Source organism: Flavobacterium sufflavum (genome assembly GCF_004016525.1).
Classification (GTDB): Bacteria; Bacteroidota; Bacteroidia; order Flavobacteriales; family Flavobacteriaceae; genus Flavobacterium; species Flavobacterium sufflavum.
In genome coordinates, this window is sequence record NZ_SACJ01000014.1 from 1 (window position 1) to 111,658 (window position 111,658).

A 111,658-nucleotide genomic window follows, 5' to 3' on the forward strand; every position below is an offset into this window, starting at 1 on the left:
GTTTGGCGGTAAACCGTTCCAAATGGAAAATTGCATATGCAGATAGTGAAGAGGTTTCGGTAGGAAATTATTCGGCTGAAAAAATATTCGACCAGCAGGAATCTACTTTTTGGTCAACTGCCTGGACAGTTTCAAAAACGCCACATCCGCATCAGCTAGTGGTAAATATGGATGATAATGTGAAAATTAAAGGTTTTAGATATTTACCCCGCACCGATAAAAGCACTAATGGTAATGTAAAATCCTATCGTTTTTATATTAAACCGAATTTGTTTTCAATTAATTAACAAATAATATTGATTCAAATTAAAAAAATAGTCAACTAACATGATTTTGTATTAAACAAACTCCTGGTAAAAACTTTAAATAGAAATAAATACAATTTAAACAAACTGTACAAAAACTTTTTTCTTTGTAATAAAAAAACCACTAAATTTAAAACGCATTGCGTTAAGTATGACAACAAACATCACAACTAATATGAAGTACTTTTTCCTAATAAAATTATTTTTAATAACTCCCGTATTACTTGCTCAAGAATTAATTACTTACGAGGCTCCGACTGGCGTAAAATATACAGCACACAACGATGATTTTACCGTAAAGGTTCGAAAACCCGGCGGTGAATGGATGGATTTATTTGAATATAACGTTCAGGTAGATTTAGACAATGTGCAAAATGCGTCGATGGTTTCCTTCGACTTTTCAGGGAAAGTGGAAGTTGCAGTGCGAAAAAATAATGGAAATATAAACAAAGCTCAAATCAGACCATTATCCTATAAAATTTCTCCTGAAGTAAATGGAAATGTAATCACTTTTACATTGGATCAACCACGCAAACTATCATTAGAAATAGATGGTGACAAATTGCATAATTTACATCTTTTTGCCAATCCAATCCTAAAAGGAAAACCAGATCCAAAAGATCCCAACGTAATTTATTTTGGCCCTGGGGTTCATCAACCTAAAGATTTACCGGGAGATGTTTTTCATATTCCTTCGGGTAAAACAGTTTATATTGACGGCGGTGCCGTTATCAAAGCTAAATTAATGATAGACCATGCACAGGATATAAAAATCATTGGACATGGTATTATTTTCCAACCGGAAAGAGGTGTTGAAATCCGTCATTCTAAAAATATAAGCATTGATGGTCCAATTTTCATCAATTCGAGTCATTATACCATCTATGGAGGACAAACTAACAATCTGACTATTCGCAATATTAAATCATTCAGCTGTAAAGGTTGGAGTGACGGTATTGATTTGATGTCCTGTTCCGATGTGCTTATAGATGATGTTTTCATGCGTAATTCAGATGACTGCATTGCTATCTATGGACATCGATGGGAGTTTTACGGCAATGCCCAGAATTACCAGATTAAAAATTCTACTCTTTGGGCTGATATTGCACATCCTACTAATATTGGCTTACATGGTAACGCCGAAGCTGGAGGTGATCTTATAGAAAACATCACTTTCAGCAATATTGACATTCTGGAACAGGATGAAGACGACCTTAATTACCAAGGATGCTTAGCTATCAGCGCCAGCGACAACAATTTAGTTCGCAACGTTACTTATGAGAATATCAGAATCGAAGATATTCAAGAAGGGCAACTCTTCAATTTCAGAGTGTATTTCAACGAAAAATATAGTGGCGCACCGGGCAAAGGAATAGAAAACCTGTTATTAAAAAACATCCAATACAACGGTAATTCAGCCAACCCATCTGTAATTAGTGGTTACAATAAAGAACGTCCTATAAAAGGGATTCAAATTGAGAATCTAAAAATCAATGGAAAATTGATTCAAAATAGCAATGAAGCTAATATCCAAATTAGAGATTTTTCAGAGGATATAAAATTTACAAAAAAATAATCCAATAAAAATGAAGAAAATATCATTCTTAATCCTTTTCTGTTTCTTCTATAATAGTATTGCTGCGCAACAGCATAACTATTTATTACATACTGATGCCAATATTTTGCGCTTGAAAGAACAAATAAAAAAGAATCAGGACGTAGAAAAAGCTTGGGAAAACCAATTACAAAAAGCAGAAGACTTATTAAAAAAAGAGCAATCCGGAACTCCCGATTTACAAGAATTAGGATTAGCTTATCGAATGACAAATGACAGACGTTTTGCCGAAAGAATTAAAAGCACTTTGTTAAATGCCATAGGACAAAAAACCTGGGAAGGAAAAGAATTACTACAACGTACTCCTGCCTGGAAAGGCGGTTTAGGAACAGCCCACACGAGTTTCTATATGGCTATTGGTTTTGACTGTGCTTATAATTACTTGACCCCAGCTGAAAGAAAACAAATTGCTCAGGGTATCGTCAAATTAGGAATCAAACCGGCTATGGATGACTGGCTTAATCCGGAAAGCAACATCCATACCTTTGATACCATGGGGCACAATTGGTGGAGTGCTTGTGTAGATATGGCTGGATTTGCTGCACTGGCAGTAATCCATGAAATACCAGAGGCTAAAAAATGGGCAAACGAAATTTCAGCAACGGCAACCGAATGGATTAATTTTTCCGGAAATGTGATGGAGAACAAACCTCTGACTTTTGGTCGCGATGGTGGTTTTTACGAAAGTATCAACTATGCCAACTTTGGATTTTCCCAATATTTACTTTTCCGTTATGCTTTTCAAAATGTTTTACCCGAAATGAAACAACCCGAAATATCAGTTATGGAAAAAATGGCTGATTTTTTCATTCATACCACTTACTACACTGCCACAGGTCCTTTATCTGTTAACTTTGGGGATGGTAGTACAAAACGAAACGGAAATGCCTGTGTTCTCTTACTTTGGAATTTAGGGTATCATAAAGATAATTATGCCTGGTATTTACAAAAAACGATGAGCGGTTCTGATAAAGAAGGATTGGAACTTGGAAGCCCGCAAGGTTTAATTTTAAATCCGGATTTAACCGATTATAAAAACATCAAATCTCCGGACTTAAAGGAATCAAAACTTTTTTCTGATCTTGGTTGGGCTACTTTGCGTGATTCATGGAGCGACAATGCCACTATGTTAGCTGTAAAAAGTGGTTTTACCTGGAATCATGCCCATGCTGATGCGGGTTCGTTTATCTTATTCCACAAAGGAAAATACCTAATCATTGACTCTGGGAATTCTTCTTACGGACGACCTGAATACAGCGAATATTACTGTCAAAGTGAAGCGCACAATGTAGCTCTTTTTAACGGAAAAGCCCAAAGTAAAAAAGACGCTTATTTTGGAGTAAAAAATGAAGGACACCTTTATAATTTGCTTGAAACTGACAAAATGAAATACATTTTTTCTGATGCTACGGGACCTACTTCCCAATGGTTTTCCCGTAACTTCCGTCACTTTTTATGGGTGGGTGATGTCATTCTTGTATTAGACGATTTAGAATCTTATAACTCTGGAAAATTCGAATGGTTATTGCATTACAATGGTGTTTCAAAACGCAGCGGATTGGATTTATCTATCAAAGAAGATAATGCAGAAGTTCTCGTTCGTTCGTTATACCCAGAAACATTTCCTGATGGTGGACTGCCTCATGATTTCCCTGAAAAAATGCGTCTCGAAGAGAAATCGGGATTAAAAGATCATGAACCGGATGTCAAACAACCGTATTGGTCTATCAGTCATTTTGAGGAAACAAACCGCACCAAATTTATTTCGGCAATTACCTTAAAAAATGACGACAATAAAGACAAATTAACTGTAATTGAACGATTTGAAGGAAAAGATTTTCTAGGTGTTCGCATTACACAAAATGGCGAAACAACAGAGATTTATTTAAACCTTTTAGCTGACGGCCGAATCAAACATCGCAACAGTCTTAATGTTATGAATGGTTGGGATACCGATTCCTATTTAATGGCACTAACTTTTCCAGAAGGCACAGATAGAAGTAATCCAAAAAACATAAAACGTCTTTTTATTTCGGATGGAAGTTATTTGCGTAAAGAAGGGAAGCCGTTAATTCATGCTCTTTCTAAATTCTTTACCATAGTTGATTTTGATGATAAAACACCTAGTCTACAATTTCAAGGACAGGATGGAGTAACTATTTCATTAGCTTCTAAAAATACTAATACAGTAATCGTTAATGGTAAAAAGCTAGAAATGAATTACGATTCGGAAACCAAACTTTCAAAATTTGTAGTGAAACAATAAAAAATGATTTTTAATAAAGATTTCAAAACTCATAAATCAAAAAGTAGTAAACTATAACCTAAACTTTACTTATCATATTAAAAGAGGCTATCCGAAAAGACTGGATATGCAAATAAAAATTACAGTCTAGGTTTGATAGCACAGTACTCATGCTGTGAAGATCATATGCAGTATAAGTGGTTCCTAATGGACCTGCTAAAAATCTGCTAAAACATATTGAGAGACAGCACCAATACCTGACCCAATATAGTTTGTTGTACCTCTTACAGGGGTAGATGCTACATAATTATTAACTATATCTACAGGTTCTCCTCTAACTACATAAGCGGTTACATTTTTTGAATTATCTAAATTCAATCTTGTATCGTTATTGATTGTACTGTCATGTAATCCTGCAGGATTGTATATGGTAGCGGGTAATCCCGTAGCCAGCGCATTGGCATTGGCTTCCTTTGCATTTTTAACAGATGTTTTATATTGTTACAAAGCATAGCCTAAACCTTGTTGGAAATCATTTTTCCAGTCTGTAAGTGATACTGTTCCTCAGTTCATAAATACATTTATTAAAAATGTACTAACAAATAGGTAACTATCTATATCTTTAAAAAAACAAAAAACCACATCTTTTTTCGATGTAGTTTTCTGTTTTTAAACTCTTACCTGTAGTTCCGACTTAAGTTTCTCGTAAATCGTGCTTTTTATTATGGTTGTTTTCTTTTCTTGCCTATAACAACGATGCCATTTGGCGTTTGTTTAACGGTTTCAAAAAAACGATCTCCGTTTTCAATATAACTACGGATATAATTTGGTGAGCGTTTTAACATATCTACGAAGTGATCCAATCGATTTTCTCCAATCATGATATTACTATTACCATTTTTTATAATATTTTCATGAATTTCTACATTGTCACCTACTTTGTAAACACCATCCTTGTCTAAAACATAATAATTAAAAAAAGTGGGGGCATCATATACTTGTACAAAAACATCAGATTTTATTTTATTATTTTTATATCTGTTATTTTTTGGAATTTCAAATTTAAGTATATCAATTTTATTAAATTCCATATTAGGACTTTCCTTTTCAAATTCATAGGCTAATACCGCAAGATACTGTTTTTTTGTTTTTTTATCTGTAAAATAAATTTCTCCATAACAATATACGTATGGTAAAGGGAAATCTTCTAATTTTAATTTTTTAAATTTAATTTCATACTCTTTTAATTTCGTTTCCGATAAAGATTTAGAAGGAAGTAAAAATGAATTAGCTTCTGCCACATAATTTTTAAAGGATAAAGGATAGTTGTTTGCGCAATACCCCCAATACCAAGAAGGTAAATAATTAGCTTCAATAGGTTGATGTGCAATCATTGTATAAGGGCTTTCATAATACACCACTTTGTTTATTTTGATATTATCTAATTTATCATAAGATTTTATTATTATAGAATTTGAAGATGATTGTCCAATAGCAAATATTGGCAGAAAAATAAGGGCATTGAATAATGTTATGATTAATTTTTTCATATTGTGAATATTTAAATTAAGATTTGAAAGGTTTTAGCTTTTTTGGTAAAGTAATACTGGCGTTAACGGAAAATCTTCTCCTTCCCAAATTTTATATGTCCCTGATATAAATGTACATGTTTCATTAGCAGTACCTATATTAATCTTAGCGGACACACTATAAGGTGCTGAAATTTTTCCCAATTTTAGGGTAGGAGTCAAAAGAACACCAGAGAAGTCGGTATTGGTCATTAGTGTACCACTATATTTAAAAGCTTCTGCTACGATTGATCCTTTAGCTTCACCACATAAATGTTCAGGATCACCTATAATAGCCATTACTGATCCTGATACTGCATTGAATCCTATTTCAATTCCTCCTTGAATCTCTGCTTTAGCAGCTGTTGAATCATCTAAAGCCCCTTTTATATCAATGGATCCAGTTGCTGAACCTAAATTTAATTCAGCAAACATATTTATGGCACCAATTGAATATATTGGAATTCTTATGGTAGGCATTGTTTGTGTTAAAGTTCCTTTTAAATCAAATGACGTTGCATTACCATATTTAGTGCCATCGGCATACATATCCACATTTTTGCTTTCTATGGTTCCTGATAAAGTTAAGAATTTTGAACTTTCACTAATCTTACTTCCACTTGTTTTTGATTCTACGAAAGCTTTAATGTTTTCAGCCATATCATTTATTTTTGTTTTTACACCATCAATTTTAGAAGCATAACTAATCTTATTTTCATTCACAATTTGAATGTTTCCTGTTGCTCCAATACCGCTTGATGCACATGATGCAATAACAGAAGTTGAATTTGTACCCGAATAAGTAGCTGACGAATTATTACCAGTAACGCCGTTACCTGACCATGTTACGTCTCCACCAAAAGAAGTTGTCATATCCATACTTGCTTGTCTTGCCGAACCACTATTTACCATTACCAGTGTTTGTCCGTTACTAACGGTTCTATTTGGATTGTTAGAATCAGTGATTGAAAAAGAACCTTCTAATAGGGGCACATTTTGAAAATAACAATATGCAGGGTAGTTACTGCAAATATCATTCAAAACAAAAGGATTAGTATAATCAAGGTTATAATAAATGTATTTTATAGGATCATGATAATAATTAAAAACAACTACTTCATGTAGTTGAGTAGTCAAAGCTAATGTTGCATTTAGGTCCGCATCACTCATGGCTATTAGTAAAGTCATATCAGCTGTGTTTGTAGTACCATCACCATTATAATCTATAAAGTCATTATTTGGATTACTATCATTGTTTACATCATTAATGTAAGTTTGAGTGTCAGTATAAGCCTTGATTTCAACGCCAGCATCTTCAAATTGCTGTAAAATGGCCGTTGTTTGAGCGTCAAGTCCCAAGTCTTGCCAATCTTGCGCAACACTGCTTTGCCCCATCAATAAACATAATAACGTAAAGGCTAATATATAATATTTCTTCATAGTTCTTATTTTTTAATTAAAATTGAAGTTTTTACTTCGGTACCGTAGGTCAGGTGTAAGAGATAGTACCCAGACGGAGCATTAAGGCTTATGGTTTTGTTTTGAGCACCTGGATTTAGATTGTTCCATTGGGTTGTAAACAACATTTGCCCTGATAGACTGTGTACACTTGCAGTAACATTAGTACTTTCAGTTAAATCAAAACTCAATTCAAAACTGCTGCTAAACGGGTTAGGGTACACCACTACTTTAGAGAGTATTTCGCTTGCAACGGTAACGGTAGTTTGGGCTTGTTTTTTTTCTAAAATCAGGTACATGGGCTTTTCGTTCTCCCGTTCCCTGATGTTAAAGAGTTGGAGGTTGCCCACTAGATACAAGGATTCCTCGGTTTGCAATAGTTGCAGTTTAGCCTCCTTAAATTCATAGGTATTAAGGCTTCCTTTATAAAAATGCTCTGTACGCTTTATTTTAGAATCATGAAACACAATGGCATCGTCCTGAATTTTGGCGGTAAAGACAGCTGTGTCGCCTTCGATTTCTCTCCACTCGCCGGCGAGTTGCTTGCCATCTTGCTGGAGGTCTATTTGCAGTGGGGTTTTGCTGATGATGTTCTGACCGCTCCAGTCGTAACGCAACAAATATCCTGTATAATTGCCCGAAATATTGGCAGTAATCGGGGCTTGTTTTACTTTCTTGAAAGTTTCAGGTGCCACAGTTTCGGTAATGCTAATTACCTCAGGGATAGTTATAGAAACGGTTTTTTCCTGATTAGGGTTGGCGTTTTCGGGTTCAGGATCTGCTAATTCTTTTTCAGAATCTTTGAATCCCAATGCCGCCGATTTGTTGAGCCAGTATTTTGCTTTTTCTGTGTCTATTGCTACACCATAACCGTTTCGGTAGCACAAACCGAGCATATACATCGCCACGGGATTTCTTTTTTCGGCAGCCAACTCAAATAATTCAATTGCTTTGGCATAATCTTGTGGGAAGCCAAAGCCTTTGTAATGCAGGTAGCCTAAGGAATAGAGGCAAGCAGCGTTGCCTTTGTCTGCTCCTTGTTGGAATATGCTTATTGCTAATGGATAATTTTGTGCAGTTCCCTTGCCTTTCATCACCATTCCGCCCCAGGTATTCCATGCAGTATCATAACCTCCTTTTGCCGCTTTTTCGAAACAAACTATAGCTTTTTCCTGGTTTTGGGTTGCGCCAACACCCTCTTTATACAATAATCCTAAATTGTACCAGGCTTTGGCATAGCCATTTTCGGCTGCTTTCTCGAGCCAGTTGATCCCTTGCTGCTCATCTACTGCCACGCCTATTCCTTTGCTGTAAAGTAAGCCAAGTCCATTCATGGCTTCGGCATTACCTGCGGCTGCCTGTTGTTGGTAAGTAGCCAGTGCAGCTGTGGGATTATAATAGCTGCTGCCTTCTATGAGTTGCAATCTGGCGGTCAATAATGCCTTTTTAGCCTCTGGGGATTCTTGCGAATAGCCCAACATGCTGCCTAGGAGTAGCAATAGGCATACCCCTTTTTGTGTAGTTTTTTTCATTGATTTGTATTTAAAGATTAATTATTTAAGTGATTTTTAACCACAAAGCTCACAAAGTATTTGTAAATTTTACTAAGGTTTTTCTTACTTTATAAAAGGTTTATGGCGCGCAGATTAATCAGATTCCAGCAGATTTTGTTTATTCCAATTCTCCAGTTTCGTCTCCCTCCCCTTTACTTCGTCTGTTCGAGTTGGCTTACAATTTGCGATAGAAAATTGTAAGCCAGTATTGAGAACTCTTGTACAGACAAGGCTTCTCGATACAATTTCAAATAATAAAGCTTCGCATTATCATTTAAAACCACTCGAAGTGACAACTAAAAAGCTTAACTTAATGACATTGGTCGCCCGTAAAGAGAGGTTTGGGATTCTACCAAGTCAGGACGCTTTTAGCGGTTGTGTTTTTAGATTTACTTTGAGCTATTAGGGCATCGAGTTGTTTTAACAATTCGGGTTTTTCCTTTTCAACATCCCGCACAAAAAAAATGACATCCTGAGTGTGATCAATCATTCCCCTCTCCCGGGCTACCAGGTATTTCAATTGATAAACGGATAATTCTGTTAGTGTTTTATCTTTATCTAAACCTGTAGTTAAACCTTCTACCTGCAGTTGCTCCCAATTTCTAGAAGCAATCCTTTTAGCTTCTTTTAAGTTTTTATTCAATAACCATTTCTTTACTTGATCTGTAGTAAGAATTTTGGTTACATCATCATATTCTGATGGAACTGCTTTGGGAACTATAGCAGTAGATTCTTTCTCTTTATTTTCAAACTTAATCCGTTCAAGCTGACTGTATTTAAACAAAAGAGTATCTATCTGTTTTTTAGTTAGTTCCAATTCTTTCTCGCATTTAATTACCGAGGAATATTTATTGTCTGCATAATTACCATCAGATAATATATTAACATGAATCAAAAGAAAAGGTTCTTCAAGCGCTATTTTGTTAGTCCATAAATCTCTTTGAGCTTTATCATATCGTTCTGCTTTTTTGTCTAAAAAACCATTTTTGACAAAATGGTACATCAAAATTTTAACAAATTCGGTTTTGTCATTTTCATTGGCTACCAATTTGAGTTTTATAATTTTATCCCAGTCATTTTTAGCATCTTCCATCGATTGCTCTTTGTAAATTATCCTGTGCAGTAATATAAATTGATCTTTAGAAAGGATTTGGAATAACTTATCATCGTAAACCCAAATCGTTTCTTTAGCAGACATTTTTGAATCCTCCCCTAAAGAGAAGTTTTGTTTACGTATTTCACTGATTTGTGCGGCATCTAATTTTAACTCTTTCGCAAATTTTAAAGCTGCCAAAAAACGATTGTCTTTATTCATTTCATATTCATAACTCTCTAATTGATCCTTAGATAAAATGGGCTTCAAAAAATTAATGTCAATGGTATAACAGGATTTTAACATAGAAGCTGGCTTGCCATTGGTCAGGCTAATATTGGCCAAACGATCTTTCTCAAGAAGTTTGTTCCCTATTTGAATTTGTTTGTCTTCAGTCAGATTTATTTTTGAAACCACATCCTCTATTTTATAAATAATGTATGCAGGAAATCGTTTACTCAGGTTTTGACTTAGTTGTGCCTGACTTATAACAGGCAGACACAGAATTATCAGGAATAATATTTTTGTTTTCATCATTAATTTAGTTATTGAAATTGATTTTTCTCCACCTTATCCACCTGGTATAAAGGGATTCTACCAGGTCAGGGCATTTTTTACAGCTGTATTTTTAGATTTAGTCTGGTTTATGAAATCAAGCTGTTTTAATAATTCGGGTCTTTTCTTTTCGACATTCCACTTCATCAAAGCAGCTTCGTGGGTATTATAGATTATTTCCCTTTCTCGGGCAATAAGATATTCCAATTGATAAGCAGCCAGAACTTTAACAGTAGCATTCATTTCTAAATTATTGGCAAGGCCTTCTTTTTTTAATTTTTCCCATAAAGCCTTTGCATCATTATTTGAAAATTCCCGATTTTTAAATGCCAGCCATTTCTCTACTTGTTCTTTGGTTAGTATATGAACAATATTTTCATATTCTGTAGGAGAAGTCGCGGTAGATTTTCTTACTTTATTTTCAAAACGTGCACGTTCAATTTGGATGTATTTAGACAAAAGGCTGTCTATTTGAATTTTCGTTAATCCTAATTCCTTTTCAAATTTGAGAACAGTAGTATATCGATTGTTTTTATAAATTCCATTGGTAAATATATTGGCTCGTATTAAAACAGGGGGCTCTTTTAGTACTAAGTTTTTTGTTATTTCTTCTATCTTATTATTATCATATTTTTCGGCCTTTTCATCCAGAATACTATTTTTAATCACGTGATAATTAAAAATTTTAGTGAATTCGGTTTTCTCATTTTTCTCATCTAACAGTTTGAGTTGTTTTATTTTTATCCAGTCCTTTTGGGCATCTTCTATTGATTGCTTTTTATATATTGTCTGGAGGAGAAAAACGTATTGTTCTTTTGATAAAATCTTACTGAGCTTAGTGTTATAAAACCCAAAAGTTTTTTTTGCCGTCATGGGAGCAACATTGCCTAAGGAGTCATTTTGATTACGTATTTCACTTATCTGAGTTTTACTTAATTTTAATTGAGTAGCAAATTTTAAGGCTACTAAAAAACGATTGTCTTTATCTATAAGATACTTATAGTCGTCAATTTCTTCTGCTGACAAAATGGGTTTCAAAAAATTAGCATCAATGGTATAATAGGATTTTAATTTAGAAACAGCTTCGCCATTGATAAGGCTGGTATTGGCCAAACGATCTTTCTCCAGAAGTTTTTCAGCAATTTGAATTTGTTTGGCTTCGGTCAAATTTATTTTTGAAACTACATTCTCTACTTCATAGACAATATGTGCAGGAAATCGCTTGCTTAAGTTTTGGCTTAGTTGCGCCTGACTCATATAAGTTAAGCAGAGACAAACGCATAATAATAGTGTTTTAATCATCTTTTTTATATTTAATATTGTTATTGACATTGACATTGAAAGTTTTTATTTTATTTTATTCATTTCAACTCTCCATTTTAGGCTCCCTCTTCGCCATGTCGATAGTTTCCGGGTGGGGATTAAAACCAGGTTCTTTCATTAGTATCATCTATTATAAAAGGACGTTCTAATCCTTTGCTATCACTAGCCAGGAATAACAGTAAAGCATTTTTAGGCACCTTGGTAAATAACATCGATTCTACAGCACTGGTTACTCCTCTGGTTTCAATAAGTTTCCAACCGTTATTCCAGTAGAATAGTTTATAAATTACACCCAATTTAAATCGCAGGTATCCATCCTTTTCGGCAATTACCACATCTCTGGTTTGTGTAAGATCAGGAAGTAATACCTTAGGTTCTTCATTTTTATTTCCAACAATAACAGGAGCTCCTGCAGGGATAAATTTTCCATTACTGTAATATTGCGGCAACAAAACAGTTCCCTTACAAATGGAGCTAAAAAGAGTCTGTCCATTTTCTACCTTTCCCCACCAAAAAGGTCTCCAGCTTAGTCCGTTAAAAGTGGTTGCAAATACAATTTTGGAAGCAGTCGTTGAAGTATATAATGGGCATTTTACATCAGTAGTTCCCCAATAGTCTTTGGTTACATCGATATAATTTTGTTGTTGTAAAAAACCAACAGGAATATTGTTTTTATCTTCAAAGCTGGCTAAAGTTTGTGGCTGTTTAGAATAAGTCATCCTAAGGACTTTAGCAGGCTCTCTCTCTAAATTTTCGTTAAAATATTTCGAACCAAAATCACAATTAAATACTTTCATTGAATTATCAAAAAAGCTATTCATAAAGTGACCTCCTGTGGATGTAGCCCAAAAAGGAATTACATTTACTGCTGCAGGTATTCCCTGAGAACGCAGCGTAAACACTCCCAAATCAGCAAGGTCAGGGCAAGGTCCCTCCTTTCTAAATAGTAATTGTAAAGCCCCAAGTCTTGGTAAGGGTTCTTTACGAGGGGCATTCCAAGTATTAGTAAACCAAAAGATATAATCATCTTTGAGAGAATACATTACCGTTTTAAATCCTTTTGAAGGAATTTGTTCGTTTATCCACTTGAATTTATCAGCATAAACTGCACGCCAATTTTGCAAAGGCTCCTCACTCACCCTATAAGGCAAAATGTATTCGCAAAAGTCATCAAAAGAGATATTCTTTATCGCAGAAGAATGCCAGGCCACGAAAGCTTTTTCCATATTTTGTATTAAATAATCAGCTGTTATCACTTCGATATCTTTATAAATAATGGGTTTGGGTTTCAATCCCGGATTTTTTTCCTTGATAGCCTCAAAAGCTGTTTTGGCTTGTTCAAAATCAGGATAATCTAATTCGTTATAGGTTATTTTTTTACCAGTAACATTTTCCCAGTAATAATCGGATGAGGAGTGAATATCCATATTAGCAATCAAAAACTGCATGGCTTTTATTTTCAAGGAATCACCGGTTTTGTTGCTGTACTGCAATGCTTTTTCCAGTTCAGATCTATTGGTACCTGCTTTTTTCAGAGCTGCTTCTACTGCTACAGGATGTTGAGCTTGCAGGAATAATGGAAAGAATAGAAAAAGGTATTTAATGGAGTGTAACATGTTTTATTAATATTTAAAAAATTGAAGATTGAATTTGTTATGATCATTGAAATTGTTGGTTGTTTGTTTTTTGTGAGCTAAGTTCCTTCAGCAAACCCCGACAGATGTTTTTATATCGTTCCACTTTTTCAGATGGAATTTTTGGTTTCATTTGGATAATTTCCTGAGCCAGAAAAATAGCTTTAGAGAAGTTTTTATTCTTAAAATAAGTTTCCAGTAACAGCATCCGATATAAAAATTTGGAAGGATATAAGGCAATCAATGTTTCGTATTGTTGAATTACTTTTGGATATTGATGTAGTTTTTCATAACAAATTCCTGCTCCCATATAAAATTCTGGTAAGGTGCTCAATGCCTTTGCCTTTTTGAAACAAATTATTGCTTCTTGAAATTTTTGTGCTTTAAAGTAGATATGACCATAGTTATCCCAATAATGGCTGTCTTCTTTTAGATAGGGTTCTAAATCAGGCATAATTTGAAGGGATTGCTCATAATGTCCAGCTTCTTTTAGGAGTTTTGCTTCTTTGTTTTTTCTGTCTGCCGTAGCCATTCCTAAAAGCAGGTATAACAAATACACACTAATAGCAATAATTACAGTTTTAGAAGCAATAGAAAAGGCTTTGCTTCTTCTGACAAATGAAAGGAATCGGGGAATTTCTATCGGGTTTAATGTGCTGCAAACAATAGCGGCATAAATGATTAACAAACACATTATAGGCACAATCTGAATGGTAGAATTAACCATCGACATCCCTATAAAAGATACAACTCCTGCATAAGCTAAATGGAATACACTGTTTTTTGCTTGAGAAACAGCTTCAGTATTCAGTTTTTTTTGTTCTGTTCTGTTTTTTTGCTTTACAGCAAAAAGAAGCGAACCAAAAAAAAGTGAAATCAATATTAAACCAATAATTCCCCCTTCGACTACATTTTGAATTAACTCATTATGAGGCATAATTACAGGACCTGCATTGGCTACTTCTTCGGCAGTTGCTTTATCATTTTGAATATAATTGGCCTGGTATAAATTGTATTCTTTTTCAAAAGAGCCATAGCCATAACCTGTTACCGGTCTTTCAAATGCCATAATTGCAGATACCTTCCAAATAAATTTTCTCCCATCAGCCGAATCTTTTTTGGCGTTATACAATTGGGAACTTAATGGAATAATAATCAACAAACCCAGAATCAGTAATGCTTTAGCGGAAGTGTTGTTTTTCTTGTTTTTGACCCAATTAATAAATTGATATTCTAAACCATAGAAAACAATGATTGATAAAACAGTGCCAATAAAAGCGGCTCTGCATTTGAGTAATAATAAGGAGATTAGCACAGAAAGAAAACCAGTCAGTACTATTTTTTTGTATTTATCCTGAAATAAATTCAAGAACACAGGAACTGTCAAGGCTAAAAAGATGGCAGTAACATTAGGATTATTCCAACTACCTGTAACAGCAAAGAGTTTGCTTTGACTTTTGAATCCTCCAAAAAACTGTCCAATGCAATACATTGATTCCCCCATTGCAATTCCAGCAATGCTGACAAAAAATAGTTTGAATTTGAAGTTTGGAGAACTAAAAAGTGTGGTTGCTTTAAGAAGCAAAAAATAAAGAGCAACACTATAAATCGTAAAAACGAGTGTTCCAGTATTGGTGAAATAATGTATTAGGACATAGAAACAGCATAATCCAAATAAAAGAAGAGGTATTTTAAATGTAACAGTCCGATTATTAGTTATTTGAAAATGATATGGAGTAATTGCAAAAAACAAAACAGTTATACAGAACCCATAATAAGCGGCAGAAGTGGAACTATAAAAATATTCGGTATTGACTAGTCCTGCTATAATGATAATGACAAGTAAAATCCTTGATAAATTGGACAATAGAATAGTTGTTTTGAACATTATTTTCAATTTGCTTGTTATGATTAAAATTTAACAGGATTTTTAAACTGTTAGCAAATTATAATTTTATTTCAGCACAACTGTTCTGAACTGTTTGTTAAAAACACACTTTAAACAGATAAAAACACACAAAACACTATTTAACAACTAGTTATACAATTAAATAAATAAGAAAAATATGTAATTTAATCTGATTCTTAGTTTTAGGTTTAGTGAGCTCTTTCTGGAATTGAGAATTGTTATTCAAAATCTGGAATGTAAAAAACGAACTACACAGGTTTTCAGTAAAAGAATCAAAAAACGGAAAAATAATCCGTCAGGAACATACCAACTAAAACTATTAAATAAAATTTATAAACAACCTAATAAGGAGTAACTAATCGTTAGTTAAAAAACAGGAAATCGAGATGATTTCCTGTTTTTTTGTACTGATTCTAATTTTCATAAAATAAGACTTCAAATCAGGTAACTTTTTTTGAAGATTGTCTTTTCCTTTAGCTAAATCAGTATTAAAACAATAGCTCTCAATTTCATATTCACTTAAAAAATTAACAATAAATTACACTTAAAATTACATTAAGCGTTTTTTTATTATTAAAAAACAACAAAAAACACAATTACATCAGTATGGTTCAGAACAGTTAGGTCATTTTAATACAATATTTTTGTTTGAATTCAATATAGTATTGATATATAGTTTCTTAAAATAAAAAAAAGAACCAATTTTAAAGAAAGACATACTATAACGACAAATTGTATTTAACCTCAAAACCATATTTAAATGAAAAAAACCTACTCCATTTTTATTTTTGGAACTTTGTTGCTGATTCTCGGATTTACCCAGCGGATTTTAGCACAACAAACATTCGTACATCCGGGTATCCCTTTTACCCTGGCTGATTTGAATCAGTTGAAAGCGAACATTACCCAAGAGCCCTGGCTTTCGGCTTACAATGCATTTAAGAATGACAGCCATTCCAAACTAAGTTACACTCCTGGTACACCACAGGCAACCGTAAGCCGTGCTCCAAACCTGAACAATGAACAATGGAAAAGCGATATGCTTGCTATACATAACCTAGCATTTATGTGGTGGTTTACCGGTGATACTGCTTATGCCCAAAAAGCAACCAGCATACTTGATGGATGGGCTGTAACCAATACTGTATGGGAAGGTAACGAATCCATGCTGGACATTGGAGACTATGCCCAATACTGGGCCACAGGTGCCGAAATACTAAGATATACTTATCCCGGCTGGACTCAGGCAAATACAGACCATGTAGAAAACTATTTTTCTCAGGTGTTATTCCCTACTTCCTGGGTACCTTATCCATTACGCGACCAGAACAAAGGAGCTCTTCAACTTAAAATCGCGCTTGGCGCAGCCATATTTTGCAACGATGTTACCAAATTTAATCAAGCCATTGAAGTTTACAGAATGGACGCTGGTGGAGGTATGCGTAACTCACTGCCTAACGGTGAAGTTGGAGACACAGGCCGTGATGACCACTGGCGTGTGCAGGCTGCAGCTCTGGCCTGGGGTGCAGAAGTTGCCTACAAACAAAATGTAGACATGTTTGCCGAATTGGACAATCGAGTATTGGCTATCGGAGAACTGTATCATAAATATGCCTTTGACGGAGCTACAATGACCTATGTTCCCTTTGGAGGTTATGCCAGTTATTGGACTAATTGGGGAATTCAGCCCGGAGCTAGAGCTGGAGACATGACCAATCTTATCTACAGTGCCTATAATGTGCGTAAAGGAATAGCAACCCCTCAAACCGACAGGATGAGGGCTGCTTTGGGCGGTGCCGGTGGTGATTTCTTGTATCTAAAATCCTCGGATACTTCTACCGCAGTTAGTTTGTCTCCCGTGTATTATCCTGCCGATCATGTGCAACCAGTGAGCAACTTGACCAATATAGATATCGGCAATACCGGACTGGCAGGCAGCGCTTCATGCAGTAATGGGATTTGGACTCTTAAAGGTGCTGGAACTTCTACCAGTACTGCTTTTAGTTTTAATTTCAAAAAAGTTAGTGGTGATACCGGTCTGGTAGTAAAAGTGGATAATATGTCGCTAACTACCGGAGGTTCTGGAGTCATGTTACGCGAATCTCTAGCGCCCGGTTCTGCATTCTGGGATATTTATCTTGGCGCTAACGGCGGAGTCGGTAAGCATTGGCAGCCCAAAGCCCCCTGGTGGTTAAAAATTGAACGTGTAGGCACCCGCATATTCACCTATCATTCGCAGGATGGTATAAATTGGACTAATCTTAGTTGCTGGTATTCTGCCACTGGTTTCCCAACTAATTTGTATGCAGGGTTTTATACCATCTCTAATAATACATCGGCGCAGAATACTGCAACATTTAGTAATGTAGCCTATAGTCAAACTGCCCCAACGGGATCACCAGAGATTAGCAGTGCTACCACGACTACAGCTACCCTAGGTGCGTCTTTCAGTTATAGCATCATTGCCAGTGCCAGTCCATCTTCTTACAGTGCCAGCGGATTGCCTGCAGGATTAAGCATCAATACGTCTACCGGGGTTATTTCCGGCACTCCAACGGCAATAGGGCAATCAGTGGTTACTTTGGGTACTACTAATGCCAGCGGAACAGGCACAGCCACTTTGATTTTAAATATAAACAACAACACAGCTCCTGCAGCTCCGTCAGGAGTAACTGCGGCTGTAAATAACGTTACCCGTATCAGTATTTCATGGCCTGCGGTAACTAACGCCAGCAGCTACACGGTTAAAAGATCCCTTTCTTCCAGCGGTCCATTTACTGCTATACAAACAGGCATCATCGGAACATCGTTTATTGATGCAAGTCCACAGCCAGAGGTTAGCAATTACTATGTGGTAACTGCCCTGGCAGGAACTTTAGAAAGTGGTAACTCCAATGTAGTTTCCGCCTCGGTACCACCTGCCGTGCCATCTATGCCTATTGTAGTTAATAATAGTAACTCAATTGGTTTGAGCTGGAATACAGCTTCTGGGGCAGTTACCTATAAAGTAAAACGAGGAACCGTAAGCGGAGGCCCATACACAACCTTGGCAACTGTTTCAACTACCAGTTATACAGATACCAACGTTAGCAGTGGAAGTCCTTATTATTATGTAGTATCTTCTATGGGTAATACCCTTGAAAGCGCTAATTCAACCGAAGCATTTGGCGTACCCGGAGCCAGTACCAGAACCTGGAATCCTACTCCAGTTAGCACGAATCTGAATTTGGCTGCCAACTGGCTTGAAAATGCCCTCCCGGTAAACCCGGCAATTTTGACACTGGGCGCAACCAGCGATTCAATTGTAGTGAACGATATCAACGGTTTGGTAGCTTCAAGAATTCAATTTGCATCAGATGCAAATGCCTATACTATTTCAGGTAATTCTTTAACGCTTAAGAACGATCTGATTAACAACTCATCATCAAGCCAAACTTTAACTACTCCCCTAATACTAACAGACCCGTTAAATATTAATACAGCAACCAATAATGTAGTTTTAAATGGAGGAATTAGTGGCACTGGGGTAGTAACAAAATCAGGAGCATCTAATTTGTACATCATAGGAAATAATAACTCTTATTCGGGAAATACAATAATTAAGAGCGGTATTCTTGCCGCAGCCGGCTTGGGTACTGGAACACCAAGCACCCCTACCGCCGGACCTTTAGGAATTGGTAAAATCATTTTGAACGGAGGTTCGCTACAGGCTACTGCCGGAGGCGATTTAAACCTGTATAACGACATAGAAGTGCTGCTTGGAAACAGAAGCTATATGTATGAAGATGTTAATTCCATAACGCTTCGTGGAAAATTATTAGGTAGTGGAACCGTAGAACATGACGGAAATGATTATGCCGGCCTTAATCTCTTGGGCGACAACAGCGAATTTACAGGAACTTTCATCTCTAAATTGAGAAGTGGTAAACAAAGGATACGCTTTGGAATTCCCAATTCCGGAAGTGCAAAGGCAACCTGGTTATTAGATGCCAATGGGATTGATTGCCAAGGTATAGGCTTTGCAAGCGGGACATTAAATTTTGGTGCCCTTAACGGACGTGGTTATATTCGTGCTGACGGGGGCGGTGCACCAGTTATCAGCATTGGTGCCCTGAATACGTATTCCAGCTATGGCGGAACCATTAACGGTAATGGCACCAATCTGACCGTTGAAAAGGTAGGTACAGGTACTTTAGAAATGTGGGGAAATCAAGCCTACAGCGGAACTACTACCGTGAAAAAAGGAAAATTGTTAATAAACAATAATGGAACCAGTGGCGTTTTTATTAGTCCAATAATTGTAGAAGAAGGTGCTTTGGGAGGCTTCGGTTTAACTCAGGCTTCGGCAACTCTTGGAACTGGTAGCGGTGCAGGTGCCATATTAGAACCCGGTTTTTTAACCATTGGTACCTTAAGTGTTGGTGCTCTTACATTAAAAGCAGATGCTACTTATACCCCAGAAATAAATTTGGGTACAGCTATTGGAGATCAAATTAAAGCCACGAGTGTAACTCTAACAAACAGTCCTCTTTTAACTCCAATTAGCATTGCCGGAACCTTGCCTTTCGGAACCTATTATACCATAATTAACAATACAGGAACAGGAGCAATAACTGGAACATTTAATGGCTTACCAGAATGGGCTTCGATTACAGTAGGCGGTTATAGCTTCATCATTACCTATGTAGGAGGTGATGGAAACGATGTGGTTTTAATGGACGCACGTGCCATAGGCCAAACCTACTATAAATTTAATGAGGCAAGCGGAACTCAGGCAACAGACACCTGGGGAACTAATCACGCTACTTTGCAGGCAACAGCAACGCGTGATACCGGTCGTGGAGGATCTGCGCTTAAGCTGGATGGTACTTCTACCTCTTATGCTACCTTGCCAACAGGTATTGTAAGTACGCTAACCGACTTTACCATATCTACCTGGGTAAAAATGGATGTTAAATCTAACTGGATGCGGGTATTCGACTTCGGTACCGGCACCAGCAAGTATATGTTTTTATCCATCCAGGCAGGAGGCGCCAATGTGATGCGTTATGCTATTAAAAATGGAGGATCAGAGCAACAGCTGAGCTTTACTTATACCCTGCCATTGAATACCTGGACGCATTTTGCTATTACCCAATCTGGAAATACCTGTAGTATGTATATTAATGGGGCTTTAGTTGCTACCAATACCGGCGTAACTATCAAGCCTTCTACGATAGGAAGCACTACTTTAAATTATCTGGGTAAATCGCAGTTTAGCGATCCTTTGTTTAAAGGTTCTATTGATGAGTTTAAGATCTTCAACAGGGCTTTAAGTGCATCTGAAATTGCTGCTAGTCACTTAAGCCAAACCATAACTTTGGCTGCTACTGCACAAAAAGCAATGGGAGATGCTGATTTTGAACCTGCTACCGTTTCTTCAGCTCTTCCGGTAACCTACAGCAGTTCGAATGAGTCGGTTGCAAGCATCGTTAATGGTAAGGTTCATATTCTAGCTGCCGGAACTGCAACCATTACTGCTACACAGGATGGAAATGAAATTTACTGGCAAGCCCCATCACAAACACAAGTTTTAACAATTGTTAAGAAAGATCAAACTATTAGTTTTGCCGCAATTGGAACGAAAACAATTGGAGACGCAGATTTTGATCCTTCTGCTACCGCTTCTTCAGGCCTTGCAGTAGCCTACAGCAGTTCGGATGAATCCGTTGCAAGCATCGTTAATGGTAAAGTTCATATTCTTGCTGCCGGAACTGCAACTATTACTGCTTCGCAGGCTGGAGATAATGTTTACGCAGCAGCCCCATCACAAACGCAAGTTTTAACGGTTGTTAAACAAGCGCAGACAATTAGTTTTGCCGCAATTGGAACGAAAACAATTGGAGACGCAGATTTTAATCCTTCTGCTACCGCTTCTTCAGGCCTTGCGGTAATATACACGAGTTCGGATGAATCCGTTGCAAGTATCGTTAATGGTAACATTCATATCCTTGCTGCCGGAACTGCAACTATTACTGCTACACAGGCTGGGGATAATATTTATGCAGCAGCTCCATCACAAACACAGGTTTTAACGGTTGTTAAACAATCACAAACAATTAATTTTGCCGCAATTGAAACCAAACTACTTGGAGATGCCGATTTTGATCCTTTAGCTACCGCTTCTTCAGGCCTTACAGTAAACTACACCAGTTCCAATGGATCAGTCGCAAGTATAGTAAATGGTAAAATTCATATTCTTGGCACCGGAACTGCAACAATTACTGCTTCGCAAGCCGGAAATAATACTTATGCAGCAGCTCCATCACAAACACAGGTTTTAGCGGTTGTCATCACCAATAATACTGCACCGACTGCTGTAATGGGCACTCCGTTTACCTATACCATTACCAATAATTCATCATTAAATAATTTAACGGCAACTGGACTGCCTGCCGGTTTAAGTTTAAATACCAGTACTGGTGTAATATCTGGTATTCCTACTGAATATGGTACTTTTTCTGTGGCTTTAACCTCTTCCAACGGCAGCATTTCTGGTTCACAAAATATTACTGTGACAGTATATACTATTGTAAACAATCTTATAGTTGCTTCAGGTGATGCTAAAAATATCATTGAATGGGATGCTATCCAGAATTTCAGTTACAATATTAAACGCTCCACTACTTCAGGTGGAACTTATACAAGCATCGGAACCACTTCCGGTACCACATTTACGGATACCAATGTAAGTAATGGAAGTACGTATTACTATGTAATTTCTGTCAACAATTCGCTTGGCGAAAACCCTAATAGTGCGGAAGTAACAGCAACACCCAATACCGGGCAAATTACTTACCTGAAATTTGATGAGGCAAGTGGAACGAGAGCTATTGACAGTTGGGGAGCAAGCCATGCTACTTTACAGGCAACAGCAACCCGAGATGCCGGCCTTTCGGGCACAGCGCTTAAGCTGGACGGCACTTCAACCTCTTATGCCACTTTGCCAACCGGTATTGTAAGTACGCTAAACGACTTTACCATATCCACATGGGTAAGAATGGATGTTAAAGCTAACTGGATGAGGGTATTTGACTTTGGTACAGGAACGAGTAAATATATGTTTTTAACCATTCAGGCCGGAACTGCTAATATTATGCGTTATGCCATTAAGAATGGAGGATCGGAGCAACAGGTTAGCTTTACTTATACTCTGCCGTTGAATACCTGGACGCATTTTGCCATTACACAATCCGGAAATACTTGTACTTTGTATATCAATGGAACTGCCGTTGCTTCTAATACTGGTGTTACTATTAAGCCATCAACTATTGGTAGTACTAACTTGAATTATCTGGGAAAATCACAGTTTAATGACAATATGTTTAAAGGATCTATTGATAAATTTAAAATATATAGTAGGGCATTAAGTGCAACAGAAATAGTTGCAGAACAAAATCAGCTTACTCAAAAAAAGGACAATAACACTATTAAAGATGACTTATCAACAAACAATGATGTGATAATAAAAAATACTGTTATTTATCCTAACCCCGTGGTGAATAATCGATTTTCTATTGCAACCAATACTGAATTAATTGGAAAAGAAGTACAAGTAAAATTAGTTGATTTTGCAGGACGAACTGTTTACTTAAAATCAATTAAAAATAATACTGGCACTATCGATGTGGTTTTAAATCAGCCTCTAGTTAATGGTATTTATATCTTAATTTTGAATAATCAATATTCTGCTAAAGTTTTTATAAAATAATAAACTCAGCATTACCTTAAACAAAAGCCGTTTCAAGAGCATGATAATCTTGAAACGGCTTATTTATTTAATTTAAATATCTTCTTGAAAAATTCTGATTTCCTTAATTATCCTCTTTCTTAACTACAGCTTCTCTATTATAAAAAACATATTAAAAACTATTTCCAAACACAATAATATTTTTCAAATTAACAATCAATTACATATAAAATTACATTAAATATTTTTTTATTATTAAAAAACAACAAAAAAACACAATTACATCAGCATGGTTCAGAACAGTTAAATGGTTTTAAAGCAATAATTTTGTTTGGTTACTAAAGACAAGATTGACACATAGTCTTTTAAAAATATAAACATAAAAAAAAATTGCCTATGACAGAATAAGAAATATAAAACCTAAACAAACTTGCCATTATGTTAATACAATATCAAGAGCAAGCATACTTAAAAGAATACAATTGAATCCAACACTACTATTTTGTATTTCTCTAAACGATCCTAAAATACAGCCTCCTATCTTTTTTCTTTATATAAAAAAAGACCTAAGGTTAAGTTGTATAAATACCACAAAAAATTATATCTAAAAACAAATCAATGAAAAAATTTTACTCCCTTTTCATGTATGGAATTTTGTTTCTGATTCTCTGTTTTACCCAGCAGATTTCAGCACAACAAACGTTTGTACATCCGGGTATTGCCTTTAATCAGGCAGATCTGGATCAGCTAAAGGTTAACATTACAAAAGAACCCTGGCTTTCAGCTTATAATACTTTTAAGAATGATAGTCATTCACAATTAAGTTATGTTGGATCACCGCAGGCAACAGTAAGCCGTGCCCCAAACTTAAATAACACCACATGGATAAATGATATGATTGCTGTTCACAATCTGGCATTTATGTATGTTTTTACCGGTAATGTGGCTTACGCCCAAAAAGCTACCAGCATACTTGATGGCTGGGCAGTAACCAATACCAGCTGGGGCGGCAATGAATCTATGCTGGATATTGGCGATTATGCCCAGCACTGGTCTATTGGTGCAGAAATACTTCGTTATACTTATCCAGGATGGACTCAGGCCAATACGGATCACGTAGAAAAGTATTTTTCCGAAGTATTATTTCCTACTTCATGGGTACCTTATCCATTACGCGACCAGAACAAAGGAGCACTTCAACTTAAAATTGCTCTGGGGGCATCCATTTTTTGTAATGATGCCACTAAATTCAATCAGGCGATTGAAGTTTACAGAATGGATGCCGGAGGAGGTATGCGCAACTCACTGCCTAATGGAGAAGTGGGAGATACTGGCCGCGACGACCACTGGCGTGTACAAGCTGCAGCTTTGGCCTGGGGTGCTGAAGTTGCCTACAAACAAAACATAGATATGTTTTCCGAGTTGGACAATCGAGTATTGGCTATCGGCGAATTATACCATAAATATGCCTTTGACGGAGCTTCAATGACCTACATCCCCTTTGGAGGTTATGCCAGTTATTGGACCAGCTGGGGAATTCAACCCGGAGCAAGAGCAGGCGACATGACCAATCTAATCTATAGTGCTTATAATGTACGTAAAGGAATCCCAACCCCTGAAACCGACAGGATGCGAGCTGCTTTGGGTGGTGCAGGTGGCGATTTTTTATATTTAAAATCTTCGGATACTTCTACAGCGGTTAGTTTGCCACCTGTTTATTATCCTGCCGATCACGTGCAGCCGGTAAGTAACCTGACCAATATAGATATCGGTAATACAGGAATGGCAAGCAGTGCTTCGTTCAATAATGGAATATGGACGCTTAAAGCCGCCGGAACTTCCACTAGCACTGCTTTTAGTTTCAATTTCAAAAAAGTTAGTGGTGATGCCGGTCTGGTAGTAAAAGTGGACAATATGTCGCTCACTACAGGAGGCTGCGGTGTGATGTTACGTGAATCACTGGCGCCCGGTTCTGCATACTGGGATCTTTTTCTTAACGCTACAGGCGGTGCCGGAAGACATTGGCAACCCAAAGCTCCCTGGTGGTTAAAAATTGAACGTGTTAACACCCGTATATTTGTATATCATTCGCAGGATGGTGTTCACTGGACTAATGATGGTTGCTGGTATTCACCTACTGGTTTCCCAACTAATTTGTATGCGGGATTTTATACCCTTTCTAATAATACATCAGCACAAAATACTGCTACATTCAGCAATGTAGCCTATAGTCAAACCGCACCAACCGGATCTCCAGAAATTAGCAGTGCTACCACAGCCACAGCTACCATTGGTTCGCCTTTCACTTACAGCATCATAGCCAATGCCTCTCCATCATCTTACAGTGCCAGCGGTTTGCCTGCAGGACTTAGTATTGATACAGCTACCGGAATTATTTCAGGTACAGCTACGGAGTTAGGACAAAGCGAAGTTACCATAACAGCTACCAATGCCAATGGAACAGGCGCAGCCACTTTAATCCTTAAAGTGATTAATAGTGAAGCACCTGCAGCTCCAACTTCAGCAATAGCATCGATTATTAATACTACACAAATTAAACTTAACTGGACAGCTTCAGCTAATGCTACCAGTTATTCCGTGAAACGTTCGCTAACACCGGGTGGTCCCTATACAACTATCCAGACAGGTATTACGGGAACCACTTTTACAGATGTAAGTCCTACACCTGAAGTGAATAACTATTATGTAATTACGGCTCTTACAGGAGAGCAAGAAAGCGGGATTTCTAATGAAGTTTTTGAGTCAGTTCCTCCTGCAATTCCGGGACGTCCTGTATCAACTAATCATAATGACCGTATCAGCCTAACATGGGATACTGCTTTAGGCGCTTCTTCATACAAAGTAAAACGTGGTACCGTAAGTGGTGGTCCTTATACAACGATTGCAACTGTTAGCACTAACAGCTATGAGGACACAAATGTTACCAGTGGTAATCCCTATTACTATGTGGTTTCTTCTTTAGGAGCTACACAGGAAAGTGGCAATTCTGCAGAAGCCTTTGGTGTACCGGGCGCAAATTCTTCGGTATGGAGTCCAACGCCTCTTAGCAATTCATTTAATCTGGCAACTAACTGGGTTGAAAATACTCTTCCGGTAAACCCTGCCATATTAACCTTCAAGGCAACTACTGATTCAATTGTAAACAACGATATAAATGACCTGATAGTTTCAAGACTTCAATTCGAATCCGAAGCTGATGCCTATACTATTTCAGGGAATGGTTTAAATCTAAAGAATGATCTTGTAAACAATTCATCAAGTACTCAAACTTTAACTACTCCACTACTGTTAACTGACCAACTTAATGTTAATACAGTTGGTAATACAGCTTTAGAGGGTATGATAAGTGGTACCGGTTCCTTAATGAAATCCGGATCAGGTATTTTATACATCAATGGAAGCAATAGCACTTATTCAGGAAACACAATTATTAGGAGCGGTACTGTAACTGCATCGGGATTAGGAACAGGAACTCCAAGTAATCCTACAGCAGGTCCTTTCGGAGTTGGCAAGATCCAACTCAATGGCGGAAAACTGCAGGCTCCACCAACAGCCGAGCTCAAATTGTATAATGACATAGAAGTGCTGCCTGAAAACAGAAGTTTTATGTATGAAGATGTTTATGCAATAACTCTTTACGGAAAACTATTAGGTAGTGGAACACTGGAACATGACGGAAATGATTATGCCGGACTTAATCTCCTAGGCGATAATAGTCAATTTACAGGAACTTTTATCTCTAAACTGAGAAGTGGTAAACAAAGGATACGTTTCGGAATTCCGCAGTCAGGAAGTGCAAACGCAACCTGGTTGTTGGATGCCAATGGGATTGATTGTCAGGGCATCGGTTTTGCAACTGGAACGCTAAACTTTGGTGCTCTTAACGGTCGTGGTTATATCCGTGCCGATGGGGGCGGTGCGCCAGTCATCAGTATTGGTGCCCTCAATACGTATTCCAGTTATGGCGGGACCATTAACGGTAATGGCACTAATCTAAGCGTTGAAAAGGTAGGTACAGGCACTTTAGAAATGTGGGGAAACCAGGCCTACACCGGAACTACTACTGTAAAAAAAGGAAAATTATTGATAAACAATAATGGAACAACTGGGGTATTTGTTAGTCCAATAATTATAGAAGAAGGTGCACTGGGAGGTTTCGGACAAACTCAGTCATCAGCAACTCTTGGAACTGGTAGCGGAGTAGGTGCTATATTAGAACCTGGATTTTTAAAAGTTGGTACTTTAAGTGTTGGTGCTCTTTCTTTAAAAGCGGATGCTACCTATACTCCGGAAATTAATCTGGGTACAGCTACTGGTGATCAAATTAAAGCCACTAGTGTAAACTTACTTAACAATACTGTTTTAGCTCCAATCAGCATTGCGGGTACATTGACTACAGGAACAAATTATACAATAATAGACAATACAGGAACACTTGCTATTAATGGTACTTTTAAAAATTTACCTGAAATGTCTCTTGTAAAAATAGGTGGTTATGATTTCCGTATTACTTACATAGGAGGTACGGGTAACGATGTGGTACTACTAGATGACCGTACTGTAACTGTTGCAATTACAAGTACGTTAGAGCAAACTACACTTATTGGAAAACCGTTCTCTTATACTATTACAGCTATCAAATCACCAACCAGCTTTAACGCTACTGGATTACCTGTTGGTTTAAGCATAGATACTACTACTGGTATAATTTCAGGAACTCCAACAGTACAAGGAATTTTTTCTGTTACACTTACTGCTTCAAATGAAACTGCATCTAATACTAAAATTTTATCATTAAAAGTATTAAATACTGTAGTTGATGGTCTAATAGTAGCGGCTGGTGATGCTAAAAACATCATCGAATGGAACCCTATTTTGGACTTTAGCTATAATGTAAAACGTTCGACAACTTCAGGAGGACCTTATACTACTGTTGGAACTGTTACGGGATCAAAATTTACTGATACTAATATCACTAACGGAACTGCTTATTATTATGTAGTGTCTTCAATTGACAGTACGGGCGAAAATCCTAACAGTACTGAAGTAAAAGCAACTCCAAATATCGGGCAAGTTACTTACTTGAAATTTGACGAATTAACTGGAACACGTAGCATTGATAGTTGGGGTGCCAATCACGGTACATTAAACACTACTGCAAGTCGCAGTGAGGGCAGAAATGGACAAGCCCTAAAACTAGACGGAACCGCTACTTCTTATGCTACCCTTCCAGCCGATATAGTAAGTACATTATCCGATTATACTATATCCTCATGGGTAAAAATGGATGCTTTGGCGAACTGGATGCGTGTATTTGACTTTGGAACAGGAACATCTAAGTACATGTTTTTATCCGTACAAACAGGAACCGCAGGTCAGGTTCGTTTTGCAGTTAAAAACGGAGGCTCATCAGATGTGGGTATAACGTATAATTACGCCGTCCCTCTAAATACCTGGACACATTTTGCAATTACACAGTCAGGTAATACCTGTAGCATGTACATTAACGGGGCATTAGTTGCCACTACCAGCCTTTCAATTTACCCTTCAACAATAGGCAGTATGAACCAGAATTATCTGGGTAAATCTCAATGGGCCGACCCTATGTTTAAAGGTGCAATTGATGAATTTAAGATATATAGCAGAGCTTTAAGTGCATCCGAAATTGCAGGAGCTTATCAAAACCAAACCATAACACTGAATTCAATTGCGCAAAAAACATTTGGGGATGACGATTTTGATCCTGCTGCAACCACTACTTCAGGTCTTCCGGTAACGTACAGCAGTTCAAATGAATCTGTGGCAACCATTGTAAACGGTAAAGTTCATGTTGTTTCTACCGGATCTACAACTATCACTGCTTCTCAAGCAGGAAATAGCGTATACTGGCCGGCAGCATCACAATCAAAAGTTTTAACAGTTGTTATTACAAATGATACGCAACTTACTACTTTAATTGGCAAACCATTTACTTATACCATTAGTAACAAAACACTAAGTAATTTTACTGCAACTGGTTTACCTGCTGGTTTAAGCGTTGACAGTGTTACAGGAATAATATCTGGTACTCCAACACAATTTGGTACTTTTTCAGTAACCTTAACTGCTACTAACGGTAGCAATACAGGTTCACAAATAATAACTTTAACAGTACAAAATAATGTAGTAAGCAATGTTATCGTGGCGTCTGGTGATGCTAAAAACACCATCGAATGGGATGCTATCCAGAATTTCAACTATAACATAAAACGTTCTACTACTTCTGGTGGACCTTATACTACTATTGGAAATACTGCGGGTACAAAATTTACCGATACAGCTGTTACTAATGGAACTTCTTATTACTATGTAGTTTCTTCTGTTGACGGTACTACAGAAAATTCTTCGAGTACAGAAGTAGTTGCAACGCCAAATCTTGGTCAAGTTACTTACCTGAAATTTGACGAAACAAATGGAACTCGAGGTATCGACAGCTGGGGAGCTAACCATGGAACATTGGCAGCCACAGCGACTAGAGATACAGGCAAATACAGCCAGTCTCTTAAACTGGATGGAACAGCCAATGCTTATGCTACGTTGCCAACTGGAATTGTCAGCACACTAAATGATTTTACCATTTCAACATGGGTAAGAATGGATGCGAAGGCAGCCTGGATGCGTGTATTTGATTTTGGTATCAGCGCTACATCACCTGTCAAGTATATGTTTTTGACAATTCAGGCAGGGACTAACCTTATGCGTTATGCTATTAGAAACGGTGGTTCAGAACAACAAGTAACTGCTACCTATACCCTACCGCTGAACACTTGGACTCATTTTGCAATTACACAGTCAGGAAGCACCTGTCGTATGTACATTAATGGAGCTTTGGTAGCTACTAATACTGGTGTAACAATTAAACCGTCTACAATAGGTAGTACCAATCAAAACTATTTGGGTAAATCACAGTTTAATGACAATATGTACAAAGGTTCAATTGATGATTTTAAGATTTATAGTAAAGCATTAAGTGCTACAGAAATTGCTGAAACTGCTAAGTTAAACCAGTCCATTACCCTTGCATCAACTTTACAAAAAGAAATGGGTACTGCTGATTTTTCTCCAGCAACAGCAACTTCAGGACTGGCAATTAGTTATACCAGTTCAGATAATGCTGTAGCGAGTATCGTAGATGGAAAAGTGCATATTGTTGCTCCTGGAACCTCAACTATTACCGCTTCGCAGGCAGGAAATACAGATTACAATGCTGCACAAACGCTAACACAAGTTTTGACAGTAGTAAAAAAAGGACAGACTATTGATTTTGCTGCAATTCCAGCTAAATTGATTAGCGATGCTGATTTTGATGCTGGAGCTGTTGCCTCTTCAGGACTTCCTGTAACATATAGCAGCTCAAACACGGCTGTAGCAACAATTGTGGATAACAAAATTCATATTATAGCCGCAGGTTCTGCTGTAATCACAGCATCACAAGCGGGAAATGACAGCTACAATGCTGCAACTTCAGTTGCAAAACCGCTAACCGTTAATAAGACGTATTATTTAGATACCGATCATGATGGTTTTGGTTCAACTACCAGTGCTTTATTTTCAGTAAATATTGTTCCTGAAGGTTATGCTATCAACAATACTGATTGTAATGATAGCGATGCGACTGTTCATCAGCCAATTCAATATTATGTTGATGCCGACAAGGATGGATTTGGATCAACTACAACAGCAATGTTATGTTCGTCAGTAGCCACTGAAGGTTATACTACCAACAACACCGATTGTAATGATATCGATGCTACTGTTCATCAGCCAATTCAATATTATGTAGATGCCGACAAGGATGGATTTGGATCAACTACAACAGCAATGTTATGTTCGTCAGTAGCCACTGAAGGTTATACTACCAACAATACCGATTGTAATGATAATGATGCGACTGTTCATCAGCCAATTCAATATTATGTAGATGCCGACAAGGATGGATTTGGATCAACTACAACAGCAATGTTATGTTCGTCAGTAGCCACTGAAGGTTATGCTACAAACAATACCGATTGTAATGATAATGATGCGACTGTTCATCAACCAATTCAGTACTATGTAGATGCCGACAAGGATGGATTTGGATCAACTACAACAGTAATGTTATGTTCGTCAGTAGCCACTGAAGGTTATGCTACCAACAATACCGATTGTAATGATAATGACGCGACTGTTCATCAGCCAATTCAGTACTATGTAGATGCAGACAAAGACGGTTTTGGATCGACTACAACAGCAATGTTATGTTCATCTACTGCTCCTGAAGGTTATGCTACAAATAATTTTGACTGCGATGATAGTAAATTGTTATATGCCGATAATGATGGTGATGGCTTCGGTGCAGGTAATTCTGTAGCTTGTGGGGTAGCTAACAACACAGATTGTGATGACACTAATGCAGTTCAATTAACGGCAACTATTCCAAATGTGTATGCTCTTAATGCTGCTGTTGATGATAAAAACACTATTTATATTGGATATGGACCAACATCATTAAGTATTAGCGCAACTCCAGCAGGAGGAACAGCTCCATATTCTTATAAGTGGAATACCAACCATACAACAAAATCCATTGTAGCTTCAGCAGCTGGCACCTATACGGTGGTAGTGACTGACTCTAAAGGTTGTCAGACTACAGCATCTATTGTGGTTAACACTTTAAATGTACAATGTGGTAACTCTGGTGACAAAGTTATGATCTGCCATAATGGACAGGAAATTTGTGTGAGTACTAATTCGGTACAATCGCATTTGAATCATGGCGATAAACTGGGTTCTTGCAGTTATTTGTCAAGCAAAGAAACTGAAAAAGTTTTAATTAGTGATGAAAATGCTACTGAAAATATCAGCGTTTATCCTAATCCTGTTACCAGTGTATTGAATGTAAAAGTGAATGAAGTCCAAAGCGGTGCTACACTTGAACTTTATAATTCGATAGGAATGAAAGTACTGTCTCAAACTTTGAAAAGTACTACAGAAGTAATGTATTTAGATCAATTGCCTTCCGGAATGTATATCCTGAATATCAAAAATGGAAATATAATTACCGTGAAGAATATCATCAAAAAATAAGTTATTTTTCTAAAAACTGAAACCGTCTCTTGTGTAAAACTTGAGGCGGTTTTTTTGTTTTTGCTAATATGGTCAAAAAAGTTGGTGATTTTTCATTTGTAACATCAGCTGGAATAGTTTCTAAAGCTACTTTATTAAGTTTTTCTTCATTTATTCCTATAATGATTACTTTAGCACATACTAATTTGGCAATTTCTAGACCAATTCCAGAACCTCCTTGTACGCTCTTTTTAATTGCGCAATAATATTTTACTATTTGCCGAATTGATTATTCCAAAAGCAATTTTTGGAAAAAATCTGTTAATAACATATAATAATTTTGTATCACCCACCCGTATTGTAAATTTATCCTTTTTAAGACCGGAAATGAGAGCATTGACTAACTTTTCAGGAGTCATTTTTTTATCCTTTCTGCTTGCCGTCATTTCTGTTGCCACTACTGGTGGTAATAGTTCAAATACTTTTACGTTGCTATTTAGAACTTGTAGATGTACTCTTAATGTTTCTGTATAAAACCTCAATGCTACTTTTGATGCCGAATAAGTTGCTTCTAATATTGATGGAACATAACTTAAAATTGAAGTTGTGTTGATGATTGCACCTTCTTTTCTTGATTTCAACATATCTAAAAAAAGATTATTAAGACGAATTACTCCCAAGTAGTTTACATTGATTTCATTTTCTGCGTTCTGAATGTGCTTGTCATTAGTCAACCCAAGGTTAATAGGGTCACTTAATACCCCTGCATTATTGTATAAAATGTCAATTCCGCCCAATTCTTTCACTTGTTTATAAAGTTGAATCACATCGTCAGCCTTTGACACATCACTTTTAATAGTGGTAATGTTTGGGTATTTCTTTTTTACTTCATCAAGTCTTACTTGATTTCTACCTGTAATTATTACCTTGGCACCATTAGCCAAGAATTGCTTAACAGATTCTAATCCAATTCCAGCTGTTCCGCCAGTAATTAATATTGTTTTCCCTTTTAATTCCATTTTTATTTCCTTTTTAATTTATTATTTAACTTTTTCCCAAAGCGGTTCTTCCTAGTAAAGATATACCTATGTAACCTCTAATATTAAGCTTTCCTTTTTCTAACTTCATTGTACAACTATACGTTTTACCACTGTAAGTATCATAAATTTCGCCGCCATCCCAAACACCATCATTGTACTCAAAATCTTTAAGCATTATCAAGTCTTTTAGATTACGTGACCGAAGTTTTTCATTTTTGTTTTTCACATCTTTTTTAGAGGTTTTCCCATCAGCTTCATACATTGTTTTGCCCCAAATCAATTTTCTGAAATATTTATCCCCAGACTTGTAAATTTCAATTTTCACATCTTTTTCTTCGCTCAACCAAGTACCTACTATTTTATCTGAAGGAGCGTTTTGTGCTGTAGCATGAGAAATTGTTAGGATTAACAGCGTTAATGCTAAATATATTTTTTCATATATTTTATTTTTAAAATCTATTTTTTAACCAACATTTTCAAGATAAGACATTGCCATTTAAACAAATAAATGACAATGCTTTCTTTAACTTAAATATTCACTACAATTTTACCAACAGTTCTACCTTTTTCTAAATACAGATGGGCCTCACCCATTTCATCAAAAGAAAATATTTTTGAAACGTGTGATTTTAGTATTCCTTTTTCCATTAACTGTGCAATTTGCAACATATTATCAGCCGATGACTGTACAAGTAAAAATGATAAATTCACATCTTTTGATTTTGCTTTTTCAAGTTCTTCATTAGAGATATTGCTATTTGCAATTGAAACAATTGTTCCACTTTGTTTTGTTATATCTAATGATTTTAAAATAGTATCGCCTCCAATGGTATCTAACACAAAATCAACGTCTGAAACTATGTCCTGAAAATTTTCTGTTGTATAATCTATATGTTTATCTGCTCCATTTTGCAAAACAAATTCTTTGTTTTTTGCTGATGAAGTACCTATTACATAAGCTCCAAAATGTTTAGCAATTTGTGTGGCATAGTGTCCAACACCGCCCGACGCTGCGTGAATTAACACTTTGTCTCCTTTTTTTACATTACCTTTTTCTACCAAAGTTTGCCAAGCCGTAAGTGCTGCAAGTGTAGCCGATGCTGCTTCTTGATGAGAAACATTTCTAGGTTTTAAGGTTAAATGTGCTGATGGTACTGCAACAAATTCAGCATAAGCATTTCCTTTTCCCGGGAAATTTGCCATTCCAAAAACAGCATCACCAACTTTGAAATCGGTTACGGCATCACCAACTTCAACTATTGTTCCTGACAAATCCCAACCTATAACTGCAGGTCTATCTGCACCGAGAATCCAATTTAATGCCCCATCATTTGATCTTACTTTATAATCAACTGGGTTGACACTTAATGAAATTGTTTTTACCAAAACTTCATTATCCTTAATTGTTGGTTTTACAATATCTACAAATTGTAAATTATCAACACTGCCTGCTTCATTTAATATTATTGCTTTCATTTTTGTTTTTAAGATTACTTTGTTTTTAGATTATTTTACTTTTATAACCACCTTGCCTTTGGTTCTACCCGATTCTACATAAGCCATTGCATCGTTGGTTTGTTCAAATGGAAATACTTTGTCAATAACTGGTTTTATAACACCTGACTCTATGAGCTGGGTAATTTGTTCTAATTGGCTTCCTTCTGCTCTCATAAACAAGAACTTGAAAGTAGTATTTAGTTTCTTTGCTTTTTTCTTTGCACCGGAACTTATCAATGTTGTTACTAATTTTAAATACCAGGGCAAACCAATTTCTTCTGAAAACTCTGGAGTAGGTGGTCCCACCAGTGAGATCAATTGTCCGCCGTATTTTAAAATGCGTAATGATTTTTCAAGTATTTTGGGGTCACGATTGCTATGCAACACCAAATCGTAATCTTTAAGTTTGGTTTCAAAATCTTCTGTTTTATAGTCAATTACTAAATCTGCACCAAGTCTTTTTACTAAATCTATATTAGTTGTACTTGTAGTTGTTGCCACAAAAGCTCCCAGATGTTTAGCCAGTTGGATAGCAAAAGTACCCACACCTCCGGAACCAGCCTGAATGAAAACTTTTTGTCCTTCTCTTAGCTTTCCAATTTCAACAAGAGCCTGCCAGGAAGTTAATCCAACTAATGGAATGGAAGCTGCTTCTTCCATAGTAAGATTTTTAGGTTTTATAGCTAAGTCAGATTCATTGACAGCAATGTATTCAGCAAAAGTGCCTATCCTGTAATCTCCTACTCTTGAATAGACTTCATCACCAATCTTAAAATTCTTAACACCAGAACCAACTTTAACAACAGTTCCAGCCATATCGTGACCGTTTATGATTGGTGTCTTGTACGGCAAAAAGAGTTTGAATTCTCCCAGCTTTATCATGGAATCTAAAAGATTGACAGCTGCTGCTTGTATTTGAACCAAAACCTCATTTTCTTTCGCAATTGGTTCCGCTACTTCGGTAAGTTGTAATTTTTCTTTTTTACTGTATTTTTTTATTATAAATGCTTTCATCTTATTTTATTTTAAAAACTATTTAATTTTTTGAGAACATTTTTTTCTAAAATTCCATAGGCAAAGTGTTGTAAATTGATCAGGGTAGATGTACCTTTTCCAACAATGTTTCTAAATTTAGGATTTTTTGCTTGGACTACTTTAAGCACTTTTTCTGCTACCATTTTAGGATCTTCGGCTTGCTCTACTAAATCGTTAGTAAATTTTTCAATTTTTCCTCTTAATGAATTGTAATCTTCAATTTGTGCAATCGGGGAAGATGAATTATCTGCAATGCTTGTTTTAAAAGCAGCGGGTTCAATCATGGCTACACTAATATTAAACTCATTCAATTCATAACGCAATGATTTGAAATACCCTTCTAATGCGTGTTTGGAAGCTGCATAATAAGCAGCATTAGGGAATGAAACAAGCCCAATAATTGAACCCACAGTAATTATTTTACCAAATTTTTGTTTTCTAAAATGCGGTAATACAGCGTTAGTTACCTTGATAGTTCCCCAAAAGTTGGTTTCTAATTGTTTCCTTCCTAACGCTATAGGTATTTCTTCTGCAATACCCGACACTAAAAAGCCTGCGTTATTTATGAGAATATCTAACCGACTTATTTCCTTAAAAATTCTTTCAGAAAAAGTGTTTATTGATTCTTCTGAATCAAGATCTAAAGCTATCATTTTGAATGGTAATGATGTATACTTTTCAGGGTTTCTGCTTGTACCAATTACGTTGTACCCTTTTTTATGCAGCTCGTTTGCAATTAGTAAACCAAAACCTGATGATGCACCTGTTATTAAAATTGTTTGTTTCATAATTATTTTATTTTATAAATTAGTTTTTAGACTTTTTGGTATATTTCATAAGCTATTTCACTGATTTTTCTGTTTTATTCTAATTCATTATAAATAAACCAAAAAGTATATTTTAAGCCAAAAAAAATTAAACTGAATAATTCTCTAATTCGGCTTTCAGACTTTTTATCAATCCCTGCATAGGTTTTGCAGTGTTCATAATGCGGCACATAACAACTGCTCCTTCAATTGCAGCAACAGCCTTGAAAGCATAAATTTCAGGTATCAGGTCATTAGAAAACTCCCCATTTTGAATACCTTGTTTTAAAATTTCAACAAACATATTTTGGCCTTGTCTAAATACTTCGGCTATTTTTTCCTTAACACGAGGAAAATTATCGTCCGATTCAACGGCCATATTAATTAAAGGACAGCCTCCTTTAATATGAGTTTCTATTGGGTCTTTATAAAAATCAAAATAGTTAAAAATTTTACCTTTAGCTGTTTTCTCTTTACTGATCATTGAAACTAATTTTTTAGAATTATTTTCAATCATATAATCAATAACCTGCAAGGAGAGATCTTCTTTGTTTTCAAAATGGCCATAAAGACAGCCTTTTGTTAATTTTGTAGCATCAAGGACATCATCAATATTTGCTCCTGAAATTCCCTTTTGATTATAAATTGGAGCCGCGGTTTCAATAATAAATTGTTTTGTTCTTTCAGCTTTTGTCAACATCGTACTATTATTTTACAGGACAAAAATATACTAAAAAGTCTATTTTGTAAAATATTTTAATCTTTTTATAAATATTTTAACTTTATACTAATGCTTTTTTTCGAAGAAAATAAATTTCGCATCAATTTTATTTGGTTTTGTAGTTTGTAAAATACCCCTTTTATAAAGAAGCATAATAGAGTAAAATTCAGCAATGAAGCAGAAATCTTTCAAGGTTTATTGAAAAATCGGAATCTTTTGAAACAGAAAAAGGCTGCCTTTTTTGGACAACCTCTCTAAATTTATCTAAAAAAATGATTACTATTTTGTTTTCGAAAAAATAATTCCTTCAACATGTTCCCCTACAAAGAAATTTGCCATATCAGACGTCTTAAACCATTTAGGCTTATTTGGCATATCGTCGTAGATTACAACACCATTGATAGTAAGATTTTCAAAAACCACATCTTTCACTTTTCTGTTGCTGTCATAGCCCGCAATTATAGATGTTCCGGCATTCACACCATTGTAAGTAATATCTTTGAAAAGAACATTTTCCACTCCCCTACCTGGTGACGTACAATATTTGCTGTTAAAAAATACTCGGATATTTACAAGTTGTCCCTGTCTGAAATCTTCAATTCTGATATTCTCAAATTTTACATTTCTAATCAGGTTGCTGTCTCCTGCATTTAGACTCATACAACCCTGGTAATCAAGTTGTCGTTCTTTGTGATCCAATATATCTATGTTTTTATAGGTCAGATTTTCAAGAATTTCCGGATTGGGCGTGCTACCGTGTGTTCCTATCAAAATAGGATGACCTACATCTGCCCAAAGTGTGGAATTTTGCATAGTAATATTAACACAGCCACCTTTAAAACCACCTCTGGTTCCGTACACAGTGGTACAATCGTCGGAATTTCTGTTAAACGAGCGGTCAATGAGAACATTAGTACTGGATATAACATTCATTCCATCGCCCCACCCAAAATAACTGATTACCTTTACATTTCGAATAGTAACATTATCCGATCCTCCGGTGAAACACTGGGTACTAAATAGTCCTTCGACCTCAACATTTTTAGAGTTGGCTATAGAAATGCCTCCTTTTATGGACTGATCGACCATACCGCTACCAAACACTTTTACATTTTGGACATTTTCAATCCTAATCTTCCCCATAATAATAGCACCGCCGTCTACATATACTGTTGATCCAGAAGGAACCATCAGTTTACCGTCTGGTATGTTATGAATCCCTGGACCAAAATAAATCAGTTTTTTATCCTTTTTATCTGGCACATAAGTACTTATAGGATTCGCAAAAAGATGCAGATTGTGCATAATATCTCCATTAACCTCTATTGACAAATTGGATGGCTTATTTAACTTAAACGTCAAAGTATTTCCGTTTACATCATGCTTAATTCCATAAGATAAAGGTCGTATTCTGGAAGTATTGATAAGTCCGTGGTTAAAAGTGACAGAAACTTCTACTTCACCCGAAAAGTCAAAATAACTCATTGACGCATTCTGCACATTATGACCGTTGTCTTTTACTTCGTCTACCTTAATCGAATGTTCCGCTAAATCCTGCCATTTTCCACCCGGGACACGAACCTTGACCGAAAAATCTGTGTTTTGTAATGCATCTTTCGGAGCAGTATAGGTAATTAGGTTATTTTGTACTTCAACTCCAGCATACAGCATATTTCCTAAAAACAGCAATAGACCAAAATGAAATAGTTTTTTAATGTTCTTCATAATACTTTAGCAAATTATATAAATTTAAATTAATTAAGGTTCGCTTTTCTATTGCTGCTTAAAAACCGTTTCCTGCAATTCTTCCAAAGTTTTTCCTTTGGTTTCAGGCATCATAAACATCACAAAAAGCAACTGGAAAACCATCATTACGGCAAAGATTAAAAACACCGTTCCTGCCCCGATGGTCGAGAATAAAAACGGTACCATCGACGGTATAATCGCTGCCAATACCCAGTGTGTGGAAGAACCAAATGCCTGTCCGCTGGCTCTAAGATGATTCGGGAAAATTTCAGAAATGAAAACCCAGATAACCGCTCCCTGTCCGATAGCATGTGAGGCGATGAACATAAATAAGAAAATAGGAACTGCCATTCCCTGCCATTTTAAGAAAAAGGCAACTGAAACCAAACCAAGCGAAATAATGTAACCTACAGAACCAATGTACATCAATACCTTACGTCCTAAAACATCAATCAAAAACACTCCTAAAAGAGTAAAAACCAAATTGGTTAAACCAATTCCGATACTGCTCATCAGGGCTGCACTCTCTTCTAATCCTGCTTCGGCAAAAATCCTTGGGGCATAATACAGAAACGCATTAATACCGGATAACTGATTGAAAAGCGCAATCAAAAAGGCTAATATCAAAGGGAATCTATACTTCTTTAAAAAGATGGTTTCTCCTTTTACATGATTATCTTCACCTACATGAAACTCCGCCATCAATTCCTCAATTTCAGCGTCAGGATTAATTTGTTGCAATACTTTCTTTGCTTCCTCATTTCTGGATTTAGACAACAGCCATCTTGGGCTTTCCGGAATTGCAAAAACGATTATCATATAAAAAAAAGACGGAAAAGCCATTACCCCAATCATCCAGCGCCAGGCATTTTCTCCAACGTCTCTCAATAAATAATTAGATAAAAATGCTATTAAAATTCCCAGTACAATATTAAACTGGTACAAGGAAACCAAGCGTCCTCTGTCTTTTGCAGGTGCAATCTCAGAAACATAAGCAGGTGCCGCTATGGTAGAAGCTCCAATTCCTAAACCTCCTAAGAATCTAAAAAAAGCAAAAACATAAGGATCATTGGCTAAAGATGAACCAATCGCTGAAACCAGAAACAAAACCCCAATCCAGATTAATGTTTTCTTTCTTCCTAAGGCATTGGTAGGAATTCCTCCAAAAATAGCTCCAATCACAGTACCCCATAATGCCATTGCCATAACTACCGAACCGTGAAAAACATCAGAAGTATGCCATAGCTCCTGTAATTTTTTATCGGCACCCGAAATCACAACGGTATCAAAACCAAATAAGAAACCGGCCAGAGCTGCCGTAATAGACCATAAAAGTATTTTATTCATAATGTTTGTTTATTTTTTAGACAGTAAAAAAATCCTGTTTATAGATTAGTTGTTATTATTTTTTAGCAACAATTGCTTTATTACTTTGAAGCGGAGCTAAAATATCTTTCCCTGATTTCAATTTTTTCAAACGTACTAAAGCTTCCACATAATAATAATCGGCATAAATAATCGAATAATCTATTTCGCTTTTGTTAGGATAATGTCCTGTTGAATGCAATAAAAAAGAAGGATTAGCATTACCGCTTTGGTATCTTGAACTTGATAATTCGGCTAGCATGGCTTCAGCCTTATCCAAATAAGTTTTGGCCAATGCTTTATCTTTTGTATAGGTTGATAATTCTATCAATCCCGAAGCGACAAGTGCAGCAGCAGAAGCATCTCTAGGTTCTTTAGTTAAATTTGGTGCATCAAAATCCCAATACGGAATCAAATCTTTAGGCAAACGGTCTAAATATACTTTGGTCACTTTGTGGGCAAAATCCAAAAATTTAGGATCCTTGGTTTCTCTATACACCATCGTATAACCATAAATGGCCCAACCCTGACCTCTGGCCCACATACTGTTATCAGCATATCCCTGATGCGTCATTCCTTTTATTTTTTTACCGGTAACTGTATCATACACCACCACATGATACACAGAGTAATCTTTTTTGAAATGATTGTTCATCGTCGTTTCGGCATGTTTTACAGCCATATCGTATAAGGATTTACTGCCTCCCATTTTTGACGCTTCAAACAACATTTCCAAATTAATCATATTGTCTATGATGGTATTGTGAGGCCAATTCTTCTCTTTCACCATTCCCGGCCAGGACAAAATGGTTCCTACCTTAGGATTGAACAAAGTAGCCAAAGTATCGGCTGTTTTCAGAATAATATTTTTATAATCTTTATCTTGGGTCAATCTCAATCCATTTCCAAAACTGCAATATACCTGAAAACCTAAATCATGGTCAGTTGCCGAACGAATCGATAAAGGAGTCAGAAAACGGGAATACTTATCCGCCTGTTTTTTTAAAACAGAGTCTCCGGTATATTCATATAAATACCATAATGTCCCTGGCCAAAATCCACTTGTCCAATCCTCATAACCTACATAATTCCATGTCTTGGCACCCGGAGCAATATTTCTGGGAATTGCCAAACTATCTGGTGCAGCTGCAAGAGTCTTGTTAGCTTGTGTAACACAATAGGCTAAGTTTTTATCAATATCAAACGCTTTTGGTTTCTTGTTTTGGCAACTGGCCATTGCAATTGTCATTGTCATGGCAAAAATTAATATCTTTTTCATCTTACTGATTTATTGTTATTCTATATTTTTGATTTCTATCTGTTCCGTTTATTTCTTTTTACTGATATCCCAATAAATGCTATATCGCTCCCTGTGAATCTTATAAATAGGTGCTAATTCAATTCCTTCATTAACCAATTTAAAATTTAGAGGCTGCTCCTGTATTGGTTTTATATACGTATTAATATTCCCTGATTTCACATCCAATTTGTTGCTTAAACCTGCAGGAACATGATAATCAAAAGTGTAATAATCATTGTATAATTTCGTATTCGTAAACGGTGCCGGAGCTTGCATTCCTTCGGTTCCCATTCTACCGGCAAGTACAATCGGGCCATAGGTAAATGCCACTACATTGGAATTATCAGCAGTAGGATTGCTCTTAAGCTCCATTGGCATCATTAATTCAATACGATCACCATTATTCCATTTTCTTTCTATTGGGATATAACCGTTTGCCGCTTTTTTGACTTTTATCGGATTACCATTAATTTTTATGCTAACACCTGATGTTGCCCACTCCGGATAACGGATATTGATGGTCATTTTTACAGCAGTGGCTGTGTTTATTGTAAAACTTGTTTTGGATTCTTCAGGAAAAAGAGTCTCTTGTTTTATTTTTAATCCTTTTTCTTTCCAATTCAATTCTGACGGAATAAATAAGTTTACATAAAGCTCATTTGCATTGTAGTAATAAATAAACTCTCCATATTTTGCCTGATTTTCAAAACTGGAACCCACACAACACCAAAATGAATCCTCCTTTGTACTGTACACTTTATGCGCCCCAGTCATCATTGGTAGGAAATAAGCAACATTCCCGGACACGGTATCCTGTTGTCCCAGAATATGGTTGTACAATGCTTTTTCATAATAATCGGCATACTTTGAATTGGGTTCGTAAGCAAACAAATGACGGGTCAACTTCAACATATTGTACACATTACAGGATTCTCCCGTATATCCTGTTAAATGTTCTGAGATGTGATCCGGTTTAAAAAACTTCTCTTTATCGCTGTTGCTTCCCGTGATGAAAGAATGATGACTGACTACGGTGTTCCAAAAGAAATCGGCAGTTTTTTTATACTTATCATTCCCTTCCAATTCATAACCTCTTGAAATCCCGATTAATTTTGGGATATAAGTATTGGCATGTTTTTTATCCAGAATATCCTCTCCTATCGTCAATGGCTCAAGAACTGCCTCATGATAAAAGAACTCAGCCAAAAATTTATGTTCGGGATTGACAGTCAGCGCATATAAATTATAATAGGAATCATTCATCCCGCCAAACTCATTCTTCAACATCTGTTTGCGTTGATCATCTGTCAAAGTTTTTATTTTCTGATAAGCCCAAGCCGCCATACCATTAGCAATCTCAAGAGCTTTTGCATTATTGCAATACAAATACTGGTCAATCAAACCCGAAATAATCTTGTGTTGGGTGTACCAAGGTGCCCAAACACTTTTTCCTGCAATGGCTCTGTCAATTAAATTTTGTGGAAAAGCACTTAAATAACCTCCCTGATTTAACACTTTTTGTACCTCAGCCAAGCCATTTACAATACTGTCTGATTTTACTTTATACACCTCATCCCCAGTTGTAGCATACAGCAAGGATAAACCCGACATAATGTGTCCAGCGGTATGACCTCTTAAATCACAATCCAAAGATTCCCAGCCACCCAGTTTTTTGGTTACAAAATAGCCTCCTTCGTTTCCACTATACACTCCTGCATTGGTTCTGAAACTATGCAGCAAACTGTTTACTTTCAAAGAAAGAATCCAATTGCTTTCTCTTTTCATGTTTTCTTTAAAAGGACTGTCTAACAATTTAACCGCTGAAAGATCAAAACCATACAGCTTAATCGGAGCCTTATCCAAGACCTTCAATTTATCAACATGCTGTCCCGGATAATGGGATTGCCCTATACTTACTATCGAAAATGACATCACCATTGCCAATATCGTATTAGAAACTATTTTCGGGCTTTTACTATTTTTCATTTTTATTTTTTTATTTTGATACTTTAAACCAATCAAAATCGGCATAACTTCCCATTCTGACATTCGCTTCACTTACAGAGAAAATTCCCATTTTAGCACTGATCCATAAATCTTTTTGTGCTTTAAAACTTTCCCCTATCGTTTGAAAATGAATCCCGTCTTCACTGTAACTGAAGTAGCAGCTGGCATCAGGGGCTTTTACCTGCATTCTTAAAAAGACCTCATTTTTTTGGAGTTTTTTCTTTTCAATAACTTTTTCCGGTTTTCCATTGATGGCATCCATACATGTTACCTGCTTAATCCAAAAATGACCATCTTCAAAACTAATTCCGGTATAGGCATACGACTGTCCCATCATTAATAATCCTGCAGTTTTACCGTTGGTTTCCCATTCGATATTCAACTTTACTTTAGTAGTGGTCGTGAAATTTTCTGCCGGTAATTTTTGTAACAATAAATACGGAGCGTCCCATAAATTGGGTAACTCTTTTTTACTCATGCAAAAAAGCCTCAGATAATCAGTCCCCGGAATCTGGGCACTCCACTTAATCGACGGATTTCCGTACCATTGCCATTGGATGCCATATTTTCCATCATTAAAATCATCGTTTTCCTGTGGCGTTTGAATGGGATATTGCTTCCCAACAACAGGCTTTTTCAAATGCAATAGCGGTTCGCCAATTCCGTTTCCGTCCAAATCTTTTCCCATTACAGGCCAATCTTTTTCCCAACGCATCGGTTCTAAAAACAAAACCCTTCCATACACCTCTTTATCCTGAAAATGAAAAAACCAGGAATCTCCATTGGGTGTCGTTACCCAAGCCCCTTGATGCGGACCATTAATTTTTGTACTTCCCTGCTCTAATACTACTTTTTCTTCATAGGGACCATAAATGTTTTTAGAACGTAATACCAACTGCCATCCTGTAGCCACTCCCCCTGCAGGAGCAAAAACATAGTAGTAACCATCCTTTTTATACAATTTTGGTCCTTCCAGCGTATGATGTTTTTCATGGCCGTCAAAAACATGTTTTCCCTCATCAATAACCTTAGTCCCCTCGCTATTCATTTGATTGATGGTCAACAGGCTGTTAATTCCGGCACGGCTTCCCGCCCATCCGTGAATCAAATAGGTCTTTTCTCCATCCCATAACGGGCAAGGATCTATAATTCCTTTACCTTCCATCACCAGAACAGGAGCTTCCCAGACACCGGCAATATTTTTGGTTTTCACCATATACACCCCAAAATCAGGATCACCCCAATAGATATAAAATTCATTGTTGTGGTATCTGATTACCGGAGCCCACACCCCTTTGCTGTGTTGGGGTACATCAAAAACCTTTTCCGGAACTACTTTATTAATCGCATAATTAATAATCGTCCAATTCACCAAATCCTTAGAATGTAATATTGGTAAACCCGGAGCGCAATTAAAACTACTGGCAGTCATATAATAATCATCTCCTACGCGAATCACATCGGGATCGGAATAATCGGCATGCAAAATTGGATTGATAAAAGTGCCATCCCCCTGATCGGATTTCCAAACCTCAGACGCATAGTTTTCTATTTTGTTCTCTTGAAGGATACGAGTATTATTTTTTTTATCAATAGAACTGCATCCATTGATAATCAAAATACCTATACCCAGAAAGAAACTTTTATTCTTCATTATTCGCATTTTATTTAATTATAACCAATAATGGATTTTGAATGATTTGTGCTTGTCTTTCCAACATCTTATCCCAATCTTGAACGGTTTGTACCTGAGCACTTCCTGTCCAAGCAAAACCTACGTAATAAGTCAATGTGTTATTTTTAGGTGCTGTTACCACCAGAATCTGGCTTTGGTCAGCCGCTTTAGATCGATGATCTAGTGCTGATTTTACAACTTTGGGATCAATCACAATCCCTTCACCCACGAAAGAATCGTCGATAGGTTCCCAATAACGGAAAACCCCCTTTTGGGTATTTATCGCTACGATTCCTTTTTCTTTATGAAGCGTGATTCCTAAAGTATAATTCGGGATTGCACTGCTCGAACTTATTTTATTTTCAAATTTTGAAAAATTCGAGCCCAAATCAAGAGAGATTCTTTTGGTTTCGGTAACTCCGTATTTACTCCAGGGAGCATAATCCAATTCAAAAATGGTACGTAAAGGCCCTTTTGCAATGACACGGTATTTGGTGTAATTTTTAGAGATATGCAAACTGTCCTTTTCCCAAATCCCTGTCCCGCCGGTACCCCTGCTACTTCCCACATGGTACGGATCATATCCTTCACCATGTTCGATATGGTAATAACCCGGTGCTGTTACATTCTTAGCATACCAGGAATCAATAATCGAATAATTTACTTTTTTCAGCCAAAGATCAATCCCACTTGAAAGCGTACCGCCTTCTTTTCCTTCTTCTACCAGGCGTTGCGCTTCAGGTCCATAGGTACGAAAAGCCACCCTGTCATTTTCCCAGGCAAAATCATCAATTCTCTCCGGTACAAAACGGGCATAGGTTGTATTGGAACTCTTTGGTGTTTTAAGTTTAGAATCTGTAAAAAGAGTATAGCTTACTTTTGATTTTGCAGGAACAGCCGCCTTAAACAGCAACTCATCTGGAGTGCCATCCAGATTATTATCAATCAATTGGGTTACTACTAATTTCCCACTTGCATCTTTCACCAATAGCGCACTAAAATCTTTAATTTCAGAAAGACTTTTATTGGCATTCAAACGAATACTTACGACTTCATTTCGGTCGAAATGAAGCTTGTTTTCGACCACTATCTTTTTACTTACTTTATTTTCGCTGTCAAAACTGGAAAACAAAACCAAGATTCCTAAAAAACTCGCTATTTGGATTAAACTAAATTTCATTTTCTATTTAATTTCTATTATTCAAAAACTGCTATTTCTTTACTTCAGTAATCCAAATCGCAGCTCCACCGGAAGCTTTTAAGTCTAATTTTATCTTAGAACTTTTTTTAACAACCACATCTTTTAAGGCAACTTTTGTTTTGGTAGTCACTTTTTCATCATCAGAATAGATTCTGGCGTTGTATTTTTTATTAGCATCCAAAAAGTCAAAATTCAGTTCCAAAGTACGCGCCTCATTATTCGTAATACTTCCCACAAACCAATCCTTTCCTGATTTTCTCGCGGTAGTGATATATTTCCCAATTTCACCGTTCAACACTTTGGTATCATCCCAAACCGTAGGCACTTTATCAAAAAAATCTATTTCAGGTTCACCATTATAAGCCGACGGTTGATCGTACCAATACATAAACTGAATTGGACTGTAATAAACCACAGCTAATGCTAATTGATGCGCATGCGTATTTTTAATCGCTTTAGAATAATAGGCTATTGTATAATCGGCTGGCCCAGCTAAAAATCGGGTAAATGGCAAAATGGTATTATGATTCGCATCAGGCATTTCTTCGTTTCCACGAATTCCTTCCTGAGTCATTAAATTAGGGTAAGTACGACTGAAACCGGTTGGTCTATACTCATCATGTATGTCTACCATCATACCATATTCGGCACATTTTTTTACCGCTTCATGTAACCATGTGGTCCAATGTTGATTTCCAACTTGCACAAAACCAAATTTTATCCCTTTGATTCCCCACTTTTTATATAATGGTAAAATCGTATCTAATTGCTGAATCAATGCACGCTGATTAACATATACCCAAAGCCCAATCCCTTTTGAAGCAGCATAAGCAGACAGTTCAGGAACATTAAGATCTTTTGTTGCTGAAGTTTTAGTAGCATCTGAACTCATTTTCATTTCAGGGCCGTACCAACTAGCATCCAAATGAATATATTGCAATCCTCTTTCAGCTGCAAAATCAACACATTTTTTAGCATCAGCCTGGGTTAGTTTTGCCACGCGTATCACTTTTCCAGGCTTAATCCAAGACACGCCTTTTAATTGACTTTCAGGATTTAAATTCAAAATAATAGTCTTATTCGCAATTAGGTCTGTTTCTTTATCTGCAGCCATAATTACTCGCCAAGGAGTTGAATAGGCGGGAATTACATCAACACTGCTGTAAAGTGTAGCCTGAAGTGTATTCGGTTTAGTCTTGTTCAGACTAAATTTCATTCGAGCATAATCAGTCATTTGTGCTTCGGCAAGAGCCACAGTTAATCCATTACTCAGCTTCATTGTTAACGGACGTTCGCTTTGTCCTTTCCAATCTTTTAATGGCAACAAAGAATAAGGTCCCTGAGCCCATGGTTCATAATATGCCAAAGTTCCTTCGGGCATTGTAAATTGAGTTTGTTCCCCTACTATATGAAGAAACAATCCGTTGGTTGGCTCCGGAAAATGATACCGTACGGCAATTCCTTCATTGTAAGCACGAACTACTACATTCATAAAGTATCCCTTGCTTTTATCATATCCATCTGTAGCTACTTTTTTTGTCTCGTCTCCTTTACTAAAAGACAATGTCATTTCATTATAGTTATTACGAATAAATTCGTTTTCCCCATATACAGGTTTCCAAGTTTGATCCACACTATTTATCTGAAAGTCTTTAAATTTCAAATTTTCTCCCCATACTTTACAAGTATCATTAGGCACGGCAAGAGCAGACTCAAAAGTTTGATTTTCTATCAACACCCCTAATTCAGACTCCAGTACCACTGTTTTCCCCTTATAAGAAAGAGTATAGTACATCTGTTTTTCATTATCAGTGATTTTCTTTTGATAAAAACTAAACTCATAACTCCCGTCTGGCGACTTTAATTTCTGAACAGTTTCCTGTATTAAAGCCTGTTTCTGAGCCATTAGCACACAAGAAAACAACAGACATATAATACAAAACTTACTGATTTTCATGTTATTAAAATTATTAATCATAAAAAAATCCTATTGATACTTAAAACTTACTTTTGAAAATGAAAACTTCGTTCAAGCGGTGTAGTGAATTGAAATTGATTTTTAATACATTGTAATCTTTAATTTATAGACTTCTTAGTGAAAAAGATAAGAATAGGCTAACAAGTCTATTCTAAACTAAATAATAAAGTACCAAAACCAAGTGAATCAAATCCTCCACTGTTTCCTCCATAATCTCCTCCTCCTCCTTCAGGTTGAACTGATTTCGCACCTAAGCCTGTATAATACATACTTGTAGCAGGAAGTTTTTTTATTTTAGCATAATGATTGTAAATCATTGCCCACATTGGGCGTCCACCTCCCCTACCTGAAGATCCAATAGTTGGTAATTCTGTCATTTTAATTCCACATCCTGTCCAAGGATCTCCTTCATGCCAGCTATAAACCGTATATGGAACTTCCAAATAAGTTACATTGTATTTAGCCACATACTCACTTGCTTTCAAAACGATATTATCTCTAAAACCCCATAAATCATCTCCTTGATTCCAAGCAAGTTGGCAAATAGTTGTTAACAATGCTAAAGATAAAGTACAGTGTCCTTGATCTCTTCCACTTTCTTGCATTTGTGCCATATTGGAATTAGGACTTGGAAACGGTTCAAATATGGTAACAAAATTATTTCCACATCCTTTCCCTTTCTGATAATAATCAATTACATAATTGTAAATGCTTCTATCGTTATTTAAGATTCCAATAGCCATTGCAGAAGCCATATTACACAAATCCCAGTTGGACCAGGCATGCTGAGGATGACAACCAAAATGAGTCGACAACCAGCTATAATTTAAATTATAAAATACCGTACGCATCCATTCTTTATATTTTGTAAAATCAGTTGCAGTCCAACCTGAATAATTTCTCAACTGTTCACCAGCTATTGCAAATTGATAGCCATAAATCCCAGCTGCCAATGCTGCATTTGAATCCCCAGAAATTCTGGTACAAGTTGAAGCCCAAGCATTCAAAATATTAATAGCAGCCTGTGCGTATTGAGCATCACCTGTTAACTTCCATCGAAGTCCTAATTGGTATGCAGCTGCCGCATCATTCATCGCACGAGAATAATTGTCTGGATCTGGCTCTTCTGCACTGTTTCCACCACGAACTAATTTTACTGTTGGATTGGCGGTATAAGTTAATTGTGCATGGGAATTTGCAATTAACTTATTATATCCAGAAACCCATGGTTCTTGATTTGCATCAATTTTTGCTTTTATACTTACAAAATCAGCATCTTTAACATAGCCATCATGTTTCATGGGTACAGAAGGATCTAATGTTTTAATCTCGGCAACTGTTACAACTGGTGGTGGAGTAGTAGTACCCGAATCAGTCCCATCATTTGATGAACAACTTGTAAAAATAGTTACTCCTGCAACCACATAATAGATACAGTTCATTTTTAATATTTTCATATTTTTATATTTTTATATTTTTATTCTGGTAAACTAAAAGAAAAAGATACCACATCATAGATAACATCATTATTACCATTGCCATGCTTATTCATATCGTCAGACCTTCATTATAAAGCCTGATTTGAAGATCCATAATGTAATTAGAAGAAGCTTTTTGTTCAAATGTTAGAACAATTTCGTTGTATTTTTCCTTGATAATTTTTCGTTCGCCATAAGGCGGAATCCAAGAAGTGTCGATACTCTTGTTTTTGGTTTCTTTTAAAACCAATCCATCCATCCATCCAATCGCCTGTTGACACTTTTTTAATGGCCAAAGCCCACTCTGAGGCACGATTGTCTAATTTTATGTCCAATCCTGAATTGAGAATAACTGTTTTTCCTTTATAATTCAAATGATAGCTAAGACTGTTTGCCCCTGAAGCATCCTGCTTTTGTTGTATAACAAACTCATAATTTTTATCAGGGGAAGACAGTTGTTTTTCAAACGTTTGATTTAAAGTTGAGTTTTGAGCAAACATCTCAATGCTAATAAAAACCAATAAAAATACTGTTAAAATTATTTTTTTGCTGTAAAACATTCTTTGTTTAATTTAAAAAATAAAAACACTGAGTGTAAATAACTTAAATGATCCGCCCAACAATGGTTTTAAAAAAGGGCTACACAAATAATTAAAAAATATTTTTAGAATATAAACAAGGGGATTATCTATTTAATCCCCTTGTTTTAAAATATACAGTAAATTAATTCTTAACTAACTTCATCCCACCCACAATAAAATAATCGGCTTTAGTAGCAGCTCCTGCCATATTAACTAAAAACCCTATAGATACTTTTTGAGAAGTAGCTACTGTAAAGTCAAATTTTGCAGTTATTGGATTTGTTGCTCCAGTTGCACTATTTGGAGCTGTTGCTCCTACAGGAGTACTATTCCAGGTACCAACATAACCTAAAGCAGTATTTAAATTCGCCAACGAAGGCAACCCATCTCCAGTAGCTGCTACACAATAAACAGAAGATGTTGGATGATTTTCTGAATAATAAGTAAATGATACTGTATAACTACCAGCTGGCAAGGCCATTGATGTTTGTTGATATACCTTTCCATCGACAACCGGTGTATCACCCCAAGTTTCAAAACAAAGACGATTTCCACCATCTTTAGAAAATCCACCAACTTTTACCGATGAAGCATTGGTTTTATTTTTAGCACCTGCATTAGTTATCCAAGGTGCTCCTAATGTACCCCATCTATTAGCAGAATATGCATCTGTATTACTAACAAATCCACCTCCGGAAACAAAATTCCCAGTATTACTTAGAAAATATGGGGTTATATCACCCGCTGCTGTTGGGTTAATGATGGCAGGAGTTCCCTGAACAGTTAATCCTCCCATAGTAATTGAAACAAAACCAGTAGCATAATTTGCTGGTGCTGTCACAGTAATTTTATTATCTGCAATGTTTTGTATCGTTGCTGCAGTTCCATTAAAACTTACCGCTACTTTTGATGCGTCTGTACCAAAATTAATACCATTGATAGTTACGATATCAACTCCGGGAAAGGCAACGGTATTAATCGCATTACTTGAAACAACTGATGTAATTGCCGGAGCAGGCAAAACGGTAAATTCTGCAAAAGAATCATTAAGATGTTTCCATACTTGTAAACTTACTTTTCCACTAATTGCTGCAGCAGGCACCTGAACTACAATTTTAGTATCCTCACAGGAAACTACATTAGTAGCCAAAATACCTCCAAAATATACTTTTACAGCACCTTTTAAAGTCCCAAAATCAGTTCCTGTAATGGTTACATTAATACCAGGGTATCCAGAAGTATGGCTTATTCCTGTTGCCGTTTGTTCAGGGTACTCCTGAATTCTAAAGTTTGGACCTTCTTCACAGGCAGTAAAAAAAGTAAAACAAATAACCATCATGAATCCTCTGATGAGGATACTATTATTTTTAAATATTTTCATAATTCTTGTTGTTTAAAATTTATCTATTATATGAAATAATTATAATATTATTTTTAATCTCTGGTATACAAAAGTGTTCCAAATCCTAATTGGTCAAACCCTCCGCTATTAGGACCATAATCACCACCTCCACCTTCCGGTAAAGAGCTTATTAAACCCATTTTAGTATATTTTGTAAGACTTTCTGAGATGTTTTTAATTTTTGTATAATGAAAATATGGCGCAGACCACATAGGACGAAATGATCCTCGAGCAGCGTCACTAATTTGGGTATGTGTTTCCACTCCCCCACAAGCACTCCAGGCATCTTTATAATTCCTAGTGTACTCGAAAAACGGGACATTTAGCCTTGCTATATTATATTTTGCCGCATATTCACAAGCTTTTAAGAAGCGGTTATTATCCAATCCGTAAAAATCATCTCCCTGATTCCATGTTAACTGGCAAATCTGTCCCATTAATGCAATGCACAATGTTGCATGCCCTTGATCTCGTCCACTTTCCTGAAGCTGAGCCAAGCCCGCGTCATCTCCATCAAAAACATGGTTTATGGCTTTATACCAATTTCCATTGCCATTACCTTTCTGTAAATAATTAATGGCATAATTATAAATAGTTCTATCATCTGTTAAAATACCTATAGCCAATACAGAGTTCAAGTTAGCCAAATCCCAATTAGCCCAATAATGAGATTGGCAAGTACCCCAATGGGTTTCTAAAAAGGCCTTATTCAAATTATAGAAAACATCTTTCATCCATTTTTGGTATGCCGCAAAATCAGTTGGATTCCAACCCGGATAACCTCTCAGCATTTCTCCCGCAATGGCAAATTGAGAACCGTATATCCCTGCAGCCAAAGCGGTATTGGAATCTCCACTAATACGTGTACAAGTGGTTGCCCAGGCATTAAGGATATTGACTGCTGTTTGTGCATAAATAGCATCTCCACTTATCCTCCATCTTAATGTCAGTTGATAAGCTGCAGCCGCATCATTCATAGCACGACTATAATTGTCTGGCAGAGGTTCTTCAGCCGAACTTCCTCCTCTTATTAATGTTGCAACAGGACTGGCGGTATAAGTTGATTGTGCGTGCGAATTGGCTATTAATTTATTCCATCCAGACGTCCATGGCTCTGCTTGTACTGCAATTTTAGCTCTTATCCTTGCATAGTCTTCTTCGGTATGAAGCGCACCAATATGCTTCATGGGAACAGAAGGGTCCAAAGTATTAATAGCCAGCACGATTGGGGTTGGGGTTGGGGTTGGGGTATCTCCCCCACTCGAAGGGCTTGAACACGCAATCACCAGACCAAATACACCTAAAATTAGTGTTGGCGCAACTAACCGGTAAAAATTAAATTGTTCCTTTTTCATAATTACTATTTTTATAAACAAACCTTACAGGTATAAAACCTGCAAGGTCTATCAAATTTCAGTTTACTAGTACCCAGGATTTTGAAGTAACTTATTATTCAACAACATTTGGCTTTGAGGAATAGGGTACAAATAATGTTTTTTAGTCACCGTATGGTTTAATTTACTATCAATTACCACACAATTCAACACCCCTTTTGGAGTTTCTACTGTCTCTTCACCAAACACATAGGTGTTTGCTTTATAAGCAGCTGTAGGATTACCGGAAGCGTCTTTAAAAGGGGTTGTGTAAGAAGCACTACCCACTACTCTCCCCAAACGGGATGGATTTAAAGATTCTTCTAAAATACCCCAACGCTTCAAATCATCAAAACGTTTGCCTTCACGATATAGCTCAACAGCACGCTCTCTCCTTATTTCTTGTTTCATATCTAAGCCATTGGCTGAAGCCAGCGCATTAGTCAAGTAAGCTACCTTTGCACGGTCTCTTAATTTATTAATTGAGGCATTCAATTGCGTGTCCGTAATGCTTCCGTTTAGTTCGTACAATGCTTCTGCATACATTAAGTACACTTCTGCCAATCGAATAATAGGCCAGTTGGCTGATTCGGTATTATCTAATCTACGAGTACCAAAACCATACACGGCATATTTCGAGTTACCGTAACCACTAAATCCTAAGCTCCCAAAATCTAAAGTAACAGAGGTTGGTGCCGTAGTTGCACTATATAAATAGTTTAACAAACGTAAATCTCTGGCTTGAAATTCAGAGGTTGTTGTTTGATACCCCTGAAACAAAGTTGATTTAGCTGCCGGTAATCCATCAGTACATACTGCCATATCGACAAATTTACGGCTTGGATAGAGTTGCCAGGATGTCCAACTTATATTTTTTCTGGACTGTTTAAGTGTATAATCATACACGCTGTATAGAATAAATTCCTTATTTGTAGATTTATCATAACCTCCTGGGTTAGATCCTGCATCCTCAAGATTGAACAAATACCAAGAACTTAAATTAGTCATTTTGGAATCAGCATTCTTATTCCACAGTTCGTACCCCCCATTATCCATGATTTCTTTACACATTGCTGCGGCATCTGTCAGGTAAATATTTATGTTGGCAGGATTGTATCCTGTTGTTCCAGCACCAATTGCTGTACCATCTCCATCAGCCTGTTGACCTACATATTTTTCCCAGGTGGCTTCGTATAGTTCGGCTTGTGCTTTTAAGGCCATAGCTGCCCATTTGCTTATCCTGCCTTTATCAGTAGCTACCAAATTCTGTTCGGTTGGAAGATTTGAAATGGCTTTATCTAAATCACTTAAAATTTGCGCAACTACCTCATATCGGCTGTTTCGAGGCGCAAATAACTCAGGAGAATTAGTATCCAAAACTGTTGTTACCAAAGGTACACCTCCAAAAGTTTTTAGTAAATTAAAATAAGCATAAGCACGAAAAAAATGAGCTTCACCCACATACTGGCTGATACTTCCTTCTCCTGTATATTCATTTGCTTTAGCTAATAAAATATTACAAACACGAATCCCAGAATAATCCCAATTAGTACTGGCTGTTGCAATTGTTCCTTGTCCTAAAGCCGTACCATTTCCATTGGCATTAGCCGACAAATCTGAACCATTATCCATGTTTCCAAAATCCCATCCTTGTAATTGTCCGTAAAAACCAGTAGTATATGCTTTAAAATCACTAGGTTTTTTGAAATAAACTGCATCTGTAAATTGTCCTTCTGGATTTAAATCAATAAATTCATCCTGACAACCCGACAAGCCTAAAAAAAGACCTCCTAGAACTATATAATTCAATATTTTTTTCATCATTTTTTAATTTAAGTTATTAGAAACCAACATTTAACCCAAAAGACCAAGTACGACCAAAAGGGTATCCTGCATTATCACCATCCGTTGCATTTTCACCTGCTTCAGGATCAAATCCATCTTTAATAGATGATGCTTCCCATAAATCATTACCAGAGAAATAAAACCTTACTTTATCTAACTTCATACGTTTTATTAAGCTTTCCGGTAGTGAATACCCTACTACTAATGTTTTTAGTCGAATGTAACGGCTATTCTGTAACATAAAATCATTATTGCCATAATTCCATCCCGCACGTGTAGGATTGACTGTCAATCGTGGATACATTGCATTAGGATTTTCTTCTGTCCAGGTTTTTCCCAAAAAGGTTGGATTCTGGTTCGTAAACAATGCCCTGAATGGATAAGCCATATATCCCGAACGCATGATATTTTGCTCCAGATGACCTTGAAAAAAAGTATTTATATCAAACCCCTTCCAGGATGCTCCCATGTTAATACCATAAGTATAATGTGGTGTACCATCTCCCATATAAACCAATGAGCTATTCTTATTCCCATTAGCTGTAATATTCCCTGTTCCTGCAACATCCACTCTTTTTGTATCCCCGGGACGTAAAGCAACAGCCTGATTGTTTTTTGGCAAACCTGCCAAAAGATCACTACCACCATAGGCTTGGTAATAGGCATCTACATCAGCCTGATCTTTAAAATAGCCATCCGTCTTGAATAAAAATATAGGTTTCCAAGGAAGTCCATTTACAATTCCATTTGTACCTGCCCCATAGCTATCAGCACCTTCTACGCCACTTACCATAGTTTTTGCATCACCCATATTAAAGGATACATTATAACTAAAATCTTTCACATTGTCTTTCCAGCCTATAACAAATTCCCATCCTTTAGTATTGAAATTACCGCTATTGGTTTTAGGTGGACTTCCGCCCAATACAGATGGATAAGTAACACCAATCAACATCCCTATATTTTCTTTCTCATAAAGGTCGAAAGTAGTCGTCAAACGATTATTTAAAAAACCAAGGTCGATACCCACGTTTTTTTGTGTCACTCGCTCCCAAGTACGTGTTTTACTGATCAAAGCACTATTATAAGATGCTGTTTGTTGTGAAGCTGGCTGACCTAAAACTGTAGAACCAATACCTACAAGAGAAAGGTAGTCAAATGCTCCTAATCCTTTTGCCTCATTACCTGTAGATGCAATACTTCCTCTAATTTTACCAAAATTGAGAATATTGCTAATAGGGCTTAAAAATTTCTCTTTGGTAAATACCCAACCTAATTGAGCCGATCCAAAGTTTTTAAACTTGTAACCTTCTGCAAAACGGGAATTACCGTCCCTTCTTCCTGTCAATTCGGCAATGTATTTTTCATCATAATTATAATTTAATCGGGTTAGATAGGAATAACGACCGTTAAGATCTTTATAACCACCATTTGTTTGTGTAGTAGTAGCTGCCAAACTAATATCATAAACACCCAAATCTTCAAATCCAACTCGTGATGCACCTATGCCTTGAGCAGTCCATTTTTCAGCACTCACGCCACCCATAACCGAAACATTATGTTTCTCTTTAAAGGTTTTATCATAACGTAATAATGCCTGATAATAATGATAAAATTTCGACTCAGCACTAGCTTCATAAACATTGTTTATTCCATCAGTTTGATAAGCATTCCCTTTAGGATTCCCATACCAATCATATAATCTTACAGGTACCACATATCTTTCATGAGTAAATCGCTCATTTTGAATAGAAGCTAATCCTTCTGCTGATATTCCGTTCCATATTTTATAAGTAGCTTTTAAATCAATACGACCTGTTAATTGTTTTTTAACATATCTACCTCCATCGGCTGAAGTTGCAGCAGCATTTTTAATAGCCCCACCATCAATCCCATTAAAAGGAGCAAACCATTGACCATAAGGATTTTTTGCTGGATAGAATGGCATATCTGTGGAATAAAGGATATTTCCTAACCCTTTAGAAGGCTGACCTGTATTGGTATTAGTAATACTGATACTCGATTCTAATTTTAATCTTTCCGATAAATTGTAGTCATAATTAAAACGGGCATTTAACTGCTTCTGACCATCATAAGCTGTCGCTAAATTACCCTGATTATCGGCTACCCCTAAAGATAAGCGATAACTCGATTTATCACCTCCACCAGAAACACTCAGGTTATGCTGGTAAGAATAACGGGTAGAAAACATTTCTTCAATACGGTTTGCATTAAAGATGAAGAAATCTGTACCAAAAAGATCATATTTACCTTCAACCCCCTTCTGCATATTTAACAGATTATCTTTATTTCCCCAAATCCACCAGTTAGGTGTAGTCTCTTCTTTGTTGGCCTCTAACCACATTGTAGCATATTCTTGCATAGTAGGTGAATAACCAACCAAACCATTAGTAACAAAACGAAGATTGGTACTAAAGTTCACTTTCACTTTTCCTTTACCCCTTTTAGTTGTTACCAAAACAACCCCATTAGATGCACGGGAACCATAAATAGCAGCTGAACCATCTTTTAAAACTGAGATACTTTCTATATCATCAGGATTCATATTCTGAAAAGATTGCGCATTTAATACAGGTACCCCATCCACAATAATCAATGGTTCAGACCCATTGACAGAAGAAGCACCACGGATAACAAAATTAAGTCCTTCATTACCTGGTCGGGCAGAACTTCTGGTGACCACTAAACCTGGTGTTTGTCCTTGCAATGCCAAACCAACGTTTGTAACCGCACGGTCTTCAAATACTTTAGAACTTACTACCTCTACTGCACCTGTTAATGTTGCCTTTTTCTGAGTACCGTACCCTACAACAACAACTTCATTTAATGTAGAAACATCAGCTGCCATAGTTACATTAATAACTTTTTGAACACCTACTTTAATTTCCTGGGTTTTTAAACCAATACCGCTAAATACTAATACCGCATCAGTTGACGAAACCTTTATAACATATCCTCCATCAAAATCAGTACTAACAGCACCTTTAACTCCTTTTATGGAAACGTTAACTCCGGGAATCCCCATCTTATCTTCGGCAGAAATTACTTTCCCCGTTATCGTAATATTTTGCTGCACACTTTCCAACCTAGCAACATTCAAACTTAGATTAACAGAACTATCAGAATTTGCAGCGTATACTTCCCCTACCACACTACTTCCTAATAATAACGCTAACAAAGTTGGTTTTGATAAAAATTTCAGCTTATGCTGAATAATTTTCGGTTTGTTCATAAAACAATTCATTTTGGTTAATAATTAATTTAGTTTTTAGTTTTAAATGCTATACTGTACATCGTTAGCATTATTCTATAATAAATAAGACACTTAATCCATCTTATTGTGTTTCAACAAACATTATTAAAACTTTATAGTGACTTTCTAATAATCACATTTAAGGGTTCTAAAAGTTGTTCACTCTCGTTATTCAAAATAGTATCAGCTAACTGATATCCTATTTTTTCAAAAACATGGCTTATTACTGTAATTCCACCAGCCAACAATTCTTTTAATGGATTATCGTCATAGGATAGCAATCCTATATCTTTTCCGAGAACAAAATCAGTGCAGTTAATTTTTTTTATCAGATTTACCAAACTTTCATCATTATCAAAATTGACATATACTGTATTTCTCTCCAGCTTTTCATTATTCAAATCTTCTACTATTCTAAATTTATAATGATATTGATGACAAAATTTCGCTAAGGAATCCCTAATTTCATTCGGTATCTTATTGTTCTTAGGCAAAACCAATTTAATCCCTTTATATTTTCTAAAATAACATTCTAATTCTTCTAATACCTGAAAAAAATCGGATTCTAAATTCTGATAAACACAAGCTATTTCATCTCCTAATTGTTCAGAATTACCTTCAAGTAATATCAACTTATCCACAGCTACTTCATTTTTGATAAAATCGATATAATCCTTATCCTCAAAATTTGTAGCCAAAACATAATGGGTATATTCTTTTGTGTTATTATCCAGGATGTGGTTTTTAAATTGATTATAATCGTTTTGATAAATGTATACATCAATATTTGCTCTATCTTGAAGTGCTTCAGCAAAAGCATCATAAATTTTTTTCATTTGGGGACTCAAACTATTCAACAACAAAAAAACTTTAGGCTTATACTTATTGGTTATTGACTTTATATAATAACCTTTTCCGGGAATCGAATCTATTATATCATTCTCCTTTAGGAAAGTATAGGCTCTTACCACTGTATCTCTTGAAATATTACAATCAATCGCTAATTCATTAACCGAAGGCAATTTGTCATTTAATTTCAACGAACCTATTGTTGTAGCACTTAAAACAGAATTAATAATCTGTCTGTGTTTGCGAACTCTTGAATAATCGCTTATTGATAGTATATCTTTAAAACTGTTATAATTTCTCATACGATTCACACATTAAAACTTTATTAACTTCTTTAATCCAAATTTGTATTTGACATCATCAGCTTAACTTTTAACTTTTTAGTCTACAACTACCAATCTTGTAAATCAGTAGTTGTAAGAACTAAAAATCACTAACCAAACACACATTAACCATTCATGCACAATCTTGTACAATTACAACAATACTAGGTAGGTATAAAATGGACTGTTTTTGATAAACAGCCGCCGATTCTTTTAATCAACAACTGATAGGGCAAAAACTACAAGCCAACCAAAAATTGTAATTATTTAAATTCAATCCATTTTTTCAAATACCTACTTTTAAAAATTGACAACAAATAATAAATTAACCTTAGATTAACATTTTACTCGATTATCAACATATCAAAATTACCTAGAATGTCTTTTTTAAGTGATAAATTATCATTCATTCTATATAAATTATTGCCCATTTTTAAATTATACATACAAAAAAGTAAGTATTTTTCACGATACTGTATTTTTACTGAAAAAATATTCCGTTTTACACATTAACAAAAACCCAAGAACACATTAACTTAATTTTATAAAACTCAATCAAAAAACACCGTTGTCGATATACTCATAATCTAAAATGTTTTATTCAACAACACTCAATATATAGCTGAATCCGCTCTTTATTCTCTATACAATTACAATAAAACACCCTGCCTGTACTCTTCAATAATTCTGATAACTAACAAAAAAAAAGTGGTTGGAATTTCTTCCAACCACTACTATTAAAACCAATTTATTTTATCTAAAATATCAGAGACTATTATCTAATACATCTTAATTTCCCATAAACCTGGTGTACCCAATAAAATTGTTAATTTAAGGAAACGTGTTTTCCCAATTTTATTAATTATCTGAGGAGATTGAATTATTTCGGATACAGGAATATTTACTGTTTGCCATTCTTTTCCATCCTCTGACTTCTCAATTTTAAATGTATGCCCCAGAGTAGATTTTAAGAAAAAGAGCTCCAAACTCTTCACTCGTTTTATATTTCCTAAATCAATTTGGTACCAAGGCTGCTTATCTTTTGTATCACACATCCAGAAAGTTCCGTTTGAACCGTCAATAGCATTTTCTGGTTTAAAATTCATTTTACGTTCAACATTTGCTAATTCTGATTCAACAAATTTTGGAGGAATTGTAATTAACTTCTCAATTACCGTATCGATAGTTGTTTTAATAATGGTATCTCTTCTTACACTTGAAGCTGTAACTATGACGGAACGAATAAGTTTCTTTTTGTTCAAATTAGGCATTTCTAAAATACCAGTAGTCGTTACCTCAACAGGCCTAATAGTTCCATCAGCATTAAATTGCAAACGGTTAACAAAAACCTGACGCGTTGTGTTTCCCTGACCGTATTCCAGATAGAAAAATAAATAATCGTCTGTCTTTGGAATATGTAGCACATTACCATGACCTGGTCCCCAAACCCCTTTCTCAATATTCGACTTAAATATCATGTCCTGATCTGGGGCAACAAATGGACCTAATGGACCTGTTTTGCTCATCATATAAGCATAAACATAATTAGCTCCGCCAGATAAAGTGTATAAATAATAATAAATACCGTTTCGTTTAAACAAGAAAGGGCCTTCTGAATAACCAGTCCTTTTCGTTGGAATAGATACTTCCGGACCTTCAATTGTTTTCCAATCTTTACTTAATTTAGCAGCTTTTCTACGACGCCAGTAAATATAGGCCTGACCATCGTCATCTACAAAAGGATCGCCATCTATATCTGCAAAAACAGGTTGAGTCTCTTCTTTTTCTTTTTCCGGCTCATTAAAGAAAATCCCTTTTCCATTAGTAAATTCAAAAGGACCTTCCGGACTTTTTGATGTTAAATGGTAGGTACCCAATTTATTATCCGGCTTTAGAATTGTAGGATACAAATGGTACAATTTATCTTTTTTGATTACAGCACCAGGAGCCCAATACCTGAAATAACCAGTTTTCTTTTTTCCTTCAGGACCAAAAGTATGAGCCTTTTGCCAATCAAAACCTTTAAAAAGTACTCCTTTATAACTCCAATTCACAAGGTCTTTAGATTTCCACACAACAGGTGGTCCCATTTCTAGCAAACCATGGTCAATATCCGACGTTCCATACAAATAGTAGGTCCCATCAAAATAAGATATGGAGGGATCGGCAACATAATCCGGGATAACCGGCTGGGGTAAAGGCTGATTTTGCTGTGCTTCAACCTGACAACCAACAATAAATAAGCAAAATAGCCCTAAATTCTTTAAAATAGTATTATTCATAATTGTAATTTTATTTAACTCTTAATTCCTGTCTATGACATAAATTTGTGTGCACTTCTATATGTTTTTTTTATCTCATCCAAAAGAAGAGATACTAAAAACGCTATTCAAACGAAATTAGGAATCCCCTATTACAAGACAACTCCTGCATTTTATTTATTTCCTTTTGTTAATTGCCTGCTTATCCAGTTTCACATATACAGGTTTATCTCTGTCTACCGAGATTATTCCATTTTTATATTCCAATTCTGCAACCTGAATTACACTACGACGTGTTTGAACATTGTCAGCATATTTTTTGGTAATCCTGCCTGGATGAGTGAAATAATATACAAAAGCCCTGTCGCCCGAAACTACTACATCCGCATGACCGCCAATAGCCTGATCGTCTTTTCCTTTTCCCGGAAGTTCTAAAATTCTTTCACCTTCTTGCTTTGTCCAAGTAGTTGCATCATCTGACGAATAAAAACTCATACCCGCCCAATTATCAACCATCATCCAATACTTCCCTTTCCAACGAAATACTTTTGGCCCTTCTCCACGTTCTTCTATAACTTTCCCTTTTAAATCCCAATTTTCAAGATCTTTACTATCTGCATAATAAATCGTTTTACTATCTTTTTCATTATTATACCAAAGTCGCCACGTACCATTTGGCAATTGATATACTGTTGCATCAATAACATTATTATTAACCAATTTCAATGTTGATTTATAATCCCAGTTTAAAAGATTTTTACTTGTAAGATGAATGATTTCACGGGGATGATTCCAACTGGCAAAAACCCCGGGAACATAAGTCAGATACATGTGATACACCCCTTTATGTTCAAACACATCGGGTGCCCAATGAGTATACTCCTTGTTTGGACGATACTTAATGTTCGCCGTATCCCGATACTTCCAATTAGCACCGCCATCGGTTGATTCAGCAATCCCAATTCGTGTTCCATGTACCCATTTAGATCCCTCTTGAGTCATATCTGTCGCACGACGATTGGTATAAAACATAAACCATTTTTTTTCTTTTTTATTCCAAATAATTACAGGATCAGCCGCACCGTCATAAATTGGATCACTAAATACAGGTTTATTAGCTAATTTTCCCTTATTTTTTTCCTGACCAAAAGCAACAACAGATACCAGAATACTACAAAGTATTAGGAGCATACTTTTTGCTTTTGCTTTCATAATAACTTGTTTTATTAAACTCATTTTATTTATAAATTATTTACAACCCGTTGGGTGAAATTATCAAAAACAATTTCACCCAACGGGTTATTTATATAAAAATCAAACAGTAACAATTAAATACTTTATGGAAGCAATGGCTTTATAAGAAAACTGAACTCATAATTCCCATATGGCATCAGATACTGATCCAGAGGTTTTGCTCCCCAACTATCCAGACCACCAACTCCCATCTGTTTCAAATCAATATTTAATTGCGTTTGTGGACGCGGATCAACATCTGTTGCATGGCGTTGATTTCGTTCATCTCCACTGTCTAAGTCACTGTCAAAATAATGTTTCGCACTTATGCTCAAAGGCTGCACTCCTCTTATTTCAAGACCTGCTCCTTTAACATTACTTATTTTAAGCCATCTCAAATCTGTTTTATTAGCCGTTTCCTGAGGCGTAACATAAGGAAAATATTGATCTTTTACCGATTGTTTGTAAATCCCTAAATGTGCGCTAAAATTACGATCGATATAGTTTTCATGCGGACCACGTCCGTAATATTCAACAGATTCGAAACCTTGAGGTAAAACCCATTGCATCCCAAAGCGTGGAAGCATTTCAACTTTCTTACTGCTGTCTGTTACCGATAATTTCTCATTTACAAGGATTTCACCAGAAGCATTAATTAAATATTCGATATTAAGATTAGCAAAAACCTGAGGAAGCTCATACTTGACTTTTACAACGATACCATTTTTTTGAGTTTCGGATGAGATTTCTTTCAGCACAGGGTTTAATCCTGCACTCTTCCAATCTTTCAGTTTTGTTTGAAATTTTGCTCCAAAATCATTGTCGCTTGGTGCTCTCCAAAAATTTGGCCTGAACAAATAATTTTGATCAAGTAAAACCACTCCTCCAACAACATATTTTTTAAACATTCCTGTTTTCTTATCAAATGCAATAGAAACCTTATCGGAACTGACATTTAATTCATCCGAAGTCTCGTTTTTAGAGATATTACCTTTATTCGACAAGGTGACATCATTTTTGTATTCTCCGCCTAGTTTTAATTGTTCAATTGCAATAATGTGTCCAGCTGGTTTTAAAGGCTCTTCCGATTTAAGACTATAAGTTAGATTTAAAAATGCCTCACCATTATTTAATTTCCTAATTGGCAGTGTAATCGACGTTGAATCCTGAGGATTAACACTCAATGACAATACATCACCCTGTTGAACCGTCTTACCATCTACTATTACATCCCAATGCAATTTAACATTATCAAGGTTGGTAAAGAATTTTTCATTGTAAATACTCAAACTTTTAGTTTCCTTCATTTTGGTGTGAATATCCTGATACACTTTTTTCATTTCCCAGGCATGCGGATAAGGAGTTCGGTTAGCGTAAAAAATTCCTTTTGCAGCAAAATTCCACTTGGTAGCTGCTTCTTTAGGTTCATAATCCCCTCCATAAGTATATACTGTATCACCTTTGGCATTTACACGCTCGAAACACTGATCTACAAAATCCCAGATAAAACCTCCCTGAAAATGCTTTTTATTGCCGCGTATCAAATCCCAATAATCTTTAAAATTCCCTAAAGAATTCCCCATAGCATGAGCATATTCACACATAATCATAGGTCTTTGAGGCGTTGGATTTGCCTTTACATAATTTAGCATCATATCAAAAGTGGGATACATTGGATTTATAATATCCGAATTCCAATCCCAGGTCAATGTTTTATAATCAATCCAGGCTCCTTCATACTGAATAGGTCTGCTTTTATCGCGTTCTTTCAGCCAGAGATTACAGGAATAAAAATTATATCCGTTCCCGGCTTCATTTCCTGTACTCCAGATTACAATGGATGGTTGGTTTTTGTCTCGTTCTACCATTCGTTGCACTCTCATCAGGTGTGCATTTACCCACGTTGGTTTATTGGCAAGCGTTTTAGTAACATTAAATCCCATCCCATGAGATTCAATATTTGCTTCACCCACTACATAAAGTCCATATTGATTACAAAGCTCCAGCCAGATTTCACTATTTGGGTAATGAGAGGTACGGACAGCATTAATATTAAACTGTTTCATAAGCTTAATATCACGAATCATGGCTTCTCTTGAAATTACGTGACCAGAAATAGGATCAGATTCATGACGGTTTACCCCTTTTATCAATACCGGTTTTCCATTCACTAGAAACAAGCCGTTTTTAATTTCAACTTTTCTAAATCCTGTCACTTGAGGAATAACTTCCAGAATATTTCCGGCCGCATCTTTAATCTTTACTACTGCCTGATAAAGATTAGGAGCTTCTGCGCTCCATAATTTCGGAGCATTTATTTCAAGTTTTGCAGAAGCATTAACCGAATTATCAAATGCCAAACTTTTCGAACTAATCAACTTTTGCCCATCTCTAAGTTCGAATACTGCGATAAGCGGGGCAACGGGCTTTTTATTTAATTTTAATTTTACGTCCAAAGTGGCATTTTTATAAGCTGCATCCAAATCAGGAGTGATTTCAACATCATATAAATGAACCGGATTTCTTGCCATCAAATAACAATCACGATCAATACCACTAAGACGCCACATATCCTGATCTTCCAAATAGTTACCATCACACCAACGCATTATCTTCATCACTATCAGATTTTTTCCCTTGGTTAAAAAAGAAGTAATATCAAATTCCGAAGGAAGCTTACTGTCTTCGCCATAACCAATGTATTTGCCATTAACCCAAACCGAAAGGTTTGATTTTGCCGCTCCAACATGTAATACCACCTCTTTTCCATTCCAGGATGGATCAATCATAACCTCCCTGCGATAAACAGCCGTAGGATTATAATCCATCGGAACAATAGGAGGCTGCTTACCGTTCTTTAATAAGTAAGTAAATTCGAAACCATTTGTAGTGTATATAGGAAAACCATATCCATTTAATTCCCAGTTTGCAGGAACATTAAATGATTTCCATGAATTATCATTATAATCTTTGGTTTCAAATCCTTTAGGTATTCCATCGGGATTTTCAGCCCAGAAAAATTTCCATGCCCCGTTGAGACTGGAATAATTGGAAGACTGTTTCCAATCATTCTTTAATGCTGCCGCATCCGATTCATAAACAAAATAAGAGGCGTGCATTGGAAGCCTGTTTTCTTCATTTTTGGTTTCGTCAAGCCACATTGCTTTTTGTGCTTTTGAAGCCCCACTTGTCAGTAAAACTAAGACAAGGGTAAACATTTTAAAAAAATCACTCATAACTATTTTCATATTTATATTTTAAACAAGCCAACTAAACCTGTTTTTATCAATTTTTATTTATTTTAATTTTTTAAATCGCAACACCGAAAAAGAATAGGCCGGAATTTCTTTATCAGCCACCTCAGACAACGAAATGCTATTAGTCACAGGAAGAAGCTGTTTGTCTTCAGGACGACCACTCAAACAAGTATAAGAAACTTTAGTTTCCAAATTATCTAAAGAACTCAAATCCAGTTTAGTCTTAACTGATACAGGAAGCAAATTAACAATCTTAACTATATAATCTCCAGAAGCTTTATCGTGAACTACAGAAACATTGATACGTTTCTTTACAGCTTCAGATCTATCAGATAAGTCTAATGTAGTAGGAATATAAGTGTCTCCTCCATTTTGCCCAAACATTTTTTGCATATAATAACCCACTGTTGGTTTTACCTCTGTATTATTAAAATAAATCATATCGGGATTCCACTGGGTGAAATTCTCTTTAGCCAATAATGGAGCATATGAAGTCATGGCCACCACATCACCGTTGCGTTCTATATTTGATAAATGTAATGCCTCTGCCAATGCCGACTCTAAGTTAGGACCTCCCTTAGCACGAGCGGCATATTCTCCCAAATATACCTTAGCTTTATTTCTATCGTAGCTATCGTAAAAATCTTGATTATTAATATACCAACCTACAGACTGATACCCATGCTCATCCACCATTGACAAACCCAGTTTGTCTGCTATTTGCCAACCTTCTTCATAATCAGTACCATCCAACATAGGCCCAGTTGTTCCTATTACGGTAATTTGTGGATATTTCTCTTTGATAGCTTTGTAAATCATCGTAAATCGTTCTTCGAATACATCAGTGATCATGTCCTCATTACCCACACCAATGTATTTCAAATTGAATGGTTTTGGATGTCCTGCTTCAGCACGTATCTTACCCCATTTGGTATTTACTCCTCCATTAGCCCATTCGATTAAATCTAAAACTTCTTGCACATATTCACCCATTTGCTCCATTGGTATTCCGCCTTGTTGTCCTCCATGTGAGTTTTGACAAGGTATTCCGGCAGCAACCACAGGTAAAGGGAGTACACCTATATCTTCACAGAACTGAAAATATTCGAAATAGCCCAATCCTACAGTTTGATGATAATTCCAGATGTTTCTTTGTGGTACACGAGCTTCCAATGGCCCAATAGTATTTTTCCATCGATACATATTTTCCAATCCATCTCCATGAGACAAGCAACCTCCCGGAAAACGCATAAATTTTGGTTTTAGGTCGGCAATGGTCTGTGCCAAATCTGATCTCAATCCGTTTTTGCGTCCTTTGAACGTCTTTTGTGGAAACAATGAAATCATATCCATCGCAACCGTTCCCTGAAAACGAGGATGAATCTCTAATTTAGCATCAGCAACCGTTTGAGAAGCTGTTAAAACAATTTCTTGTTTCTTCCAGTTTGTAGAAGTACAATTTAATGTCTTTTCCCCACATACCTTACCGTCTTTATCCACTAAACGAATCAGAACCTGCCCTCCTTTTCCTTCTTGTATTTTAGTGAAGAATGAAAAATTATACTTGTCGCCAGCTTTTAAAGGTATTCCTTCAAAACCTTCATTAACCAAAGTTGCATCAAATCCATCTAATTTTAACTTCACATAATGCTTATTGTTAGGATGTACTGGTGAAATGCTGTCAATTGTCCAAAAAGCCCCTTTTCCTTTCAATTCCCAAGCTTTACTACTATTCCAGTTTTTATCTTTTCCTTCTTTGTCGGTCAAAGAATATTCAAAATCACGATTCTGAATCAATTCTGCATAAAGTCCACCGTCGGCAGCGTAATTTAAATCTTCAAAAAACACCCCAATCAACATATCACTTATAGATTTGCTTTCAGCACTATTTAGGTTCACTTTAGCTTCTAACGGTTTCAAAGAAGCAAAACGAGTAGCATCATCATAAGTAGATTCTCCATTCAATATCCCTTTGTAGGCGACCATTTGTTGTGCTTTCATTAATCCATCAACAACACTCCACTTCACTTTATGTATTGTTCCAGTAGCATTTTCTCCATTGATATTTATAGTGTTACGCAGATTTGCATTTGTTCTCGAAGTAATTTCTTTTACTCCCGAAAAACTTTTAAAATCCTCTGTAGTAACTGAATATATTTTCTCTTTTCCACTTAGTTTACCTATCCATGTTACATCATAACTATTTCCTCTTTTAACCGCCTCAATGGATAGACAATTATCATTCAACAACATCTTATTATATGATTGCCTTTTCCACTTTACTAAATCTTCCGAAGCAACATGTGCCACTATCCCCTCCTTTTCGTTCACTGTCCAGAAGCAATGCCAAATTCCTTGTTCATCTCTCAATAAAAAAGGTTGTATCAGGGTTTTTTCTCTGCCATAATCACTCTTCAGATACCTGTATTCGGATCCAACAGTATGCCATATTTTCTTATCCGTACTCCAAGCAAACATCAAACCGTTAAATCTTTTTCCTTCCTGTTTTGTATAAGCAAATAAATAAACAGAATCCGGTTCTTTAGCCCATACAAATGAACTGAACTGTCCTATCAAAAAAATCAACAAGAACATTAAAATCCTTTTCTTGCTATTCGCTTTTTTATTATCGCTAATTATTAAATCTTTTACTTTTTTCATTTTAAATCGTTGGTTTAACGTTTTTCTCCTTTAAATGATTTTTATGCTTTAAATCCACTACTTGTTATAGAAACATAATATTATTTACCTTCTTTTTTATATCATATTGCCGAGTCTCTGAACGAACAGACCCGGCAATATTGAATTTTGAGCGTAAATACTTAATGAGTAAACCTATAATAGTACTATCCTAAAAATTATTATTTTCCATGATTCTCACCTAACTCAAATTTAGATTGAAATATCTGTGTTATTTGAAGTCTAACTTAAGTTTCCACTTTTCAGCAAGCTTTTCTGCTTCTTCCTTTGTCAAATGAATTACTGCTGCATGTTTTGGAGAAATAAAATTTGTAGTTTTCATCACTCCTTCGTTGAAATGACCAAGGTCTTTGAAGTTTTCAAAATCAGAAGTTTCACTGAAACCAAAATTATGAGGATCAATACCATAGATATCATACATCAACACCCATTTATCTTCACCAATTCGTTTCCATACATTTGGTGCTTCACACGGCTTAGGCTCAGGGTCATACCATCTTGCATCAAATTCATAATCACCATTTATCCTGTTAGAAACTGCCTGCTTAATACCTGGAGTTCCATCATGGGACACATAAAACATTCTATACTTCCCATTCACTTTTGTAATATCAGCGTCAATTGCTGATACATTAGGATCTGCATATTCAAATAATAATTGTGGTCTAGATTCTAATTTATCAAAATCATCATTGATATAGGCATAGTATAACTTATTAGCTTCATTTTGGAAACGCATCGTAAAGTATATCATTAATTTTCCTTTATTTTCATCATAGATAACTTCAGGTGCCCAGGCACAACCAATTTCACTAAATTCTGCAGAAAATTCATTGAGATAAATATTCTTGCGCTTCCAGTTAATCAAATCCCAGGATTTCATTAATACCAAACCTTTATTGTTTCCCCAACCGTATTTTGCTTTGTCACGCTCCCACTCGGTATCGCGAAAACCATCTCTTTTTGCAAGTACGTGAAGATCAGTCATAGCTAAATAAAATGCACCATCAGGACCACGGTAAATGTGTGGATCACGGATTCCTTTTTGACTGGCTATAGTATCACCCGTAATGATTGGTTTACCGTCATTTAATGCTGTAAAACTGTATCCGTCAGGACTTAGAGCCATATACAAACTATGTGTCTCGTCTTTATGAAAAACCATCAAATAAGCACTCATGTCTTTCTCTGTAGGAGTAGCATTTGCATAACGAAAATCTTTGAAGATGCTTTTTCCTTTTCCAAAAGAAATCAAACCTGATCTCAAGGCATAAAATCCTTTGTAATTATTATGATGCATTTTAGAAACATCAATATCCTTGGCTACAACAGTCCATTTAATTCCATCTTTACTCGCTGAGAAAGTACAATTGTTTCCTTTGTTCAATATTTTTAAGAAAAAATGTTTTCCAAATTTATTTGGTATTTTAGTGTTGTGTTCCGCATCTTTATAAACGGTGAAATTTTTACCGTCTGAAACAATCCCTGAAAAAGCTTTCTCATTATAAAACAGAATCAATCCTGCCTGATTGTCTTTATCAAACTGAACCTCAACCTGAGTGACATAAGATTTATCAGTTGGAGTAATCAATAATTTTCGTGCATTATCCGGAGAATCTCCATTTGCTTTTACCGTAAGTGATTTATTTTTTAATGTTAGAGCCTCAGGCGCATACTCTTTCCAAAATGTCCATTGTAAACCTAATTCTGAACCTTTAAAGTCGTCAGACAATTCAAGTCCTTGTTTTGTTGTTTTATTGGTTACAATTGGATTTGCTTTTTTTATAGTACGATACCAGCCATCTGAAGTCCATTCAATAGGCTCAATTAATGTTTGACGACCCAAAGTATGGTAACCATTAGCGTAAGCGTGATACACAATCCACCAATTTCCGTTTACATCATCTATTATTGTACCATGCCCTTTTGACCACCAATTGTCTCTATCACTATAAGTATGCACAATTGGGTTATACGGAGAATTTTCCCAAGGACCTGTTGGATTCTTAGAACGTGCTACAACAACCATATGACTTGTTGCCGGACCTGCTGTTCCTCCCTCAGCTGAAGTCATATAGTAATAGCCATCTTTATAGGTTAATTTAGGAGATTCTAAACACATACATTCTGTTTTCCAACCTTTGGGATATACCCATCCGTCATAAACTGATTTAAGTTCTCCAATAGTACTCAAACCATCATCCGAAAGACGAATCACTTTTCCCTCATTAACATATAAAAAACGTTGTCCATCCTTCCCTACCACATGTCCAGGATCAATCCCAGGAACTTTTAAATCAATTGGTTTACTCCATGGTCCTTTAATATCATTAGCCCAAACTACCCAGTTTGTTTGTGCTGCTGGATAATAAAGATAAAATTTACCGTTATGTTTTACAAGATCAGGTGCCATAGCCGAACCCTCATACTCTGGTATTACACGGGTAATAGGTTCCCAATTAACCAAATCCTGAGAATGCCAAATCAAAAAACCCGGCTTATAATAAAATGGAGAATGTGTCATGTAATAATCCTTTCCATCACGTAAAATCGTTGGATCAGGATAATCCCCAGACAAAATAGCTTTGGGATATTCCTGAGCTATTATTGTTGAAGTACAACAAAATAAAAAAGATAATAAAAGAAAAAGAGATTTAATTTTGGTCATATTTTAGTTAGTTATTTATTAAGAATTCAAAAATATTGGGGTAATCATTAAAACAACCGATACCCTCTTGTAAGACAATCATTTTCAAAAAGTCTTCTTTAACAAAAAACATCTTTTTACTTTGACTCATTAAAATCATGACTTTTTAGCATTAAAAAACATCAAATAGATTTAAATGATTATATTTTTCAGAAGCAAATTATTATTAATGTTAAATATACACTTATTTTAAATGTCTAATAAACAAAATTAGCCAGAACCGTTAATTTTGGAGATAAATTATCATTCATTATTTATAAATCATAGACCAATTACAGCATTAACTCACTAAAAACAAGGCTTTTTTTGTGATACTATATTTTTAAGTAAAAAATAATTTCATTTTACAGATTATCAAGAATAAATAATTAAAAATCATAAATTGATTATTTTGGAAAATTGACCGTACAAATCTTTTCACCAATACATATTTAAAAATTAGCCAGGTTCAAAATTCAATCTGAACCTAGCTTACTTTATTTAGTAGTTTCTATTTAGTAACTGGATTTATTCTTACTTAGATCTATTTTAAAACATTATCTAATGTAATCCAGTGTACATCCAAAAAAACACTTTATTTTACATTAGGAATTGGAGCCCAATAATAGGTATGATTTGTATCATCTGGATGATTGATTAAAGGTACTTCAGATGGATCACGATCAATAAGAGCTTTTGCAACAGTTTCAGTTCTAATAAGATCAAACCATCTTGCTGCAGGTTCTCCTCCTGTAAATTCCCAACCTCTTTCAGCTACAACTGCAGCCTTAAAATCAGTTTGAGACAAGCCAGATGTAAGATTAGCTAAACCAGCTCGAGTTCTTACTTCATTGATTGCTGCATAAGCAGTTGTCTCTGGACTTGCAGACATGGCTTTTGCTTCGGCGTAGGTAAGTAATACTTCAGCATAGCGTATAACAGGAACAGTCATACTTCCCCACCAATTTGCAGCTGTGTGAGTTGTTTTATTGTAACTATCATCAAAACGGTATTTCAAAAAATAAGGATGTTTACGCAAATTTTTAGTGTAATCTCCAGGAGTATTAGGATTTCCATTTAAAAAATACACTTTTTGATAGGTTGCATCTTTTCTAGGTCCTGAAGGAAACTTATTGTAAAAGGCAATTTCTCCATACCCATCACTCCAACCACCTTCATCTTCAGGAGCATAAGAATTTGGACCGGTCATACTACCATTTTCAAAATTAAAAACAGGTAAATTATTATTGTAATAACATCCGTAAACGGTCTCATGATTATACTTATTTTGTATATCAAACAAGTCAGCACTATTAGTTTCTAATTTATAGCCCCATGTTCCTTTATTATCAATAACTTCTTTAGCTTTTGCAGCAGCCAATGCATATTTATCGGTTTGTTTAAGTGGCCATCCCGCCATTGTAAGATAAACATTTGCTAACAATGCTTTAGCCGATCCACTGGTAGGATAAATATCAACACCGTTTTGAACTCTAACACCACTCCAATGTGCAGGTAACATAATCTCTGCCTTTTTTAAATCTTCAACAATCAAGGCATAAACATCAGTAGGTTGAGAATTTGGTAAATCAGTATACACTTTTGATTCAGTTGGCAGAGGCACTGCACCCCAAACTCTGGTCAAAAAGAAATAACTAAGTGCGCGACTAAAATAAGCATATCCGGCAGTATTGTTTCTTTCAACTTCACTAGCTTGTACTGCATTTTGATAATTTGCAATCAAGGCATTAGCCGATTTAATAGTGGCATAGAAATTATTCCACCATGCAGTCATCCTGTCATTAGATGATGTAGCATTAAAGGTGTCGAAGTCTGAAAAATTAAATTTATTACCTGCTCTTTGAACAGAGAAATCATCTGCACCATAACAAGTTGCAATACCAGATGACGTATTAAATGCACCATTAATCTTAAGACTCAATGCAATAGTTGCCATATCCAGGTCACTACTTGTTTTGTAAAAATTCAAAGGGGTAATACTCCCCTTTGGAGTTTCGTCTAAATAACTGTTGTCACAGGATGAAAAACCAATCATCACTACGATTAAATATATATATAGTTTCATTTTTTTAGTTTTAATTAAGTTGAATTTTCTACAATCCAATGTTTAGTGATAAAGTGACTGTTTTTGGAGATGGATATGCTCCCAAATCGATTCCCGCATCGGCATCACTACTTGATGAAGTTGAAGATGCTTCAGGATCAAATCCTTTGTATTTAGTAAAAGTCAAAAAGTTTTGTGCACTAATTGATATTTTAGCTGATGATACATTAACCACACTTTTTGGTATAGAATATGACAAACTAATATTTTTAACTCTTACATAGCTTGCATCTTGAAGAAAACGAGTTGATTCAATAATATTTCTATTTGTGGTACTTCCCGGATTAGCCCAAACTGCATTTGTATTTTGAGGTGTCCAATAATTAGATACTTCGTTCAAAGTAGGATAAGCAACATCTGATGTTGGTACTGCAGTTGCAGCATAGGTAGCATTAAACATTTTGTTTCCATGTGCTCCTTGAATAAATATATTCAATTCGAAATTTTTATAACTAAAGTTGTTAGTAAATCCCCATTGATATTTAGGTGTTGCCGAACCTGAAATCACTTTATCCTCATCTCCAATTGAATTATTTCCACTTACATCAGTATAACGGTTATCCCCAGCTTTGAAACCAAGTGTAGGATCGTCATTTTTATAAATACCAGTCCATGGTATTAGGTAAAATGAACCTAAAGGTTCCCCTTTTTTAATAGCTTGAATCGGACTTGAAATTAAACCATTAATTGGTCCTCTCAATACTATAGACTCATCACCTAAACTCATTACTTTATTTTGATTGGTCGAAAAGTTACCACCTAATGACCATTTGAAATTTTCAGATTGAATAGCATCAAAATCAACAGCCATTTCAAAACCTCTATTATTTACTTTTCCTACGTTTTTCAAGAATGTACCACCACCACTGTAATTTGGGATATTGGTAAATAACAACAAATCGCGAGTATCTTTATTATAATAATCAGCAGTAAAATTTAATCGGTTATTTAATAAACTAACATCAATACCCACATCTACTTGACTCGTTGTTTCCCATTTTACATCCGGAGTTGCGGGATTACCTATGGAATACCCTAAATATCCAGTAGGCGTACCATATGAATAGGTAAAAGGATTAAGTAATCCAAGAGTACTATATGGAGGTACAGATTGATTTCCTGTAATTCCCCATCCCGCTCTTAGTTTTAGAGTTGAAAAAACATCCATATCTTTTATAAATGACTCTTCAGAAAGCTTCCATCCTAAACCAACGGATGGAAAATTACTCCATTTATTTTTTCCTTGAAATTTAGAAGAACCATCTCTTCTCATCGTTGCAGTTAAAAGATATTTACTATCATAGGCATATTCCAAACGTCCCATATAAGATAGTATGCCCCAATTTGTATAATTAGAAGAAATACCCTGGCTAGCATTTAATGATAGATTATCATATCCATTGATAGTAGATGACAGACCAGAACCGCTGGCACCAAATCCAGAAGTTTTATTTGAAGTATTCTCATAAACAGCTGTAACTGTTAGGTCATGAACAGTATTAAATGTTTTATGAAACGTAAGTATATCACTATTTTGAAAAGTATAAGCTTCTCTATAGCTTTGACCCGATCCCATATTACCAGGGCTAATCCATTGATTGTTCAAGAATGCACCTTTAGAAATTTTCATATCTAAACCTGTATTGACTGTAAAAGTCAACCAATCGGTAATTTTGTATTTTAATTTACCATTAAAAATACCCACATTTGAAAAATCATTACTATTTCTTTCTTTAAGTATCATATAAGGATTTTGCCAAATTGGGGATACCGCTCTAACATTATATAAACCATTGGCATCATCATCATATATTGGTTCTGTTGGAGCCCAAGTCATTCCTGACATCACGGGATTCCCTTTATCTCCAATATCAGTATTGTTTTTAGAATTAATTCTGCTAACAAACATTCCAAGATCTAAATTGAAACGCTCACTCAATTTTATTCCTAAATTAGAACGAAGTCCAAATTTATTTTGATTTGAATTTAAAAGTAAACCTTCTTGATCTGTGTAAAATCCAGAAATAAAGTACTTAGTATTGTCGGTTCCTCCGGATACTGTAACTTGATGGTTTTGTGTTACTGCATTAGCAAAAATCTTATTTTGCATATCAGTTGTTTTATTTGCAAATGAATCAGGATTTGGAAATACAGTAGTACCTGCAGCAACATTGGCTACTTTAGCATAAGTTACTGCATCCATCAAATCATATTTCTTCATAGGGCTGTTAAAACTAACAAAAGAAGAATATTGAATTTTTGTTTTTCCGGTTTTTCCAGATTTAGTAGTAATTAATATTACACCATTAGCCCCTCTTGATCCGTAAATAGCTGTCCCTGAAGCATCCTTTAAAATTTCCATGGAACTAATATCATTTATATTAACATCCTGAAAACCGGAACTACTTAAAGCAATACCATCTACAACATATAAAGGTTCATTCCCTGCATTAACAGAATTTGCACCTCTAATACGGACTTTTATACCTCCTCCAGGAGCACCCGAATTATTGTTTACAGCCACACCGGCAACACGACCTTGTATAGCAGCTGCAGAATTTAGAACAGGTTGGTCTTTATAACTATCCGAAGACAATGTTGTCACAGCTCCAGTTAAGTCTTTACGTTTTTTGGATCCGTAACCAACTACCACCACATCTTCTAATTTACTTGTTTCTTGTAGCAGGACAATTTTTAAGTTTTCCGATTTAGAAACTTTTACTTCTTGGGTGGCAAAACCGATATAAGAAATGACTAATGTACTTTCGCTATCTGCGGTTTTTAATTCAAAATTACCGTCAAAATCTGTAGTCGTTGCTTTTTTTGTGTTTTTAACAAGTATTGTAACTCCAGGTAAAGGAGCTCCTTTTTCGTCAGTAATTTTACCTTTAATTATATTTTGCTGTATCGACAAATTAGTTGATTCTTTTGCCTTTTCAACTTTAGGAATTAAAGAAATTGTTTTTCCTTCAATAATCCATGTAATTGAAGTTTCTGCAAAAGCTTGTTCCAGCACCTTCTCAATCGGGGCACTTACAACATTAATAGAAATTGGCTTAACATTTTTTAAGATAGCCATGTCATAGAAAAAAACATAATTAGTTTGACTTTTCATGACCGATATTACTTTCTTAAACGGAACATTCTTTCCTGAGAAAGTAATCGTTTGTGAGGACACTGCTGCTGAAACTTGGAAAGTCAGCGCGATAACTAATATGGATGTTAATTTCATAACTTTCCAGGCGTTAGTAGTTAGCCAATGATTTTTCGGCTTGGTTTTTGGTAATAATTTCATACTTTTGGTAATGGTTTTTGGTTAATAATAAATTCTCCTTGCTTGGTTTATCTATCTGTTTTCCATAACTGTTCCTTTTTATTTTAGGAACAAGCCAGCAATGCTTCCAACATCTGCTGGCTTTTTTTATTAATAACAAATACATATTTTATAAAAAAGGGTTTCCCCGTTCTAATCTAATTATGGCATCACTCTTAAAACATTTCCATCGATTTTAAAATGTACCTTATTCTTTTCTAAAATTTTTAATACTTGTGATAACTGTAAATTCCTTTGTATTTCTCCTTCAAATGTTCTTTCAGGTATTCCTTTTTCAAATACAACATCCACGTCATACCAGCGACTTAGTTGTCGTAAAACCATTTGAAGACTGGCATTCTCAAAATAGAATACGCCATTTTTCCATCCCATTACTTCTTCTAAATTTACATTATCATTTACGACAATAGCACCTAGTTTTTGTTTTTGTGCTTGCTGCCCAGGTTTCAATAGTACTTTTTTGCCTTTCTCAGTTAATAACACACTTCCTTCTAAAAGGGTGGTATTTACGGTAGCTTCATCATCATACGCATTTACATTAAAATGAGTTCCTAATACGTTTACCTGCATATCATTTACTGAAACCCTAAAAGGTCTCTTTTTGTCTTTGGCTACTTCAAAATAAGCTTCTCCAGTTAGGGTTACTTTTCTTTCGTTTGCCGCAAAAGAAGTTGGAAAAGTAATTGACGAAGATGCATTAAGCCATACTTTCGTACCATCTGATAATTCCAGGTTATACTGTCGTGCTCTGGGAGTGGTCATCGTATTGTATACTACTTGAGTACCACTACCTGCCTTATATACAACACCACCATTTTTTTTTAAAACAGCCGTATTATTTTGATTGGCTAACAATCCATTCCCTGCGCTATCCAAAACAATTTTGGAACCATCAGAAAGCGTTAGTATCGCTCCCGTTTTTCCAGGCTCTTTATCATTACTTTCTTTTGAAGCTACCATCACAGGAGATTGATCTCTTTTTTGAAAAAGAGCAAAAGTTCCAATACCAATGGCTACTAAAACACTTGCAGCTACCGCTATTTTTCTCCAGTTAAATAACCTTATAACAGACGACTCTTTTGTTTTTGAAGAAGCATCCATTTTCTTCCTAAGTTCTTCGATAAACTTTTTAGTTACATCAGGACTAACGGTAGGAATTTCTACAGAGTCATAATTTTCTCGAAGAATCGCATTCAGTTCCTCCGAATATTGGGGATTATCCAACATCGAGAGTAGCATTGTTTTACCTTCAGAAGTAATCTCTCCTGAAATAAACTGCTCCATAAGTTCATTAAATACTTCTTTCTGATACATAATATAAGGTTTTGGGGCGACCTAATTCAGGTCTCTAAATATAAAGACGCGATTAGATTACCAAAGTGGCAATGAAAAATGAAAAAATTATGAAAAAAATTTTAACCCTAAAGAAATTAGCGTTAATAAATTGATATTATAATGCTTATGAAGGTAATTTCTAAGAAAATTTAAAGCCTGTACCAAGTGCCAACGAACAGTTCTTGTCGCAATACCCAATTCTTTACTAATATAATCGGCATCCCTACCTTCCATGCGGCTTAACAGGAAAACAGAGCGTCTGGGTTCTTGCAAAAGCGCAGCCCCTTCATTTATAATTTTGACCAATTCCTGAAACTCATATTGCTCGTCTGGTTTTAAAAATAGCTCTTGTAACTTTTCTCCTTTTAGCGAATCCGTTTCTATTAATTTTTTCCGTATATGGCTAATAATTAAATTGCGACTCGCAATAAAAAGGTAGTTTTCAAAACTGTTTACTTCAGATAGTTTTTTTCGTTTTTCCCAAATCTGAATAAAAACATCTTGTGTTAATTCCTCGGCAACCGGATATGATTTCACAAAACTGAGAGCATGTTGAAGCACCTTTTGCCAATATTTTTCAACTAGCAAAGTATAAGACGATTCATCGCCTGCCGAAATACTCAATAAAAGAGCAGATTCATTTAAAGATATCGAATTAGAGTTCATATTATATGATCGGCAATTAGTTTTAATGCAATACGATTAGAGCAAACATAGCTAAAATAAATAAAAGTATAGAAGTTAAGAATGGGATTTGTTAAATCATTCGTATAATTGATTTCTTTTATCTTTATTAAAAATTCCATCCTAAGTCTATCCTTTAAATAAAAAATAAACTTCGGATTGATAAAATTGAAAGTATGATTTTTATATCTATTATTTCTCTTCCTGACTTTGCTCCACAAATTGGGTTGGTGTCATTCCGAAAAGTTCTTTGAAGGTTTTGGTAAAATAAGCAGAAGAATTAAAACCGCACATATGTGTTAATTCTTTAACCGAATATTTTTGGGTCAACAATAATTCGGATGCATATTTTAAACGAATGGTTCGGATAAAATTACTCGGATTTTGTCCTGTGATTGAACTGATTTTTCTATAAAACTGAGATCGGCCAATTCCTAATGATTTTATGATATCTTCTAAACTAAAATCAGGATCGGAGATATTATCCATCACAATTTTAGTTGTTTTATCTAAAAATGCTTCATCAATAGAATTGGTCGTTATTTCGCTCGAAGGCAGAATCGTTCCTATAGAAGCAAATCTTTCCTTAGCTCTTTTTCGGGCTTCCAAAAGATTTTTAATTCTAGCTTTTAAAACATTAATATTAAATGGTTTTGATAAATATTCATCGGCTCCTGTATCATAACCCTCAATTCGATCTTCTTCCAAACTTCTTGCTGTCAACAAAATAATAGGAATATGACTGGTTTCAATATCATTTTTAGCCTGGCGACACATTTCAAAACCATCCATTTCAGGCATCATCACATCACTGATAACAATATCAGGATAATATTTCTTAATCATTTTTAACCCCAGAAGTCCATTAGCAGCCTCTTTAACCTGAAACTGATAACTCAATTCACTTTTTAAATGATTACGCAATTCTTTATTGTCCTCAACAATAAGCACAACAGGACGATTACTTTTATCAGTAGTAACCGCTTCATCATCTACATCTTCATTAGATATCGCAATTTCATATTCGGCAGAAGTGATAGAAACCTTATCAATTTTATAATTACCGGATTCGTATAAATCAGATTGATTTTTCTCTACAGGAAGATCAGCCGGTAATCGCACAATAAAAGTAGAACCAACCTGATATTCACTTTCAACCAGAATTTCTCCTTGATGCAACTCGACCAAACTTTTAATAAAATTCAGTCCAATTCCAGTTCCTGATTTAGAACTATCAGCGTGAAAAAAGCGTTGAAAAACCTCATTTAGTTGTTCTTTCTTTAATCCTATACCTGTGTCTGCTACTTTGATTTCAACATCTCTTTCTACTGTTTTTCTTTTAAAAAACCTCAAATAAGTATACTCCTTCTCAAGCATTACTTCATTTATAGACAAAGTTACTTCGCCACCTTTATCTGTAAATTTAAGTGCATTAGAAAGTAAATTAGTCAATATCTTTTCGATTTTATCAGGATCAAACATGCCATACAATTGTTTTTTAGGCGCATTAAAAACAAAATCTATTCCTTTGGCTTTCGCCAAATCTTCAAACAACAGAAAAATATCTTTACTGAATTTCACGATATTCATTCGGGAAATTTCCAAAGGTTTTTTACCCAAATCCATTTTTCTTAAATCCAGTAATTGGTTAACAAGATGCAAAAGTCTACGACTACTTCTTTGGATAATCAATGCCGATTTCTTGACTTCTTCAGGATCGTTAAACGAAGACAAAATTTTATCAACGGGATTTAGAATTAATGTCAAAGGCGTTCTAAATTCGTGAGAAACGTTGATAAAGAAGTTTAATTTCATTTGGTCCAACTCCTGTTCTTTTTCTTCCCTAACCTTTTTAGTATAAAAATAAATCGAATAGGACAGAATAAAAGCAAAAGCCAAAAGATAAAAAGTATAGGCCCACCAGGTTTTCCATGGCGGCGATTGTACTTTAATTAAAATAGACGTTTTTCTTGCCTGATCCCATTGTCCATCTACCGAGGCAATAACTTCAAACGTATAAGTACCTGGTTCCAAATTAGAATAATTAGCTACCCTGCTAATATCGGCATTGATGAAATTTTCATCCAGCCCATCCATTCTATAAGCATACTTTACCCTTTCCGGATTTTGATAATGCAGGGCTACAAAACCAAATGAAATATAACCTTCATCATACCTTAAATTAATTTCTTTAGTCGCTGCAATAGATTGGTTCAACAAAATCCTTCCATTGATGGTATCTCCGGCATCAATCTTTTTATTAAACAATCGAATTTCTGAAATAACCGGAGAAACAATACCCGATTTAAGAGAAATATCTTTTGGATTAAAAATATTGAATCCATTAATTCCGCCCACAATAATACGCCCATCATGTGTTTTAGCAATAGACTTACTCTGAAACTCAGTCCCTTGTAATCCGTCGTGCAGATTAAAATTTTTAAAGGTTCTCGTTTTAGGATTCAGTAAAGACAATCCACTCTTAGTACTGATCCACAAATTATGATTATTATCTTCCTGAATCCCTACCACCAAATTATTTGGAAGTCCATTCAATGACGAATAAGAATGTTTCAATTTCAAGTTAGCATCCAGCTCATACAGGCCAATATCAGTTCCAAGCCATATATTCCTTCTATAATCTTCGATAATATAATTGACCCTGTTTCCTTGAATATTTTTTATTTTAATCTCCGAAAAGTTTATTTTTTTCGGAATCGTCATCTTAACCGCATTAAGAGAAGTAACACACAAACCTTGGGAAGTTCCTACAAACAAGCGATTTTTAGAATCAATAAAAAGTGAAAAAACAAAATTACTAATCAAACTGTGAGCATCACCCGGAATATTCTTGTACTGATAAAACTTTTCGTTAACGGGATCAAACAAATTTAAACCTGCCGTAGATGTTCCTAACCACAATCGGTTTTTGGTATCTTTTTCGGCACACCAAACTGTGTTTTGTCCAATAGAAAAAGGATCATTCTTATTGAATTTATACGATTTAACAATTCCCTCATCAGTATAAAACTTATTCAAACCTCCATCCCAGGTACAAACCCACAAAACATTATTATCCCCTTCTAAGAGATACACAATTTTGTCCGAACTTAAGGAATTAGGATTGCCCGGATTGGCTCTAAAATGTTTGAAAGTCGCTGTTTTTTCATCAAAAAGATTCAATCCTCCCCCATCAGTTCCTATCCAAATTCTTTTTTTACTATCCTGTAATACCGATTGGGCTATTTTAGCACTCAAACCTGTTCCGTTTCCCGGCTGGTAAAAATAATGTCCAAAAGAAGCTTTAGCAACAGCCAATTTACTTACCCCTGCATTATAAGATGCAATCCAAAAAATACCATTATTATCTTCTAAGACTTTAGAAGGCTGGTTGTTTGACAACGAAAAAGGATCGCTTGGATTTTGTTTCAAATGTTGTAACAATCCTTTCTTTTTATCCAGCAAATAAATTCCGTCTCCATCGGTAGCTACCCATATCACTCCTTTTCTATCCTGATAAAGATCGAAAATAGGAATGCTTTTAGCTACAGGAGCTATTTTCTTAAATTTATTTTGGTATCTATTATATAAAAAGAGATGTGACAAATCGTTACCAATCCAAAAATCACCATCCTTGTCAATCAGGAATTGTTTCGGTAAATGATTCAGATATTGATTGTTTTCAAAGTCAATTGAAAATCGGGTAAAATTATTCGTCTTATAATTATAACGATTCAGATTATTGGATTTTGTTCCTATCCAAATATTTCCTTGAAGGTCTTTTAAAACATTAGTAACATCATTGTTATCTATAGTATTTTTATTTTTTGCATTATGCGTGTATTGAACAAATTTTAATTTAGAATAATTGGAATCTATATTATTATCCAAAGACAATTTGATTAACCCATTTTTAGAAGCAACCCATAATGAATTTGTTTTTTTGTCAAATAACAATCCATTAATTACTTCTCTAAAAGTACCATCGGCTGACTTGGTCTGATACAAATTAATTTTATAGAATTTATCCGTGCTTTTATCAAAAACATTCAATCCATTATCGGTTCCTACCCATAAATTCCCCTTACTATCTTCAGTAATAGCGTTTATTCTATTGTTGCTTATAGAGTATGGATTATTTAGGATTGTTCGATAAACTTGAAATTCATAACCATTATACTTATTTAAACCGTCAATAGTTCCCAGCCATACAAAACCTTCCCTATCCTGAAAAATATCCAAACAAGTACTGCTTGAAAGCCCTTTTGAGGTATCAAAATTCTCGAATTTTAAATTTGAATACTGAGCTTGAACATAACAAGTAAACAATACAAATAAGAACCCAATTTTATTTTTTATTTTCATTCTATTTTTTTCCTAAAACATTAAATAATTTCTAGGATTACAGTTAATATTATCAAAATTAAGTAATTTAAAAAGGAAAACACTAGCTTAAATATTCTTTTTTTAAGTTTGTTTTTTGATATTTTATTTGTGTGTAAGAAAAGAAAGCTGAATTTTCATTTTACAAGTCAAAAACACATCTTCATAAAAAAATTAGAGCAAAAAACAATACTGTCTTTTACTCTAATTTAAAAATGATTCTTCATTTTAGAAATAATTTAAACATCTTTTTATCTTCCAAAATCATCCTGCAAGCGTACAATATCTTCTTCATCAGAAGGATTATTAGAATCTGTATGTTGCCAAATTTCAGCTACAATTCCCCATGAATCCAAACCAATCAAACGATGACGTTCCCCTTTATCCATTTGTATAAAAGCCCCCTGATTAAGCTGTTGTAGTTCTCCTTCCTCATCACTAGCACTTGTTTTTACTCCAACCGAACCCGAAAGAATTGTCCAAATTTCAGCCCTTCTAAAATGATACTGCCAGGACAAACGCTTATTAGGTGCAACAACCAAAATCTTCGGACTCAATTTATTGGTAATCTGAATTTCAGACATTTCAAGATGCGGAAAAAATTTGGCTGCAAAAGCTTGTGCCTGCTTTTCATCAATTACAAAAAAACCTCCCCAAGGACGGCTTTGATCCTGTTGGACTATAGTAAAATTTTCATCTTTCAGGAAAGAAGCAATCTGTTCAAAAACTGTATCTTTTTCTAATTCGTTAGATAAATTAAATTCCATTCTATTCTTTGTTTTCGTTTAGTGTTTATACATCAATATTAAAAGGGATAAAATTATTCATTTAAAACAGACTAACCGTTCTGAACTATACTGAGTTCAGAAAATATTAAAAAATGACTGATGGCACACATAACATTTACAGTAATAAAAAAGGGAGAATAAACTTAGTTCATTCTCCCTTTTTATTACTTCGGCAATTTCTCCTCCTTATTCTCCTTTAGTTTTGGAGAACCAAAATAGAAGTACAAACTGCGTTTAATTGGTTTATGAATTGAATTCAATTCACTATTAGGGCCAAATCCTCTAACATTTGAATCATTAACTCCCATTTTTGATCCTATAGGTGGAATTCCATCAAGGAAAGAAATATCTCCAACTGGTAACTTAGGGTGAGGCTTATTAGCATTGATGCCATAAAAATCAAATAAACGCACAAACATGTCTTCGTCAGAAGAAGCAACGGTAAACTTCCCTTCCAATGTACTCAATTCCATCCAGACTATTTCAGAAAAATAACCTTTAAACTCCGGGTAAATCCATGGTGCAGTTCCTGTTTGAGTATTGTTATAACGATTTTCATAAACATCGAAAGTAACTCCCTCTAAACGGTTTTTCCACACACGACTAGGCCCTTTACCCAACCATTTAGCCCCCATAACCAATCCTTCCGGATAACTAAAAGTGATTCCTGCAAAAGGAAATTCTCCATCGAGCGTATATTGATAATCCATTTCCAACCATCCTGTAGGTTGCATTTTCCAACGCACATAATTCAGGTTCCCTGTATAGCTTGCTTCAATTACATAAGCTTCTCCTTCTTTAAAGTGTTTTAATCCTGTAAAGCTGGATGTACCACTTACCAAAACAGGTCCGTCTTTGAATGAAATTGCCGAACCATTATCATTCTTAACCCCTGACAATTCACCCGTTTTTTCATCAAAACTTACTGAAATAGCATTAGCTGTCAATGTCAAAATGTTTCTTTCTTCCTTAACTGCAACCGTTTTTGGGGCTTCTGCTGTTAAAATAGGTTTTAATAAATCTGCATTCGATTTTATCTTCCAAACCCAACGGTATATTTCTTCTTTATCAGGCCCATAAGCGCTTAAAGCCAGAGCATCGCTGTTTTTCCAATCAGCCGGAAGCTCCAGTTTTAAAACTCCTTTAGCAACAGCTGCAATATTTGGTCCAACAAAATTTCCTTTTTTTACAATTGTATGCCCTGTTTCATCCTCCTGTTTCCCATTAAAATTGATTAATTCCCACTGGAAGTTACACTCATTTAAATTGGTAAAATGATAACAGTTTTCTACCGGAATTTCTCCTTTAAAACCTTCAGGCAATTCCTTAAGCGTGATATGAACCGGCGAATAAATCTCTTTAATTACATTAAAACTACCTTCTTTTTCTCTGTGAGGCCCTACAATTCCGTCGGCGGCGTTATTCCCATTTACATCAATCATATTGTTTAAATCGGTTCGCATGATACCTTCATCGGCAAAATCCCAGATGAAACCTCCCGCCCCTTTTTTGGAATTCCAATGCAATTCCCACATATCCGCTAAACCGGCTCCGGCACCACCGTCTTGCATGGCATGTAAAAACTCGGTTGGCATATAAATATTGGCATCTGCAACAAGCTTTTGAGTACTGTAATAATCTTCATAATGATTACAATCGATACCATTAATGGCATTTCCAGGTTTATGGTGTGCATGGATTACGGTACGATTGGATAAATCGTATTTTCCAAAATCATCATCAAAATCAAAATTATGTCCACCTTCGTTTCCATTACTCCAGAAAATAATTGAAGGATGATTTGCATCACGAACAACCATTTCTTTCACTAAAGGCTCGCCAACTTTAGTGCTGTACGCTTTTTGCCAACCAGCCAATTCGTCTATTACATAAAGTCCCAAGGAATCACAAACTCTAAGGAAGTTTTTATCCGGAGGATAATGCGAACAACGCACCGCATTCATGTTCATTTCCTTAATCAATTTCACGTCAATTAAATCGGCTTCAGGATAAGTGGCACGCCCATACTCAGGCCAAAACACGTGTCTATTAACTCCTTTAATTTTTATTTTGGTACCATTCAAATAAATTCCATCCTCTTTTCGAACTTCAATAGTTCTGAATCCAAACTTATCTGAAGTTTCATAAATTTTGTCGGTACCTTTTTTAAGGGAAACTTTTACACTATATAAATTAGGACTTTCAGCCGACCAAAGTTTTGGTTTCTTAACTGTAGTTTTAAGATTAATAACTGAATCTGTCGCAGTGGTTTTGGCGGTTGTAGTTCCTACTACTGAACCTTTGGCATCCATAATTTCGGCAAGAACATCGTATCCATCTAATTTGTTGTTCAAATGAACATTCATATTGAAAGAACCTGTTGCCTTAGCATCAATAGAAGTCCAGGCGATGTTTTCTTTTGGCAAAGCTTCTAGATATACCGGTCTAAAAATCCCTCCAAAAATCCAGAAATCAGCCAAACGTTCTGCTCCATTTACCGATTTATCAGCAGACATTTTGCTTACCAACACTTCCAATAAATTCTTTTGACCCAATTTTAATTTATCTTCAATATTGTATTTAAATCGATAAAAAGATCCCTGATGCACAGCTCCAACTAACTTTCCGTTAATTTTCACTTCGGTATCGGTCATTGAACCTTCAAAAACAACATTTACTTCCTTATTGATCCATGAAGCTGGAACCTCAAATTCATATTTGTAAAATCCTTTTTCATCATGGTAGTGGAAATTTTTTCCATTGGTAACATTATCTCTTCCATAATTGTAACCTCCAAAACCTTGTTGTTCCCAATGCCCCGGCACCTGAATAGTAGTCCATTTACCGCTATTGCAACCAGCAGTTACCCAAAAGTCCCAGGTTTTAGTATGTTTTACATCGGTTCCTGAGAGGTACTGAATTTCTTTTTTTACCGGAGATTGTGTCTGCCCATTCATCACTAAAAAAAAGCAAAGAGACAAGGCATATAATATGTTTTTTAATTTCATTTTTATCTAATTAGCATCTGTTTTATTTCGTTTTTGAAGCATCTGAAAACTTTGCAAGTTGACCATTTATAGTTACATTTTGCAGTTCCATATTTTTAACGTGATTGACTTTAAAAGACTTTTTTACTCCTTTAAAATTACAGTTCACAATTTTTAAATTGGTCACAGGAGATTCTGCATAAGCATCGACAAAAACAGCGTATTCACCTCCTTTTTCAACATTCATGTTCTCAATCCAAATATTTCTGATTACAGGCATAAAATTTCCTGGATTTTCATAAAACATGTTGAAATGAATCGCCGATTCGCCATAACTTCCTACGCTAATATCTTTTAAAAATATGTTTTCGATAATACCACCACGAGAGGATGAAGTTTTAACACGCAGTACTCTATCCAGATTTTTACTGTCCATTTTACAGTTAATAGCGTAAATATTTTTAGCTCCTCCTGCAATTTCACTACCAATTACAATTCCGCCATGCCCATTTTTCATTTCACAACCTTCAATAATGTGGTTCTCGGCAGGTTTCTTGTTTCCTCTACCATCCTCATCACGTCCTGATTTAATTGCGATACAGTCATCACCGGTATTTAAATAACAATCTTTAATGAGTACATTTTTACAGGCATCAGGATCGCAACCGTCAGTATTAGGTCCTTCTGAATCTATTCTGACCTTTTCTATGGTAATATTTTCACACATTACCGGACTTAAAAACCACATTGGCGAATCGATTAAGGTAACACCAGAAATCAATAGATTTTTACAGTTATAAGGCTGAATCATATAAGGTCTTAAATAATGACCTTCCCCAAAAACACGTTTTCTGGGATCTACATTTTTTTTCATCATTAGATGCAAACTATCTCTAGCCAGCAATTGATTAGGTATGCCTTCTTTCCATCCGTATTGTTTACGACCTTTCCACGGCCACCAATGTTTTTTATCGGCATTCCCATTAATGGTTCCACTGCCCGTAATGGCAATATTTTTTTCATTATAAGCATAGATTTGTGGCGAATAATTCATGCAATCCATTCCTTCCCAACGAGTCAATACAATAGGGTAATCTTTTGGATTTTGAGAAAAAAGAATTGTTGAACCCACTTTCAAATGAAGGTTTACGTTGCTCTTCAAGTAAATAGGTCCCGTAAGGAAATTTCCCGAAGGAACAACTACTTTACCTCCTCCAGCGGCATTACAAGCTTCGATTGCCTTTTTAAAAGCCTCCGTATTCATTGTTACACCATCAGCTTTAGCCCCAAAATCTATAATATTAAATTCCTGATTTTTAAATTTAGGCGCTATAATTAGCTTGCGAATCTGCTCCATTTCCTTTAAAGGCTGGCTCGAAGAAGTCCACACTTTTGGTTCTTCCTTGGCTGTTAATGCTAACAGCAAAACAGCCAGAGCAAGCAATGGAAGTTTTACCGTGAATAGTTTTTTTAAGTTCATCTTATTCAGCTTAGTTTTTATAAAATTAATCTATTCTTATTTAATATCAATTCGGCTTAAAGCCAAGCCTGTATCTAAAATATAAACACGAATTTTAGCCGCTCCTTTTTTTTCAATTTTAAGCGGAATTTGTTTTTCAAAATAACCTCTTACCACGCTGGCAGACCAATTCTTGTCTTCTTTTGAATTATCCGTATCTATAAACTGCGGTGTTTGCTCATTAACTACAATAGCAAGATTTAGATTTCGTTCCTTATTGATTGCCTTATTAGGAAGTGTTTTTAGCGACAATTGGTATTGGCCGGCTTTTAAATTCACGTTATATTCCACATAAGGAGCTTTAGCATAATCACTAGTTGCAAATGATTTTCCAGTAAAAGGATAACGGGAAATGCTTTTTCCGTCTAAACCTAAACCTTGTACCGTAATAATTTTTTCAGAAGGAATTTCTTGTTTGCTTTTAAAATCGGAAGCATTTATAGAAACTAATTTAAATGTACTTGCAGCATCAATAGGAGTCAGGTTAAGATACCTTTTGTCATACTCTTGTGGTTTTCGAAGTGATTCACTTAAAATTTCAGGATTTGCAATTTTAGGCATCCCATAAGTAGCAAGATTTCTTGGAGCATGAGTAATAATACCATCCCATTTTCCATTTTCAATTTCTTTATTATAGTGATGCGTTAAATCGATAATTTGTTCTAAAGCGTTTTTCGATTTTTGCGAATATTCCAAAGCCAACTTTCCATCGGTTGCTGGCACTTCCAGACTCATTTGAGCATAGAAGAATTTCTGATTCATCAGTGCAGCTCCTTTTACAGGATATTCCATCAATTGGAAAAAAGCATCCTGAAGCAATTTTGGAACACGACTTTTTACCGTGTTTACTTTTTCAATCAGATTTGCGTAAGCTGCTAATCTTTTTGTTTTAGATTCATTGTCAAATTGCAAAATCCCCATGTGTTCGGGTTTTCCACTTTGCGCTAATTGATAGTATTCATTTTTAATTGAAGCTATTTCGGGAGCTAAGGCTGCACCAAAAGTTTTTTCTGCCCAATATCGAGCATATTGCGTTGCATTTTCCGGAGTCCATTTTTTAGTGTCCCAAGCCATATCCAAAAAGAATTCTATCTCCATTTCGGCGGGTTTAATATCGCCCACATTGACTACCCAAAATTTATCGGCTCCAAATTGATAGGCTTTTGTCATTTCATAAGCCATCAAAGAAGGGGAATTTGAAGATAACCAAGTATAGTCATGTGGTCCACCCAAATAAGAAAGGTGGTAATAAATTCCACTGGAGCCACTTCGTTTTTGTTCTGAAGGATTTGATAACTGTCGAATATAACCGTAATTGTCATCTGTCCAAACCAAAGTTACATCATCAGGCACTTTTAAACCAGCAGTATATAAACTCAAAACCTCTTTATACGGACAGAAAATTTGAAGTGCATTCGTATCTGCACCAAAATATTTTTTAAATATTTTTCTTTGATCGGTCATTATGGTGTCTAACAAAGCTATTTTACCTTCTTTAGTTGTTGGCCCCACAATACTTCCATCGCGTACCCCTCTCATACCAATGGTGTACATGGATTCATAGTTTTTGGCAGCATTAACACGATCGTCCCAATATTTAGTTACTTCTGCTTTATTGGTGTCATAACGGTATTCATTTGGTTTATGACCGTATTCTTTTTCATAATTCTTTTGCCATTCAAATGTATTACTACGTAACATCATGTCACAATGGGTCGAACCTATTACAATACCATATCGGTCAGCCACTACAGGATTTTGTGGATAATACCAGAATGCTTTCGTCTCATCATGCATGGCAGGCCAAATTAAGTTGGCTCTCAATCGAAGTAATAATTCAAAAACTTTGGCATAGGTTTTAGGTCCAATATCCTTGATGTCCTTGTCCATATTTTTGGCAGCCCAGGGATTTAAACCCCAATCCTCGTCATTGATAAAAATCCCTCTGTATTTAACCGAAGGTTCTTTTTGTACCAATGTTCCCGGTAAAACATACAATGATTTTCTTGGCGTTGGTTTCACATCAGCCCACCAAACCCAAGGAGAAACGCCCGCCTGTTTCGAAATTTCAAACAAACCATAAGCTGTTCCTCTTCGGTCGCTACCTGCAACAACTAATGCTTGCTTGACACCGGCAATAGGAGCGTTAATAGTTGTAATAGTATAGGATTCCCATTTATTTTTAACAGAAGAAACATCCAATTTCCCGGATTTAATTAACTCATCAATAAGTTGAGACTTTCCAATGGTTCCTGCTATTATCAGGTATTCTTCATTAGTGCTTTTATTTACAACTTGAGGCGTAACACCGCTGATGAGTCCAATATCCGAAGCAAGGGCATTGGCAACAATAGTAACTACCTCAGCATCGTCTTTATCTGTAAGTATCGAAGGAACAATCCCTTTTTCGACTAATGGAAAAGCATCTGCTTTAGCTTGTGGAACTATCGTTAATTTATTTTGAGCCTGTACTTCAGAACATCCAATAATAAAGAACAAGACGATAGTAATTTGAAATACTAATTTTCGATTCATATTTTCTTTTTAAAACCTATTTATAAAACTTTTCAGTATACTTTTTTACAAATCTTTTGCCCATTTCCCTTTGACTTTCACCATCAAAATGAACTTTATCTCCTTTGTCTTTCAAATCGGAAGTTTCAACTATGTCGGCATATTTGTCTTCTTGAATATATTTATAATTGGCTTTATTTATTTCAACCCACAATTCAGGTTCTTTTGAAAAAGAGCCTATTTCGCCAATTAATATTGGTAATTTTTCATTGCCAATGTCTTTTCTAAAAGAAGCGAACAGGGTTTTTAGATTTTGGTCGCGATTTGAGATTCCATCTTTATTAGCATCTGATTCTCCCTGATGCCACAATACTGCTTTTATAGTTCCATATCGTTTACCTAATTCCAATTTTTCTTTAAAGTTTGAATACAGATTAATTTTTCTGTGAGGTAAATCTTTGATCCATTTCTCAATTGGACTACCTCCCACTGCAGTTGGCAGCAATAGTATAACTACATCTTTGGGAATACTTTTCAACAATTCATTTGCAAAAGACATTCCACAATCTAACCCTCTATAATCTGGAGTACTAAAATGAATTGGCTCTTTGGCAAGAACCAATTCATTATTACTATTTATAGTTAAAATTCTATTATTAGCAATGGTGTCCTGAGGTTCAACTAAACCACGTCCTTCCATATTCGATTGACCAGCCATCATAAAAACCCATACCTTCGATTTATTGGGAATAGTAACAACTTTTTCTTCCTTGTGCGGAAAATTCTTGGTTCTTTCTTCATTTGTTTTTTGAGCAAATGCAAAAAAACAATTTAGGAACAACAATAACAGACTGTATTTTTTAAAGCTTATTTTCATCATTTTTATTTTAAAAAATTAATTTCCATCTGGTTTTACCACTTCTTTAAGCGGACTTAAAGGCCAATAAAAATCTTCAAAAGCTCCCGGTTTTGCAGGATCTATTTCAGGTACAGTAGCTAAAATTGAATTGGCTAATTTTAAACGATTATCTCTAATTCCTTTAACAACTAATTTAGCAATCTCATAAGCTCCATAAGGTCTAAAGTGCGTATTGTCTGCTAATGGTTTGTCTTTACCTGGAAACATATTACCCGGAAAATGAACGAATGCTTTAATAGATTCTTTTTCGCCCAAAGCTTCATACATGGTTTTTGACATGGCATTCAAATCAATCATGGCAAGATTTTGTTCTTTTGCTGTTACTCTAACTGCTTCAGGATATTCACCTAAAGTTTCAACAATCTTACCATTCTCATCAAACTTTCTTCTTTGAACAGAAGTTACCAACACAGGAATTCCTCCTTTTTTCTTTATTTCCTCTATTACAGCTTCAAGCTGTTTTTTGTAGTTTTTAAATGCTCCATCATTTTCTCCTTTTTGTTTTTGGTCATTGTGCCCAAATTCTACAAAAACATAATCACCGGCTTTCAACAAACTATACACTTTATCAAATCGGTGCTGGGCAATCGAACTACTCAAAGTTTCACCTGACTCAGCATAATTAGCAACTGCAATTTCACCTGACTTAAAAAATGCAGGAATCATTTGCCCCCAAGAAGCCCATGGCTCATTAGACTGGTCTACCACTGTAGAATCTCCTGTTAGAAAAACTGTAGTAACCGAACTGTTTTCAGGATAAATTTCAATAGCATTTACCTTTGGGCTTGAACCATTAAACTCTAACGTTAGCTTATCATCCCATTGATAATTATCTTTTTCTCTTGGCTTAAGACTTACTTTTTTATATTTTCCACCTCTAATGATACTGTCACGAATATGAAGCGTAAACTCAACAACCTTGTGTTTTCCATTTTCTGTTTGTAATCTATTGACCATCATTCGACGATTCTCGGCTCTGATTACCGTTTCTGAAGCTGCCAAATCATCTCCTAATGTTACTTTAACATGATAGTTCCCCTCCGGTAACTTAACCGAAAAATAAAAAGGCTTGTCTGATGTAAGATAGCCATCAGTCAAAGGCTGTTTTCCTTCTTTTGAATTAGCTGTTGCTGTCGTTGCAAAATCAATTCCATACCCCTTTTCAGGAGTATATGTTGTTTCCGGTACTACTTTGACGTAACCAGCCTCGGTTTTTCCTTTTCCAAAATCGAACTTAAAGCTAATGGAGTCTTCTTTCCCCCTAGTCTTTTTTTGTGCAAAGGTTAAAGTTGAAGTTGCAAAAAATAATGTGGTAATAAAAAATAGAAATAACTGTTTTATCATCAAATTGAATTTAAAAATTGGTTCATTAAATAGTATTTGGTTCATCATCACAAATCTGTTTGTCTGTTCTCGAAATGAGTAATTACAAACTGTACTTTGATTTAATACGAAATTAGCATAAATAAGCCTTTGTAAAATCGGCTGAATGATTCCAAAAATCAGCCAAATGATACATTTTATTTGTTTAAAAAAATGCAATTGATTAATTTACAAAACATTACTAATTCCAACGGATTAAAATCCGTCGCTACAAAATAAACCGTTCCTCATTCCAACGGATTGAAATCAGTCGCTACAAAATAAACCGTTCCTACGGAACTATAATCGATATTACATAAAAGAGCCGTAGGCTCGGAACATATTATAGCAACGGATTTTAATCTGTTGATCCCAACGAAGCATAAAAAAGAGTTCCGTAGGAACGATTCATATAAAATTGATTTTATAACGAAGTCAAATTATTAGATAATCTTGAACCGTTTTTTTTAAGAAAGCTATTTTTTCCCTTGCTGGCTGTATTTTTTTGGTGTAAGCCCAAACTGTTTCTGAAACACACGACCAAAACTTGTCGAATCGGTGTAACCTACCATAAAGGCAATTTCACCCACAGCAAACTTTCCTTCCAGAAGCATTTCGGCAGCTTTGTTTAAGCGGATAGTAGTAATAAATTCCTGTGCAGACTGGTTAGTAAGCGCCTTGATTTTTCGGTAAAGCTGTGTACGCCCCAAAAACATTTCAGAAGCCAGCCATTCGACATCAAAATTTTCATTGGAAAGATTGGCGTCGATCAAAGCTGTGGCTTTACTTAAAAAGGCTTTATCTGCAGCATTAGTTCCCAACACAAGTGGGTTGAAACCTGTTGTTTTATTAAATAATTCCCGAAGTTTTCGTCTCGATTCGATAAGATTTTTAATGCGAACAAGTAACATAGCCGAACTAAAAGGTTTCGAAATATAAGCATCTGCCCCCGTTTCATAACCTTCCATTTGATATTGTTCCGATTGCTGAGCCGTAAGCAATATTACAGGAATGTGACTGGTTTTCTCATTAGTTTTTAGTTTTCGACAAAGATCCAAACCGTTAAGTTCAGGCATCATAATGTCGCTGATAATTAAATCAGGAATGGTATCCAAAGCCATTGCTAAACCTTGCAGGCCGTTTGCCGCTTCAATGACTTTATAATCCCCGCTTAAATTCATCCGGATATAATTTCGGATTTCGTCATTATCCTCCACCACCAAAACAATGGCAGCGTCTGATTGGGATTTCTTTTCTTCAGTTTCCAAAATCACTTCTTCAGCATCTTCCCTTGATTGAAAATCTACAATGCTTTCTGTTGATTCCAAATTTGGGTTTGTTGCTGTAAGATTAGCCAATGTTACCGTAAAACAGGTTTCTTTATAAGGTACACTGCTAACCGTAATGTTCCCTTTGTGTAACATTACAAGCTCTTTGGTAAGTGATAAACCTACACCAGTCCCGACAATATCAGCTCTATCGTTATCCTCAACCTGATAAAAGGATTCAAAAATCTTGTCCAGTTTTTCAGCAGGAATTCCCATACCATTATCTGTTACTGATAGTATAATGTGTTCCTGATTTTCTGCAGAAGCACTTAAACTGATGACAATTCCTCCTCCCTCGGAAGTAAACTTGAAGGCATTGGAAATCAGGTTGTAGAGTATTTTTTCTAGACCGTCAGCATCAAAACCAAATTGTAGTTCGTTAAGATCTGTTTCCAGTCGGTAATCAATATTCTTTTGCTGTGCCTGAAACTCAAAAGCCGCCATTACATTGCGAACAAAAGCTACAATGTCTCCCTTATGTACTTTTAGGTTTAGATTTCCAGATTCTAATTTTCGGAAATCTAAAAATTGATTAATTAAAACGAGTAATCGTGCTGCATTTCGATGCATCACACCATAATATTCCTTTGCCTTATCGTTGGATAATTTTCCTGACAATAGCGATTCCAACGGATCAATAATCAGGGTTAAAGGCGTACGGAATTCGTGGGAAACATTCGTAAAAAAACGGGATTTCAATGCGTCCAATTCTTGTGCTTTTTCTGCTTTCAAACTTTCAATCAATATCCTGCGGTTATACTCTTGTTTCGCCTTAAAAATACGGTACAAAAAGTATCCAATCGCTCCCAATACTATTAAATAAAAAGAATAAGCCCACCAAGTTCTCCACCAGGGCGGCAATACCATAATTTGGAGTGTTCTCGGTTTTAGATTCCAAACCCCGTCACTATTGGCTGCTTTTACCTTGAACGTATAAGTTCCCGATGGAAGATTGGCATAGGTAGCAATCCTTCTTGAGGCATCGGTATAAATCCAGTCTTTATCCAGTCCTTCCAGTTGATAAGCATATCGACTTTTTGACGGACTGGAATAATCCAATGCTGCAAATTCTATTGAAAAACTTTTATCCTCATAACCTAAAGTAATCGTTTTGGTCAGATTCAAAGCTTGAGATAAAATAACTTCTCCATTGATTTCTTCCCCGATTTTTACTGTTTTGTTTAAAACCTCGAAATCTGTTAATGCCACTGTAGGTGGATTAAGATTGTCGATAATTTCCTCTGGGCGAAATGAAACAAAACCATCTATCCCCCCAAAAAACAATTCTCCGGTACTGGGTTCGATACATCCCGAGCCATCCATGAACTCATAATCCTGATGACTTCCCCTGACTGAATAATTCCGAATTTGATTCGTTCTCGTATTGAGCTTTGACAAACCTTTTTTGTGTCCAATCCAAATATTTCCCTGTCTGTCAGACAAAACTTTTGCAATATATTGATCAGAAAGTCCATCTGCAGTAGTGTATAATTTTACGTTTTGCGTTTTGGGATTGATTTTACAAAGCCCATTTGCCGTTCCCGCCCAAATATTTCCCTGCACATCTTCGGCAACCGAGTACACCCGCTCATCGGGAAGTTTAGGATTAATACCGTCTTCTCTATAAGCAATAGTATCTGTCCATTGCTGCGTTCGGGGATTGCGTTTTAATTCAATAAGTCCCGAATATTCGCTGCCTATCCACAAATTCTTTTTCGAATCAAAAAACAGGCAACCTGCGGCCGAACTTGTAAAATATTTTTGAAGGGATTGCTTTTCAAACTTATTGGTCTGTTTATCATATCTTAAAATGCCGTTATAAGTCCCAAACCAAAGAAAATGGTCAACCGGATCTTCAGCAATTGCGAAAAAACGATTCACTTGCGAACTACTTCCTTCCTTTTCCCTGAAATAGTTTATTATTTTTTTACTTCGAATATCATATTTATCCAATCCTGAACGATTCCCAATCCAGATATCGCCATGACTGTCTTTAAAAATCGATCGAATACTTTTACCCGAAAGTTCATTAACAAAATAGGTTTCTGCTTTAGTTTTACGGTTGATGAATAGTAAACCATTATCATGGGTTCCCAACCAAATTCCGTTTTTATCAGCCAACATTGTTCGAATTGGCGTATTCACAGCACTTTTATGTTTTAAAGCTGAAAAACTATGAAATTTTTTCGCATTCAGGTCGGCCTTATTCACGCCACCCGTAGCTGTTCCAAGCCATAAAATTTTCGAATCATCAAGATAAACACAGTTTACGTTATTATCGTTGAGTCCGCCTTCACTATTGGCATTCGTTTGAAATACAATATGTTCTTTTGTTTGTGATGGCTCGAATGAACCAATATGCGACTTCAAAAAATTGGTATATTTTTTAAATACCAATAAACTGCGCAGTCGGTTAGTAGAATCGCGAATCATCTGTGGTACCTGATTTACTTTAAATCGGGTAAAGTTGTCGGTTTTGTAATTATAGCGACAGATAAAGGAATTAAAAGTTTCAATCCACAAAATACCTTTAGCATCCTTGTATATATAATGGATTCTGTTATTGCCTATGGATGTAGTATCTCCGGGAATGGTTTGGTACAATTTGAATTTATTCCCATCATAACGGCAAAGCCCGTTCCAGGTGCCGAACCACATAAAGCCATATTTATCCTTAACAATTGTTCTTACGGTACTCTGAGGCAAACCGTCTTTTACGGTAAGGTATTCAAAATTCAGCTTCTGTCCTACAGCATATTCTCCCGAAAACAGGAGTATCAGAAAAAGAACTATTTTAAAAAATACACGCATATAAAGCAAATGATAAGCATTAATTAAGAACACTAATTAATCGGTAAACTTAGTAAAAAACCCTCAAAACTTATCATCGACTATTCAAAAGCTGCAATGCAATCGACGCTGCTAAAGTATAATCCATAAATTCCACTTTTTATCCCTACCATGTTGGTCGCATTGGCATTTTTTGTAATTTAACCAGCACGAATCAGTATTGGCTACAACTTATTAAATCAACATTTCAGGCTCTATTTTTCTATTTCATCAAACTATAGAGCCAATGAAATAATATTTAGATGCTACAATAAATTATTTTCTTATGAACTCTTCTGACCTAAAAAAACTGCAAGCTCCTCTAAAAGAACAATATCAAACAGATCCTGATTCTGCAATCATAACCTTAAAAGCACAGGGAAATATTGGTGAAGGAATCTCCTGTAAAGTTGAAACAGGCCGTGCTCTTGTTGAAGCCGGTTTACATCCTGCAACCGGAGGGAATGGGATTCTGGCCTGCTCTGGCGATATGCTACTGGAAGCCCTTGTTGCCTGCGCTGGTGTTACTATATCGGCCGTTGCGATAGCCATAGGAATCGAAATAAAAAGCGGTTCTATTCATGCAGAAGGCGATTTGGATTTTAAAGGAACACTGGGCGTTTCAAAAGATGTTCCTGTTGGTTTTAAAACAATAAGATTAAATTTCAAAATCGATTCGAATGCAACTCCCGAACAAATGGAGAGTCTCAAAAAACTTACTGAACGCTATTGTGTGGTATACCAAACCATTACTAATGGCACCAACATTCAAACCAATTACAACTAAAAAATTCAACTACATTTCAGTCAAAAATCTTTCAAAATATAATGAACTTCAAACAACTTCTGATTCTCTTTTTCTCCATTTCAATTCATGCCCAAAATACCGACAACAAAGAATTCGACATTCTGAACCAATCAAAACAATGGCAGTTACAATTTCAGGATAATGGAACAAAAGACTGGCAAACGAAATGGTTTCTGGACGGACTCGAAGCTAACATCAAAAATACCAAAGCAGGAATGATCTTTAATACAGGAACCACCGCAGGAACTGATGCCGGTCATGCTGTATTATGGACTAAGGAATCCTTTAAAGGAAATGTGAAAATGGAATTCAACTTTTGCCGAAAAGATTCCGCTACCAAATGGGCTATTATTTTATACCTTCAGGCAACAGGTACAGGCATAGCTCCTTATGTTGAAGATATTTCAAAGTGGAATAATTTAAGAGAAATTCCGGCTATGAAAACTTATTTTACTAATATGAAAGCCCTGCATATCAGCTATTCTTCCTTTGAAAACGACAATAACGACAGCGAAAAAGATTACATCAGAGTTCGCCAATATCCTGTAGTTAAAGGACAAAACTTTAATACTACAACCGAAATCCCTAATGCTTTTTTTGAAACCGGACTTTTCAAAACGGATGAAACCTATAAAATTACAGTTATCAAAACCTATGAAAAGTTATTCTTTAAAGTGGTTGGGAAAAACAGTTCCAAACTTTTTTCCTGGAATCTAAAAAATCATCCTAAACTTTTTGAAGGTAGAATTGGCTTAAGACAAATGGCAACACGCTCAGCCTTGTATAAAGATATTTCGATTTACACGATGAAATAATTAAATTCCTGCTTCTTTTAATTTGTCGGCGAGTCTTTTATTTTCTTCTTCTAGTTTTGCAATATAATCTTGCTGCGGTTGCAGGGCAATTTTAATTTCGGCAGCCGTATAGCGAGGTGTAATATGTTGTGGACAGTTCCAATCATAGGCTTCAATATGAAAAACCATCATCCTTTCTGGGCGAAATTTATAATTTTCTAAATCAAGAGTTGCTAGTAATTCGGGATTATCTTTGAGTTCTATAATTTCGGTTTTGGCATATATTTTCAATCTGGATTGTGTAGGATAATCGACCATTATTAAAGCAACATTATTGTTTGTTGCTATATTCCCAACCGTTATGTATTGCTTATTTCCTGTAAAATCAATAAATCCAATTCGGTGCTCATCTAAAACTTTCACAAAACCTTTTGGGCCTCCACGATGCTGAACGTAGGGAAAATTATTGGCTCCAAAAGAAGCCAAATAAAAACTATCCCGATTAGCAATAAACCTCATTTCATTTTCTGACAAACCATCAATAACGTTGAGCTTCTCCATCCGTTCGTAGCTATTACGGCTGCCATGTTCCGTTTGTAAAGCTTTTACAGCATCAGTAAAAGCAATTTGATGAAAATTTTGAGCCATCTTAAATTATTTAAATTTTCTGTCTTTTTCCTCGATTGCTAAATCATTAATACTAGCAAAACGTTTCTGCATCAAGCCATTTTCGTCAAATTCCCAATTTTCATTTCCATAAGCACGAAACCATTTTCCTTCGCTATTTTGGAATTCATATTCAAAACGAACTGCTATTTTATTTTCCAGAAAAGCCCATAACTCTTTTTTTAGTTTATAATGCTTTTCTTCTTGCCATTTCTTTGTTAGAAACGCCTCTACTTCTTGCCTTCCATTGATAAAACTACTCCTATTACGCCATTCGGTATCAATTGTGTAGGCTTTAGCAACACGCACTGGATCTTGACTGTTCCAGGCATCTTCAGCCATTTGAACTTTTTGCAAAGCAGTTTCTAAAGTAAATGGTGGCAGCGGAAATCTTTTTTCTTCAGTATTCATATAATTGTATTTTATCTTATAAATGTAAATAAAAATGTTTAGCCATTTGAAACAGACTTTGATCTTGCAAATTGATTGTCATTATTTTACTTAGCAAAGATAAGACACAACTAAAACAGATAAATTGGATAATAAACGTAAGTTCATGGACAATTTTCCCACGTAAAAATTCGTCGTTTACCCTGACAATTAAGTGAGAAAATTACACTTTATAATTAAAAAGGCTTAGATTTGTAATTACTATTTACTAACCTTTTTTTTATTATGAACCATAAAATTACTGCATTGTACCAACAATGCTTTCTGGCATTGCTGCTCTTATTAGGCACAACGACCTTTGCTCAAAAAATGGAGCAATTTTTCCCTTCCAAAGATTTAACCTCCGTGGGGGTATATTATTATCCTGAACATTGGGATCCTGCACAATGGGAGCGCGATTTCCAAAACATGGAAAAAATGGGATTTGAGTTTACTCATTTTGGGGAATTTGCCTGGGCGCAACTCGAACCCGAAGAAGGAAAATATGATTTCAAATGGCTCGATAAATCCTTAGAACTGGCTAAAAAATACCATCTCAAAGTAATTCTTTGTACTTCAACCGCCACACCTCCGGTTTGGTTGGTTCGCAAGCATCCTGATGTTTTAGCAACTATGGAAGACGGTACTAAAATGGATCATGGTACACGCCAGCATGCCACATTCTCCAGCAACTATTATCGTTCTTATTCGATGAAAATGATTGCCGAATTAGCCAAAAGATATGGTAATGATAAAAATGTAATTGGCTGGCAAGTAGATAATGAACCACGCCGTTTCCTGGATTATGGACAAGATGCGCCGCAACGATTCCGCAATTGGCTGAAAGAAAAATACAAAACTATCGATGTTCTTAACGAAGCCTGGGGAAACAATTTCTGGAGCGGAACTTACAGCAGCTTTGACGAAATTAATATTCCGAAACATGCTATTTGGGGAATGAACTTGCATTCGCAATTAGATCACTATCGTTTTGCAGATGATGAAACCGCTACTTTCCTGGACGAACAGGCTAAAGAAATCCGTAAATATTCGAATCCAAATCAATGGGTCACTTCTAATTACATTCCGATGTACGATGTGGGTTATGTTGGAGCCAGTAAAGAACTGGACTTTGTTTCTTACACCCGCTATATGGTTTATGGCGGCGATTTAGGCATTGGGCCTAAAGGCTATCGCGTAGGCGATTACTCCCGTATTGCTATGGCAAATGATTTTTTCCGTCCTATGAAAGGAGCTTATGGTGTCATGGAACTACAGCCTGGACAGGTAAACTGGGGAAGCATTAATCCTCAGCCCCTACCGGGAGCGATACGCATGTGGTTATGGCATGTTTTTGCCGGCGGAAGTAAATTTACCTGTACCTATCGTTTTCGTGCGCCTTTGTACGGCTATGAACAATACCACTACGGAATTGTAGGCACCGATGGAGTTACCCCAACTCCAGGCGGACTGGAATTCAGCCAGTTTATCAAAGACATCAATACGTTGCGAAAAAAACAAAATCCTAAAGCCCAGTTACCTAAGGAATATTTGCAACGCAAAACCGGAATTCTATTCAATAGCGATAACGTGATGGGAATTGATTTGAATAAACAAACCAACCAATGGAATACCTTTAATCATTTTACAAAATATTACAAAGCTGTCAAATCTTTTGGTGCTCCGGTGGATTTTGTTCGTGATACGACTGATTTTACAAAATACCCTGTATTAGTTGTTCCTGCCTACCAAATGATCGATCAGCAAATGATTGATAAATTGACTGCTTATGCTCAAAACGGAGGAAACTTGGTATTGAGCTGTCGCTCGGGAATTCAAAATAGAAAAGGGCATCTTTGGGAAGCTAAATTCTATGAACCGATGTGGAAATTAATTGGCTCCGAAATAGAATCTTATGATTTATTGATGCCACAATCACCGGACAAAATTAAATTCAACAATCAGGATTTTGAATGGACATCCTGGGGCGATTTATTAAAACCAAACAAGGGAACCGATATCTGGGGAACTTTCCAGGGCGATTTCTATGCCGGAACTCCCGCTGTAATTTCGCGTAAATTAGGTAAAGGAACCGTAACTTACATTGGTGTTGATTCTAAAAAAGGAGATTTAGAGAAACAAGTTTTGACCAAATTATACCAACAACAAAATATCCCGATTGAAAATTATCCGGAAGGAATAATGGTAGAATACCGCGATGGTTTTGGGATTGCAGTAAACTATTCAGATAAAATATATGAAATGAAACTTCCCGCAAATGCTGAAATTATCATTGGAACAAAATCCATGAAAACCGCTGATGTGTTAGTTTGGAAACAGTAAAATTATGGCACGCAGATTAAACGGATTTTTTATTGATTAATCTTAAAATATCAATTGGAACGGGCTTTAGCCCGTTTAAAAATTAAAGCTTCCAAAAGGCTTTAGCTAAAATCTAAATCAAGATTTGGCTAAAGCTTTTTTTGTAAGATTTATTTATACATTAGCAAAAAATAAACGCTGACGTTTATCAGACAAAGCCACCCAAATACAGGTGTATAAGTCTGACAACGTCAGTAGTTATATACAAGCTAGCTGTGATTTTACCGAAACTCTGTTCCAAACCTCACAGAAAAACAATTTGAACTTTACAGAAAAACAATATCATTAAAGCTGTTTTAATTTTGTCAAATAATTTTAAAATATAATAAAAATGGCAAAGACAGTAATTATCACAGGTGGAACAACAGGTATTGGCAAAGCAACAGCTCTACATTTTGCAAAAAATGGATACAATGTTGTTATTACAAGTAGAAATGCGAACAAAGAAACGGAAGTTTTGGAAGAATTTAAAAAAGAAGGTGCAGAGGTAACTTTCTTTCCTTTAGATGTAACGCGTGAAGAACAAGTTAAAAACGTAATTGACAAAACGGTTGAAAAATTTGGAAAATTAGATTCTATCGTAAACAATTCAGGAGTTTCTTTAGGAAATGCTTTATTGGCTGATACAGAATCGGACGAACTGAAACAAATGCTGGAAACTAATGTAATGGGTGTTTATTACGGAATGAAACACGCCATTAATGCAATGTTGAAAACAGGTGGCGGAACTATCGTAAACCTTGCTTCCATAGCAGGTTTGAATGGATTAGTAAGCACGGCTCAATACAACGCTTCTAAACACGCCGTTGTTGGTTTAACCAAAGGTGGTGCATTGGATTACGCTACCAAAAATATTCGTATAAATGCAGTTGCACCAGGAGCAATTAAAACCGATATTTTGAAAAATGCAATTGCTTCGGGAACTTATGATGTTTCGGGAATTGAAGCATTGCACCCAATGAAACGTTTAGGTGAACCGGAAGATATTGCAAAAGGAATTTTCTTTTTGGCTTCAGACGAAAATCCTTTTATGACGGGAACTGTATTGAGTATTGACGGTGGCTATAATGCAAAATAATCAAAATAAATAAATCCCTAAATTGGCTGTCTAAAAAGAGACAGCCTTTTCTATTTAAAAAATTAATAAAAATGGATATAATGCAAAACACTATAAATTGGTATAACGGAGAAATATTTGAGGGAAAATTTATCCTCGGATTTGGATTTTTCTTAATCTTAACGGCTTTACTATTTTACTTTTTAGGGAATACGCCAACCGCAAAAGCATTGCTGATTCCAATGTTGGTTATAGGTATATTTTTTTCTATAACAGGTGCAAATATGATTCGTTCCAACGGAAAACAAAAGCAAGAAATTGCGAAAAAATATGAGCAAAACCCAAAAGAATTTATAAATGCCGAAATTAAACGTGTAGATGATTTTCAATATTTATACCCAATGTCTATCGCTATTAGTTTGGCTTGTTTTCTCATAGCCATTGCCCTGCTTTATCTTACACAAAATGTCCATTTAAAAGCAATCGCCATTTCATTAATCTTATTTGGGATGGCTTTTGCGGTAATCGATTATTTTTCAAAAGAAAGAGCGACAATTTATTACGAACAATTAAAATCATAATTCTGAAATAATGATTGAAGATAGAATCCGAATTAATATTTTGTTTTCTTGCACATCGCAAGAGAAAAAAAATTTTGATCCTTTTGTTCAAGACCACGCTTTAGTCTGTGTTCTAAACGGAAAAATGATAATTAACGACGGCATAGAAACCTTTCAGTATAACAAAGGCGATATTGGTTTTGTATCAAAAAATCAATTAGTAAAAACCCAAAAAATCCCTCAAGACAATAAACCCTTTATGAGTATCAGCATTTTTTTACCCAAAGAAACGTTGTATAATTATTCAAAAGAACACCATATTTTACCAAAAGGAAATTATTTAGGAAAACCTAATTTTATATTTCAACCCGACCCATTTTTAAAAGGTTTTTTCAATTCTATGCTTCCTTATTTTGAAAATCAAGAGGCACTCACCAATAATTTAGCGACTATTAAAACTTTTGAGATTATTGAACTTTTGCTTCGGTATACCACAATTCAAAATTTACTTTTCAATTTTGAAGACGATTTTAAAATTGACTTGGAAGCGTATATGAACAAAAATTATATGCACAATATTCCGTTGGCGCAATTTGCAAAACTCACAGGTAGGAGTATTTCAACATTTAAAAGAGATTTCCAAGAAATTTTCAATCAAACCCCTAACAAATGGCTTATCAAAAAGCGATTAGATTTAGCCCACTTTTTAATATCAAAACAAGGCAAAAAGCCCAATGAAATTTATGACGATGTAGGTTTTATAAATTTCTCTCATTTTTCAAGAAGTTTCAAAGCAGAATTTGGAATAAACCCTTCAGAAATAGAAAAAAACCACAGCTAACAAGGGTTTTGCAATAGTGGGGCGAAACTGCAAAGTTCAACGGTAGTTCTTCGGTTCAACTTTTGTGCAAAATTGAAGATTTGTGCTTCGATTGCCCCACCATCGCAAAGCCCCGAAACGTTAGCATTTTTAAATTATTTCTGTTGTAATCAGTTAAAAATCCGTTTAATCTGTGTACCATTTTTACTCCAAACTCAAAAAAGCTTCACCAAGATTTTCAATAATATCCGAAGCAATAAACGATTGAAAACCCATTTTAGGCAAGGCAATATCAGCCGTTAATCCGTGTAGATAGACTCCTAAAATAGCTGCCTGAATGGGTTCGTAAGACTGTGCCAATAAACTCGTTATGATTCCCGTTAACACATCGCCACTTCCGGCAGTGGCCAAAGCCGGATTCCCGCTTGTATTTTTATAAATGCTTTCTCCATCGATAATATGTGTTGGAGCACCTTTCATTACTACAATCAAATTATATTGCAATGAAAAAGAAATGGTTTTCTCAAATTTCTCTTCTTCCGAATTCCATTCCCCTATCAATCGTTCTAATTCCTTGGGATGAGGCGTGAGTATGGTTTTTGGCTGTAACAATAAAAACCATGCTTTATTTTTTGATAAAATATTCAAAGCATCGGCATCAATAACCAAAGGAATTTTATTGGTTTTAAGGAATTTCAAAAAAGTCTTTTGAGTCAGTTCGTCCTGCCCTATTCCCGGACCAATCCCGATAGCATCAGGCTTAAGATCAAAACTGATATTGGAGATACACCTTTTCTTCACATCGGTCAAAACCATCACTTCGGGAATGGCAATTTGAACTATTTCATAACCACATTTAGGAACAAAAGCAGTCACTAAGCCACAGCCCGCTTTCAGAGCTGCTTTCGAAGATAAACACACAGCCCCTATTTTGCCATAGCTTCCACCAATAATCAACACATGTCCCTGAATCCCTTTATGCGTATCTACAGCAATAGTTTTATAATGCTTTAAGATTTCTTTTTGGTCAATAGAAATAGACTTCATCATAAATTCTGCTTTTGAATATTTCCCTAATTTACCATTATTTTGACTGAAAATTAATCCGTTTTAAAAATTTAATTTAACTTAGATATGCCAAATTATTTATTCCTTAAACAACATAACTGACTGTAAATCATACTTGACCTTTTTTTAGCCACTGATTACACAGATTAACACAGATTAAACCAAATAGAACTAAGTTTAAAAATCTTTCTAATCTTTTTAATCTGTGGCTTTAAAATAAATTTAGTCCGCTTAGCGGACAGTCATATAACATAAAATGTTTTTGTCATGGAAATTAAAATCGAGGCTGTCCAAATTGCAGAAGTTTTTAATATTAAAAAATTCCGCTCTGATTATAATTTAATCGCTAATTCAGGTTCTACCTCTGAAGTTTTCTATGTCATTCCCGAAAACAACCGTTATCTGTATCTTTTTGATTATGGTGTAATTGTATTTGCTAACTATGATCAAAAATCCAAAAAGGATTTTATAAATTTCATTAAAAGCTACGCTACCTCCTTGGTTCGCTTTAAATTATCCGAAGAATATCTGATTGTAACCAATGAAAATTTAAATAAGATAATTGTCGAAAATGCTTTTGTTTCAGTTCCTAAAATCGATAATTCATTGCTGAAAATTGTCATGCTCAACATTGGACAATCAGTAGCCCTTGAGCATTATGAAATTCTTAGCGATACAATGATTAACTCCTCAAAAGAGTATATTTTGCAATTAGAAACCAATGGTAAACTAAATGTTTCCAAAAATAATTTGCTCAAACACATTGGAAAAGTACTCAATGTAAAAAATAGTATTATCGATAATTTGTATATCCTGGACGATCCTAACTTAGTTTGGGACAACGAAGAACTCAACTTACTGAACAGACATTTAAAAATAAATTTTGATATTAACTCACGCTTTAAAGGACTCGATTATCGCCTTCAAATTGTGGAAGACAATCTGACTATTTTTACAAATATTTTAAATGTCAAAGAAAGTAATCGATTAGAATGGATTATTATTCTGCTTATTCTTTCAGAAATAATAATTAACCTTATTTTCCATTAAAATACCCTTTGGATGAAATTGTTTTTGATTGTGTCCTTAGCTTCCGCAGTCGAGTGTCAAATGTTTGAAGAATACGTAAAAAGAAAAGCTGTTTGAGCGTAGCGAGTTTCTTTTCTTTTAGTATTCGAAAACTAATTTGACCGACGAGGAAGCGTAAGACTTGATTTTTTTGTTTCTTTTTTGATCAAGCAAAAAAGAAAATTAGTAAACCATAATTTCACATTTAACAAAACGTCATTGATAATGATTCCGTTTTTGGACGGGATTGTATCTAGAACAAGAAAAATTATCATCAAAAAAGGTTCTCTATACATTTTTTGCTTCACTTCATTACGCAAAAAACACTCGAACTGACGTTTTTGATAATTTCACCCAACGGTTAAAATTAAGCACTCCTATCCGCTAAACTTTGACTCACACGCCCTTTGTTACTCAAAATAAAAGCAATAAATTAGCGCCATCAAAATTTACACAAAAATCATAATGAAAAATACTGCGCTAACGCACATACACGAAGCTTTAGGAGCAAAAATGCTGCCTTTTGCCGGATACAATATGCCTATAACTTATGAAGGGATAAACGCTGAACATGAAACGGTTCGTACTGCTGTTGGTGTTTTTGATGTATCGCACATGGGAGAATTTTTACTTTCCGGACCAAATGCTTTGGCGTTGATCCAAAAAGTAACTTCAAATGATGCTGCTACATTAACAGACGGAAGAGTTCAATATTCTTGTTTACCTAATAATGAGGGAGGAATCGTTGATGATTTATTGGTTTATAAAATCAAAGACGAGCAGTATTTATTAGTGGTTAACGCATCCAATATTGATAAGGACTGGGACTGGATTTCGGCTCACAATGATTTAGGCGTTGAAATGAAAAATCTTTCTGACGACTATTCTCTATTGGCAATCCAGGGACCAAAAGCAATTGAAGCTTTACAATCTTTGACTTCAGTAGATTTATCTTCGATAAAATACTATCATTTTGAAGTGGGTGATTTTGCAGGAATCGAAAATGTAATTATTTCGGCTACAGGATATACCGGTGCTGGAGGTTTTGAGATTTATTGTAAAAATGAAGAAGTAGAACAAATTTGGAACAAGGTTTTCGAAGCCGGAGCTGCCTTTGGAATTCAACCAATTGGTTTAGCTGCCCGTGATACTTTGCGCCTTGAAATGGGATTCTGTCTTTACGGAAACGACATCAACGACACTACTTCGCCTATAGAAGCAGGATTAGGTTGGATTACAAAATTCAACAAGGAATTCAGCAATTCGGATAATTTAAAAAAACAAAAAGAAGCTGGAGTAACTAAAAAATTGGTTGGTTTTGAAATGCAGGAACGTGCCGTGCCAAGACACGATTACGAAATTGTTGACCAATCAGGAAATCCAATCGGAATTGTAACTTCAGGAACCATGTCACCTTCTTTGAACAAAGGAATCGGAATGGGATATGTAACTATTGACAATAGCTCAGTTGACAGCGAAATCTTTATTCGAATCAGAAAAAAAGATGTTCCTGCTAAAGTGGTAAAAATGCCATTTTATAAAAACTAATACCAAACATAAATACAATACAGTCCAATCGTTGTGGTATAATGCCGTTGTATATTTCATTTGGACCAATTTTTATTGGTCCAAATGAAATAACAAACGGTATAAAACTTTAAAAAAAACAGAATATTTGTAATTTTGCATCGTTAAAAAAATAATCAAAAATGGGAAGAGCATTCGAATTTAGAAAAGGAAGAAAAATGAAACGTTGGGCTGCAATGGCCAAAACATTCACTAGAATTGGTAAGGACATCGTAATGGCCGTAAAAGAAGGCGGACCAAATCCTGATGCTAACTCTAGATTGAGAGCGGTTATGCAAAATGCTAAGGCTGCCAATATGCCTAAAGACAACGTAGAACGCGCCATTAAAAATGCAACTAACAAAGATACTGCCAACTATAAAGAAATTTTATTCGAAGGATATGCTCCTCACGGAATCGCCATCCTGATTGAAACTGCTTCTGACAACAACAACAGAACGGTGGCTAATATTCGTAGTTATTTCAACAAATGCAACGGTACTTTGGGAACTCAGGGTTCAGTAGAATTCATGTTTGACCATACTTGTAACTTCAGAATTCCAAAAGAAGGTTTGGATGCAGAAGAATTAGAATTAGAATTGATTGATTTTGGTGCCGAAGAAGTTTTCGAAGACGAAGACGGAATCTTAATCTATGCGCCTTTCAACAGCTTTGGAACTATCCAAAAAGAGTTAGAAAGCAGAAATATCGAAATCCTTTCTTCTGGTTTCGAAAGAATTCCTCAAATCACTAAACAACTGACTCCTGCTCAGGTTGCCGATGTTGAGAAACTAATCGAGAAAATCGAAGAAGACGATGACGTGATGAACGTTTATCACACTATGGAAGAACAAGAAGAAGCTTAAATCTTCAACAAAATACAATATTAAAGAGAGTTTAGCTTCAGGTTAAACTCTCTTTTTTTTGGGCGTTACCTTGTTGCGGAACTTTTCAGCAAAACACACTATTTTCTTCAGCAACAAGGTCGGGCTGTACGCTATATCTTTTGTTCGAGTACTAAATAATTAATCCAGAATGATTTTGCTCTCACAAAAGGATGCCGCTTCCATCCCTAACGCAAACCGCAAATAAATTATAAAAACTATTTAATTTGTTTCCATGACTTATAAAACAAAGGAGATTCATAAGACAACATACAAATCCAGCCTACTAAACAGGCCAAAGCAATACCTTTAATACCAAAATGAGGAGCCAAAAAATAAGCTGCTATCACTCTTCCAAACATCTGGATTAAAGTAGAATTCAAAGTAATTTTCATTTTCCCCAGTCCTCTAAAATAGCCCTGTACAACATTAGTAATCCCTGGTAATAAATAAAGTAAAACCATTAATTTTAAATATTGTTCACCTGCATCAACCACTTCTAATCCTTGTTTCCCCATAAATAATGAAATTAATTGTCTAGAAAACAACAACACGATTATAGAAGCTAATACCGAATAAACTACCACCATATTAAGTCCTGTTAAAAAACCTTTACGAATACGCTCAAAATTTCCTTTTCCATTATTCTGCGCCAGAAAACCTGTGGTACCATGAGCAATATTCTGTTGAACAATCGTCACAAAATCATCTATTCTATTTACCGCATTAAATGCAGCTATAGCAACGACGCCTAAAGGATTCACCGCTCCCTGAATCAAAAACTTCCCTAAATGCAACGTAATTTGTTGCATAGCCGCAACAGAACTATAACTAACAATTGTTCGAAACAAACTGTAATCAAATACAAAATCGGCTTTATAAAATCGTAAAGTAGGTATATAAAAGCGGACATATAACACACAAAACAAAGCGGCTATAGCTTCAGCAATGACAGTTCCTAATGCTGAACCAACAACTCCCATTTTCCAAACTGCAACAAAAAGTAAATCCATAATAACATTAAGCACAGCAGAAGCAATCAGGAAATAAAGCGAAGCTTTAGAATTACCCATACTCCGCAAAGTAGCTGCATAAATATTATATATAAAAGTAAAAACAAGTCCCACAAAAATGATTTGAAGGTAAGAAGTAGCATCATCTAAGATTTCTATAGGAGTATTTAAAAATCGGAGTATCTGTCGGGAAAAAAGAACTCCAAGCATTATCAATAAGAATGTGAAAATACCTCCCGAAATTAATGAAGTTGAAATTACACGTTTTAATTTAGCATAATTTTGTTCTCCAAAACAATGCCCCATCAAAACAGACATTCCCAAACAAATTCCAATGATTAAAAAAAGAAGTACATTCATAACCGGACCAGCAGCTCCCAATGCTGCCAATGCACCGGCACCTACAAAACGTCCAACGATAATAGAATCGACAGCATTATAGGTTAACACAAAAAAATTACCAATTATTAATGGCAGCGTAAAATGAATAATTTGTGGGACAATGGGTCCCCGAGTCATATCTACCAGCTTTTCTTTATCCATTCTTTATAAAATATTCATTGGCACTTCAAAAATACGTATAAAACAAAAAACCCCGTTTCGTTAGAAACAGGGTTTTCAAAGAAAGGCGACGACATACTCTCCCACATAACTGCAGTACCATCTGCGCAGGCGGGCTTAACTACTCTGTTCGGGATGGGAAGAGGT

General features: G+C 35.6%; 63 protein-coding genes and 1 rRNA gene. 14 read left to right on the forward strand and 50 right to left on the reverse strand.

The annotated features are described in order from the left end of the window. From EOD40_RS16210 to EOD40_RS16220, 3 genes are all read left to right on the forward strand, one after another. A partial coding sequence (locus EOD40_RS16210) for a discoidin domain-containing protein (protein WP_164905497.1) occupies positions 1–287 on the forward strand: 287 nt, incomplete at its 5' end. A 193-nt stretch (positions 288–480) separates the two neighbouring features. Beyond that, on the forward strand, positions 481–1,881 hold the full coding sequence (locus EOD40_RS16215) for a glycosyl hydrolase family 28 protein (protein WP_128197320.1): 1,401 nt from the start codon (positions 481–483) through the stop codon (positions 1,879–1,881). Positions 1,882–1,891: 10 nt separating this feature from the next. Further along, positions 1,892–4,186 (forward strand): heparinase II/III domain-containing protein, encoded by a 2,295-nt coding sequence (locus EOD40_RS16220; protein ID WP_128197322.1) that lies wholly within the window; start codon positions 1,892–1,894, stop codon positions 4,184–4,186. Between the two features lie 701 nt (positions 4,187–4,887). Here the strand turns inward: EOD40_RS16220 and EOD40_RS16225 are convergent. From EOD40_RS16225 to EOD40_RS16255, 7 genes are all read right to left on the reverse strand, one after another. Beyond that, positions 4,888–5,715, reverse strand: a complete 828-nt coding sequence (locus EOD40_RS16225; RefSeq protein WP_128197324.1) for a hypothetical protein — start codon at positions 5,713–5,715, stop codon at positions 4,888–4,890. Positions 5,716–5,748: 33 nt separating this feature from the next. After that, positions 5,749–7,173, reverse strand: a complete 1,425-nt coding sequence (locus EOD40_RS16230; RefSeq protein ID WP_128197325.1) for a hypothetical protein — start codon at positions 7,171–7,173, stop codon at positions 5,749–5,751. Positions 7,174–7,178: 5 nt separating this feature from the next. Continuing rightward, the gene (locus EOD40_RS16235; RefSeq protein ID WP_128197327.1) at positions 7,179–8,723 is read right to left on the reverse strand and encodes a T9SS type A sorting domain-containing protein; all 1,545 of its coding nucleotides are present in this window, start codon (positions 8,721–8,723) and stop codon (positions 7,179–7,181) included. A 370-nt stretch (positions 8,724–9,093) separates the two neighbouring features. Continuing rightward, positions 9,094–10,374, reverse strand: a complete 1,281-nt coding sequence (locus tag EOD40_RS16240; RefSeq protein WP_128197329.1) for a hypothetical protein — start codon at positions 10,372–10,374, stop codon at positions 9,094–9,096. 57 nt (positions 10,375–10,431) lie between these two features. Continuing rightward, entirely contained in the window at positions 10,432–11,694 is a 1,263-nt protein-coding gene (locus tag EOD40_RS16245) for a hypothetical protein (protein WP_128197331.1), read from the reverse strand. A gap of 119 nt (positions 11,695–11,813) precedes the next feature. Further along, the gene (locus EOD40_RS16250; protein WP_128197333.1) at positions 11,814–13,331 is read right to left on the reverse strand and encodes a transglutaminase domain-containing protein; all 1,518 of its coding nucleotides are present in this window, start codon (positions 13,329–13,331) and stop codon (positions 11,814–11,816) included. Between the two features lie 43 nt (positions 13,332–13,374). After that, entirely contained in the window at positions 13,375–15,237 is a 1,863-nt protein-coding gene (locus EOD40_RS16255) for a tetratricopeptide repeat protein (RefSeq protein ID WP_128197335.1), read from the reverse strand. A gap of 781 nt (positions 15,238–16,018) precedes the next feature. On the opposite strand from EOD40_RS16255, the gene EOD40_RS16260 reads away from it, so the two are divergent. Beyond that, positions 16,019–23,008 carry a LamG-like jellyroll fold domain-containing protein gene (locus EOD40_RS16260; protein ID WP_128197337.1) on the forward strand — a complete coding sequence of 2,330 codons (6,990 nt, stop codon included), beginning with the start codon at positions 16,019–16,021 and terminating at the stop codon, positions 23,006–23,008. Between the two features lie 597 nt (positions 23,009–23,605). Then, the gene (locus EOD40_RS16265) at positions 23,606–32,116 is read left to right on the forward strand and encodes a LamG-like jellyroll fold domain-containing protein (protein WP_128197339.1); all 8,511 of its coding nucleotides are present in this window, start codon (positions 23,606–23,608) and stop codon (positions 32,114–32,116) included. Positions 32,117–32,346: 230 nt separating this feature from the next. On the opposite strand, the gene EOD40_RS16270 is transcribed toward EOD40_RS16265, so the two are convergent. From EOD40_RS16270 to EOD40_RS16455, 38 genes are all read right to left on the reverse strand, one after another. Further along, on the reverse strand, positions 32,347–33,114 hold the full coding sequence (locus tag EOD40_RS16270) for an SDR family oxidoreductase (RefSeq protein ID WP_128197341.1): 768 nt from the start codon (positions 33,112–33,114) through the stop codon (positions 32,347–32,349). 25 nt (positions 33,115–33,139) lie between these two features. Next, positions 33,140–33,478: a DUF2147 domain-containing protein gene (locus tag EOD40_RS16275; RefSeq protein WP_231129646.1), complete on the reverse strand. Its 339-nt coding sequence runs from the start codon at positions 33,476–33,478 to the stop codon at positions 33,140–33,142. Positions 33,479–33,663: 185 nt separating this feature from the next. After that, positions 33,664–34,611 carry an NADP-dependent oxidoreductase gene (locus EOD40_RS16280; protein ID WP_128197344.1) on the reverse strand — a complete coding sequence of 316 codons (948 nt, stop codon included), beginning with the start codon at positions 34,609–34,611 and terminating at the stop codon, positions 33,664–33,666. 30 nt (positions 34,612–34,641) lie between these two features. Further along, positions 34,642–35,646 carry an NADP-dependent oxidoreductase gene (locus tag EOD40_RS16285; protein ID WP_128197346.1) on the reverse strand — a complete coding sequence of 335 codons (1,005 nt, stop codon included), beginning with the start codon at positions 35,644–35,646 and terminating at the stop codon, positions 34,642–34,644. A gap of 11 nt (positions 35,647–35,657) precedes the next feature. Continuing rightward, the gene (locus EOD40_RS16290) at positions 35,658–36,455 is read right to left on the reverse strand and encodes an SDR family oxidoreductase (RefSeq protein ID WP_128197348.1); all 798 of its coding nucleotides are present in this window, start codon (positions 36,453–36,455) and stop codon (positions 35,658–35,660) included. Between the two features lie 127 nt (positions 36,456–36,582). Beyond that, on the reverse strand, positions 36,583–37,173 hold the full coding sequence (locus tag EOD40_RS16295) for a TetR/AcrR family transcriptional regulator (RefSeq protein ID WP_128197350.1): 591 nt from the start codon (positions 37,171–37,173) through the stop codon (positions 36,583–36,585). Between the two features lie 300 nt (positions 37,174–37,473). Next, entirely contained in the window at positions 37,474–38,919 is a 1,446-nt protein-coding gene (locus EOD40_RS16300; RefSeq protein WP_128197352.1) for a glycosyl hydrolase family 28 protein, read from the reverse strand. A gap of 48 nt (positions 38,920–38,967) precedes the next feature. Then, positions 38,968–40,287: a sugar porter family MFS transporter gene (locus tag EOD40_RS16305; protein ID WP_128197354.1), complete on the reverse strand. Its 1,320-nt coding sequence runs from the start codon at positions 40,285–40,287 to the stop codon at positions 38,968–38,970. A gap of 55 nt (positions 40,288–40,342) precedes the next feature. After that, positions 40,343–41,584: a glycoside hydrolase family 88 protein gene (locus tag EOD40_RS16310; protein WP_128197356.1), complete on the reverse strand. Its 1,242-nt coding sequence runs from the start codon at positions 41,582–41,584 to the stop codon at positions 40,343–40,345. A gap of 48 nt (positions 41,585–41,632) precedes the next feature. Next, a complete protein-coding gene (locus EOD40_RS16315; RefSeq protein WP_128197357.1) occupies positions 41,633–43,591 on the reverse strand; it encodes a glycoside hydrolase family 127 protein in 1,959 nt (652 codons plus the stop codon). Between the two features lie 10 nt (positions 43,592–43,601). After that, positions 43,602–45,266, reverse strand: a complete 1,665-nt coding sequence (locus tag EOD40_RS16320) for a glycoside hydrolase family 43 protein (RefSeq protein ID WP_128197359.1) — start codon at positions 45,264–45,266, stop codon at positions 43,602–43,604. 10 nt (positions 45,267–45,276) lie between these two features. Continuing rightward, positions 45,277–46,467: a DUF4861 family protein gene (locus EOD40_RS16325; protein ID WP_128197361.1), complete on the reverse strand. Its 1,191-nt coding sequence runs from the start codon at positions 46,465–46,467 to the stop codon at positions 45,277–45,279. Between the two features lie 31 nt (positions 46,468–46,498). Then, positions 46,499–48,394 carry a glycoside hydrolase family 97 protein gene (locus tag EOD40_RS16330; RefSeq protein ID WP_231129647.1) on the reverse strand — a complete coding sequence of 632 codons (1,896 nt, stop codon included), beginning with the start codon at positions 48,392–48,394 and terminating at the stop codon, positions 46,499–46,501. A gap of 218 nt (positions 48,395–48,612) precedes the next feature. Next, on the reverse strand, positions 48,613–49,923 hold the full coding sequence (locus EOD40_RS16335) for an alginate lyase family protein (RefSeq protein ID WP_196781459.1): 1,311 nt from the start codon (positions 49,921–49,923) through the stop codon (positions 48,613–48,615). 91 nt (positions 49,924–50,014) lie between these two features. Beyond that, on the reverse strand, positions 50,015–50,149 hold the full coding sequence (locus EOD40_RS18350) for a glycoside hydrolase family 97 N-terminal domain-containing protein (protein ID WP_394343677.1): 135 nt from the start codon (positions 50,147–50,149) through the stop codon (positions 50,015–50,017). Beyond that, a complete protein-coding gene (locus tag EOD40_RS16345; RefSeq protein ID WP_128197365.1) occupies positions 50,085–50,504 on the reverse strand; it encodes a glycoside hydrolase family 97 N-terminal domain-containing protein in 420 nt (139 codons plus the stop codon). The genes EOD40_RS18350 and EOD40_RS16345 overlap by 65 nt, the downstream gene beginning before the upstream one ends. Positions 50,505–50,667: 163 nt before the next feature. Then, positions 50,668–51,906 (reverse strand): DUF5013 domain-containing protein, encoded by a 1,239-nt coding sequence (locus EOD40_RS16350; protein WP_128197366.1) that lies wholly within the window; start codon positions 51,904–51,906, stop codon positions 50,668–50,670. A 53-nt stretch (positions 51,907–51,959) separates the two neighbouring features. Further along, positions 51,960–53,282 (reverse strand): alginate lyase family protein, encoded by a 1,323-nt coding sequence (locus tag EOD40_RS16355; RefSeq protein ID WP_128197368.1) that lies wholly within the window; start codon positions 53,280–53,282, stop codon positions 51,960–51,962. Positions 53,283–53,348: 66 nt separating this feature from the next. Next, positions 53,349–55,124: a RagB/SusD family nutrient uptake outer membrane protein gene (locus tag EOD40_RS16360; protein WP_231129648.1), complete on the reverse strand. Its 1,776-nt coding sequence runs from the start codon at positions 55,122–55,124 to the stop codon at positions 53,349–53,351. Positions 55,125–55,140: 16 nt separating this feature from the next. Continuing rightward, positions 55,141–58,398, reverse strand: a complete 3,258-nt coding sequence (locus tag EOD40_RS16365) for a SusC/RagA family TonB-linked outer membrane protein (protein WP_196781460.1) — start codon at positions 58,396–58,398, stop codon at positions 55,141–55,143. A 134-nt stretch (positions 58,399–58,532) separates the two neighbouring features. Then, positions 58,533–59,570, reverse strand: coding sequence for a GntR family transcriptional regulator (locus tag EOD40_RS16370; protein WP_128197370.1), 1,038 nt, complete (start codon positions 59,568–59,570; stop codon positions 58,533–58,535). Between the two features lie 800 nt (positions 59,571–60,370). Further along, positions 60,371–61,873: a family 43 glycosylhydrolase gene (locus EOD40_RS16375; RefSeq protein ID WP_128197372.1), complete on the reverse strand. Its 1,503-nt coding sequence runs from the start codon at positions 61,871–61,873 to the stop codon at positions 60,371–60,373. Positions 61,874–62,029: 156 nt separating this feature from the next. Continuing rightward, entirely contained in the window at positions 62,030–63,064 is a 1,035-nt protein-coding gene (locus tag EOD40_RS16380) for a family 43 glycosylhydrolase (RefSeq protein ID WP_231129649.1), read from the reverse strand. A gap of 125 nt (positions 63,065–63,189) precedes the next feature. Then, positions 63,190–66,333 carry a glycoside hydrolase family 2 TIM barrel-domain containing protein gene (locus tag EOD40_RS16385; RefSeq protein ID WP_231129650.1) on the reverse strand — a complete coding sequence of 1,048 codons (3,144 nt, stop codon included), beginning with the start codon at positions 66,331–66,333 and terminating at the stop codon, positions 63,190–63,192. 48 nt (positions 66,334–66,381) lie between these two features. Then, complete coding sequence (locus EOD40_RS16390; protein WP_231129651.1) at positions 66,382–69,003, reverse strand: alpha-L-arabinofuranosidase C-terminal domain-containing protein; 2,622 nt, start codon at positions 69,001–69,003, stop codon at positions 66,382–66,384. A gap of 250 nt (positions 69,004–69,253) precedes the next feature. After that, entirely contained in the window at positions 69,254–71,710 is a 2,457-nt protein-coding gene (locus tag EOD40_RS16395; RefSeq protein WP_128197373.1) for a family 43 glycosylhydrolase, read from the reverse strand. A 613-nt stretch (positions 71,711–72,323) separates the two neighbouring features. After that, positions 72,324–73,814: a RagB/SusD family nutrient uptake outer membrane protein gene (locus EOD40_RS16400; RefSeq protein WP_128197376.1), complete on the reverse strand. Its 1,491-nt coding sequence runs from the start codon at positions 73,812–73,814 to the stop codon at positions 72,324–72,326. Between the two features lie 28 nt (positions 73,815–73,842). Beyond that, complete coding sequence (locus EOD40_RS16405) at positions 73,843–77,148, reverse strand: TonB-dependent receptor (RefSeq protein WP_128197378.1); 3,306 nt, start codon at positions 77,146–77,148, stop codon at positions 73,843–73,845. A gap of 180 nt (positions 77,149–77,328) precedes the next feature. Beyond that, on the reverse strand, positions 77,329–78,501 hold the full coding sequence (locus EOD40_RS16410; RefSeq protein WP_128197379.1) for a FecR family protein: 1,173 nt from the start codon (positions 78,499–78,501) through the stop codon (positions 77,329–77,331). An 87-nt stretch (positions 78,502–78,588) separates the two neighbouring features. Next, complete coding sequence (locus tag EOD40_RS16415) at positions 78,589–79,188, reverse strand: RNA polymerase sigma factor (RefSeq protein ID WP_128197381.1); 600 nt, start codon at positions 79,186–79,188, stop codon at positions 78,589–78,591. Positions 79,189–79,398: 210 nt separating this feature from the next. Next, entirely contained in the window at positions 79,399–83,571 is a 4,173-nt protein-coding gene (locus tag EOD40_RS16420) for a hybrid sensor histidine kinase/response regulator transcription factor (RefSeq protein WP_128197383.1), read from the reverse strand. A gap of 269 nt (positions 83,572–83,840) precedes the next feature. Further along, the gene (locus tag EOD40_RS16425; RefSeq protein WP_128197384.1) at positions 83,841–84,356 is read right to left on the reverse strand and encodes a cupin domain-containing protein; all 516 of its coding nucleotides are present in this window, start codon (positions 84,354–84,356) and stop codon (positions 83,841–83,843) included. A gap of 185 nt (positions 84,357–84,541) precedes the next feature. Next, positions 84,542–87,385 (reverse strand): glycoside hydrolase family 2 protein, encoded by a 2,844-nt coding sequence (locus tag EOD40_RS16430; RefSeq protein ID WP_128197386.1) that lies wholly within the window; start codon positions 87,383–87,385, stop codon positions 84,542–84,544. A gap of 22 nt (positions 87,386–87,407) precedes the next feature. Next, a complete protein-coding gene (locus EOD40_RS16435; RefSeq protein ID WP_128197388.1) occupies positions 87,408–88,844 on the reverse strand; it encodes a glycoside hydrolase family 28 protein in 1,437 nt (478 codons plus the stop codon). Positions 88,845–88,880: 36 nt separating this feature from the next. Beyond that, positions 88,881–91,418 carry a glycosyl hydrolase 115 family protein gene (locus EOD40_RS16440; RefSeq protein WP_128197390.1) on the reverse strand — a complete coding sequence of 846 codons (2,538 nt, stop codon included), beginning with the start codon at positions 91,416–91,418 and terminating at the stop codon, positions 88,881–88,883. 16 nt (positions 91,419–91,434) lie between these two features. Then, positions 91,435–92,277, reverse strand: a complete 843-nt coding sequence (locus tag EOD40_RS16445; protein WP_196781461.1) for a sialate O-acetylesterase — start codon at positions 92,275–92,277, stop codon at positions 91,435–91,437. 15 nt (positions 92,278–92,292) lie between these two features. After that, positions 92,293–93,660 carry a rhamnogalacturonan acetylesterase gene (locus EOD40_RS16450; protein ID WP_196781462.1) on the reverse strand — a complete coding sequence of 456 codons (1,368 nt, stop codon included), beginning with the start codon at positions 93,658–93,660 and terminating at the stop codon, positions 92,293–92,295. A gap of 494 nt (positions 93,661–94,154) precedes the next feature. Next, positions 94,155–97,817, reverse strand: coding sequence for a hybrid sensor histidine kinase/response regulator transcription factor (locus EOD40_RS16455; protein ID WP_128197392.1), 3,663 nt, complete (start codon positions 97,815–97,817; stop codon positions 94,155–94,157). Between the two features lie 304 nt (positions 97,818–98,121). Between EOD40_RS16455 and EOD40_RS16460 the strand changes: the two genes are divergently transcribed. Further along, positions 98,122–98,622 (forward strand): OsmC family protein, encoded by a 501-nt coding sequence (locus EOD40_RS16460; RefSeq protein WP_128197394.1) that lies wholly within the window; start codon positions 98,122–98,124, stop codon positions 98,620–98,622. A 41-nt stretch (positions 98,623–98,663) separates the two neighbouring features. Next, positions 98,664–99,458 carry a DUF1961 family protein gene (locus EOD40_RS16465; protein WP_128197396.1) on the forward strand — a complete coding sequence of 265 codons (795 nt, stop codon included), beginning with the start codon at positions 98,664–98,666 and terminating at the stop codon, positions 99,456–99,458. Here the strand turns inward: EOD40_RS16465 and EOD40_RS16470 are convergent, their stop codons facing one another. After that, positions 99,459–100,085: a pyridoxamine 5'-phosphate oxidase family protein gene (locus EOD40_RS16470; RefSeq protein ID WP_128197398.1), complete on the reverse strand. Its 627-nt coding sequence runs from the start codon at positions 100,083–100,085 to the stop codon at positions 99,459–99,461. Between the two features lie 6 nt (positions 100,086–100,091). Then, positions 100,092–100,514, reverse strand: coding sequence for a nuclear transport factor 2 family protein (locus EOD40_RS16475; RefSeq protein WP_128197400.1), 423 nt, complete (start codon positions 100,512–100,514; stop codon positions 100,092–100,094). Positions 100,515–100,778: 264 nt separating this feature from the next. Between EOD40_RS16475 and EOD40_RS16480 the strand changes: the two genes are divergently transcribed. From EOD40_RS16480 to EOD40_RS16495, 4 genes are all read left to right on the forward strand, one after another. Next, positions 100,779–102,875, forward strand: coding sequence for a beta-galactosidase (locus tag EOD40_RS16480; protein ID WP_128197401.1), 2,097 nt, complete (start codon positions 100,779–100,781; stop codon positions 102,873–102,875). Positions 102,876–103,245: 370 nt separating this feature from the next. Further along, complete coding sequence (locus EOD40_RS16485) at positions 103,246–103,992, forward strand: SDR family NAD(P)-dependent oxidoreductase (protein ID WP_111409092.1); 747 nt, start codon at positions 103,246–103,248, stop codon at positions 103,990–103,992. Positions 103,993–104,072: 80 nt separating this feature from the next. Continuing rightward, positions 104,073–104,552, forward strand: coding sequence for a manganese efflux pump (locus EOD40_RS16490; RefSeq protein ID WP_164905498.1), 480 nt, complete (start codon positions 104,073–104,075; stop codon positions 104,550–104,552). A 10-nt stretch (positions 104,553–104,562) separates the two neighbouring features. After that, the gene (locus tag EOD40_RS16495; RefSeq protein ID WP_128197403.1) at positions 104,563–105,372 is read left to right on the forward strand and encodes a helix-turn-helix domain-containing protein; all 810 of its coding nucleotides are present in this window, start codon (positions 104,563–104,565) and stop codon (positions 105,370–105,372) included. Between the two features lie 183 nt (positions 105,373–105,555). On the opposite strand, the gene EOD40_RS16500 is transcribed toward EOD40_RS16495, so the two are convergent. Further along, positions 105,556–106,398 carry an NAD(P)H-hydrate dehydratase gene (locus tag EOD40_RS16500; RefSeq protein WP_128197427.1) on the reverse strand — a complete coding sequence of 281 codons (843 nt, stop codon included), beginning with the start codon at positions 106,396–106,398 and terminating at the stop codon, positions 105,556–105,558. A gap of 288 nt (positions 106,399–106,686) precedes the next feature. On the opposite strand from EOD40_RS16500, the gene EOD40_RS16505 reads away from it, so the two are divergent. From EOD40_RS16505 to EOD40_RS16515, 3 genes are all read left to right on the forward strand, one after another. Then, on the forward strand, positions 106,687–107,469 hold the full coding sequence (locus tag EOD40_RS16505) for an RMD1 family protein (protein ID WP_128197405.1): 783 nt from the start codon (positions 106,687–106,689) through the stop codon (positions 107,467–107,469). 483 nt (positions 107,470–107,952) lie between these two features. After that, positions 107,953–109,035 carry a glycine cleavage system aminomethyltransferase GcvT gene (gcvT, locus tag EOD40_RS16510; protein WP_128197407.1) on the forward strand — a complete coding sequence of 361 codons (1,083 nt, stop codon included), beginning with the start codon at positions 107,953–107,955 and terminating at the stop codon, positions 109,033–109,035. A 161-nt stretch (positions 109,036–109,196) separates the two neighbouring features. Then, complete coding sequence (locus EOD40_RS16515) at positions 109,197–109,919, forward strand: YebC/PmpR family DNA-binding transcriptional regulator (protein ID WP_071185481.1); 723 nt, start codon at positions 109,197–109,199, stop codon at positions 109,917–109,919. A gap of 236 nt (positions 109,920–110,155) precedes the next feature. On the opposite strand, the gene EOD40_RS16520 is transcribed toward EOD40_RS16515, so the two are convergent. Then, complete coding sequence (locus tag EOD40_RS16520; protein ID WP_128197409.1) at positions 110,156–111,493, reverse strand: MATE family efflux transporter; 1,338 nt, start codon at positions 111,491–111,493, stop codon at positions 110,156–110,158. 80 nt (positions 111,494–111,573) lie between these two features. Continuing rightward, positions 111,574–111,658: ribosomal RNA gene (gene rrf / locus EOD40_RS16525) — 5S ribosomal RNA — on the reverse strand; the annotation flags it as partial.

What these genes read in the sequence shown, in the direction of transcription:
- EOD40_RS16485 (WP_111409092.1), top strand. Translation starts at nt 103,246, where the DNA reads ATGGCAAAGACAGTAATTATCACAGGTGGAACAACAGGTATTGGCAAA.
- EOD40_RS16365 (WP_196781460.1), bottom strand. Translation starts at nt 58,398, where the DNA reads ATGAACAAACCGAAAATTATTCAGCATAAGCTGAAATTTTTATCAAAA.
- EOD40_RS16445 (WP_196781461.1), bottom strand. Translation starts at nt 92,277, where the DNA reads ATGATGAAAATAAGCTTTAAAAAATACAGTCTGTTATTGTTGTTCCTA.
- EOD40_RS16245 (WP_128197331.1), bottom strand. Translation starts at nt 11,694, where the DNA reads ATGATTAAAACACTATTATTATGCGTTTGTCTCTGCTTAACTTATATG.
- EOD40_RS16460 (WP_128197394.1), top strand. Translation starts at nt 98,122, where the DNA reads ATGAACTCTTCTGACCTAAAAAAACTGCAAGCTCCTCTAAAAGAACAA.
- EOD40_RS16280 (WP_128197344.1), bottom strand. Translation starts at nt 34,611, where the DNA reads ATGAAAGCAATAATATTAAATGAAGCAGGCAGTGTTGATAATTTACAA.
- EOD40_RS16390 (WP_231129651.1), bottom strand. Translation starts at nt 69,003, where the DNA reads ATGAAAAAAGTAAAAGATTTAATAATTAGCGATAATAAAAAAGCGAAT.
- EOD40_RS16220 (WP_128197322.1), top strand. Translation starts at nt 1,892, where the DNA reads ATGAAGAAAATATCATTCTTAATCCTTTTCTGTTTCTTCTATAATAGT.
- EOD40_RS16325 (WP_128197361.1), bottom strand. Translation starts at nt 46,467, where the DNA reads ATGAAATTTAGTTTAATCCAAATAGCGAGTTTTTTAGGAATCTTGGTT.
- EOD40_RS16370 (WP_128197370.1), bottom strand. Translation starts at nt 59,570, where the DNA reads ATGAGAAATTATAACAGTTTTAAAGATATACTATCAATAAGCGATTAT.
- EOD40_RS16400 (WP_128197376.1), bottom strand. Translation starts at nt 73,814, where the DNA reads ATGAAACTATATATATATTTAATCGTAGTGATGATTGGTTTTTCATCC.
- EOD40_RS16410 (WP_128197379.1), bottom strand. Translation starts at nt 78,501, where the DNA reads ATGTATCAGAAAGAAGTATTTAATGAACTTATGGAGCAGTTTATTTCA.
- EOD40_RS16290 (WP_128197348.1), bottom strand. Translation starts at nt 36,455, where the DNA reads ATGAAACAAACAATTTTAATAACAGGTGCATCATCAGGTTTTGGTTTA.
- EOD40_RS16380 (WP_231129649.1), bottom strand. Translation starts at nt 63,064, where the DNA reads ATGAAAGCAAAAGCAAAAAGTATGCTCCTAATACTTTGTAGTATTCTG.
- EOD40_RS16295 (WP_128197350.1), bottom strand. Translation starts at nt 37,173, where the DNA reads ATGTTGACAAAAGCTGAAAGAACAAAACAATTTATTATTGAAACCGCG.
- EOD40_RS16310 (WP_128197356.1), bottom strand. Translation starts at nt 41,584, where the DNA reads ATGAAAAAGATATTAATTTTTGCCATGACAATGACAATTGCAATGGCC.
- EOD40_RS16235 (WP_128197327.1), bottom strand. Translation starts at nt 8,723, where the DNA reads ATGAAAAAAACTACACAAAAAGGGGTATGCCTATTGCTACTCCTAGGC.
- EOD40_RS16270 (WP_128197341.1), bottom strand. Translation starts at nt 33,114, where the DNA reads ATGGAATTAAAAGGGAAAACAATATTAATTACTGGCGGAACAGCTGGA.
- EOD40_RS16305 (WP_128197354.1), bottom strand. Translation starts at nt 40,287, where the DNA reads ATGAATAAAATACTTTTATGGTCTATTACGGCAGCTCTGGCCGGTTTC.
- EOD40_RS16320 (WP_128197359.1), bottom strand. Translation starts at nt 45,266, where the DNA reads ATGAAGAATAAAAGTTTCTTTCTGGGTATAGGTATTTTGATTATCAAT.
- EOD40_RS16300 (WP_128197352.1), bottom strand. Translation starts at nt 38,919, where the DNA reads ATGAAGAACATTAAAAAACTATTTCATTTTGGTCTATTGCTGTTTTTA.
- EOD40_RS16440 (WP_128197390.1), bottom strand. Translation starts at nt 91,418, where the DNA reads ATGAATCGAAAATTAGTATTTCAAATTACTATCGTCTTGTTCTTTATT.
- EOD40_RS16255 (WP_128197335.1), bottom strand. Translation starts at nt 15,237, where the DNA reads ATGTTCAAAACAACTATTCTATTGTCCAATTTATCAAGGATTTTACTT.
- EOD40_RS16470 (WP_128197398.1), bottom strand. Translation starts at nt 100,085, where the DNA reads ATGGCTCAAAATTTTCATCAAATTGCTTTTACTGATGCTGTAAAAGCT.
- EOD40_RS16515 (WP_071185481.1), top strand. Translation starts at nt 109,197, where the DNA reads ATGGGAAGAGCATTCGAATTTAGAAAAGGAAGAAAAATGAAACGTTGG.
- EOD40_RS16215 (WP_128197320.1), top strand. Translation starts at nt 481, where the DNA reads ATGAAGTACTTTTTCCTAATAAAATTATTTTTAATAACTCCCGTATTA.
- EOD40_RS16495 (WP_128197403.1), top strand. Translation starts at nt 104,563, where the DNA reads ATGATTGAAGATAGAATCCGAATTAATATTTTGTTTTCTTGCACATCG.
- EOD40_RS16250 (WP_128197333.1), bottom strand. Translation starts at nt 13,331, where the DNA reads ATGTTACACTCCATTAAATACCTTTTTCTATTCTTTCCATTATTCCTG.
- EOD40_RS16240 (WP_128197329.1), bottom strand. Translation starts at nt 10,374, where the DNA reads ATGATGAAAACAAAAATATTATTCCTGATAATTCTGTGTCTGCCTGTT.
- EOD40_RS16450 (WP_196781462.1), bottom strand. Translation starts at nt 93,660, where the DNA reads ATGATAAAACAGTTATTTCTATTTTTTATTACCACATTATTTTTTGCA.
- EOD40_RS16335 (WP_196781459.1), bottom strand. Translation starts at nt 49,923, where the DNA reads ATGAAAATATTAAAAATGAACTGTATCTATTATGTGGTTGCAGGAGTA.
- gcvT (WP_128197407.1), top strand. Translation starts at nt 107,953, where the DNA reads ATGAAAAATACTGCGCTAACGCACATACACGAAGCTTTAGGAGCAAAA.
- EOD40_RS16315 (WP_128197357.1), bottom strand. Translation starts at nt 43,591, where the DNA reads ATGAAAAATAGTAAAAGCCCGAAAATAGTTTCTAATACGATATTGGCA.
- EOD40_RS16500 (WP_128197427.1), bottom strand. Translation starts at nt 106,398, where the DNA reads ATGAAGTCTATTTCTATTGACCAAAAAGAAATCTTAAAGCATTATAAA.
- EOD40_RS16385 (WP_231129650.1), bottom strand. Translation starts at nt 66,333, where the DNA reads ATGAAAATAGTTATGAGTGATTTTTTTAAAATGTTTACCCTTGTCTTA.
- EOD40_RS16435 (WP_128197388.1), bottom strand. Translation starts at nt 88,844, where the DNA reads ATGAACTTAAAAAAACTATTCACGGTAAAACTTCCATTGCTTGCTCTG.
- EOD40_RS16225 (WP_128197324.1), bottom strand. Translation starts at nt 5,715, where the DNA reads ATGAAAAAATTAATCATAACATTATTCAATGCCCTTATTTTTCTGCCA.
- EOD40_RS16405 (WP_128197378.1), bottom strand. Translation starts at nt 77,148, where the DNA reads ATGAAATTATTACCAAAAACCAAGCCGAAAAATCATTGGCTAACTACT.
- EOD40_RS16260 (WP_128197337.1), top strand. Translation starts at nt 16,019, where the DNA reads ATGAAAAAAACCTACTCCATTTTTATTTTTGGAACTTTGTTGCTGATT.
- EOD40_RS16415 (WP_128197381.1), bottom strand. Translation starts at nt 79,188, where the DNA reads ATGAACTCTAATTCGATATCTTTAAATGAATCTGCTCTTTTATTGAGT.
- EOD40_RS16520 (WP_128197409.1), bottom strand. Translation starts at nt 111,493, where the DNA reads ATGGATAAAGAAAAGCTGGTAGATATGACTCGGGGACCCATTGTCCCA.
- EOD40_RS16360 (WP_231129648.1), bottom strand. Translation starts at nt 55,124, where the DNA reads ATGATGAAAAAAATATTGAATTATATAGTTCTAGGAGGTCTTTTTTTA.
- EOD40_RS16420 (WP_128197383.1), bottom strand. Translation starts at nt 83,571, where the DNA reads ATGAAAATAAAAAATAAAATTGGGTTCTTATTTGTATTGTTTACTTGT.
- EOD40_RS16345 (WP_128197365.1), bottom strand. Translation starts at nt 50,504, where the DNA reads ATGTTTTACAGCAAAAAAATAATTTTAACAGTATTTTTATTGGTTTTT.
- EOD40_RS16350 (WP_128197366.1), bottom strand. Translation starts at nt 51,906, where the DNA reads ATGAAAATATTTAAAAATAATAGTATCCTCATCAGAGGATTCATGATG.
- EOD40_RS16480 (WP_128197401.1), top strand. Translation starts at nt 100,779, where the DNA reads ATGAACCATAAAATTACTGCATTGTACCAACAATGCTTTCTGGCATTG.
- EOD40_RS16285 (WP_128197346.1), bottom strand. Translation starts at nt 35,646, where the DNA reads ATGAAAGCATTTATAATAAAAAAATACAGTAAAAAAGAAAAATTACAA.
- EOD40_RS16355 (WP_128197368.1), bottom strand. Translation starts at nt 53,282, where the DNA reads ATGAAAAAGGAACAATTTAATTTTTACCGGTTAGTTGCGCCAACACTA.
- EOD40_RS16505 (WP_128197405.1), top strand. Translation starts at nt 106,687, where the DNA reads ATGGAAATTAAAATCGAGGCTGTCCAAATTGCAGAAGTTTTTAATATT.
- EOD40_RS16425 (WP_128197384.1), bottom strand. Translation starts at nt 84,356, where the DNA reads ATGGAATTTAATTTATCTAACGAATTAGAAAAAGATACAGTTTTTGAA.
- EOD40_RS16475 (WP_128197400.1), bottom strand. Translation starts at nt 100,514, where the DNA reads ATGAATACTGAAGAAAAAAGATTTCCGCTGCCACCATTTACTTTAGAA.
- EOD40_RS16430 (WP_128197386.1), bottom strand. Translation starts at nt 87,385, where the DNA reads ATGAAATTAAAAAACATATTATATGCCTTGTCTCTTTGCTTTTTTTTA.
- EOD40_RS16395 (WP_128197373.1), bottom strand. Translation starts at nt 71,710, where the DNA reads ATGACCAAAATTAAATCTCTTTTTCTTTTATTATCTTTTTTATTTTGT.
- EOD40_RS16230 (WP_128197325.1), bottom strand. Translation starts at nt 7,173, where the DNA reads ATGAAGAAATATTATATATTAGCCTTTACGTTATTATGTTTATTGATG.
- EOD40_RS16455 (WP_128197392.1), bottom strand. Translation starts at nt 97,817, where the DNA reads ATGCGTGTATTTTTTAAAATAGTTCTTTTTCTGATACTCCTGTTTTCG.
- EOD40_RS16375 (WP_128197372.1), bottom strand. Translation starts at nt 61,873, where the DNA reads ATGAATAATACTATTTTAAAGAATTTAGGGCTATTTTGCTTATTTATT.
- EOD40_RS16265 (WP_128197339.1), top strand. Translation starts at nt 23,606, where the DNA reads ATGAAAAAATTTTACTCCCTTTTCATGTATGGAATTTTGTTTCTGATT.
- EOD40_RS16465 (WP_128197396.1), top strand. Translation starts at nt 98,664, where the DNA reads ATGAACTTCAAACAACTTCTGATTCTCTTTTTCTCCATTTCAATTCAT.
- EOD40_RS16330 (WP_231129647.1), bottom strand. Translation starts at nt 48,394, where the DNA reads ATGGCTCAGAAACAGGCTTTAATACAGGAAACTGTTCAGAAATTAAAG.
- EOD40_RS16490 (WP_164905498.1), top strand. Translation starts at nt 104,073, where the DNA reads ATGCAAAACACTATAAATTGGTATAACGGAGAAATATTTGAGGGAAAA.